At 63.7% G+C, this 109,623-nt stretch carries 114 protein-coding genes, 4 pseudogenes and 1 riboswitch (2 of these 119 only partly in view); of the genes and pseudogenes, 66 read left to right on the top strand and 52 right to left on the bottom strand.

All coding sequences use genetic code 11. The features are described 5' to 3' along the window. Positions 1-63, top strand: partial view of a catalase/peroxidase HPI gene (gene katG / locus AC25MA_RS06090; protein ID WP_486971876.1) — the final stretch only. The gene continues 2,184 nt to the left of window position 1, outside the view; 63 of the gene's 2,247 nt are visible here — the last part of the coding sequence; its start codon lies beyond the left edge, outside the window; its stop codon occupies positions 61-63. A 56-nt stretch (positions 64-119) separates the two neighbouring features. Here the strand turns inward: katG and AC25MA_RS06095 are convergent, their stop codons facing one another. Next, positions 120-1,454 carry an MFS transporter gene (locus AC25MA_RS06095; protein ID WP_186597146.1) on the bottom strand — a complete coding sequence of 445 codons (1,335 nt, stop codon included), beginning with the start codon at positions 1,452-1,454 and terminating at the stop codon, positions 120-122. Positions 1,455-1,692: 238 nt separating this feature from the next. Here AC25MA_RS06095 and AC25MA_RS06100 point away from each other — a divergent pair, with 238 nt between their 5' ends. Next, a complete protein-coding gene (locus AC25MA_RS06100; protein ID WP_088852947.1) occupies positions 1,693-2,052 on the top strand; it encodes a VOC family protein in 360 nt (119 codons plus the stop codon). 3 nt (positions 2,053-2,055) lie between these two features. Here AC25MA_RS06100 and AC25MA_RS06105 read toward each other — a convergent pair whose 3' ends face one another. The 3 genes from AC25MA_RS06105 to AC25MA_RS06115 form a co-directional block, all read right to left on the bottom strand. Beyond that, positions 2,056-3,639, bottom strand: coding sequence for a sensor domain-containing diguanylate cyclase (locus AC25MA_RS06105; protein ID WP_236248589.1), 1,584 nt, complete (start codon positions 3,637-3,639; stop codon positions 2,056-2,058). Between the two features lie 149 nt (positions 3,640-3,788). Then, positions 3,789-4,268, bottom strand: coding sequence for a hypothetical protein (locus AC25MA_RS06110; RefSeq protein ID WP_028691656.1), 480 nt, complete (start codon positions 4,266-4,268; stop codon positions 3,789-3,791). Between the two features lie 58 nt (positions 4,269-4,326). Beyond that, positions 4,327-4,482 (bottom strand): hypothetical protein, encoded by a 156-nt coding sequence (locus AC25MA_RS06115; RefSeq protein ID WP_155952705.1) that lies wholly within the window; start codon positions 4,480-4,482, stop codon positions 4,327-4,329. A 167-nt stretch (positions 4,483-4,649) separates the two neighbouring features. Between AC25MA_RS06115 and AC25MA_RS06120 the strand changes: the two genes are divergently transcribed. Continuing rightward, positions 4,650-4,940, top strand: a complete 291-nt coding sequence (locus AC25MA_RS06120; protein WP_232108757.1) for a hypothetical protein — start codon at positions 4,650-4,652, stop codon at positions 4,938-4,940. Further along, positions 4,913-5,233 carry a hypothetical protein gene (locus tag AC25MA_RS06125; RefSeq protein WP_028691652.1) on the top strand — a complete coding sequence of 107 codons (321 nt, stop codon included), beginning with the start codon at positions 4,913-4,915 and terminating at the stop codon, positions 5,231-5,233. Before AC25MA_RS06120 ends, AC25MA_RS06125 begins: the two co-directional genes overlap by 28 nt. Positions 5,234-5,303: 70 nt before the next feature. Here AC25MA_RS06125 and AC25MA_RS06130 read toward each other — a convergent pair whose 3' ends face one another. From AC25MA_RS06130 to AC25MA_RS06150, 5 genes are all read right to left on the bottom strand, one after another. After that, complete coding sequence (locus AC25MA_RS06130) at positions 5,304-6,089, bottom strand: ABC transporter ATP-binding protein (protein WP_186597148.1); 786 nt, start codon at positions 6,087-6,089, stop codon at positions 5,304-5,306. Next, entirely contained in the window at positions 6,086-7,102 is a 1,017-nt protein-coding gene (locus AC25MA_RS06135) for a FecCD family ABC transporter permease (protein WP_186597150.1), read from the bottom strand. Before AC25MA_RS06135 ends, AC25MA_RS06130 begins: the two co-directional genes overlap by 4 nt. Next, positions 7,099-8,112, bottom strand: coding sequence for an ABC transporter substrate-binding protein (locus AC25MA_RS06140; protein ID WP_486970795.1), 1,014 nt, complete (start codon positions 8,110-8,112; stop codon positions 7,099-7,101). The genes AC25MA_RS06135 and AC25MA_RS06140 overlap by 4 nt, the downstream gene beginning before the upstream one ends. A gap of 114 nt (positions 8,113-8,226) precedes the next feature. After that, positions 8,227-8,424: riboswitch (cobalamin riboswitch) on the bottom strand. Positions 8,425-8,451: 27 nt separating this feature from the next. Further along, positions 8,452-9,612 (bottom strand): acetyltransferase domain-containing protein, encoded by a 1,161-nt coding sequence (locus AC25MA_RS06145; protein ID WP_486971877.1) that lies wholly within the window; start codon positions 9,610-9,612, stop codon positions 8,452-8,454. A 98-nt stretch (positions 9,613-9,710) separates the two neighbouring features. Beyond that, a complete protein-coding gene (locus tag AC25MA_RS06150; protein WP_062573683.1) occupies positions 9,711-10,631 on the bottom strand; it encodes a LysR family transcriptional regulator in 921 nt (306 codons plus the stop codon). 112 nt (positions 10,632-10,743) lie between these two features. Here AC25MA_RS06150 and AC25MA_RS06155 point away from each other — a divergent pair, with 112 nt between their 5' ends. Then, the gene (locus AC25MA_RS06155) at positions 10,744-11,931 is read left to right on the top strand and encodes an MFS transporter (RefSeq protein ID WP_486971878.1); all 1,188 of its coding nucleotides are present in this window, start codon (positions 10,744-10,746) and stop codon (positions 11,929-11,931) included. 285 nt (positions 11,932-12,216) lie between these two features. On the opposite strand, the gene AC25MA_RS06160 is transcribed toward AC25MA_RS06155, so the two are convergent. The 6 genes and pseudogenes from AC25MA_RS06160 to AC25MA_RS06185 all read right to left on the bottom strand — a co-directional run bounded on the left by AC25MA_RS06160 (position 12,217) and on the right by AC25MA_RS06185 (position 21,761). After that, on the bottom strand, positions 12,217-13,110 hold the full coding sequence (locus AC25MA_RS06160; RefSeq protein WP_280071577.1) for a hypothetical protein: 894 nt from the start codon (positions 13,108-13,110) through the stop codon (positions 12,217-12,219). 2 nt (positions 13,111-13,112) lie between these two features. After that, positions 13,113-16,102, bottom strand: a pseudogene (locus AC25MA_RS06165) (T6SS effector BTH_I2691 family protein). A 444-nt stretch (positions 16,103-16,546) separates the two neighbouring features. Further along, positions 16,547-17,521 (bottom strand): PDR/VanB family oxidoreductase, encoded by a 975-nt coding sequence (locus AC25MA_RS06170; RefSeq protein ID WP_486971879.1) that lies wholly within the window; start codon positions 17,519-17,521, stop codon positions 16,547-16,549. A 57-nt stretch (positions 17,522-17,578) separates the two neighbouring features. Continuing rightward, complete coding sequence (locus AC25MA_RS06175) at positions 17,579-18,700, bottom strand: aromatic ring-hydroxylating oxygenase subunit alpha (RefSeq protein ID WP_463402022.1); 1,122 nt, start codon at positions 18,698-18,700, stop codon at positions 17,579-17,581. 121 nt (positions 18,701-18,821) lie between these two features. Further along, the gene (locus AC25MA_RS06180) at positions 18,822-20,420 is read right to left on the bottom strand and encodes a BCCT family transporter (RefSeq protein ID WP_028689261.1); all 1,599 of its coding nucleotides are present in this window, start codon (positions 20,418-20,420) and stop codon (positions 18,822-18,824) included. Between the two features lie 249 nt (positions 20,421-20,669). Beyond that, positions 20,670-21,761: a tartrate dehydrogenase gene (locus tag AC25MA_RS06185; protein ID WP_062364469.1), complete on the bottom strand. Its 1,092-nt coding sequence runs from the start codon at positions 21,759-21,761 to the stop codon at positions 20,670-20,672. A 94-nt stretch (positions 21,762-21,855) separates the two neighbouring features. Between AC25MA_RS06185 and AC25MA_RS06190 the strand changes: the two genes are divergently transcribed. The 8 genes from AC25MA_RS06190 (at position 21,856) to AC25MA_RS06225 (ending at position 30,786) form a co-directional block, all read left to right on the top strand. Beyond that, the gene (locus AC25MA_RS06190; RefSeq protein ID WP_486971880.1) at positions 21,856-22,767 is read left to right on the top strand and encodes a LysR substrate-binding domain-containing protein; all 912 of its coding nucleotides are present in this window, start codon (positions 21,856-21,858) and stop codon (positions 22,765-22,767) included. A 175-nt stretch (positions 22,768-22,942) separates the two neighbouring features. Beyond that, complete coding sequence (locus tag AC25MA_RS06195; protein ID WP_028689264.1) at positions 22,943-25,774, top strand: xanthine dehydrogenase family protein molybdopterin-binding subunit; 2,832 nt, start codon at positions 22,943-22,945, stop codon at positions 25,772-25,774. Continuing rightward, positions 25,767-26,306, top strand: a complete 540-nt coding sequence (locus AC25MA_RS06200) for a (2Fe-2S)-binding protein (RefSeq protein WP_028689265.1) — start codon at positions 25,767-25,769, stop codon at positions 26,304-26,306. Before AC25MA_RS06195 ends, AC25MA_RS06200 begins: the two co-directional genes overlap by 8 nt. A 2-nt stretch (positions 26,307-26,308) precedes the next feature. After that, positions 26,309-27,520: a c-type cytochrome gene (locus tag AC25MA_RS06205; RefSeq protein ID WP_486971881.1), complete on the top strand. Its 1,212-nt coding sequence runs from the start codon at positions 26,309-26,311 to the stop codon at positions 27,518-27,520. Between the two features lie 3 nt (positions 27,521-27,523). Further along, positions 27,524-28,495: an XdhC family protein gene (locus AC25MA_RS06210; RefSeq protein ID WP_028689267.1), complete on the top strand. Its 972-nt coding sequence runs from the start codon at positions 27,524-27,526 to the stop codon at positions 28,493-28,495. Next, a complete protein-coding gene (locus AC25MA_RS06215) occupies positions 28,492-29,055 on the top strand; it encodes a nucleotidyltransferase family protein (RefSeq protein WP_197866310.1) in 564 nt (187 codons plus the stop codon). Before AC25MA_RS06210 ends, AC25MA_RS06215 begins: the two co-directional genes overlap by 4 nt. Positions 29,056-29,224: 169 nt before the next feature. Next, complete coding sequence (hchA, locus tag AC25MA_RS06220; RefSeq protein ID WP_028689269.1) at positions 29,225-30,079, top strand: glyoxalase III HchA; 855 nt, start codon at positions 29,225-29,227, stop codon at positions 30,077-30,079. A 5-nt stretch (positions 30,080-30,084) separates the two neighbouring features. Beyond that, entirely contained in the window at positions 30,085-30,786 is a 702-nt protein-coding gene (locus tag AC25MA_RS06225; RefSeq protein ID WP_051555633.1) for a PA1136 family autoinducer-binding transcriptional regulator, read from the top strand. Position 30,787: 1 nt separating this feature from the next. Here AC25MA_RS06225 and AC25MA_RS06230 read toward each other — a convergent pair whose 3' ends face one another. Continuing rightward, positions 30,788-31,780, bottom strand: coding sequence for an NAD(P)H-quinone oxidoreductase (locus AC25MA_RS06230; RefSeq protein WP_486970840.1), 993 nt, complete (start codon positions 31,778-31,780; stop codon positions 30,788-30,790). A 180-nt stretch (positions 31,781-31,960) separates the two neighbouring features. On the opposite strand from AC25MA_RS06230, the gene AC25MA_RS06235 reads away from it, so the two are divergent. The 17 genes from AC25MA_RS06235 (at position 31,961) to AC25MA_RS06315 (ending at position 49,256) form a co-directional block, all read left to right on the top strand. Continuing rightward, positions 31,961-32,830: a LysR family transcriptional regulator gene (locus AC25MA_RS06235; RefSeq protein ID WP_062364453.1), complete on the top strand. Its 870-nt coding sequence runs from the start codon at positions 31,961-31,963 to the stop codon at positions 32,828-32,830. Between the two features lie 123 nt (positions 32,831-32,953). Next, complete coding sequence (gene qhpR, locus AC25MA_RS06240; RefSeq protein ID WP_028689273.1) at positions 32,954-33,958, top strand: AraC-like transcriptional regulator QhpR; 1,005 nt, start codon at positions 32,954-32,956, stop codon at positions 33,956-33,958. A 90-nt stretch (positions 33,959-34,048) separates the two neighbouring features. Continuing rightward, positions 34,049-35,413, top strand: coding sequence for an NAD(P)/FAD-dependent oxidoreductase (locus tag AC25MA_RS06245; RefSeq protein ID WP_230962654.1), 1,365 nt, complete (start codon positions 34,049-34,051; stop codon positions 35,411-35,413). Positions 35,414-35,618: 205 nt separating this feature from the next. Further along, complete coding sequence (locus tag AC25MA_RS06250) at positions 35,619-36,956, top strand: DUF1329 domain-containing protein (protein WP_028689275.1); 1,338 nt, start codon at positions 35,619-35,621, stop codon at positions 36,954-36,956. 18 nt (positions 36,957-36,974) lie between these two features. Next, positions 36,975-38,801, top strand: a complete 1,827-nt coding sequence (locus tag AC25MA_RS06255; protein WP_028689276.1) for a DUF1302 domain-containing protein — start codon at positions 36,975-36,977, stop codon at positions 38,799-38,801. 44 nt (positions 38,802-38,845) lie between these two features. Continuing rightward, the gene (locus tag AC25MA_RS06260) at positions 38,846-41,206 is read left to right on the top strand and encodes an efflux RND transporter permease subunit (RefSeq protein WP_486971882.1); all 2,361 of its coding nucleotides are present in this window, start codon (positions 38,846-38,848) and stop codon (positions 41,204-41,206) included. Positions 41,207-41,234: 28 nt separating this feature from the next. Further along, complete coding sequence (locus AC25MA_RS06265; RefSeq protein WP_260269923.1) at positions 41,235-42,197, top strand: WD40/YVTN/BNR-like repeat-containing protein; 963 nt, start codon at positions 41,235-41,237, stop codon at positions 42,195-42,197. A 37-nt stretch (positions 42,198-42,234) separates the two neighbouring features. Further along, the gene (locus AC25MA_RS06270) at positions 42,235-43,455 is read left to right on the top strand and encodes an amine dehydrogenase large subunit (protein WP_189660255.1); all 1,221 of its coding nucleotides are present in this window, start codon (positions 42,235-42,237) and stop codon (positions 43,453-43,455) included. Next, positions 43,449-43,994: a MauE/DoxX family redox-associated membrane protein gene (locus tag AC25MA_RS06275; protein WP_486971883.1), complete on the top strand. Its 546-nt coding sequence runs from the start codon at positions 43,449-43,451 to the stop codon at positions 43,992-43,994. Before AC25MA_RS06270 ends, AC25MA_RS06275 begins: the two co-directional genes overlap by 7 nt. Positions 43,995-43,999: 5 nt before the next feature. Beyond that, positions 44,000-44,596: a methylamine dehydrogenase accessory protein MauD gene (mauD, locus tag AC25MA_RS06280; RefSeq protein ID WP_062364441.1), complete on the top strand. Its 597-nt coding sequence runs from the start codon at positions 44,000-44,002 to the stop codon at positions 44,594-44,596. Then, positions 44,593-45,117: a methylamine dehydrogenase light chain gene (locus tag AC25MA_RS06285; RefSeq protein WP_028689280.1), complete on the top strand. Its 525-nt coding sequence runs from the start codon at positions 44,593-44,595 to the stop codon at positions 45,115-45,117. Before mauD ends, AC25MA_RS06285 begins: the two co-directional genes overlap by 4 nt. Positions 45,118-45,120: 3 nt before the next feature. Beyond that, positions 45,121-45,567, top strand: a complete 447-nt coding sequence (locus AC25MA_RS06290; RefSeq protein WP_486971884.1) for a c-type cytochrome — start codon at positions 45,121-45,123, stop codon at positions 45,565-45,567. Beyond that, positions 45,564-46,169, top strand: coding sequence for a c-type cytochrome (locus AC25MA_RS06295; protein WP_028689282.1), 606 nt, complete (start codon positions 45,564-45,566; stop codon positions 46,167-46,169). Before AC25MA_RS06290 ends, AC25MA_RS06295 begins: the two co-directional genes overlap by 4 nt. Positions 46,170-46,264: 95 nt before the next feature. Then, positions 46,265-46,789 (top strand): hypothetical protein, encoded by a 525-nt coding sequence (locus AC25MA_RS06300; protein WP_051555628.1) that lies wholly within the window; start codon positions 46,265-46,267, stop codon positions 46,787-46,789. After that, entirely contained in the window at positions 46,786-47,490 is a 705-nt protein-coding gene (locus tag AC25MA_RS06305) for an NAD(P)H-dependent oxidoreductase (protein WP_028689283.1), read from the top strand. The genes AC25MA_RS06300 and AC25MA_RS06305 overlap by 4 nt, the downstream gene beginning before the upstream one ends. A gap of 15 nt (positions 47,491-47,505) precedes the next feature. Continuing rightward, on the top strand, positions 47,506-48,288 hold the full coding sequence (locus AC25MA_RS06310; RefSeq protein ID WP_028689284.1) for an enoyl-CoA hydratase/isomerase family protein: 783 nt from the start codon (positions 47,506-47,508) through the stop codon (positions 48,286-48,288). Between the two features lie 146 nt (positions 48,289-48,434). Beyond that, positions 48,435-49,256 (top strand): MipA/OmpV family protein, encoded by an 822-nt coding sequence (locus AC25MA_RS06315; protein ID WP_186594881.1) that lies wholly within the window; start codon positions 48,435-48,437, stop codon positions 49,254-49,256. 1 nt (position 49,257) lies between these two features. Here AC25MA_RS06315 and AC25MA_RS06320 read toward each other — a convergent pair whose 3' ends face one another. Beyond that, positions 49,258-49,722 carry a VOC family protein gene (locus AC25MA_RS06320; protein ID WP_186594890.1) on the bottom strand — a complete coding sequence of 155 codons (465 nt, stop codon included), beginning with the start codon at positions 49,720-49,722 and terminating at the stop codon, positions 49,258-49,260. A gap of 41 nt (positions 49,723-49,763) precedes the next feature. Next, positions 49,764-49,946: a DUF2986 domain-containing protein gene (locus AC25MA_RS06325; protein ID WP_028689287.1), complete on the bottom strand. Its 183-nt coding sequence runs from the start codon at positions 49,944-49,946 to the stop codon at positions 49,764-49,766. 153 nt (positions 49,947-50,099) lie between these two features. On the opposite strand from AC25MA_RS06325, the gene AC25MA_RS06330 reads away from it, so the two are divergent. The 8 genes from AC25MA_RS06330 (at position 50,100) to AC25MA_RS06365 (ending at position 57,517) form a co-directional block, all read left to right on the top strand. After that, entirely contained in the window at positions 50,100-50,867 is a 768-nt protein-coding gene (locus tag AC25MA_RS06330) for a ribonuclease T2 family protein (RefSeq protein ID WP_028689288.1), read from the top strand. A gap of 22 nt (positions 50,868-50,889) precedes the next feature. Beyond that, complete coding sequence (locus tag AC25MA_RS06335; RefSeq protein ID WP_213882794.1) at positions 50,890-52,581, top strand: phospholipase D-like domain-containing protein; 1,692 nt, start codon at positions 50,890-50,892, stop codon at positions 52,579-52,581. Between the two features lie 224 nt (positions 52,582-52,805). Beyond that, positions 52,806-53,441, top strand: a complete 636-nt coding sequence (locus AC25MA_RS06340) for a lytic polysaccharide monooxygenase auxiliary activity family 9 protein (RefSeq protein WP_028689290.1) — start codon at positions 52,806-52,808, stop codon at positions 53,439-53,441. Positions 53,442-53,478: 37 nt separating this feature from the next. Further along, complete coding sequence (locus AC25MA_RS06345) at positions 53,479-54,528, top strand: chitinase (protein WP_486971885.1); 1,050 nt, start codon at positions 53,479-53,481, stop codon at positions 54,526-54,528. A gap of 178 nt (positions 54,529-54,706) precedes the next feature. Then, positions 54,707-55,588, top strand: a complete 882-nt coding sequence (locus AC25MA_RS06350; RefSeq protein WP_081791530.1) for an AlkA N-terminal domain-containing protein — start codon at positions 54,707-54,709, stop codon at positions 55,586-55,588. 158 nt (positions 55,589-55,746) lie between these two features. After that, on the top strand, positions 55,747-56,427 hold the full coding sequence (locus AC25MA_RS06355) for a hypothetical protein (RefSeq protein ID WP_069017788.1): 681 nt from the start codon (positions 55,747-55,749) through the stop codon (positions 56,425-56,427). Then, complete coding sequence (locus tag AC25MA_RS06360) at positions 56,424-56,948, top strand: hypothetical protein (protein WP_069017787.1); 525 nt, start codon at positions 56,424-56,426, stop codon at positions 56,946-56,948. The genes AC25MA_RS06355 and AC25MA_RS06360 overlap by 4 nt, the downstream gene beginning before the upstream one ends. Beyond that, on the top strand, positions 56,945-57,517 hold the full coding sequence (locus AC25MA_RS06365) for a hypothetical protein (RefSeq protein ID WP_069017786.1): 573 nt from the start codon (positions 56,945-56,947) through the stop codon (positions 57,515-57,517). Before AC25MA_RS06360 ends, AC25MA_RS06365 begins: the two co-directional genes overlap by 4 nt. A gap of 52 nt (positions 57,518-57,569) precedes the next feature. On the opposite strand, the gene AC25MA_RS06370 is transcribed toward AC25MA_RS06365, so the two are convergent. From AC25MA_RS06370 to AC25MA_RS06415, 10 genes are all read right to left on the bottom strand, one after another. Further along, complete coding sequence (locus AC25MA_RS06370; protein ID WP_247284396.1) at positions 57,570-57,977, bottom strand: ACT domain-containing protein; 408 nt, start codon at positions 57,975-57,977, stop codon at positions 57,570-57,572. A 105-nt stretch (positions 57,978-58,082) separates the two neighbouring features. Next, a complete protein-coding gene (locus AC25MA_RS06375; RefSeq protein ID WP_088852138.1) occupies positions 58,083-58,316 on the bottom strand; it encodes a hypothetical protein in 234 nt (77 codons plus the stop codon). 71 nt (positions 58,317-58,387) lie between these two features. Next, positions 58,388-58,813 (bottom strand): GNAT family N-acetyltransferase, encoded by a 426-nt coding sequence (locus AC25MA_RS06380; RefSeq protein WP_088852137.1) that lies wholly within the window; start codon positions 58,811-58,813, stop codon positions 58,388-58,390. Positions 58,814-58,934: 121 nt separating this feature from the next. Then, complete coding sequence (locus tag AC25MA_RS06385; RefSeq protein WP_197866317.1) at positions 58,935-59,423, bottom strand: DUF2878 domain-containing protein; 489 nt, start codon at positions 59,421-59,423, stop codon at positions 58,935-58,937. Positions 59,424-59,426: 3 nt separating this feature from the next. Then, entirely contained in the window at positions 59,427-60,686 is a 1,260-nt protein-coding gene (locus AC25MA_RS06390; RefSeq protein ID WP_062364427.1) for an SAM-dependent methyltransferase, read from the bottom strand. Next, positions 60,667-61,470: a DUF1365 domain-containing protein gene (locus AC25MA_RS06395; protein WP_069017784.1), complete on the bottom strand. Its 804-nt coding sequence runs from the start codon at positions 61,468-61,470 to the stop codon at positions 60,667-60,669. The genes AC25MA_RS06390 and AC25MA_RS06395 overlap by 20 nt, the downstream gene beginning before the upstream one ends. Continuing rightward, positions 61,467-62,714: an NAD(P)/FAD-dependent oxidoreductase gene (locus AC25MA_RS06400; protein ID WP_486971886.1), complete on the bottom strand. Its 1,248-nt coding sequence runs from the start codon at positions 62,712-62,714 to the stop codon at positions 61,467-61,469. The genes AC25MA_RS06395 and AC25MA_RS06400 overlap by 4 nt, the downstream gene beginning before the upstream one ends. A gap of 6 nt (positions 62,715-62,720) precedes the next feature. Beyond that, positions 62,721-63,473 carry an SDR family NAD(P)-dependent oxidoreductase gene (locus tag AC25MA_RS06405; RefSeq protein WP_486971887.1) on the bottom strand — a complete coding sequence of 251 codons (753 nt, stop codon included), beginning with the start codon at positions 63,471-63,473 and terminating at the stop codon, positions 62,721-62,723. Further along, positions 63,470-63,892, bottom strand: coding sequence for a nuclear transport factor 2 family protein (locus AC25MA_RS06410; protein ID WP_088852132.1), 423 nt, complete (start codon positions 63,890-63,892; stop codon positions 63,470-63,472). The genes AC25MA_RS06405 and AC25MA_RS06410 overlap by 4 nt, the downstream gene beginning before the upstream one ends. Positions 63,893-63,997: 105 nt before the next feature. Continuing rightward, positions 63,998-64,444 (bottom strand): PAS sensor domain-containing protein, encoded by a 447-nt coding sequence (locus AC25MA_RS06415; protein ID WP_028689300.1) that lies wholly within the window; start codon positions 64,442-64,444, stop codon positions 63,998-64,000. Positions 64,445-64,597: 153 nt separating this feature from the next. Here AC25MA_RS06415 and AC25MA_RS06420 point away from each other — a divergent pair, with 153 nt between their 5' ends. Beyond that, positions 64,598-65,485 carry a MerR family transcriptional regulator gene (locus AC25MA_RS06420; RefSeq protein ID WP_232853343.1) on the top strand — a complete coding sequence of 296 codons (888 nt, stop codon included), beginning with the start codon at positions 64,598-64,600 and terminating at the stop codon, positions 65,483-65,485. Positions 65,486-65,492: 7 nt separating this feature from the next. Here the strand turns inward: AC25MA_RS06420 and AC25MA_RS06425 are convergent, their stop codons facing one another. The 4 genes from AC25MA_RS06425 to AC25MA_RS06440 all read right to left on the bottom strand — a co-directional run bounded on the left by AC25MA_RS06425 (position 65,493) and on the right by AC25MA_RS06440 (position 68,420). Beyond that, entirely contained in the window at positions 65,493-66,422 is a 930-nt protein-coding gene (locus tag AC25MA_RS06425; protein ID WP_028689302.1) for a malate dehydrogenase, read from the bottom strand. Between the two features lie 141 nt (positions 66,423-66,563). Further along, positions 66,564-67,259: an anti-sigma factor gene (locus AC25MA_RS06430; protein ID WP_197866049.1), complete on the bottom strand. Its 696-nt coding sequence runs from the start codon at positions 67,257-67,259 to the stop codon at positions 66,564-66,566. After that, positions 67,256-67,786 carry a sigma-70 family RNA polymerase sigma factor gene (locus AC25MA_RS06435; RefSeq protein ID WP_028689304.1) on the bottom strand — a complete coding sequence of 177 codons (531 nt, stop codon included), beginning with the start codon at positions 67,784-67,786 and terminating at the stop codon, positions 67,256-67,258. Before AC25MA_RS06435 ends, AC25MA_RS06430 begins: the two co-directional genes overlap by 4 nt. A 100-nt stretch (positions 67,787-67,886) precedes the next feature. Continuing rightward, on the bottom strand, positions 67,887-68,420 hold the full coding sequence (locus AC25MA_RS06440) for a DUF3455 domain-containing protein (protein WP_486971888.1): 534 nt from the start codon (positions 68,418-68,420) through the stop codon (positions 67,887-67,889). 290 nt (positions 68,421-68,710) lie between these two features. Between AC25MA_RS06440 and AC25MA_RS06445 the strand changes: the two genes are divergently transcribed. Further along, a complete protein-coding gene (locus tag AC25MA_RS06445) occupies positions 68,711-70,612 on the top strand; it encodes a potassium transporter Kup (RefSeq protein ID WP_028689306.1) in 1,902 nt (633 codons plus the stop codon). 73 nt (positions 70,613-70,685) lie between these two features. Here AC25MA_RS06445 and chrA read toward each other — a convergent pair whose 3' ends face one another. Continuing rightward, complete coding sequence (chrA, locus tag AC25MA_RS06450) at positions 70,686-72,056, bottom strand: chromate efflux transporter (RefSeq protein ID WP_197866050.1); 1,371 nt, start codon at positions 72,054-72,056, stop codon at positions 70,686-70,688. Between the two features lies 1 nt (position 72,057). On the opposite strand from chrA, the gene AC25MA_RS06455 reads away from it, so the two are divergent. The 4 genes from AC25MA_RS06455 to AC25MA_RS06470 all read left to right on the top strand — a co-directional run bounded on the left by AC25MA_RS06455 (position 72,058) and on the right by AC25MA_RS06470 (position 75,019). Continuing rightward, positions 72,058-72,225: a hypothetical protein gene (locus AC25MA_RS06455; protein ID WP_155952661.1), complete on the top strand. Its 168-nt coding sequence runs from the start codon at positions 72,058-72,060 to the stop codon at positions 72,223-72,225. 157 nt (positions 72,226-72,382) lie between these two features. Then, positions 72,383-73,366, top strand: coding sequence for a DUF1852 domain-containing protein (locus AC25MA_RS06460; protein WP_307945316.1), 984 nt, complete (start codon positions 72,383-72,385; stop codon positions 73,364-73,366). Between the two features lie 27 nt (positions 73,367-73,393). Further along, complete coding sequence (locus AC25MA_RS06465; protein WP_028689309.1) at positions 73,394-74,422, top strand: methionine synthase; 1,029 nt, start codon at positions 73,394-73,396, stop codon at positions 74,420-74,422. Positions 74,423-74,509: 87 nt separating this feature from the next. Beyond that, the gene (locus tag AC25MA_RS06470; RefSeq protein WP_486971889.1) at positions 74,510-75,019 is read left to right on the top strand and encodes a flavin reductase family protein; all 510 of its coding nucleotides are present in this window, start codon (positions 74,510-74,512) and stop codon (positions 75,017-75,019) included. Positions 75,020-75,300: 281 nt separating this feature from the next. Here AC25MA_RS06470 and AC25MA_RS06475 read toward each other — a convergent pair. Further along, positions 75,301-75,387 (bottom strand): annotated as a pseudogene (locus tag AC25MA_RS06475) (c-type cytochrome); the annotation flags it as partial. Between the two features lie 5 nt (positions 75,388-75,392). Beyond that, positions 75,393-75,884, bottom strand: coding sequence for a DUF1543 domain-containing protein (locus tag AC25MA_RS06480; protein WP_062364396.1), 492 nt, complete (start codon positions 75,882-75,884; stop codon positions 75,393-75,395). Here AC25MA_RS06480 and AC25MA_RS06485 point away from each other — a divergent pair. The 5 genes from AC25MA_RS06485 to AC25MA_RS06505 all read left to right on the top strand — a co-directional run bounded on the left by AC25MA_RS06485 (position 75,883) and on the right by AC25MA_RS06505 (position 79,163). Continuing rightward, a complete protein-coding gene (locus tag AC25MA_RS06485; RefSeq protein ID WP_158510002.1) occupies positions 75,883-76,314 on the top strand; it encodes a hypothetical protein in 432 nt (143 codons plus the stop codon). The two genes, AC25MA_RS06480 and AC25MA_RS06485, sit on opposite strands and share 2 nt — an antisense overlap. A 296-nt stretch (positions 76,315-76,610) precedes the next feature. Next, positions 76,611-77,147, top strand: a complete 537-nt coding sequence (locus AC25MA_RS06490) for a DUF3833 domain-containing protein (RefSeq protein ID WP_062573730.1) — start codon at positions 76,611-76,613, stop codon at positions 77,145-77,147. After that, a complete protein-coding gene (locus AC25MA_RS06495) occupies positions 77,144-77,449 on the top strand; it encodes a DUF6482 family protein (RefSeq protein ID WP_028689314.1) in 306 nt (101 codons plus the stop codon). The genes AC25MA_RS06490 and AC25MA_RS06495 overlap by 4 nt, the downstream gene beginning before the upstream one ends. An 8-nt stretch (positions 77,450-77,457) precedes the next feature. Beyond that, the gene (locus tag AC25MA_RS06500) at positions 77,458-78,984 is read left to right on the top strand and encodes a cryptochrome/photolyase family protein (protein WP_232853337.1); all 1,527 of its coding nucleotides are present in this window, start codon (positions 77,458-77,460) and stop codon (positions 78,982-78,984) included. Next, the gene (locus tag AC25MA_RS06505; RefSeq protein ID WP_083242113.1) at positions 78,981-79,163 is read left to right on the top strand and encodes a DUF2256 domain-containing protein; all 183 of its coding nucleotides are present in this window, start codon (positions 78,981-78,983) and stop codon (positions 79,161-79,163) included. The genes AC25MA_RS06500 and AC25MA_RS06505 overlap by 4 nt, the downstream gene beginning before the upstream one ends. Here AC25MA_RS06505 and AC25MA_RS06510 read toward each other — a convergent pair. Then, positions 79,101-79,253: pseudogene (locus AC25MA_RS06510) on the bottom strand (DUF2878 family protein); the annotation flags it as partial. The gene AC25MA_RS06505 and the pseudogene AC25MA_RS06510 overlap by 63 nt on opposite strands. A gap of 340 nt (positions 79,254-79,593) precedes the next feature. On the opposite strand from AC25MA_RS06510, the gene AC25MA_RS06515 reads away from it, so the two are divergent. From AC25MA_RS06515 to AC25MA_RS06545, 7 genes are read left to right on the top strand one after another with little or no spacing between them, the layout of a single operon-like run. Continuing rightward, entirely contained in the window at positions 79,594-80,271 is a 678-nt protein-coding gene (locus AC25MA_RS06515; RefSeq protein WP_069017771.1) for a thermostable hemolysin, read from the top strand. Then, positions 80,261-81,724, top strand: a complete 1,464-nt coding sequence (locus AC25MA_RS06520) for an AMP-binding protein (protein WP_088852123.1) — start codon at positions 80,261-80,263, stop codon at positions 81,722-81,724. Before AC25MA_RS06515 ends, AC25MA_RS06520 begins: the two co-directional genes overlap by 11 nt. A gap of 8 nt (positions 81,725-81,732) precedes the next feature. Beyond that, positions 81,733-82,413 carry an iron-containing redox enzyme family protein gene (locus AC25MA_RS06525; protein ID WP_062364386.1) on the top strand — a complete coding sequence of 227 codons (681 nt, stop codon included), beginning with the start codon at positions 81,733-81,735 and terminating at the stop codon, positions 82,411-82,413. Continuing rightward, the gene (locus tag AC25MA_RS06530) at positions 82,400-83,206 is read left to right on the top strand and encodes an SDR family oxidoreductase (RefSeq protein ID WP_028689320.1); all 807 of its coding nucleotides are present in this window, start codon (positions 82,400-82,402) and stop codon (positions 83,204-83,206) included. Before AC25MA_RS06525 ends, AC25MA_RS06530 begins: the two co-directional genes overlap by 14 nt. Further along, the gene (locus AC25MA_RS06535) at positions 83,203-83,844 is read left to right on the top strand and encodes a tetratricopeptide repeat protein (protein ID WP_028689321.1); all 642 of its coding nucleotides are present in this window, start codon (positions 83,203-83,205) and stop codon (positions 83,842-83,844) included. Before AC25MA_RS06530 ends, AC25MA_RS06535 begins: the two co-directional genes overlap by 4 nt. Before the next feature lie 2 nt (positions 83,845-83,846). Beyond that, positions 83,847-84,509 carry a response regulator gene (locus AC25MA_RS06540; RefSeq protein WP_050705370.1) on the top strand — a complete coding sequence of 221 codons (663 nt, stop codon included), beginning with the start codon at positions 83,847-83,849 and terminating at the stop codon, positions 84,507-84,509. Next, entirely contained in the window at positions 84,506-85,870 is a 1,365-nt protein-coding gene (locus tag AC25MA_RS06545) for a sensor histidine kinase (RefSeq protein ID WP_028689323.1), read from the top strand. The genes AC25MA_RS06540 and AC25MA_RS06545 overlap by 4 nt, the downstream gene beginning before the upstream one ends. Before the next feature lie 260 nt (positions 85,871-86,130). Here the strand turns inward: AC25MA_RS06545 and AC25MA_RS06550 are convergent, their stop codons facing one another. Continuing rightward, on the bottom strand, positions 86,131-87,228 hold the full coding sequence (locus tag AC25MA_RS06550; protein ID WP_028689324.1) for a mechanosensitive ion channel family protein: 1,098 nt from the start codon (positions 87,226-87,228) through the stop codon (positions 86,131-86,133). 72 nt (positions 87,229-87,300) lie between these two features. Next, on the bottom strand, positions 87,301-87,801 hold the full coding sequence (locus AC25MA_RS06555; protein WP_028689325.1) for a DUF4142 domain-containing protein: 501 nt from the start codon (positions 87,799-87,801) through the stop codon (positions 87,301-87,303). A gap of 326 nt (positions 87,802-88,127) precedes the next feature. On the opposite strand from AC25MA_RS06555, the gene AC25MA_RS06560 reads away from it, so the two are divergent. Next, positions 88,128-88,292 (top strand): DUF6021 family protein, encoded by a 165-nt coding sequence (locus tag AC25MA_RS06560; RefSeq protein ID WP_167388388.1) that lies wholly within the window; start codon positions 88,128-88,130, stop codon positions 88,290-88,292. A 77-nt stretch (positions 88,293-88,369) separates the two neighbouring features. Here the strand turns inward: AC25MA_RS06560 and AC25MA_RS06565 are convergent. Beyond that, a pseudogene (locus AC25MA_RS06565) lies at positions 88,370-88,462 on the bottom strand (protease); the annotation flags it as partial. Positions 88,463-88,614: 152 nt separating this feature from the next. Between AC25MA_RS06565 and AC25MA_RS06570 the strand changes: the two are divergent. Then, positions 88,615-88,857 carry a hypothetical protein gene (locus tag AC25MA_RS06570; protein WP_016486338.1) on the top strand — a complete coding sequence of 81 codons (243 nt, stop codon included), beginning with the start codon at positions 88,615-88,617 and terminating at the stop codon, positions 88,855-88,857. After that, positions 88,854-89,651 (top strand): exodeoxyribonuclease III, encoded by a 798-nt coding sequence (gene xth / locus AC25MA_RS06575; protein WP_050705374.1) that lies wholly within the window; start codon positions 88,854-88,856, stop codon positions 89,649-89,651. Before AC25MA_RS06570 ends, xth begins: the two co-directional genes overlap by 4 nt. Here xth and AC25MA_RS06580 read toward each other — a convergent pair. The 6 genes from AC25MA_RS06580 to AC25MA_RS06605 all read right to left on the bottom strand — a co-directional run bounded on the left by AC25MA_RS06580 (position 89,648) and on the right by AC25MA_RS06605 (position 93,295). Beyond that, complete coding sequence (locus AC25MA_RS06580; RefSeq protein WP_081791533.1) at positions 89,648-89,914, bottom strand: hypothetical protein; 267 nt, start codon at positions 89,912-89,914, stop codon at positions 89,648-89,650. The genes xth and AC25MA_RS06580 overlap by 4 nt on opposite strands. Positions 89,915-89,991: 77 nt before the next feature. Continuing rightward, a complete protein-coding gene (locus tag AC25MA_RS06585; RefSeq protein ID WP_028689328.1) occupies positions 89,992-90,456 on the bottom strand; it encodes a PA2171 family ribosome-binding persister protein in 465 nt (154 codons plus the stop codon). Positions 90,457-90,600: 144 nt separating this feature from the next. After that, entirely contained in the window at positions 90,601-91,044 is a 444-nt protein-coding gene (locus tag AC25MA_RS06590) for a DUF421 domain-containing protein (RefSeq protein WP_486971890.1), read from the bottom strand. 9 nt (positions 91,045-91,053) lie between these two features. Then, on the bottom strand, positions 91,054-91,560 hold the full coding sequence (locus AC25MA_RS06595) for a hypothetical protein (protein WP_062364484.1): 507 nt from the start codon (positions 91,558-91,560) through the stop codon (positions 91,054-91,056). An 11-nt stretch (positions 91,561-91,571) separates the two neighbouring features. Continuing rightward, positions 91,572-92,075, bottom strand: coding sequence for a CinA family protein (locus AC25MA_RS06600; RefSeq protein ID WP_028689331.1), 504 nt, complete (start codon positions 92,073-92,075; stop codon positions 91,572-91,574). Between the two features lie 362 nt (positions 92,076-92,437). Then, the gene (locus AC25MA_RS06605) at positions 92,438-93,295 is read right to left on the bottom strand and encodes an SDR family oxidoreductase (protein WP_028689332.1); all 858 of its coding nucleotides are present in this window, start codon (positions 93,293-93,295) and stop codon (positions 92,438-92,440) included. Between the two features lie 194 nt (positions 93,296-93,489). On the opposite strand from AC25MA_RS06605, the gene AC25MA_RS06610 reads away from it, so the two are divergent. After that, positions 93,490-94,014 (top strand): hypothetical protein, encoded by a 525-nt coding sequence (locus AC25MA_RS06610; protein ID WP_016486361.1) that lies wholly within the window; start codon positions 93,490-93,492, stop codon positions 94,012-94,014. 79 nt (positions 94,015-94,093) lie between these two features. Next, positions 94,094-94,408, top strand: a complete 315-nt coding sequence (locus AC25MA_RS06615; RefSeq protein ID WP_028689333.1) for a DUF6555 family protein — start codon at positions 94,094-94,096, stop codon at positions 94,406-94,408. Here the strand turns inward: AC25MA_RS06615 and AC25MA_RS06620 are convergent. The 5 genes from AC25MA_RS06620 to AC25MA_RS06640 all read right to left on the bottom strand — a co-directional run bounded on the left by AC25MA_RS06620 (position 94,374) and on the right by AC25MA_RS06640 (position 101,486). Then, positions 94,374-95,624 carry a zinc-dependent alcohol dehydrogenase gene (locus AC25MA_RS06620; RefSeq protein ID WP_241411027.1) on the bottom strand — a complete coding sequence of 417 codons (1,251 nt, stop codon included), beginning with the start codon at positions 95,622-95,624 and terminating at the stop codon, positions 94,374-94,376. The genes AC25MA_RS06615 and AC25MA_RS06620 overlap by 35 nt on opposite strands. Positions 95,625-95,879: 255 nt before the next feature. Beyond that, positions 95,880-98,078 carry a xanthine dehydrogenase family protein molybdopterin-binding subunit gene (locus AC25MA_RS06625; RefSeq protein WP_486971891.1) on the bottom strand — a complete coding sequence of 733 codons (2,199 nt, stop codon included), beginning with the start codon at positions 98,076-98,078 and terminating at the stop codon, positions 95,880-95,882. After that, entirely contained in the window at positions 98,075-99,076 is a 1,002-nt protein-coding gene (locus AC25MA_RS06630; RefSeq protein WP_197866060.1) for an FAD binding domain-containing protein, read from the bottom strand. Before AC25MA_RS06630 ends, AC25MA_RS06625 begins: the two co-directional genes overlap by 4 nt. Next, a complete protein-coding gene (locus tag AC25MA_RS06635) occupies positions 99,073-99,600 on the bottom strand; it encodes a (2Fe-2S)-binding protein (protein ID WP_062364377.1) in 528 nt (175 codons plus the stop codon). Before AC25MA_RS06635 ends, AC25MA_RS06630 begins: the two co-directional genes overlap by 4 nt. Before the next feature lie 98 nt (positions 99,601-99,698). Then, the gene (locus AC25MA_RS06640) at positions 99,699-101,486 is read right to left on the bottom strand and encodes a thiamine pyrophosphate-requiring protein (RefSeq protein WP_232853328.1); all 1,788 of its coding nucleotides are present in this window, start codon (positions 101,484-101,486) and stop codon (positions 99,699-99,701) included. Between the two features lie 148 nt (positions 101,487-101,634). Between AC25MA_RS06640 and AC25MA_RS06645 the strand changes: the two genes are divergently transcribed. Beyond that, positions 101,635-102,159, top strand: coding sequence for a cupin domain-containing protein (locus AC25MA_RS06645; RefSeq protein ID WP_486971892.1), 525 nt, complete (start codon positions 101,635-101,637; stop codon positions 102,157-102,159). A gap of 409 nt (positions 102,160-102,568) precedes the next feature. Here the strand turns inward: AC25MA_RS06645 and acuI are convergent, their stop codons facing one another. Next, positions 102,569-103,552, bottom strand: a complete 984-nt coding sequence (acuI, locus tag AC25MA_RS06650; protein WP_280093156.1) for an acrylyl-CoA reductase (NADPH) — start codon at positions 103,550-103,552, stop codon at positions 102,569-102,571. Between the two features lie 47 nt (positions 103,553-103,599). Then, positions 103,600-104,232, bottom strand: coding sequence for an acrylate utilization transcriptional regulator AcuR (gene acuR / locus AC25MA_RS06655; RefSeq protein WP_486971893.1), 633 nt, complete (start codon positions 104,230-104,232; stop codon positions 103,600-103,602). 80 nt (positions 104,233-104,312) lie between these two features. On the opposite strand from acuR, the gene gcvA reads away from it, so the two are divergent. The 4 genes from gcvA to AC25MA_RS06675 form a co-directional block, all read left to right on the top strand. Next, a complete protein-coding gene (gene gcvA / locus AC25MA_RS06660; RefSeq protein WP_028689341.1) occupies positions 104,313-105,242 on the top strand; it encodes a transcriptional regulator GcvA in 930 nt (309 codons plus the stop codon). 207 nt (positions 105,243-105,449) lie between these two features. Next, entirely contained in the window at positions 105,450-107,948 is a 2,499-nt protein-coding gene (locus AC25MA_RS06665; RefSeq protein ID WP_197866063.1) for a CoA transferase, read from the top strand. A gap of 118 nt (positions 107,949-108,066) precedes the next feature. Next, positions 108,067-109,224 carry an iron-containing alcohol dehydrogenase gene (locus AC25MA_RS06670; RefSeq protein ID WP_486971894.1) on the top strand — a complete coding sequence of 386 codons (1,158 nt, stop codon included), beginning with the start codon at positions 108,067-108,069 and terminating at the stop codon, positions 109,222-109,224. A 45-nt stretch (positions 109,225-109,269) separates the two neighbouring features. Further along, positions 109,270-109,623 carry the 5' portion of a CoA-acylating methylmalonate-semialdehyde dehydrogenase gene (locus AC25MA_RS06675; protein WP_486971895.1) on the top strand. Its footprint extends 1,143 nt past the window's final position, so 354 of the gene's 1,497 nt are visible here — the first part of the coding sequence; it begins with the start codon at positions 109,270-109,272; its stop codon lies off the right edge, out of view.

The following is a 109,623-nucleotide window of genomic DNA, read 5'->3' on the forward strand; positions in this document are numbered from 1 at the left end:
GTCAAGGACTTCGTGGCGGCGTGGGTGAAGGTGATGGAGCTGGACCGCTTCGACCTGCCGTGAGGAAAGGCGTGGGGGCGGGGCAACCCCGCTCCCACGAGAAGCCACAGGGCAACCCGCTACAGGTCTTGAGATACCCCAGGCTGATCGTTGCCCGGCGTGTCCTCATGCAACGAAGCCTGTGAGGTCTCCGGCAACGCCAACCCGCCCACCAGGGCCAGCAAGGCAATCACCACCAGGTAGAAGGCCGGCGCCAGGCGGCTGCCGCTCTGTTCGATCAGCCAGGTCGCCACCAGCGGCGCGGTACCGCCGAACAGGGTGTAGGCGACGTTGTAGGTGATCGCCGAGGCGGTGTAGCGGCTTCGGGTGGGGAAGCATTCCGACAGCAGCGCGGCGGTGACCACACCGCTCATCAGCGCGCCGATGGCCAGCAGGATCACTCCCAGCAATGCCCCCGACAGCGAACCGGAACTGGCCAGCCAGTAGGCGGGGAACACCGCGAGCATCACCCATAGGCACGTAAAGCCGATGGTCCTGCGCCGTCCGACACGGTCGCTGAAGGCACCCGCCAGCGGGCAGCCAGCGGCGGCGAACAGCAGCGCAACGGTCGAGACCAGCAGCGCCTGGGCGCGGCTGAGGTGGCCGACCGTCTGCAGGTAGGTGGCGAAGTAGGTGGTGAACATGTAGAACGACAGTGCCGTCAGCGAGATGAACGCGCCCAGGTTGCGAATGGTGCGGCCATGGTGGCGCAGGGTGTCGCCCAGCGGCGAATGCGCATGGGCCTTGCCTTCGGCCAGTGCCTGGCGAAACGCCGGGGTCTCCTCCATGCGCCAACGCAGGTACAGGCCCACCAGGCCCAGGGGCGCGGCAACCAGGAACGGTACGCGCCAGCCCCAGGCGTTCATCGCCTCGGGCGTGAGGCTGGCCTCCAGTCCGTAGGCGATGACTGCCGCGCAGGCAAAGGCGGAGAAGGTCGAGACCGGCACGAAGCTGCCATAGAACGCCCGCTTGCCCCGTGGCGCGTGCTCCATCAGGTAGGCGCAGGCACCGGCGTATTCACCGCCCGCGGAAAACCCCTGCAGGCAGCGGGCGAGGGTGAGCAGTACCGGAGCCAGCACGCCGATGCTGGCGTAGGTCGGCAGCAGGCCGATCAGGGTGGTGGAACCGGCCATCAGCAGGATGGTCAGCGACAGGATGCGCTTGCGTCCGAGCCGGTCGCCCAGCGCGCCGAACACGATGCCACCCAGCGGGCGCAGGGCGAAGGCCACGGCGAACACGGCGAAGGTCTTGAGCAGGGCGACGCTGGCGTCCTCACTGGCGAAGAACTGATTGGCGATCAGGGTGGCGAGAAAACCGTAGACGGCGAAGTCGAACCATTCGACGAAGTTGCCGATGGCCGAGGCGGCGATCACCCGCCGCAAGGTGGCGGGCGGGACCTCATGGGGGATGGACATGGATGCTCTCCGTTGCTCTGGCAGCCTGGGCGGATGCGGCGCGCTCAGGTCGCGCCGTCGTTGTTCTCGGGCCAGTAGACAAGCGGCAGGGCGAGCAGGCTTTGTCGAGGGCGACCTCCGGATATTCGTTAGCACCGCCCCTTGAGCTTGGAAGGACAAACATGATGTGTGGAAGCGGGCCTGCGCGCGTGGCGCTTGCAGTAAGCTTCCCCTTCCAATCCCCGCAAGGAGGCTCACCATGGGTGCGCGTGGCAATGACCGGCAAATCGACAACATCGAGTTCAACGTGGGCGATATCGCCCGCAGCAAGGCTTTCTACGGCCAGGTGTTTGGCTGGACCTTCACCGACTACGGGCCGACCTATACCGAATTCAGTGACGGTCGCCTCACGGGTGGTTTCACCACGGGCGAACCGGTTCGTCCGGGTGGGCCGCTGATCATCCTGTATGCCGCTGACCTGGCGCAGGTGCAGCAGCGCATCGAGGCTGCCGGCGCCCGAATCAGCCGCCCGGTGTTCGCGTTTCCTGGCGGGCGGCGTTTCCATTTCATCGACCCCGACGGCTATGAACTGGCGGTGTGGACGGCCGACGCCGCGTAGGGGTCAGGCCGGGCTGTCGATGCAGACGCGGTTGCGTCCCTTCTGCTTGGCCTGGTATAGCGCCTTGTCGGCCCTGGCCAGGGCGTCGGCAGGCGTGCCAGCGTCGCGGGGCTGCCAGCTGGCAACACCCAGGGAGATGGTGACGGTACCGGTCGGTACGATCGGGGTGTGCTCGACCGTCAGGCGCAGGTGGCCGGCGACAGCTGTCGCCACCTCCAGGCCGGCACCCGGCAGCAGCATGAGGAACTCCTCGCCGCCGGTACGGCACAGCACGTCGCCTTCGCGGCAGGTCCCGCGCATCAGCCTGGCCAGCTGCTGCAGCACACGGTCGCCGGCATCGTGGCCGTGGCTGTCGTTGATCCGCTTGAAGTGATCAATGTCCAGCACCACCACGGCAAACCCGCACTGCTCGGCCTGTTGCACCCGCAGTGCCTGTTGCAGCCCGCGCCGATTGACCAGCCCTGTCAGCGGGTCGGTCTGGGCATCTCGGTTGAGCCGGCCGATGCGCTCCTGCAGCAGGTTCACGCCGAACAACAGGGCACGCTTGAGCTCCGCGGCCTCTGCATACCAGGCACGGACCTGGTGGATGCGTTCGGTGGTCTGCTGTTGGCCCATGCCCCGGGCGACACTGGCCAACTGCCGCAGCGGGTGGGCGATGACTTGCGTGAGCCAGTACAGCAGCAGGCAGCCGAGCAGCGCCAGCGGCGCGGAAATCACCACTACATTGAGGATCAGCTGGCGAAGCGGTTCCACGGTTTGGCGCAGTGGCTGCTGGGCGACGATGGTCCAGCCGGCACTGGGTACCGTGGCGAACCCGGCGAGCATCTCCACGCCCTGGCTGTTGACCAGGCGCCGGGTGCCATGGTCGAGGTTCGGCAGGTCGTCGAGCAGCGCGTTTTCGCCTACCAGGGTGCCGACCCGTTTGCTGTCGGGGTGAAACAGCAGCCGGCGGTTGCGGTCGACCACGTACAGGTACGAGCCGTTCTGGTAGAAGTGCGTGCCCAGCAGGCTGTTGAGCAGGTTGCGTTCGCGCAGGTACAGGCTGCCGCCGATATAGCCGTGGTAGTGGCCGCTGGCGTCGAAGATCGGTTGCGAGAGCACCACCAGCAGGTTGTCGGCCGCCGACAGGAAAGGTGTGGAGACCAGCGTGCGGCGCTCGCGCAAGGCTTGCCGGGCGCCGGGTGAGGTTGCCTGGCTGCCGGCCAGGTGCTGCAGCGGTGCGGGCGATAGCGAGCGCACGGTCCCCTGGGCGTCGACCCGCAGGGTGGAGTTGAACAGGTTGCTCTGTTGCTGCAGGCGGTCGATCTCAGCTTGCACCAGGCTGTCGTCATCCGGGTGCAGGCCACTTTGCCGGGCGCCGTAAGCCAGTTGCTGCAGGGCATTGACCAGGGTGGTCTCGGTCACGGCGGCCAACTTGGCGGCATAGGCCCGGTTGGCCTCCAGGGCGCTGTCGATCAGCAGCTGCCGCTGTACCCGGTAACTGGCGAAATAGCTGGCCAGCAGCATGACCAGGGCCGTGGTGGCGCAAAGGGCGAGTATGAGGGTGCGCAGGTCGGGGCGCGGTCCGTGCGGGGTGAAATATCGCAATCCTTGGCCTCGTCGGATACAGCGGAAAACACACCTTACGCGCTTGGTCCAAAGTGGACCATGCTTGAGCGCAATTGCAGGGTTGGAGGACAAAGGTGGCTCCGGTTTCCCACGGGACTCACGGAATTATCCTCCCTTGTTACCTACGTTCAGGGGGCAGTCTGCTCCAGTGCTTGCAGGTCGTCCTCGACTTGTTGCATGCGCTCCTGCACCAAGGCCTGGACCTTGGCGTCGCTGGCGCTTTCGCGCATCAGCGTGGTGAGCTTCTCGCTCAGGCGCTTGCCTTCCTCGCTCTGGCCCAGTTCCCTGGCCTTGGCCGGATCGCGGGTGGCCTGAACGATAAGGTCGAACTCGGCATCGCTGAAGTGCTCTTCGCTGTAGAGCCTGAACAGGTCACGGCGCTGGTCGTCGACGGTCAGGTGCTTGCGCAGCACGTCCTTGATCTTGTCCTGGGGCACCTGCGCATGGGTCATGGCCAGCAGCCCGGCCATGCGCTCGATGTTGTGGTCGTAAGCTTCCTGCAGGGGCAGGTTGGCGAGGATCTTTTCCTCGCGGCTGGGCTTCTGGTCGCAGGCGGCGAGGGCGGCGAGCAGCAACACGGGGAGCAGTAGACGGGGCAGGCGGGGCATGGTGGGGCCTTGGGCACGGTAAGGCCTGGGAGTGTACTGTAATCCCGTGATCGAGGAATCAGCGTTGCAGCGGATTGCGCAGGCGTACCCAGAGGATCGCCGGCAGGGCCATCAGCAGCCATTTCAGGTAGCGGTTCACTTCGTAGTGTTCACAGGCCACGCCGATGAGGGTGCAGACCACCACCACGGCCACGAACTGGATCATTCTTTCCATCAGCAGGTTTCCATCATTGCAGGGGCCGGACGGGCCGCGGGCGCACTGTAGCAGGAGTCGCAGGCGCCGCAGGCCGGCATGCCACACGGCGTAACACTTTTGCGCCGCTGGCAGGTGCCAGGTTGGCTATTGTGCGGCAATCCCGCCAGCCAGGGAAGGTAACCCCCATGACCCTCTACAAAGGTGGCTTGCCAGCGTTCTGCGCCACCTGCGGCAGTTCCCTCGGCGCCATTGATGATGCGCCGACGGTGGCCTTGCTGCTGGGCAGCTTCGATGCCAAGGGCGACCAGGCCCTGCGCCCGGCACGCGCGTCTGTACAGTCTGACAGATCCTTCCAGCCTTCCTGCACAACACTCAACACCGCGTTCATTTTCATTCCCGCTGTATTCGCCTACCGTCTCCTTCCACCCCCATCACAAGGAGATCACGCATGCCTGAGCTTGCGTTGTACAAGGTGAAACTGCTGGATGAATTCGAGGCCCGCGAGGACGACTGGAGCTTCAGCCACTTCGAGCGCCGCCTGACCCAGGTCAAGCCTGCCGCCAACTACCAGGATGCCAAAGGCATTATCAAGGCTGCCCACCTGGCGAACAACTGGCCGAAAACGGTCCGGCGCTACCTGCTGAGCAACTACCGATTCCACGGCAATGTCAGCAGTGAGCTGACTGAAACCTTCGTGCAGGTGCTGGCGGGCATGACGCCGTTGGAGCTGCAGGCGTGGAGGTTGCCGCCTGCAGGATACATGGGCTGAGATGCAGGCTGTAACCTCTGCTCAGCGCTATGACAAACGATGCTGGGGTCGCGAAGCGGCTCCAGCGCTTTCAGGCGCGAAACCGCAGTACCCGCGCCCCATCATACGGATCGATCAGGTAGTGGGCCTGAACCCCGAATGTCGCCGATATCCGCTCCGGTGTCAGCACCACCTCCGGTATCCCCAAGGCAACCAACCGTCCTTGGTCAAGCACCGCCAACCGGTCACAAGTCAACGCCTGGTTGAGATCATGCAAGGCCACCAGGGTCGTCACCGACAGCGCTTGAACCTGCCGCAGCAGGCTCAGTTGATGCTGGATATCAAGATGATTGGTCGGCTCGTCCAGTAGCAGTACCTGCGGCCGCTGGGCCAGGGCCCGGGCGATGTGCACGCGCTGGCGTTCGCCGCCGGACAGCTCGCCCCACAGGCGCCGACGCAGGTGGCCGGCGTCGGCGTCGGCCAGGGCCTGCTCGACGATGGCACGGTCGTCCGCGCCGAACGGCGCAAGGGCTGACAGCCACGGTGTGCGGCCGAGTGCCACGGCGTCGTAGACGCTGATGGCGTCCAGGGTATCGGCCTGCTGTTCGACCAGCGCCAGGCTTTGCGCAACCCGGCGACGCGGCATGCGCTCCAGCGCCTCGCCCAGCAAACGCACGCTGCCGCTGCTGGGCGTGCGCAGGCCGGCGAGCAGCTTGAGCAGGGTTGACTTGCCCGATCCGTTGGGGCCGACCACACCGAGGGTCTCGCCGGGCATCACGCTCAGGTCGATGTCTTGCAGCACTTCGCGGCCGCCCAGGCGCAGGCCCAGCCCCTCGCAGACAAGCGGGGCGTTGGCGAGGGCGGTCATCACGGTCATGGACGCCCCCGGCGGCTGACCAGGATCAGCGCGAACACTGGCGCGCCGATCAAGGCGGTGACCACGCCCACCGGGATCACCTGGCCGGCGATCAGGGTCCGCGAGAGGATGTCGGCGACAATCAGGAACAACGCACCGCCCAGCGCGCTGGCCGGCAGTAGGCGGCTGTGCCCGGGGCCGAGCAGAAGGCGCAGGGCGTGGGGGATGACCAGGCCGACGAAGCCGATGGCACCGACGATCGAGACCATCACCGCAGTCACCAGCGCCGTGCAACTGATCAGCAACAATTGCGTGCGCCGCACCGGCACGCCCAGCGAGGCCGCCGAATCGGCACCGAAGGTGAAGGCGTCCAGCGCCCGGCGGTGCCACAGGCACACCGCCAGCCCGAGCACGGCCACCGGCAGCGCTAGCCAGACCGACGGCCAGCGCACGCCGCTGAGGTTGCCCAGCAGCCAGAACAGGATGCCCCGGGCCTGTTCGGCGGTGGCCGACTTGGTGATCAGAAAGGCCGTCAGCGCGTTGAACAGTTGCGAGCCGGCGATGCCGGCGAGGATCACCTGCGCATTGTCGTGTCGGCTGCCGCTGGCCCGCGACAGCACCAGTACCAGGGCGAACGCGGCCAGCGCACCGATGAAGGCACCGGCCGACAGCGACAGCACCGCGCCGCCCAGGCCGAACAGCCCCACCGCCACGGCACCGGTCGAGGCGCCTGCCGACAGGCCCAGCAGGTACGGCTCGGCCAGCGGGTTGCGCAGCAGCGCCTGGAGGATCACCCCGCAGGTCGCCAGCCCCGCGCCACAGGCGGCGGCCACCAGGGTGCGCGGGAGGCGGTAGTTCCAGACGATGCCGGCGTCGATGGGGTCGAGCGCATGGCCGGCCTGCCACAGCTGGTTGGCCAGTACCTGCCAGACCACCTCGGCGCTGATCCGCGTCTCGCCGATGGCGATCCCGGCGAGCATGGCCAGGCACAGAGCGAACAGCGCGAAGGCACTGATGGGCAGCAAACGGTTCATGGTTGTGGCGCTTTACCACTGGCAAAGGCGCTGGACAGCACCTCCAGGCCACGGAACAGGCGGATGCCGGCCTGCATGGCGTCGGCGTCGAGGACGATGATCCGGCCTTGCTTGACCGCGTCCATGTTGCGGGTCACCGGGTCGCTGCGCAGGAACTCGAGCTTTGTCTGGTAGTCGTCGGCGGGGTAGCGGCGGCGGTCCATGCGCGCGACGATCAGCCAGGTGGGGTTGGCCCTGGCCAGGGTCTCCCAGCCTACCGCCGGCCATTCTTCGCGGGACTCGACCACGTTGCGCACGCCGAGGGTCTGCAGCATGAAGTCGGCCACGCCCTGGCGACCAGCGACGTAAGGGTCGACCTTCAGGTCGGCGCTGGAGAACCAGAACAGCGCGCTGGTGTGACTCAGGTCCTGGCCGGCCAGGCGTTGCCGGGCCTGGTCCAGCTGGCCCTTGAGCTCGGCATTGAGGTGTTCGCCGCGATCCTGCACGTCGAAGATCTCGGCCAGCTGACTGACGCTCCTGTAGATGGTGTCGATCCTGAACGGCTGCAGGCGGGTACCGTCGGCGCCCACCAGGTTGTCCTTGCCTTCGCAGTCCGAGGGCAGCAGGTAGGTGGGAATGCCCAGCTCCGCGAACTGTTCGCGGGTGCCGACCGCGCCTTGGGCGCCGACCATCCATTCGAACTGCGCGGTCACCAGCTGCGGGCGCTTGCCGACCACCGCCTCGAAGCCCGGCTCGTTGTCAGCCAGGCGCTCGACCTTGTCGTTCTGCGCCTTGAACTCGGGCAGCACGTTGTTGAACCACAGCGAGGTGCCCGCCAGCCGCTCGCCCAGGCCCAGGGCATAGAGCAACTCGGTGCCGGCCTGGCCGATGGTCACCACGCGCTGCGGGGCCTGGGCGAAGGTCTGCGGCAAACCGCAGTTGTCGATGGTCAACGGGTAGCGGGTGGCGTCGGCGTGGGCCAGGCCCGCCAGTGACAGGCCGGCGAGCAGGGTGGCGAGGCGGTACGGCATGGTGGGGCGATCTCCTGTCGGGTGGTGCACGGAATGGCCCACGGACAGGCATCGCCAAGCGTCGCGCGGCAAGCACGCGGCCAGGGGCGGATGACCATCCCGGACACCCCGCCGGTTGGTGAATGCGTGCCGGCAGGTCTCCTGACTGGTGCGTCCTGGCCGGCGCCGGCCTTCCCGGGGCGGCAGACCCAGTGGCATCGATGGCGCAGGCTCGGCACCTACAGTTGCGGGGGCAGTTCCCTTTGGCCCGCCCTCGGCGCGCCCGGGATTCCCTTTTGATTCCGTGTGGAAACCGGCGGGCGGCATGGTAGACCATCGGGCCATCGGGTGAAAACGCTTTTACAGGTACTTGAGCCAGGCGATGTCGCGCCGCCGCGCCTTGAGCCGGGCGAAGCCGCGCACCGGCAGGTACAGGGCGATCGCCAGCAGCACCGCGACCAGCCACACCGCGCCGATGCCGTCGAAGCCGAAATAGCTGCCCTGGTTCAGGCCGAACAGCCCCACGCAGGCCACATACAGCAGCTTGAGCACATATAGGTGCAGCAGGTAGAAGAACATCGGCGCGGCGCCGAACACTGCCAGCGGGCCGATCCAACGGGCGTCTCCCGCACGCTCGAAAGTGCGCAGCAGCAACAGGCCAGCGCCCAGGGTCAAGGCCAGGAACAGCAGCGACGGCGGGTATTTGGTGATGTTGAAGAAGCTCATCAACGTCTGCCAGCCGTTGGCGTAGAAGGTCCACGGCGCCTCGCCGTAGCCATTGAGCAGGCGCAACACGACAAAGCCGAGCAGCAGCATCATGCCGCCCAGCAGCAAGCGCTGCTGGCGCTCGCCGGCATCGCTGCCGCGGCCGAACCAGGGGCCGAGCCCGTAGCCCAGGGCGATCACGCCGATCCATGGCAGCACCGGGTAGGAGGTACGCAGGCGCAAGCCGTCGGGCAGCTCCAGCCAGCTGCGCTCGTGCAGGATCGCCCAGGGTACATGCAGCGCCGAGTGCGGCGCGAAGTGCAGGCCATCGAGCAGGTTGTGGCCGGCGACGATCAGCGCGCCGAGGGCCAGCAGCAGCGGGCGTGGCAGCCACACCAGCAGCGACAGGGCGATCATGCTCAGGCCGATGGCCCAGATCACCTGCAGGTAGATCACGCTCGGCGGCAACTGGAAGGTCCAGGCGAAGTTGACCAGGCTGAGCTCCAGCAGCACCAGGAACAGGCCGCGCTTGAACAGGAACGTCGCTGCATCGCCCCGGCCTTGGTGCTTTTCGCCGTAAAGCCAGGCCGACAGCCCGGTGAGCAGCACGAACACCGGCGCGCACAGGTGCGCCAGGGTGCGGCTGATGAAGAGGCTGGGGTCGGTCGCGTCGATGGTCATCGGGTCGCTGACCTGACGGTGCAGGAAGAAGGTTTCGCGCACGTGGTCCAGCAGCATGAACAGGATCACCAGGCCGCGCAGAGCGTCGATGCTGTGCAGGCGTTGGCTGGGGAGGGCGGTCGGGAGGCTGGTCATCGAGGAGGGTCGCTGGCAGAGGTATCATTCAAATGAAATGTTATTTTATTTCATTTGTTTGTACCTGGATACAGCCATGCGCTGGCACTCCACTTGAATCAGCCCTGAATCAGTGGTCCCAGCCGCTCGGCCAGGGCCTGGACCGTCGCGCTCACCTTGGGCAGATGCCCACGGTTGCGACGCCAGGCCAGGTTGATCGGCAACCCCTCCATCGCGTACTCCGGCAGCACTTGCTGCAACGTCCCGGTGTCGAGCTGGCGCTGCACCAGCCAGGTCGGCAGTTGGGCAATGCCGTGCCCGGCGCTGATGGCCAGGGCCTGCCCCTCGGCATCGCCGATGGCCAGGCGGCCCGGCATCGGCCGCAGCTGCGCCAGGCCCGGGCGGGCGCCGGCGAAGTGCAGGGCCGGCGTGCTGCCGTCGGCGCAGGCGTAGAGCACACAGCCCTGGGCCTGCAACTGCTGCAGGTCGCGGGGCGTGCCGTGCCGGGCGAGGTAGGCGGGGGCGGCGCAGAACACCAGGCGCTGGCTGCCCAGGTAGCGGTGCTCGATGCCCGGCTGCCAAGTCTGTGGTCCACCGATGCGCACGACGATGTCGATGCCGTCCTCGGCCAGGTCGACGAAGCGGTCGGAGAGGGTGATGTGCGGTTGCAATCGCGGATGCAGCGCGGCGAAGTCGAGCACGGCGGGCAGTCCGTGCAGGCGGCCGAAGGTGGCCGGCAGGTCGATGCGCAGCTTGCCGCAGGGGGTCTTGTGCTCGTCGTTGAGGGCCAGTTCGGCCTCTTCGATCTCCGCCAGCACGCGGGTGCAGGTGCGGTAGTAGTCGGCGCCACTGTCGGTCAGGGCCAGGCGTCGGGTAGTGCGCTCGAACAGGCGTACCTGCAGGCGTTTCTCCAGGCGGGCCACGCCCTTGCTTACGGCGGAGCTGGTGAGGTTCATGCGCTCGGCGGCGGCGATGAAGCTGCCGGCGTTGGCCACGCTGACGAAGAAGTCGATGTCTTTCAGGCGTTCCGAGGCGGACATGGCATGGACTCGCGATTGCTGAATATTGTTCACTTGATAAGGGAATATCTACCAGTAATCGGAACAACATTCCAGATTAAGCTGGCCTGCCATTCATCGAGGATCGCAGTAGATGTCCACCTCCAGCTTGACCCATGCCACCCTGGCGCGGCCGGCGCCGCGTGCTGGGCTGTCGATCGGCCTGTTCGCCGTCGGCGGCTTTGCGGTGCTGACCACCGAGTTCCTGATTCTTGGCCTGCTGCCCGCGCTGGCACGCGACCTTGGACTGTCGGTGGCAGGCGCGGGCCAGTTGGTCACCCTGTTCGCGGTGACCGTGATGCTGTTCGGGCCGCCGCTCACCGCCTGGCTGTCGGCCCTGCCACGCAAGGGGCTGTTCATCGCCATCCTGCTGCTGTTCGCCGCCTCCAATGCGCTGTCGGCGCTGGCGCCGAACGTCTGGGTACTGGCCATGGCGCGGTTCCTCGCCGCGTTGGTCCTGCCGGTGTACTGGGGTACCGCCAGCGAAAGCGCCGGGCAACTGGTGGGCCAGGGGCGCGAGGGCTGGGCGGTGGCGCGGGTCTACTTGGGGATCACGGCGGCGTTCGTCTTTGGCATCCCGCTGGGCACCCTTGCCGCCGGGATGGTCGGCTGGCGCGGCAGCTTCTGGTTGCTCGCCGGGCTGTGCCTGCTGGTGGCGCTGCTGATGTTGGTCTGGCTGCCACCCCTGCCGGCGGTCCCGGCCCGCGCCGCGGGAGAGCGGCAGTCGGTGATTCTCAAGGACCGTCGTTTCATCGCCCATGTGCTGCTGTCGGCGCTGGTGTTCACCGCCATGTTCACTGCCTACACCTACCTGGCCGAGATCCTCGAACAGCTCGCCGCCGTGCCGGCCAACGCGGTCGGTTGGTGGCTGATGGGCTTTGGTCTGGTGGGCATGCTCGGCAACGCCCTGGCCGGACGGATCGTCGATCGCAGCCCGCTGCGGGCCACGCTGTTGCTGTTGGCGATGCTGGCCTTGGGCATGGGCCTGGTCACCCCGGTGATCGGCAACCCGCTGCTGCTGGTGGGCGCCCTGGCCCTGTGGGGCATCGCCTACACGGCGCTTTTCCCGGTGTGCCAGGTGCGGGTGATGCGGGCCGGCGCCAAGGCCCAGGCCCTGGCCGGGACCCTCAACGTGTCGGCGGCCAACGCGGGCATCGCCGCCGGTGCCGCGCTGGGGGGCGCGGCGATCCAGGGGCTTGGTCTGGCTGCACTGGGTTACGTGGCTTGTGGGTTTGCTGTGTTGGCGTTGATGGCCACGCTGGTGCTGCAACGGAGCGAGTGAGTTCTGCTCCACCGTCCAGCCAAGGCGCGGTTACGCCATAGGGGAGACGGCAGCCGGGTTTGAGATGGCTGCAGAGCGACTTGTTGCAATCCTGCCGATCCTTAGTCAATCAGCCAGGCAGGGGCGCCTTCGATCAGGACACCGCCATGGCTGGTCTTGTCTCCCTGGCGTGCCGCAGCTGAGTTCATCCCCTCTGCCCGCGCCACTGATGACGGTGCCTTCCCCGTGGAGAGTGCAAAGGTGGTGATGGTCGACTCGGGCGGTGACCAACGAGTCAGTTGACCCTCATTTGCGCTTCCTTTTACTTGGCTGGACAGGGGCTTGCTCGAAAGCCTCCGGCGGAGGAGGTGCGGCACGGACGTTGAACAGGTGGCAGACGATGTACCAACAGACGGCGAGAGTGAAGTTGTAAGGAAACAGCACTGCCCAAAACGGTAACTGCCAGTTTTTTTTGCCCTGCATTTCCCCAGGTTCGCCGGTTCGCCAAGGGGCGTAGTGACGCCAGGCTTCGCCTGGTGTCAGACAGATGGCGTGCAGAGGTTTGTGCCACCAGTTGGGTTCGCGGGGAGGAGGGAGTTTGGCCGGGCCGTTGTTCATGAAGTGGCGAAGGTATTCCCAGACTTCGGCGACGTGCTTGATGCCGGATTCGGTGGGTTCGTTGCTGTCGACCCATAAGCAATCTTTTTGGTGCAGGCTGCCATCCTCCCGAGGTGGGGCGAAGGCGAGTGCATAACTGGTGCTGAAGGATGAGCCGCCGAATTCAGTGCGTTGGAATACGCCTCCGTATAAATTTTTCCAATTAAAGGTTATAAGTTTTTTGCCTCGCTGATAGTAAATTTTCTTGGTTGAGCAGTTGAAATAAAATCCAGAGAGGTTTCTTATAAAATAGACTCGGTAAAGCAGGAAGGGAAGAAAAATTAAGGGTGAAATTGTCATCATGGCTATGAAGGCAAGATCGAGGGCGTCGATGTTTAATGATTTTATTGATAGTAACTCTGGGTAGATAGTAATCATTCCTCCGAGGATCAGTGCTGTATAAGTTTTTCCCATAAAAACGGAGTCTGTTACCCATGGGTTTCGTAGGCATAATGTGTTGTTATGCAAATTTACTAGCTGTCCAGTAATTGCGGCTTCATTTTCGGATTTTGAGTTTATAGTAAATATCCATTTAACTGTCATGGTCAACGCTCGAGACGAAAAATTGAATTAACCTCATTTTTTCATTCAAGCCTTGATTGGAGCTATAGACTAAATGCAGTGAGGCATGATTTTGGTGGGTCAGCGTGTGCTTGAAATGCAGAATCAAGCCGGCGCCCACAACGTAGCAAACAGCAGAAAGTGGAAATACGACTATTTCACCGTCTTCACGAAGGCTGCTCAAGCTACCTGACCATTCGCTTGTGCCTACGATGAAGCCCGGTAGGAATACTGTGAATTCCACGGTGGATTGTGTAGTGGTGACTTCGTTATGGGTGATGGCGGTCCAGTTTGCTGGCGTCCAGTAATTATTTTCATACCAACCGCTGTCGACTCCGGTTATACCAAAGTATCGCGCTTCTTCTGCAGATATTAACCTTGGTCCGTAGTGCTCGTCGTGCCAGGCTTTAAGTTCGTCTTGCAGTGAGGGAAATTCAGGAAGTTTTTGTTCGTGATCCAGAACGATCTCGGAACGTGCCTCTCCATCGTTTTTACGATTGCCGAATATGCTCCGTGCTGCCCAGAATTCAATAGGGGAGTGCAGGTGCGCATGTGCCTGGGCGTGAAGGTATAAGCCTCCGGCAATAATCGCTATTCCTAGAAGCACTAGCCCGGCTGCGGCCCACCCAGCAAAGGGCACTACTGACGTAGCTCCCGCAACTGCGAGTCCAGCTTCTAGGGCGACCACAGAACCAGCAGCCACGGTCAGTCCACCGCCCACCGTATACCAAGCGGCGGTTGAGTTGCCGTTACTGTGCTGGCGCCACGCCTTTGAGAAATCAGAAAACAAGCCAAAGCCAATTGCGGGATATCCCGCTAAGCGCGCAAAGAGATTACTACTTAGGAACTTGATCACGCCGTTACCAAACGCCATCCCCGGCGCCGTCGAACTCAACCTCAGCATCACAGCCTTCTGCGTTGCCCGCACGCTGACCAATGTCGCCGCGGCCGCACCAATCACCCCGAAAATCGACGCCGCAAACCCCAAGGTGTATTCCGGCGCATCGCTTTTCTGCAGGCTGTTGTAAGCCGTCTTCAGCGAGATCACGTTGAACCACAGCATCCCGGCGTTCAGACCACCGCCTCCGCCCGACGTAAGCAACCCGAGCAAGTTGGGTTTAACCCGCGCAGTGGTGGTCAACTCAACCGCCACCGTCCGATTGCCCGAAATACGCAGCTGCTTCATTTCCTCAACCTGCGCCATGCCGCTCTTCAAATACCGCTCCACCTCCTGGCTGAACGGGTTTTCCCGGATGACCTGGTCGGTGATCTGGTAACGCGCCGCCAACAGCCCCAGCGCTTTCTCGGCATTGGCCTCACGCGCCGCCAGCAGCACCTGCTGACGCAGGGTGTGGCTGGCATCCCAGCGGGTTTGGCCGCGCAGGCGTTTGAGCACCACGGCGTTGACGGACTGGGCAGTGAGATCGGTGATGTCGGCAATGGCCGGAAAACGCCCGGCCAGCCCTTCGATGACATTGTCGCTGCCCCCCAGCACACCGCCGGCCGCATCGGCTTTGTCCTTGAAGGGGTTGAACGGCGCCAGGGCGGTGTAGAGCGGGCTGTCGTGCTGGTCCAGCCACTGTTCCAGGCGTTTGAAGCGCAGGTCTCGGTCTTCGGTACCGGGTGTCGGCTGGCCCATCGGGTAAATCAGCAGGGCCAGGGCGATTTCCAGGCCACGGGCCGAGATGCGTTCGTTGCGGTCATAGCACGCCAGTGCGGCGGCCAGGCTGTAGGGGGCATCGATATGCGCAGCTTCGGCCGTGGCCAGCCACGCGTCGTGATCATGACTGGCTTGCAGGGCAAGGTTGCGCAGGCCTGCAATGCGCTGCTCCAGCTCATCGCGTTCGGCGAGGAACTGCAGGTATTTGTCGGTATCGATGCGCAGCGCCAAACGCGCACCGTTTGGGGAATAGTCCTCGTGAGTGAGGGCCCGATAACGTGCCTCGGCCGGGGAGAGGGGGCATCCGGTGCGGGTGGACTGCAGCCTGATCTCGACCACTTCGGTAGAGGGCATATCCGCTGGGTACATCGTCTCCAGGGTTTTGTTCAGCAACAGGGCGACCAGGTTGCGATGGTGAAAATCGCGGCTCTGCTGGCTGAGCCGTTCGGCATCGAGCTGGTAGCATGCCGGTACGCCTGCCTGCTCGGAGCCTTGTGCAGGTTTGGTGTGTTCCAGTTGCTCGGCGGGCATCAGGTCGTGCAGTTGGTGCTGGTAGGCCGAGACCGACAGGCTCAGGTCCAGGGCCACGCCTTCAGCATCAGCCAGCGCCACCACCACCGGTATTTTCGGCTGGGTGCTGGGATAGTCCCGGGCAATGGCGTTGAGCCTGCCGATGGACAAGATGCCGGTGGACGCGTGGCTGCTCCAGCTCAGGGACATACGCCGGCTTGCCGGTTTGTAGTCTTCGACCCAGTTTTGCAGCGCACTGAGCGGCAGTACATGGGGCTGGGTGGAGGGGACTGGGTTGCCGGCAATCAGCTCGGCCATGTCCAGCTGGCGCATATGCCGTTTGCGCAGGGCTGCTGAAGCGGTGATGCGGGCAGTCGTGGTGTTGGTCCACAGGTGCGGGCTGTAGCCGATCCACACTTCCTTGGCGGTATCCGGGCAGGTGTCGGCCCATACCCAGCCCATGCTCTGGCTGGCCAGGTAGCGTTCGCGCAAGTGGTAGCCTTCCAGGCCCTGGTAGCGCAGCTCCCGGTAATGTCCTTCGCCGTCGTACTCATGAATGATCAGCTTTTCGCCCTGAGGACCTTTCATGAACACGTAGATGTAGCCTGGGCGCAGCGCGCGCAGGGTGTAGGACGAGTGCTGCAGCGGGGCGAAGCCTTGTTCCAGGTTGAAGCCTGCGCCTGCGTAGCGACAGGCCGGGGCATCGCCCGTACGCGGCACGATGGCATAGCGCACCGGCAGGATGGGCACGCGTGGGCTGCAGGCGGGGCCGGAGGTGGCACTGCTGACGGTGGCGTCAGTCATGGATTAGCTCCTTGCGTGGGGCCAGTGTTTGATTGGCTGGGCATGAGAGGTCGTTCGGATACGGCTGTCCTTGAACGAGACGGGGCTCGTCATTGCCTGGCATCTTGGAAGTGGCCTGTAGGCTATCGCAGCATGACGGCGTTGAGCGCCTCGATTGGGGCTCGGGGGTTTGGTGCTGACGTGTTCCGGGGGGCGTTCGCATAAGGTCCTCGCTGGCTGACAATGGCCGTACCGTCGTGCAGGCCCGTGGCTGGCTGTTGCAGCCAGCCATGGGCGACGTTACGCAGACCTGAAACACTAGCGAGGAGCGGATTGAGGGTGGTCGACAGGGCTTCCCAAAACCACGTAGGACGTTTCTCTGATTTTCCTTTTCAGCGCTTATTGGCAGTATTCAGTTACATCTCACCGGCGAATCCGCGTGGGCAGGCGATCCGCCGCCGGGGCTCAGAGATCCAGCACCAGGCGCGCCGAGCGCGCCCGCGAGACGCACAGCATCAGGGTCTGTTGCGAGGCTTTCTCCTCGTCGCTCAGGTACTGGTCGAAATGCTCGGCCTCGCCTTCGAGGATCGCCGTCTCGCAGGTGCCGCACACGCCTTCGCGGCACAGGCACTCGACCTTGGCGGCCTTGGATTTCTCGATGGCCTGGAGAATGGTCATGCCTTGCTCGACTTCCAGTTCGGTACCGGAGCGCGCCAGTACCACGGTGAACGCCGAGCCTGCGGCCGGCGCGGCGGCGGCGAACTGTTCCCAATGCACGCGGGACTCGGCGATGCCGGCGGCGGCGGCGCTGGCGATCACCGCGTCGATCAGCGGCTTGGGCCCGCACACATAGAGATGGGCGTCATCGGTGAGCCCCGCACAGAGCGCGGTGAGGTCGAGCTTGCGCCCCAGGCTGTCGATATAGAAGCGGGTGTTGCCGGCATGCGGGCCTTGCGCCAGGTCGCCCTGGAAGGCGCCGTGCTCGGGGGCGCGGAAGGCGTAGTGCAGCTCGTAGGGGGTGGCGCCGCCTTCGAGCTCGTGCAACTGCGCCAGGAACGGGGTGATGCCGATGCCGCCGGCGATCAACACGTGGCGTCCCGCCTTGGGGTCGAGGGCGAACAGGTTGTTGGGGGTGGAGATGGTCAGCTCGCTGCCCACCTCGACCTGCTGATGCATGAACGCCGAACCGCCCTTGGACTGCTCCTCCAGCCGCACGCCGATCTGATAGCTGTGCAACTGGCGCGGGTCGCTCATCAGCGAGTAGGCATTGCTGAACTGGCTGCCGCAGGCCGACTGCATCTGCACGATGACATGGCTGCCGCCGCTGAAGGCGGGCAGGGCGGCGCCGTCGGCGCGGGCCAGGGTGAAGCGCTTGATCTGCGGCGTGGCCTGTTCCACGCCGGTCACGCGCACCTTGAACATTTCGTATTGCTTGGCCATGGCGTACCTCGACAACGAAGCCCCGCGCCAGGCCCTGGCGCGGGGCGGGGAGCGTGTTCAGTCGTCCAGGTGGGCGACGGCGATCAGGTTGTGGAAGTGGGCGATGCCGTGCTCGCTCACGCCGCTGCGCTGCGAATCGACCATGATCCGCCCCTGGCCGCGGTAGCCGCGGGACTTCAGGCCCTTCTGCACGCTCTCGACCAGGCGCAGGTCCTCGGGACGGAACACCTCGCGGTACCAGTCGATCAGCTTGCGCTGCTCCTCGGTGAGGTCCTTGTTGAGGAAGTAGATGTCGTAGTGCTGCAGGGTGGTTTCGGCATCGACCGGGAACTCGTAGATCACGGTCATGAAGTTGGCCCCCGGCGGTACGTTGAACATGGTGCACGGCCAGGCCCAGAAGCCGGCGAAGGACGGGTCCTTGACCGTTTCATCGAACGTGAACGACTGCTCCGACGGTTTGGCCAGGCCGTACTGCAGGGTCCAGTTGCCGTGCAGGCTGTGGCTGTACTGGCCGACGTCCACCGAGTCGGAGAAGCCGGGGTGGGCCGGGGCGCAGTGGTAGCACTCGAGGTAGTTGTCGACGATCGACTTCCAGTTGGCCGGGGTGTCGCTGACGAAGCGCGCGGCCAGGTGCAGGTCGTCGATCACCGCGCAGGCTTCGCGCATGCGCTTTTGCATGCCGGGCAGCTGGTCTTCGACGGAACCGGCGTCGTTGTCCATGTTGATGAAGATGAAGCCGGCATACTCTTCGACGCGCAACTGCACCAGGGTGGAGTTGTCCTTGTCGAAGTTGGCCACGTTCTCGCAGTTGCGCGCGTGGGCCAGTTCGCCGTCGAGCTTGAAGGTCCAGGCGTGGTACGGGCAGGTGATGACGTTCTTGGCCTTGCCGCTGCCTTCGAGCAGTTGGTGGCCGCGGTGCGGGCAGACGTTGTAGAAGGCGCGCAGCACGTCGTCGCGGCCACGCACGACGATGATGCTTTCGCCGATCACCTGGCGGGTGATGTAGGCGTTCTTCTCGGCGACTTCGCAGCGGTGGCCGACGCAGATCCAGCTGCGGGCGAAGATCGCTTCCTTCTCGTGCTCGAAGACGGCGGCCTGGGTGTAGAACGTGGCCGGGAGGGTGAAGGCCACTTCGGGGTTGGCGCAGAAGTCGGCGGGCAGGCGTTTGAAATCGTTCATGGTTCTATCTCGGTTCTTATTGGTTAACGCGTATCTGTTGGTTAACAAGCTGGGCAAAAAAATTTGTCGCAGGTTTGGCAATGTGAGAGCGGGCTTACCCGCTCCCACGACAAATCCAGACTCAGTGCACTGCCGCCGCGCTGCGTGGTGCCTGCATGGGTGGCTCTTCTCCGGCCAGGCGGGTGGCCTCTTCCTCGATGCGGTACGCCGGCACCTGGCCGTAGTCGGCCGCCAGCCACTTGAAGAAGCCGTAGATCTTCACCAGCAGGATCACCATGAACGGGATCGCGGTAAGCACCACGGCGGTCTTCATGGTCGACAGCGAGGCCTTGGCGAACAGCATGGCCAGCGGCACCAGGGTCAGCACCACGCACCAGAACAGGCGCAGGGTCGGGCTCGGGTCCTCGCCCTCGCGCAGGTTGCGGGTGCTGGTGGCGGCCACGGCGTAGGCGGCGGCGTCCATGTGCGAGGCGCAGAACACCGCCATGATGAACAGGTACGCGGCGAGGAACAGCGTGCCCCACGGCAGGGCCAGCAAGAGGTCGGTCACCGCCGCTTCGCCACCGAGGGTGCCGAGCAGCTTGGGCACGTCGATCTGGCCGTTGATGAACTGGTGCATGCTGTAGCTTTCCAGCGCGCCGAAGAAGAACCAGCAGCCGAAGCTGCCGCCCAGCAGCAGGGCGAACACCACTTCCTTGATCAGCCGGCCGCGCGAGACGCGGGCGACGAACATGGCCACGCCCGGCGCGTAGGACACCCACCACAGCCAGTAGAACACCGTCCAGTTGCGGGTGAAGGCGCCGTCGCCGGCCGGGTCGGTGAACAGGCTCATCTGCACGTAGTGCTGCAGCATCAGGCCGATGGAGTTGGCGGTATTGTTCAGGGTGAACTGGGTCGGGCCGACCAGCAGGACGATGGCGGCGAACACCAGGGCGCCGATGCAGACCATCTTCGACAGGCGCTGCAGGCCGCCGTCGATGCCGATGTACGAGCTCAAGGAGAACAGCAGCGCCACCGCGCCGATCACCAGCAGTTGCACGGTGAAGGTGTTGGGGGTGCCGGCCAGGTCGGCAAGGCCACGGGTCAGGGTCGAGGCGGTGAGCGCCAGCGACACGGTCAGCGCGCCCATCATGGTCAGCAGGAAGATCAGGTCGACGGCGCGCCCGACAGGGCCGGTGGCCTTGAAGCCGGTGACCGCCTCGATGATCGAGGCCAGGTTCAGGCCACTCTTCTTGCGCACATGGAAGTGGTAGGCCATGGCCAGCGAGGCCAGGGCGTAGATCGACCAGGCGCTGATGCCCCAGTGGAAGAACGAGTAGCTGACGCTGTACTCCAGGGCCTTGGCCGACATCGGCGCGATGTTCAGGCCCGGGGTCTGGTAGTAGTAGGCCCACTCCATCACGCCCCAGTACAGGGTCGAGGAACCCATGCCGGCGCAGATGAACATGAACACCCAGGTGGTGGTGGAGTACTCCGGCTTGCCGGCGCCCAGGCGGATGTTGCCGTATTTGCTGAAGGCCAGGTACAGCACGGCCAGGGAACTGCCGAACACCAGGACCTGGACGCTGGTGCCAAAGGTGCGGGTGGCCACCTCGAACAGCTGGTTGGCCAGGCTTTCGGCCTGGGCGGGGAAGGCAGCAAGGCCGATCACGGTGAGCAGCACGGCCAACAGGCTCACGGCGATCAGGAACACATCGATCTTTTTGTTATTGGGGGACATCAATTGTCTCCTGGAGCATTTTTTTTGTAGTAGGCGTCAGGCGTTTGGGAAGTCCGTATCGAGGCTGGGTTTTCCTTTCCGTTAACTATTGGATAACAAGTATCTTTTGGTTTACAGATTCTGCATCGAATCGAAGTGGGTGGCAATAGGATCGTCGGACAATCCGGATGGTTGGCTGGCAAGCCCGCTCCCCCAGGCAGCACATCTTCCTGTGAGAGCGGGCTTGCAGCGCGATGACCTGTCGCCGACTCAGGCCCCGAGCAGCGCGGCGATGGCCTTGCCCACTTCCTGGGTCGAGCGGCTGCCGCCCATGTCGCGGGTGGTGTCGCCGTTGGCGATCACTGTCTCGATGGCCTTGAGAATGTCGTCGTGGGCCGCCTGGTAGCGCGCGTCGTTGTCGGCCTGGCCGAGGAACTCGAGCATCAGCGCGCCGGACCAGATCATGGCGATCGGGTTGGCGATGTTCTTGCCGTGGATGTCCGGCGCCGAACCGTGCACCGGCTCGAACAGCGACGGGAACGTGCGCTCGGGGTTGAGGTTGGCCGACGGCGCGATGCCGATGGTGCCGGCGCAGGCCGGGCCGAGGTCCGAAAGGATGTCGCCGAACAGGTTGGAGGCCACCACCACGTCGAAACGTTCCGGCTGCAGCACGAAACGGGCGCAGAGGATGTCGATGTGCTGCTTGTCCCAGCTGATCTCGGGGTAGTGGGCGGCCATGGCGGCGGTGCGCTCGTCCCAGTAGGGCATGCTCACGGCCATGCCGTTGGACTTGGTCGCCGAGGTGACGTGCTTGCGTTCGCGGGTCTGCGCCACGTCGAAGGCGTACTTGAGGATGCGGTCCACGCCACGGCGGGTGAACACCGACTCCTGCAGCACGAACTCGTTGTCGGTGCCTTCGAACATGCGCCCGCCCAGGGAGGAATATTCACCCTCGGTGTTCTCGCGGATCACCACGAAGTCGATGTCGCCGGGCTGCTTGTTCGCCAGCGGGCAGGGCACGCCGGGGAACAGGCGCACCGGGCGGATGTTCACGTACTGGTCGAAGTCGCGGCGGAACTTGAGCAAGGATCCCCACAGCGAGATATGGTCAGGGACTTTGTCCGGCCAGCCGACGGCGCCGAAGTACAGGGCGTCGAAGCCCTTGAGCTGGTCGAACCAGTCGTCTGGCATCATCTTGCCGTGGGCCAGGTAGTAGTCGCAGCTGGCCCATTCGAAGAACGCGAACTCAAGGTTCAGGCCGTGCTTGCGGGCGGCGGCCTCGACCACGCGCAGGCCTTCGGGGAGGACTTCGTTGCCGATGCCGTCACCGGGGATGGCGGCGATCTTGAAGGTCTTGGTCATGGGGCGCCTCTCGTGTTCAGGGAAGATGCGGCCATGCTATAAGGCTGTGCTTCGGAGATAATCCGGCAATCCATCAATTCTTGGTGCACGAATCGTGAATAATCTGCCGAACCTGGACGACCTCGACATCTTCCTGCAGGTGGCTCGCCGCGCCAGCTTCGCCGCGGTGGCCGACGAGCGTGGCATGTCGGCGGCGTTCGTCAGCAAGCGCATCCGCCTGCTGGAGGACAGCCTCGGCGTGCGCCTGCTGCACCGCACCACCCGGCGGGTGACGGTGAGCGAGGAGGGCGAGCGGGTGTATCAATGGGCGCAGCAGATCTTCGAGACCCTTCAGCGCATGGACGACGATCTCAACGCCGGCCAGCGCGAGCCGGTCGGTCAGTTGCGCATCGCCAGCAGCCTGGGCCTGGGGCGACGCTTCGTGGCGCCGGCGCTGTCGGAACTGGCGGCGCGCTACCCGCGCCTGGACATCCGTCTGGATGTGCACGACCGCCTGGTGGACCTGATCGCCGAAGGCGTCGACCTGGACATCCGCGTGGGCAACGTGATCGCCCCGCACCTGATCGCCAAGCCCCTGGCGCGTAATCGCCGGGTGCTCTGCGCGGCGCCTTCGTACCTGGCCGAGCATGGCGCGCCACGGGTGCTGGCGGACCTGGCCAGCCATGACTGCCTGGTGATCAAGGAGCGCGACCACCCGTTCGGGCTATGGCACCTGGAAGGGCCGCAGGGCGAGGAGAGCGTGCGGGTGACCGGCGCGTTGTCGAGCAACCATGGCGAGGTGGCGCACCAGTGGTGCCTGGATGGGCGCGGCATCCTGCTGCGCTCGTGGTGGGACGTGCACGACAGCATCGCCGAGGGTCGGCTGGTGCAGGTGCTGCCGGACTACCAGCAGGTGGCGGATATCTGGGCGGTGTACACCGCGCCGTTGGCCGGTTCAGCCAAGGTGCGGGTGGCGGTGGAGTTCTTCCGCCAATACTTCGTCGAGCGCTATCGCTTGCCGGATTGAGCCTTCGCGGCGCGATCGCGCCCCCCCCCGCGACAAGTTGTCTGCTTGACTTGCAGTGGCACTCTACGATCGTTAACTTGACTTCGTAGTCAGTTTTTGTGATCGTGCGCGCCCTCCCAGTTTTCAAGCACCAGAAAAAGCATGGGCAGCCCAAGAGCTACCCAGAGGATCAACCATGTCCAACCGTGATATTTCCCGGCGCTCGTTCCTGCAAGGTGGGCTGGTCGCCGGTGTCGGCGTGACCCTGGCGCCGCTCGGCAGCCAGGCCTTCGCCGCCCTGATGGAAAGCAAGGTCACCACTTCGCCGCAGAAGTGGATGAACCACGACGGCAAGGCGCGTTTTCGTAACGATGCGTTGTCCAAGGTCTGTGGCAACAAGGTGTTCGCCCGCGACATTCGCGCCAAGGACATGCCTGGCTGGCCGCAGCAGCAGGGCCACGCCATGCTGCTCAAGGCCACCAAGGCCGACCGCCTTTACGCAGGCTACGACCTGTCGCTGCTGGGCGCCGAGCTGCAACCGGACCGCATCGTCACCGCCGACGACCTGAAGAAGGACGGCATTGCCTGGCCCGAGGCCCATTCGCCAGATCCGCTGCTGCCGCCGGGCCAGGTACCAATGTTCATCGGCCACCCGGTGGCGATCCTGATCTGGAACGACTTCGAGCGTTTCCGCAAGGCCAAGCTCAAGCTGCAGTTCAACGACCAGGCGATCCGCTACGGCGCCCAGGCCCCGCTGTACCAGCGCGACCCCTACGGCAGCTTCCGTTTCGTGCGCGTGGGCGGCAAGACGCCGTTCGACGAGGACGAATACTCGAGCCTGAAGAACACCATGCTGTTCCCCACCATCCTGGCGCGCAAGCCGGTATGGACCGCCGAGCCCAAGCAGCACGGCAACCTCACCGAGCAGGGGATGTTCTACGCCCAGCGCATCGACGAGCAGCTCAAGCAGCCGCCGGAAGACTGGCTGCTGTTCGACGAGCGTTACAAGACTCCGTCGATCGAGCCCGCGGCCCTCGAGCCGGACAACGGCAACGGCTGGTTCGACCCGGCCACCGGCACCCTGCATTTCGTCGTGGCCACCCAGTGCCCGTTCGAAGTGGCGCAGGAATGCGTGCACATGATCAAGCCGTCGCGTTTCGGCCTGAAGCACCTGAACATGCACCCGGGCTACACCGTTGGCTACGGTTCCAAGGACAACAACATCTTCGTGTTCTACGCCGCCGTCGCCGCGCTGTACGGCGCGGGCGTGCCGATCCGCCTGGCCAACGACCGCTACGAGCAGTTCCAGAGCGGCATCAAGCGCCACCCGTTCGACATCCGCTATCAGCTGGCCGTCGACAAGAAGGACATGAGCTTCAAGATCTTCCGCGCCGACATGAGCGTCGACGGCGGCGGGCGCATCAACTACAGCCCGTCGGTGGCCGCCGTGGGCGCCACCGCGGCGCAGTCGATCTACTACATGCCGCAGAACGACCTGTCGGTGACCGCGTACCATTCCCGTGGTGTCGAGGCCGGCTCCATGCGCGGCTACGGCACCCTGCAGAGCATGGCTGCCACCGAGATGATGGTCGACGAGATCGCCGACCGCCTGGGTGTGGACGCCATCGAGCTGCGCCGCAAGAACGCGCTCAAGTCGGGCATGAAGAACACCCAGGGTGCGGTGCCTGCCGGTGCCCTGCGTCTGCACGAGATCCTCGACAAGGCCGCCGCGCACGACTGGTGGAAGAACCGCCAGGCGCGCAAGCAGGCCGAGGACGCCAAGGACCACGACAACTGGTATGGCGTGGGCTTTGCCATCACCCAGAAAGACTTCGGCACCGGCTCCGAGGCGCCGATGGCGGCGGTCGAGTTCAGCGCCGATGGCCGCATCAGCCTGCGCCATATCGGCACCGAGCTGGGCACTGGCATGTCCACCTCCCAGGCCCTGGTGGTCAGCGACTTCCTCGGCCGTGTCGCCGACGAGGTCATGACCGCCCAGACCGAATGGCCGGAGCTGGCGCTGACCACCAGCGGCAACCCCTACCTGATCAGCCAGGCCGAGCAGGACGCCGCACTGCGCAACCCGCGCTGGGTCGGCAAGCTGGCCTCGCCGTCGTCGGCGACCAACTCGGCGTTCTACTTCAGCCACGCCACCCGCGAAGCGGCCCGCGTGCTGTTCAACCACGGCCTGTGGCCGGCGGCAATGGCCCTGTGGAGCCAAGGCCCGTATGGCGGCCAGGCCAACCCGTTGGTTGTGCGCCGCGAGAACGCGGTGTGGGTCAACGGCGAGCTGACCGGTAATGGCCTGGCGCCGATCCCGTTCGCCACGCTGGCGAAGAAAGCCCACGAAATGGGCCTGGTCACCGGCGTCAGCGTGCACGGTTTCAACCGCTGGAGCTGGGCCGAGGCCGACTTCGTCATCGACGGCGTGCGCGAGCGCCTGCCGCTCGATGCCGTGGCGGTAAAGTACGGCGACGGCGCGGTGAACGCGAAGAAGGCGCAGATGAACAGCGCCGGCTTCCACCTGCTCGACCGGCAGAACGCCGAATACCCGGCCACCCAGCTGAACAACGCCATGGTCACCTACTACAGCCCGGTGGCGACCATCGTCGAGGTCAAGGTCAACAAGGGCAGCGGCGAGGTGACGGTGCTCAACCACCACAGCTGGGTCGAGTGCGGCCGGGTACTGGTGCCGGAGCTGGTCAAGGGCCAGCTCGAGGGTGGTATCGCCATGGGCATCGGCCATGCGCTGCTGGAGGAAATGCCGCTGTACGAGGGTGGCCCGGGCGAGGGCGACTGGAACTTCAACCGTTATCGCCTGCCGATGGCCAGGCATGTGGCGGTGTGGAAGCAGACCTCGGAGATCCTGCCGCCGTTGTCGCCGACCGACCCGTCCAAGGGCATCGCCGAAGTGGTGATGATCCCGGTGGTCGGCGCCATCGGCAATGCCGTGGCCCATGCCATCGGCAAGCGCGTGCGCGACCTGCCCATCACCCCCGCCCGAGTCAAGGAGGCCCTCAATGGCTGACCGCAAGCTGCAACTGACCCTCAACGGTCAACCTGTCGTCACCGAAGTGGTCCCCGATGACCTGGCGATGATCGACTACCTGCACGAATACCAGAACCTTACGGGCTCGCGTCTGGGCTGTGGCCAGGGTATCTGCCATGCCTGCGTGGTAATCGTCGACAACCCCGACGGCACCAGCGAAGAGGTGCGCACCTGCATCACCGGCGCGCATTACTTCGAGGGCAAGAAAGTCCGCACCATCGAGGGCCACGCCAAGCTCGACGAAGCCGGCAATCCGGGCGAGTTGAACCCGATCCAGCAGAAGTTCGTCGATCGCTTCGCCTTCCAATGCAGTTACTGCGCGCCGGGGTTTGTCAACGCCGCCACGGTGCTGGTGGAAAAAGCCCAGCGCAAGCCGCTGAAGCAGAGTGAGCTGGAGGGTGCCATCGAGGCCAGCCTCGGCCACCATGTGTGCCGCTGCACCGGCTACGTGCGCTACTACGAGGCAACCCGCGAAGTGCTGGGCGACCTCGGCCTGGTCAAGGAGGGCTGAGCATGACGCGCATTCTGAGCAGCCTGGCGCTGGCCATCGGCGCACTGGTCGCCTGCAACGCCCAGGCGGCGGGCGAGGCCTTGATCAAGCGTGGCGAATACCTGGCCCGCGCCGCCGACTGCATGGCCTGCCACACTGCCGAAGGCGGCGCGCCCTATGCTGGCGGCCTGCCGATCCATTCGCCGTTCGGCACCATCTACGGCACCAACATCACCCCGGACAAGCAGTACGGTATCGGCAACTACAGCAGCGACGAGTTCTTCGCCGCCCTCACCGAGGGCAAGCGCAAGGACGGCGCCAACCTGTACCCGGCCATGCCGTACACCTCGTACCACCTGGTCAAACGGGAGGATTCCGACGCGATTCATGCCTACCTGATGAGCGTGGCGCCGATCAACCGTCCGGCCCCGCAAACCAGCCTGAGCTTCCCGTTCAACGTGCGCACCGGCCTGGTCGGCTGGAACCTGTTGTACGGCAAGAGCGTGCAGCTGGAGGAGGGCAAGGGCAACAGCGAGGCGTGGAAACGCGGCCAGTACATGGTCGAGGTGCTCGGCCACTGCGGCGAGTGCCACACCCCGCGCAACCCGATTGGCGCGCTGCAGCAGGACAAGCGCCTGACCGGCGGCCTGCTGTTGGGCTATCTGGCGCCTAGCCTGCTGGCCCAGGACCTGGCCGACCGTGGCTGGAACCATGCGGATCTGGCGACCTTCCTCAAGCACGGTGTCAGCGCTCAGGGCAGCATGTTCAACGAGATGTACCCGGTGGTGCACCACAGCACCCAGCATCTGCAGGACAGCGACCTGTCGGCCATGGCCACCTACCTGCTCGGTGACCAGCCGCCGGCGGCCAAGGTGGTGCAGACAGTCGCCCACGAGACCATGGGCGAGAGCGCCAAGCGTGGCCGTCAGCAGTACCTCAACGTCTGCGCCGGCTGCCATGGTGTCGAGGGCGAGGGCAAGCCGCACATCGCCGTGGCCATGCGCGGCAACACCGTGCTGCGCCAGGCCGACTCGCGCAATCTGGTCAAGGCCATCGTCGATGGCATCCGCGAGCAGCAGTTCACCGGTTTCGAGCGCATGCAGCCGATGCCGGGCTTCGCCGACAAGCTCGACGACGGGCAACTGACCGACATGGTCAACTACCTGCGCGAAGCCTGGGGCGGCCTGCCGGGCGACCTGACCACCCAGCAGCTGGCCCAGCTGAAGGCGGACTGACCCGTGCAGCATCTCGACCTGCAGGTGGTGCGCCAGGCGGCGCAGTGGTCGCGTGACGGCTTGCGCGTGTGGCTGTGCACGGTGCTCTGCACCTATGGCTCGGCGCCTCGCGCGCCGGGCTCGCTGCTGGCGGTCAACGACCAGGGGCACTGGGTCGGCTCGCTGTCCGGCGGTTGCGTCGAGGAGGACTTCCTCGAACGCGTCGCCGCTGGCGAGTTCGCCGCGGCCGTCACCATGGTGCGCTATGGCGACGGCAGCGACACTCGCGGCAACATCCGCCTGCCCTGCGGTGGCATCCTCGATGTGCTGGTGGAGAACCTGCCGGGCGACTGCGCGACCCAGGCGCACCTGGGCGAGCTGGAGGCGGCCTTGCTGGGCCGCCGCCGGCTTGTGCGCGAGGTCGACCTGCGTACGGGTGAACGCCAGGTGCAGGACGACCACAGCCAGGGGCCACGGGTGGAGCAGGGCGGCGCATGCGTGCGCCTGCGCGTCGGCGCCGCCCAACGGCTGTTGCTGGCCGGCTACTCCAGTGTCGCGCATTTCTGCGCCGAGTTCGGCAAGGGCCTGGGTTTCGAGGTGGTGCTGTGCGACCCTCGCGACGAGGTGATGGACAACGTGGTGCTCGACGGGATAGAAATCCGTCGGGAACTGCCCTCGCTGTTCATCGCCAACGGTGGCTGCCACCGCGACACGGCGGTGGTGGCGCTCACCCACGACCCGAAGATCGACGACCTGGCCATGCTCGAAGCGGTACACACCGAAGCGTTCTACATTGGCGTGATGGGCTCGCGGGCCACCTCGCAAAAGCGCCGTGAACGTCTGCGCCGTATCGGCGGGCTCGGCGATGCCGAGATGGCGCGCATCCATGCCCCCATCGGTCTCAACCTGGGCAGCAAGACGCCGGCGGAGATCGCCCTGGCGGTGCTCGCCGATATCTTGCGCACCCGTAGCGGCATCGCCCGCGAGGCCTTGTGAGCATCGTCGCGCTGGTGTTGGCGGCCGGCCAGGGGTCGCGTTTCGGCGCGGACAAGCGCCGGGCCGTGCTGGGTGATGGTCGTAGTCTTTTGCAGCACAGTGTCGAGCACGCCCTGGAGGCGTTCGACGACGTGCGCGTGGTGCTGCGCGCTGGCGAGCGGGGCGAGGACCTGGGGTTGCTGGCGGACTGCCGGATCATCCATAGCCTCGATGCCGGGCTGGGCATGGGCCATAGCCTGGCGGCGGGCGCCGCCTCGCTGGATGACAGCGAGGCACAGGCGGTCGCCATCCTGTTGGGGGACATGCCATGGATCCTGACCGCGACCTTACGGCGGTTGGTCGAAACCGCTGGCCCTGCGGTCATCGTGGTGCCGCGTCATCAGGGGCAGAATGGGCATCCGGTGCTGTTCGGGCGCAACTACTGGCCTGAACTCGCACTGATGACCGGTGATGAGGGCGCGCGTTCGGTGCTGCAACGGCATCGGCAACAGTTGCGGTTGGTCGAGGTAGACGACGCAGGGGTATTGCGCGACGTCGATACGCCCGCCGCGCTCGGCTAGACTGCCCGGAGTTCATTCGCAGCCTTTTCGCGACACAAGGCCGTTCCAGGGACCGCGCGGTCTGATGTACCGATGCCACAGGCAGCTGTTGAGGGAAAACCCTCATTGCCGCTGATCCGGTGGCCTCCTAGCATGGATCCGGTCAACCCCCAGGCACAGGAGCACAATCATGACCAACAGCAGCGACGACAAACGCCCGACCCCCGATCCGGCCGAGGACAACGCCTTTTTCCCCTCGCCGTATTCCCTCAGCCAGTTCACCTCGCCCAAGTCCGACCTCAGCGGCGCCGACTACCCCGACGCCTACAAGGGCGGACGCTGGAAAATCCTCTTGATCGGTGCCGACGAGCGCTACCTGCTCACCGACAACGGCACGCTGTTCTCCACCGGCAACCATCCCGTGGAAACCCTGCTACCCATGTATCACTTGGACAAGGCCGGCTTCGCCTTCGATGTCGCGACCTTGTCGGGCAACCCGGTCAAGTTCGAATACTGGGCCATGCCTCGCGAGGACCAGCAGGTGCTCGGCCTGTTCGAGCGCTACAAGCCCGCCTTCAAGCAGCCGCGCAAGCTCGCCGAGGTAATCGACAGTGCCCTGGGTGACGACTCGGACTACATCGGGGTGTTCATTCCCGGCGGTCACGGCGCGTTGATCGGCCTGCCGGAAAGCGAAGAAGTCGCCCAAGTGCTGAAATGGGCGGCGGACCACGACAAGTTCGTCATCACCCTGTGCCACGGTCCGGCGGCGCTGCTGGCCGGCGGCAAACTGTTCGATGGCTACAAGATCTGCGCCTTCCCCGATGAGCTGGACGCCAAGACTCCGGACATCGGCTACATGCCCGGCCACCTGACCTGGAAGTTCGGCGAGCGCCTGCAGGCCCAGGGCGTCGAGATCGTCAACGACGGCATCTCCGGCGCCGTCCACCAGGACCGCCGACTGCTCACCGGCGACAGCCCGCTGGCCGGCAACGCCTTGGGCAAGCTGGCTGCCGCGGCCTTGCTCAAGGCGACCAACGGCGGGTGAACGGCATGCCGTTCGACGAGGTGGTACAGGCGGTCCGGCAGATCGAGCAGGCCACCACCCTGGCGACGATCCAGACGGCCGTGCGCACGTTCGCCCGGCCGCTGGGCTATGACCGCTTCGTGCTGTTCAGCGCCAGCGCTGCGCGGGACGAGGTGGTCGAGCGCATCCACTGGGTGGAAGGGGACTGGTTCGGCGACGGCCAGGTGGTCGATGCCCGGACCTACGTGCGCCATTGTCCGGTGACCCGCCATCTGCTGGCAGCCCGTGAAGCGTTCTTCTGGAGCAAGCAGCCTGGCGACGAAGGTGAACGCTATCGGGTGGTTCGGTTGCCCGGCGGGCCGGGCATCCATGGCCTGCAGGTGCCGGTGTTCGGCCCGGCAGGCCTGGAGGGCGCGATGAGCCTGGGCGGTGTGCGCATCGACGCTTCGGCGCCGGCGCGCCTGGCCCTGACCCTGCTGGCCAACGCGGCGTTCCTAGGCGCCCGGCGGCTACTGGAGGCACCGCCCGGCGAGGGTCAGCTGTCGGCGCGTGAGCGCCAGGTGCTGGCCTGGACCGCCGCCGGGCAACGCCAGGCCGATATCGCCGCCACCCTGGGCCTGTCGGTGCGCACCGTGGAAAACCACCTGCGCGCCGCTCGCCGGCGCCTGGGGGTGAGCACCACCGCCCAGGCGATCAGGATCGCCCTGGGCAGCGGCGCGCTCGACTGACTCAGCCGTTGTGCGCAACCTGCAACACCACCTTGCCGATATGCCGGCCAGACTCCATCAGGGCATGGGCCTGGCTGGCCGCTGCCAGCGGGAAGGTCGCGTGGATCAGCGGCTTGACCGCGCCGCTGCGCACATGGGGCCAGGCCTTGGCCTGCAGATCCTCGAGGATCGCCGCCTTGTCGTCGGCGCTGCGTGCACGCAACGTCGAGCCGATATGGGTCAGGCGCTTGGTCAGCAGGGGGAACAGGTCGACCTCGGTGGCCGGGCCCTTGACCACGCCGATCTGCACGATGCGCCCATCCATGGCCGCGGCCTTGAAATTGCGGGCCACATAGTCGCCGGCGATGATGTCGACGATCACGTCGACGCCCTTGCCGTCGGTGTGCAGCATGACCTGTTCGACAAAATCCTCGCGGGTGTAGTCGATGGCCACGTCGGCGCCCAGCTCGAGGCTGGCGGCCTGTTGCCCTGCGCCGTTGACCGTGGTGAAGATCTTCGCCGCGCCCAGGGCGCGGGCCAACTGTGTGGCGGTGGTGCCGATGCCGGACGCGCCGCCGTGGATCAGCACGCTTTCACCGGCTTTGAAGCCGCCGCGCTGGAACAGGTTGACCCAGACGGTCATGAAGGTTTCCGGCAAGGCCGCGCCCTCGACCATCGACAGGTTGTCCGGCAGGTGCGCGGTGGTGCGCTCGTCGGCCACGGCGTACTCGGCATAGCCGCCGCCCTGGACCAGGGCGATCACCGCGTCGCCCACGGCAAAATGGCAGACCTGTTCGCCGAGGGCCACGACCCTGCCGGCGATCTCCAGCCCCGGAATGTCCGGCGCGCCGGCGGGCGGATCGTAAAGACCCTTGCGCTGCAGCAGGTCGGGGCCGTTGACGCCGGCGGCATGGACCTGGATCAGCACCTCGCGGGGGCCTGGTCGAGGCGTGGCGTGGGTGGCGGCCTGGAGGACCTCGGGGCCTCCAGGCCGGGTGATGTCGATGGCGGTCATGTGAGTGGGGATGTGACGCATGAAGACCTCTGTCATTCTGAGGAAAGGCCGCTTTGGCCCGGTGCGTAACAGGGTATGAAACCCGCGTCGTGCGGTCGCGCGGCGATTTTGCGACGCACCTTTGCAGATTTTCTTCAGGCGCCGCGATGCCTGCGGGCCGACAAGTAATGGAGTGAGCCAATGAACTGGGATGACGCCCGCATGCTGCTGGCCTTGAGCCGCGAACTGACCCTGCGCCGCGCCGCCCGGGTACTGCGCGTCGACCAGGCCACCGTGGGTCGGCGGGTGGCGGCGCTGGAGGCGGACCTTGGCGCGACCCTGTTCCTGCGCACCCCCGCCGGCTACCAGCTCACCGCCACCGGCGAAGTGGCCGTGGAAATGGCGCAGAAGATGGAGCAGGCCGCCCTGGAACTGGCCCGCCGCACCCGGGGCAGCGACAACGAACAGGCCGGCGAGGTGCGCATTGCCACCACCGACTCCCTGGCCCTGGAATTCGTCATCCCGGCATTGCGCCGCTTGCACGAGGAACACCCCGAGGTGCGCATCGTGCTCAGTGGCAGCTCGGAGATCGTCAACCTGTCGCAACGCGAAACCGATATCGCCATCCGCAACCAGCGCCCGGACAACCCCGACCTGGTGCTGCGCAAGCTGGCCAGCTGGCAGATGGGCCTGTTCGCCTCGGCGGACTACCTGGCGCGTCGCGGCGTGCCGCAGGAGGGCAGTTTCGCCGGCCACGACCTGGTGGTGTACGAGCCGTACTGGCGTGACCGCGGCGCACCGACCCTGGTGGACGTGCCCATGGGCGAGGGCCGGGTGGTGATGGCGGCCAATGCCAGCATGATGCTGCGCCGGGGCATCGCCGAGGGCTTGGGCCTGGGCGAGATTCCCGTGGCGCTCGGGCAGCGTGACGGCCTGCGACGGGTCTGGCCGCAGCGTACGCGCAGCCAGCCTTACGAGGTGTGGATGGTCACTCACCAGGACCTGCGCCACACGGCCAGGGTGAGGGCGGTGATCGATCACCTGGTGCGGGCGTTTGCCCCACCTCAGTAACAATCGGTTACAGTCGCTGTGAGCGACCACACGCCCCTGTAGGCGCGGACTCATCGGCGATGCGCCGCCCGGTGGCGCCTTTTCCTGATCCTGGCACTCTAAAAACGACCTGCGAAGAACAACATGAAATCAGTGCGCACCGTCCTCTCGGAAAACTTCTTCCGCCGTTTCAGGACCACCTTCGCCCCGCACCTGGAAGCCCTCGGCATCGACCTGCCGCTGCTGGAACGCGCCGATATCGAAATCCCTGGCGACCAGTATGTCGCCCTGTGGGAAGCGGCCGGCACCTGCAATCCGGCCGTCGGCCTGACCCTGGGCAGCCAGACCGAGGCCGACGATATCGGTGCCCTGGGCCACGCCTTGCATTGCGCGCCCAGCGTGGAAAAGGCGCTGATGACCCTGCACACCTATATCGTGGTGTTCGCCCAGGAGTCGTCCATCGACTACAGCTGCGAGGGCCGCCAGCTGCGCATCACCTACCAGGTCACCGACAGCACCGTGGTCAACCGCCGCCAGGACGCCGAGTTCGCCATCGCCACGATCCTGCGCCAGTTGCAACTGATCACCGCCAGCCCGGTACGGCCGCTGCGGGTGGACTTCGAGCACTCGCGCCCGGCGGACGTGTCGATGCACAAGCAGTTGTTCATGTGCCCGTTGTTCTTCAGCCAGCCGACCAACCGCATCACGCTGCCCGCCGAGGTCCTGCAACTGCCGGTGGCGCGAGGCAATGAGCGCCTGTTCATGGCCCTGGAGCCGTACCTGCAGCAGGCGCGTGAGCAGCGCAGCATCAGCGACGAATTGCTGCCCCAGGTCACCCGTATGATCGCGCTGGGCATGGCCAGTGGCGTGCCATCACTGGATGAGGTCAGCGAGTGCATGGGGCTGAGCCGGCGTACCCTGCAACGTCGGCTCAAGGACCAGGGCATCGAGTTCTCTGTGCTGGTGGAGGAGGTGCGCCGTGACCTGGCGCTGGGCTACCTGAATCATTCCGACTATTCGATGACGCAGATTTCTCTGCTGCTCGGCTATGCCGAATCCGGCTCTTTCACCCGGGCGTTCCGGCGCTGGACCGGGCAATCGCCGCAGCAGTTCCGCCAGGCCGGGCGCGGGCCTGGCACGGGGTGCTGAAAATCTGGCGTCCGTGGTCAATCACGTTGCCGCGCCACCCGATAGGCTCGGAGGGACCGCATGTCTGTGTGCGAAACCCGAGAGTCCAGCATGAACGACAACAACAACGACGCTGTGCATGAACATCGCTCCTTCTGGCAACACGACTACGGCGCCTACGCGCCCAATACGCGCCTGACCGAAGACCTCAAGGTCGATGTGGCGGTGATTGGTGGAGGTTTTACCGGGCTCAACACTGCCTGGCAGTTCAAGCGCGACAACCCCGGTGCCCGGGTGGTGGTGCTGGAGGCGGCCTTGATCGGCTTCGGCGCCAGCGGGCGCAATGCCGGTTTCAGCACCAAGCTGTTCGGGCTGGAGCCGGAACTGGTGGTGCTGCGCTGGGGACGGCAGAAGATGATCGACGCCCACCACTACCTCGAAAAGGCCGTGGCCTATACCCGTGAGGTGATCGACAGCCACGGCATCGATTCTGATTACCGCCATGCCGGGCTGGTGCGGGTCAGCTATTCGCCGCAGCAGGTAGCGCGCCTGGGCAAGACCCTGGAGCTGTACGACTCGCTGGGACTGGCGGCGGACATGCGCTGGCAGGACAGCGACGCGCTGCGTCAGCAGTACGCTTCGCCTCGGTTGTTGGGCGGCATTCGCGAAGCCGAGACCGGCTACCTCGACCCTTGCAAGCACGTGCGCGGGCTCAAGGGCCTGGCAGCTTGCGCAGGGGTGCGCATCCATGAGGCGACACCGGTGCTCGATATCGACAACCGCGGCGTCGGTATCGTGTTACGCACGCCCGTGGCCAAGGTGACCGCCGACAAGCTGGTGATCGCCACCAATGCCTACTCACGGCAGGTACCCGGTTCTCGTGTGCTGGAGCGCCGCCAGTTCCCGCTGTGGACTTACCAGGTGGTCACCGAGCCGTTGGGCGACGCGCTATGGCAGCGTCTGGGCTGGCAGGGCAGGGAGGCCTTCGGCGACAACCGGCAGATGCTGCACTATTTTCGCCCGACCGCGGACGGGCGCATCGTCATGGGCGGTGGTGATGTGCGGGCCTACACCGGCAGCGCCATGCACGAACAGCCCTCGCCGGCCACCTGGGCCCATTGCGAGACACACCTCAAGTGGATCTACCCGCAGTTACGCGACGTACGCATCGCCTATCGCTGGGGCGGGCCGGTGTCGGTCAACGCCGACATGGTCCCTGAGATCAGCTTTGTCGGCGATGAACGCATGATTTATGCCGGGGGGTGCTTCGGCCACGGCGTGGCGCTGAGCCACCTGAACGGGCGCACCATCGCCGACCTGCTGCAGGGGCGACGCAGCGAGCTGAGCGACTTCTGGATCGTCAACCGAAAGGCCATCCCGATGCCGGGCAACACCCTGTCGTGCTGGGCCGGGCGCACGGCGCGCCAGGCGCTGCGAGCCTGGGACTGGTGGGAGGAGCGCGGGCTCAAGGCCTGACACGCAGAGGGTGCTTGCCTGCTGGCACCGGATGACAAACACCCTGGCGCATGCGGCCAAGCCGCTGGCCACCGCCATTGAATACTGTCTGTCACGCAGAGCCGGAAACGCATGTTGGGCCGTCTTTTGGCGGCCCCTTTTTCCGCGCCCTTGCCCGTTACGAACTGCCTTTCGATAACCACAACAATCCCGCAAGGAAAAGTTCATGAAACCACGCCCCCTGTCCCTGTTGGGCGGCGCGCTGTTGGCGCTGCTCGGAACCACCACTTCGCTCACGGCCCTTGCCGACCTTACCCCTACGGGGGCCGAAAGGGCCGGCAATGCCGATGGCAGCATTCCCGCATGGACCGGCGGCCTGACCGAGGCGCCGGCCGGCTGGTCGCCGGGCCATGGCGACCCCTATGCCGGCGACAAGCGCCTGTACTCGATCGATGCCAGCAATGTGGCCCAGTACCAGGGGCAGTTGCCGGAAGGCCAGGTGGCGTTGATCAAGGCCTACCCGGGCTATCGCCTGGACGTGTACCCCACCCATCGCAGCTGCGCCATCCCCGCCGAGGTGGCCAAGCGTACCCAGGACTTTGCCGGCCAAGCCCGCATCGGCGCTGATGGCTGGCGCCTGGAGCAGGCCGCCGGGGCCGCGGTGCCGTTCCCGCAACCGAAAAGCGGCATCGAGGTGCTGTGGAACTACAAGCTGCGCTACATGGCCAAGGGCCGCAAAGCGCAGATCTCGTTCCTGCGCCGCGAGGCGGCCGGCGGGCTCACCGAGGTGCGGCAGTGGGCCAGCGAGTACTACCCCTACAACGACCCGGCGGTCAAAACGCCCGAGGACACCGGCGATATCGAAGCCAAGCTGCTCTACGACATCCAGTCGCCGTCCTCGCGCGCCGGCGAGATGTACCTGGTGCACGCGCGCCTGGACCAGCCGCAGAACGCCTGGATCTACTTCCCCGGGCAACGCCGCGTGCGCCAGGCGCCGACCTTCGCCTACGACAATCCGATCGCCGGCTCCGACAACCTGTACTTCGTCGACCAGATCAACATGTTCACCGGCGCCCTGGACCGCTACGACTTCAAGCTGCTGGGCAAGCGCGAAGTGGTGGTGCCGTACAACTCCTACCGTCTGGTGGACAAGGCCAATACCTACGACAAGCTGATCGGCGAGCAGTACCTGGACCGTGACGCGCAGCGCTACGAAAAGCATCGGGTGTGGGTGGTGGAGGCCACGGTCAAGGCCGACAAGCGCCATTCGTTCGCCAAGCGCGTGTTCTATTTCGACGAGGACAGCTGGAGCCTGCTGCACGTGGACATGTACGACGCCAGGGGCAACCTGTGGCGGGTGCAGGAGGGCAGCCTGTGGGCCGCCCCCGAGATCCAGGCCTGCACCAGCTTCGAGTACGTCAGCTACGACCTGATCGCCCGGCGTTATATCGCCGACGGCTTCACCCAGCAGGGCGCGGCCCTGGACCTCACCGCCGGCCTGCAGGGCCGGGTCAGTGACAAGTTGTTCAACGCGGGCGAACTGCGCCGTCGCGGCGAGCGCTGAGCCTCGGGAGACCACAGCATGAACAGACTCCCTTCGCGGGCATGGGCGAAGGCCGCACCGTGCCCGGCGCTGGCCCTGGCTGCCCTCGGGCTGCTCGGCGCGCAACCTTGCCAGGCCGTGACATTCGGTAGCGAGCACGGGATCTCGGGCAGCGTCGACTCGACCCTGTCCTACGGTTTCGCCAGCCGCCTGCAATCGCCCGACTGCCATTTGCTGGGCAATGACAATGGCGGTTGCAACACCGCCACCCATAACGAGCTGGGCCGTTATTACAACCTGGAGCGCGGCAATGGCTACGCCAACGCCGACATCAACTACAGCAACGCCGACGACGGCAACCTCAACTACCACAAACACGACGTGTTCTCCCAGGTGCTCAAGGGTACCCATGAACTGAGCCTGCGTTTCGGCGAGGGCTGGAGTGCCCTGGGGCGGGTGGCCTGGGCGCGGGACTTCAAAATGGACGACACCCGTCGCACCGACCTGGAGGGGCCGGCCAGGCGCGACGCGACCCAGCGCTTCGACCTGCTCGACCTGTGGCTGGCGAAAAGCTTCGACCTCGGCGATATGCCGGCCAAGGTCAAGGTCGGCAACCAGGTGATCAGCTGGGGCGCGGAGCTGTTCGTCAGCGGCGGCATCAACCAGATCAACGCCCTGAGCCTGCCCAAGTACCACACCCCGGGCACGCAGTTGAAGGAAGTGTTCATCCCCGCGCCGATGGCCTCGTTCAGCCTGGGACTGACTGACGCCCTGAACCTGGAGGGCTACTACCAGTTCAAGTGGAACGGCTATGACGTCGACCCGGTGGGCACCTATTTCTCCAGCGCCGACATCGCGGGCGAAGGGCGTCGGGCGATCTACTACCCGACGGGTTTCGTCGAAGGCCTGCAACCCGGCACCTGCGCCGGAAGCCCGACCGGCCGCTGCGGCGACCCGCTGACCAGCGGCCTGAGCCACGAGCAACTGGTGGCCAGCGGCCTGGCAGTACCCTATGGCGGCGAACGCAAGCCCGGTAACGGCGGCCAGTACGGCTTGGCCCTGCGCTGGATGGCGGAGTCGATCAACACCGAGTTCGGCCTGTTCTACCAGCGCTACCACGACAAACTGCCGTTCATCGGCTACACGGCGCGCAGCAACCCGGACGCCTTGGTGGTAGACGATTACTTCATCAACTACGGCGAGGACAAGGACCTGTTCGGCGTGTCGATGAGCACCCTGGTGGGGCCGGTGGCCGTGGCCGGCGAGCTGTCGTTCCGGCCCCACGACAGTGTGGCGATCGACCCGACGGTAGCCTTCGGGCAGGGCCTGACCGGCAGCTACAATCGCTACAGCGTGTTCGACACCGGGGTGAGCAAGGGCTTCGTCGAGCAACGCAAGTGGCAGGCTGACGTCAACGCCACCTATACCTTCTCGGGCAACGACCCGCTGGGCTTCATCCCCAACGCCCTGGGCGCCTCGGACGGCTTCCTGCTGGCGGAGGTGGCGGTCACCCGCTATCCGGGGTTGGACACCTCGGGCCGGGTGCCTTACGTGCTTCCCGACTATTCGCTGCCGGACCGTACCTCGTGGGGCTACGTCACCGAGTTCGGGCTCAACTACCCGAACCTGTTCGGCAGCGGCGTCACCGTCACCCCGCAACTGGACTTCAGCCATGACGTCAAGGGCACCACGCCCAACGCCATGCCCTTCGTCGAGGGGCGCAGGTCGCTGACCGCCTCCTTGCTGTTCAACCACCGCGACCGCTGGAAAGGCGGCCTGCAGTGGGTGCGCTACTGGGGCGGGGGCGACAACAACCTGATGGCCGACCGCGACTTCGTCAGCGGCAACATCTCCTACTCCTTCTGATCCGGCCGCCACGCGCTTGCGAGCGCGTGGTGGGGAGGCTATTCATGCTGGCTAATCTGGTCTCGGCGCTCGAGCGCCTGGTCTTTCGCCACCGCCTGGCGACCCTCGGCCTGCTGGCCGTGGTCACCCTGGTGATGGGCCTGTTTGCCGCGCGTCTGGAGATGACGGCGGGCTTCGACAAACAGCTGCCGCAGCAGCACCCCTATATCAAGACGTTCAACCAGTACCGCGACGTGCTGTTCGGCGCCAACCGCGTCATCGTGGTGCTGCGGGCGCGCCATGGCGATATCTGGAACACGGCGGCGCTGACACGCTTGCACGACCTGACCCAGACGCTGTTCTTCCTGCCGGGCATCGACCGGCGCAGCGTCACTTCGCTGTGGACGCCGAACACCCGCGCGGTGCAGATCACCGAGGAGGGCATGAAGGCCGAGGACGTGGTCGGCGGTGATGTCACCGTCGGCAACCTCGATGCCCGGGCCATTGCCGCCATTCGTGAGCGCACCCTGGCCGGCGGCTTCGTCGGCACCCTGGTGGCCAATGACCAGCGTGGGGCCATGGTGGTGGCGGAGCTGGCCGACCCGGACCCGGTGACGGGCAAACGTCTCGATTACCTGGCCTTCAGTCGTCAGTTGGAGGAGCAGGTACGGGCGCGATACGCCGACGCCGACTTCGACGTGCAGATCATCGGCTTCGCCAAGCAGATGGGTGATATCGGCGCCGGCGCCCGCAGCGTGGTCGAGTTCTTCGCCCTGGCTTTTGTGCTCACGGCATTGGCGGTCTACTGGTACATCCGCTCCTGGCGCCTGACGGCGCTGGCGCTGGTGTGTTCGCTGGTGTCGGTGGTGTGGCAGTTCGGCACCCTGACGCTGTTGGGCTTCGGCCTCGATCCGCTGGCGATCCTGGTGCCGTTCCTGGTGTTTGCCATCGGCGTGTCCCACGGCGTACAGCAGGTCAATTTCATCGCCAAGGAGGTCTGTGCCGGTGCCGATGGCATGATCGCCGCCAGGCGCAGTTTCGTCGGCCTGATGATTCCCGGCACCCTGGCCCTGATCACCGCCTTCGTCGGCTTTGCGACGTTGGTGCTGGTGCCGATCCCGATGATTCGCGAACTGGCCATTACCGCGTCGGTAGGGGTGGCCTACAAGATCGTCACCAACCTGGTGATGCTGCCGGTACTGGCCAGCTACTGCCGTTTCGACGGACGCTACGTGGCCAAGGTCGAGCGCCTGCGTGCGCGCCGCGAAGGATTGATGACCGGCCTTGGGCGCATCGCCGAGCCGCGGAACGCGCTGCGGGTGACCATGCTGGGCGTTGGCCTGATGGCACTGGCGGTGTGGCAGAGCCAGGGCCGGCACATTGGCCATGTGCTGCCGGGGGCGCCCGAACTGCACGCCGACTCGCGCTACAACCAGGATGTGGAGCAGGTGGTCAGCCATTTCGCCCTGGGCCTGGACCTGTTCACCGTGGCCGTGCAGACCCCGGCGGGCGGTTGCTACCGGCATGACGTGATGGCCTATGTCGACCGCCTGACCTGGTATCTGGGCACCTTGCCCGGCGTGCTGTCGGCGCAGGCGCTGCCGGCCATGGCCAAGCTGGCGGCCTCGGGGGTCAACGAAGGCAACCCGAAATGGGCGGCACTGCCGGTCGACGAGCTGTCTCTGGGCGAAACCGTGCGCCAGGTGCCCGAAGCGCTGCGCCTGTTCGATGCCGACTGCACCGTGCTGCCGGTCAACCTGTACCTGGCCGACCACAAGGCCAGCACCCTCAAGCAGATAACCGCGGCCGTCGAGCAGTACCGCGAGCGCCATGTGCTGCCTGGGGTGAGCGTGCGCCTGGCCAGCGGCAACGCCGGGGTGCAGGCCGCCACCAACGCGGTGGTGGAGGGCTCGGAGCTGCCGATGATGCTCTACGTGTACCTGACCATCGTGCTGCTGGTGGGGCTGGTGTACCGCGACTGGCGGGCGATGCTCGCCTGCTGCCTGCCGCTGACCCTGGCGACCTTCCTCGGCTACTGGTTCATGAAGGCCCTCGACATCGGCCTGACCGTGGCCACCTTGCCGGTGATGGTGCTGGCCGTGGGCGTCGGGGTGGATTACGCCTTCTACATCTACAACCGCCTGCAACTGCACCTGGCAGCAGGAAGCGACATCGTCGCCGCCTTCCAGCAGGCCTTGCGCGAAGTGGGCGTGGCCACGGTGTTCACCGCGCTGACGCTGTCGGTGGGGGTGGCCACCTGGTCGTTCTCGGCGTTGAAATTCCAGGCCGACATGGGTCTGCTGCTGACCTTCATGTTCATGGCCAACATGCTCATGGCGGTGACCTTGCTGCCGGCGCTGGCCGTGGTCCTGGAAAGACTGGTTCCGCGACGGGGGCCGGTCCGCGCGCCCCTGATCGCCCATTGAGAAGGGCTGAAGGATGAGGACTGTTCAGGTGTTGCCCTGGCTGCTGGGGTTGATATGGGCAGGGCAGGTCGCTGCGGCGCCGGCCATTGCCCTGAGCGATGTACGCCACGCGCCCCTGGTGGCGGTGGCGCGGGCCGGGGAAGGGCTGGTCGCGGTGGGCGACCACGGCGTGGTGGCGTTGTCCGCCGATGGCCAGCAATGGCGCCAGGCGCGCAGCGTGCCGGTGGATGGTTTGCTGACCGCCGTGAGCTTCGTCGATGAGCGACAAGGCTGGGCGGTGGGGCATGGTGGGGTGCTGCTGCACAGCCTCGACGGCGGTCAGCACTGGACCCTGCAACAGCGCCTGGAGGGCAAACCCGTGCTGCTGTCGGTGCTGTTCACCGACGCCCACCACGGCATGCTTGTCGGTGCCTACGGCTATGCGGCGCGCACGGTCGATGGCGGCGTCAGCTGGCTGCCGATACAAATCGGCGAGGAGGGCGACGACTTCCACCTCAATCAGGTGTTCCAGGCCGCTGACGGCAGTCTGTTTATCGTCGGCGAGGCCGGCCACGGCTACCGCTCCTCTGACCAGGGCGCGTCCTGGCAGGCGCTGGACACCGGTGTCAGTGGCTCGTTGTGGACCGGCACCGGCCTGCGCGATGGTCGCGTGCTGCTGGCGGGGATGAGCGGGCGGGTGCTGCTGGGGGACAGCCAGGGGCGCCACTGGCGCCTGCTCGACAGTGGCAGCCGCGAGGCGATCAGCGCCGTGACGCAACTGGATGACGGGCGGGTGGCGCTGGTGGGTAATTCGGGCCTGGTGGCGATCTCCGACTCGCAGGTGGCGCATTTTACCAGCGCACAACGTGAAGACCGCTCGAACCTGGCCGCCCTGGCTGCGCAATCCGGTCACCTGCTGTTGTTCGGCGCCACTGGCGTGATCGATGGCGTGGCACCGGATGCCAAGGCAGCTGTCACCGCGCGCCAAGCCTCTGAAAATGCCCCTCGATAGACTCAAGCCCAGGCCAATCGCCTGTTGCGGAGCCCCTATGTTCAAGCGTTCCTTGCGTCATCTGCTGTGTGGTCTGTCGTTGTTCGCCGGCACCGCCTCGGCACTGGCCGAATTCGTGCCGGAGCAGGCCCGTGTCGAAGTGCTGGGCGATCATCGCGAGCAGCACTGGTTCTGGATCTGGGGCAGCAATGCGCCCAACATGGTCGATGGCCGCGCCTACCTGTTCGACGACCAGGGCCGCAACCTCGGCCAGCTGAGCACCGGCATCTGGTCCAACGGCCTGCAGCTGGCGCACAGCCGCGACGAGCTGTATGCCACCGAGATCTACTTCAGCCGTGGCGTGCGCGGCCAGCGCAGCGATGTGGTCACGGTGTACGACGCCAGGACCCTCAGCCCCAAGCGTGAGATCGCGATCCCGGCCAAGCGCATGACCGCGCTGATCTCCACGGGCCTCAGCGTGCTTTCCGATGACGAGCGCTTCCTGCTGGTGCTCAATTTCACCCCGGCGCAGTCGATCTCGGTGGTCGATCTGGAAAACAGCCGCTTCGTCACCGAGGTGCCGATCCCCGGCTGCGCCTCTATCTACCCGGCCGGCCCTCGCGATTTCTACGCCATCTGCGGCAATGGCGGGTTCTTCCACCTGCGCTTGGATGATCAGGGGCAGGTGGCGCTGCAAGAGCGCACCGCGCCAGCGTTCGATCCATTGCAGGACCTGCTGCTGACCACGGGCGTGCGCGATGGCGGCACGTGGTACTTCGTCTCCCAGCACAACCGCGCCTATGCCCTGGACATGAGCGCCGAGGGTGTGCGCCCGCGCAAGCAGTGGTCGTTGCTCAGTGACCAGGAGCGCGCCGATGGCTGGGGCATTGCCGGCAACCATGGTGTGGCCTTGCATCGGCAGAGCGGGCGGCTGTTCGTATTGATGCACAAGGACAAACCGGAGAACTACCAGAAGCCCGGCACCGAGGTGTGGGTGTTCGATGTGGCCACGCAGCAGCGTGTGGCGCGTCTGTCGCTCAAGGAGCAGAGCACCGCCATCGGCGTCAGCCAGGGCGCGCAACCACGGCTGTACAGCCTGGACTGGGTGGTGCCGATGCCGAGCCTGTTCACCCTGTGGGTCTACCTGACAGAAGGCGAGGCCGGACTGACCCCGTTGCTGCGTCAGGGTGTGAACCTGTACGACGCTGACAGCGGCGAGCACCTGCGCAGTGTCGGTGACATCCCCCTGGGTTTCCTCAATGTGGTGATGCCATGGTGAGCGTCGAACTGCTGCATGACCCCTTGGTGCATGTCGCCAGCGTCGGCGGGCTGGCCCTGCTGCTCGGCGCCGCTGCGCTGCACAAGCTGCACGATCCCCGGGCGTTTGCCGAGGTGCTGCAACGCTATGCGCGCGTATTGGGCCGCTGGTGCGCGGCGCCGGTGTGGGCGCACCTGTTGCCGGTGCTGGACGTGTTGGCCGCCGCCGGCTTGTTGCTGAGCCTGTGGTGGCCGTTGGCGACGCTGCCCGCCGTGGTGATGCTGGTGCTGTATGCCGGCGTGCTGGCGGCGGCCGTGGGAGAGGGTGCATCCCTCGAAGACTGCGGCTGCCACTTCGGCGGCCGTCGCCAGCCGCCGTCCCAGGCGTTGGTCTGGCGCAACCTGCTGCTGGCACTGGTCGCCGGCAACCTCTTGGTACCGATGAACGAACGCGCGCTGAGCTGGCTCGACGGCTGCACCCTGGTGTTCGCCTTCGTCTGTGTCGCCGCCCTGTATCTGCTGGCCAACCAGCTGATCTCCAACCGTGCACTTGCGAGGTAACGGCCATGACCTATGCACTGATCATTTCCAGCCTGTTGTCCTGGGCGATCATCCTGATGCTGATCCTTGCCGTGTGGGCGCTGGCGCGCCAGGTCGGGCTGCTGCATGAGCGCATCCAGCCGGTGGGGGCGCTGTCCCTGGGCAAGGCGATAAAGGCCGGTGACACGGCGCCCGTGTTCACCCTGCCGAGCCTGACCGGGGGCTCGGTCAACCTGGGCGGCGCAAGCGGGCAGGGCACTTTGCTGTTCTTCCTGTCCGAGACGTGCCCGGTGTGCAAGACGCTGCTGCCGGTGCTCGATGCGTTGCGCCGCCAGGAACGCCTGAGGGTCGTGCTGGCCAGCGATGGCGAAGCGGATGAGCACCTGGCCTTCATCGCCGCCCACAGCTTGCAGGCGTTCCCCTACCTGCTGTCGCGGGAAGTGGGCCTGGCCTACCAGATCAGCAAGCTGCCCTACGCTGTGCTGATCGATGAGCACGGCCGCGTCGCCAGCCATGGCCTGATCAACACCCGCGAGCACCTGGAAAGCCTGCTGGAAGCGCGGCGCCTGGGGCATGCCACCGTCCAGGCGTACAACGCCGCGCAACAGGGGATGCAGCCATGACGATCCGTTGGTTCGACGAGGCCACCCAACTGCTGACCCGCCGTGTCGCCCGCGGCACTTCGCGCCGCGGCTTTCTTGGCGGCCTGGGCACCTTGCTGGTCGGCACCGGGGCGACCACCCTGCTGCCGGTGTTTCGCGGCGGCGCCTTTGCCCAGTCCAGCGCTGGTCTGCAGGAGTCGGGTGATCCGAACAGTTGCGAGTACTGGCGTCACTGCGCCATCGACGGTTTCCTTTGCGGCTGCTGCGGCGGCACGTCCAGCAGTTGCCCTCCGGGCACCGTGCGCTCGGACATCACCTGGATCGGCACCTGCCGCAACCCCACCGACGGCAAGGACTACGTCATCTCGTACAACGACTGCTGCGGCAAGAGCAACTGCGGCCGTTGCGTGTGCCAGCGTGACCAGGGCGACACGCCGCTGTACCGCCCGCAGAGCTCCAACGACCTCAACTGGTGCTCCGGCAGCCAGGCGGACATGCCGTACCACTGCTCGCTGTCGGTGGTGATTGGGGTCAAGGAGTAGGGCATGGCCGTGCGCCGGATAGGGCTGCTGACGCTGGCGGTGCTGTTGCTCGCCGGCAATGCCCGGGCCACCGAGCCCCGTCAGTTCGACTACATGCTCAACTGCCAGGGCTGCCACCTGCCCGACGGCAGCGGCAACCCGGCGCGCAACGTGCCGGCGTTTCCCGGGCAACTAGGCAAGTTCCTCGGGGTGCCGGGGGGGCGCGAGTACCTGGTGCAGGTGCCGGGTTCGGCTTTGTCGGGGTTGTCGGACGAAGCCCTGGCCGGCGTCCTCAACTGGATGCTGGCGCGTTTCGACGCCCGTCATCTGCCCGCTGATTTCAACCCCTACACCGGTGCCGAGGTGCGGCAGTGGCGCGGGGCGATGCCCGCCGACGTCGAGACCACGCGCAATCGCCTGCTGCAACGCATCGCTGAACAAGAACGACGATCAGGGAACCCCGACCGATGAAACAAAGCCTTTACGCTGGCCTGCTGGCCATGACCGCGGCCTTCGCCGCCCACGCCGAAGCGCCACCGACCCAGGCCACCACCTGTGTGGCCTGTCACGGTGCCCAGGGCCAGGGCAACCCCGCCCTGGGCGCGCCGCGGCTGGCCGGGCAGCAGGCCGAATACCTGCTCACCCAGCTGCGCGACTTCAAGGCAGGCCGCCGTGGCTATGCCGCCGCAGACACCCATGGCGCACAGATGCGCGCCATCGCCACGACCATAGGCGATGGCGACCAGGAACCGCTGGCGCGCTACTTCGCAGGGCTTGGCGGTACTTCCAGCACTGTGCCAGCTGCGTCCGCTAGTCAGGGGCAAGCGCTTTACCAGGGTACCTGCGGCGCTTGTCACGGCCCTCAGGCAGAGGGCTTCGCGCACTTGAAAACGCCCAATCTGCGCGTGCTTGACCGGGTCTATCTGGAGCGTCAGCTGACGGCGTTCAGCGATGGGACCAGAGGGGGCGAGCAGCATGGCAGCGAGCTGGCGATCTGGATGCGCGGCATTGCCTTGCAACTGCATGACGATGATCAGCGGCGGGTATTGCTCGACTACATCGCCAGCCCTTGAATCGGGGCTGCTGCGCAGCTCATTCACGGCATAAGGCCGCTACTACAGGAATCGTGAAGGCCCACTGTCCCTCTCCAACGGAAATACCTCCTACCATGCCATCACCCAAGTTTCTCAAGGGCTTTCGCCACGAACTGGCCAACCGCGCCTTCGCCCTGGCGGCGGTCCGGCGCATGGCTTCGCGCTTGCAAGGCCAGCCGTCCCATCCATTCTGGAAGACCTATGCCGACCTCGAACGCTTCAATCAACCGCGTTACCAGGCCGCCGCCGACCGCTGGGGGCTGGATACCACGCCCGGCGTACTGACACGGCTCAAGGCCTGGCTGCTGTCCTCGGTCCCGCGGCCCCTGCAAGGCCTGATGCTGCGCATCGTCCACCACGAGACCGTGAAGTACATGGCCTGGCTGCAGGGCCTGCGCCAGATTGGCCCCGCTGATGCGCAGCGTTTCCTCGACTACATGATCGAGCAGGAGCAACTGCAGCTGGACATGATGCGCATGGCGCTCAATGGGCGCTACCGCGATGTGGTACGCCAGGCCGACACCTTCTTCCTCAAATACAACGGTGTGCGGCTGCTGGCCGAACACCCCTTGCCACCTGCCACCGCGGAGCTGCCATGAACGTCCTGATCGTCCATGCCCACAACGAACCCCAGTCCTTCAACAGTGCCATGGCCCGCCTGGCCGTGGAGGTTCTCGAGGGCCAGGGCCACAGCGTTCAGCTGTCGGATCTCTATGCCATGGACTTCAACCCGGTCGCCAGCGCCGATGACTTCCGTCAGCGCGCCAATGCCGACTACCTGGTCTATGCCCTGGAGCAGCGCCATGCGGTCAACAACGGCACCCTGGCCGCGGACATCGCCGCGGAGCTGGACAAGATCCGCTGGGCCGACCTGATCATCCTCAACTTCCCCATCTACTGGTTCAGCATGCCGGCCATCCTCAAGGGCTGGATCGACCGGGTGTTCGTCTCAGGCTACTGCTATGGCGGCACGCGCATCTACGACCGTGGCGGGCTCAAGGGCAAGCGGGCGATGCTCAGCTTCTCACTGGGTGGGCAGAGCCACATGTTCGGGCCGGATGCGGTGCATGGCGAACTTGACGCGATGCTGCGTCCGATCCAGCGCGGGGTGCTGGGCTATGTCGGGTTGTCGGTGTTGCCGCCGTTCGTGGCGTTCCATGTGCCCTACATCAGCAAGCAGGCGCGCCAGCAGTACCTGGCGCAGTACCGCGAGCATCTGCTGACGCTCGATGAGCGGGCGCCGCTGGTGTTCCCGTCGCTGGATGATTTCGATGCCACCTTGCACCCAAGGGTCCTGTGAAGGGGAGCGATGCTCATGCCTGTTCATGTCGAGCGTTGCGAAGGCATCGCGTTTCTCACCCTGGATCAGCCGCAGCGACGCAACAGCTTCGACCTGTCCATGGCCGTCGCCCTGCGCGATGCCGTGCGCGGCCTGGCGCTGGCGCCGCCGAAGGTGGTGCTGCTGCGCAGCCGGGGCGAGCACTTCTCGGTCGGCGGTGACGTCCATCACTTCCAGCAGTTACTGCAACGTTCGCCCGACGCCCGTAGCGCAGGTGTCGCGCAGTTGGTCGGCGCGGTGAACGAGGCGGTGCTCGGGCTCACAGACCTGCCATGCCCGGTGCTGGGTCTGCTCAATGGCGCCGTGGCCGGCTTCGGCCTGTCCCTGGCGCTGGGCTGCGACCTGCTGGTGGCCGCCGAGGACGCCCGGCTGGTCTACGCCTACGGTGCCATCGGCATCACCCCGGACGGCGGCGGCAGTTGGCACCTGCCGCGCCACCTCGGGCTGCACCGCGCCCTGGCCCTGGCGTTGCTGAACACGCCCTTGTCGGCCCAGCAGGCCCAGGCGCTCGGGTTGGTGGTCGAGGTGGTGCCCGCCGACGCCTTGCCGGCCACCGGCCTGGCGCTGGCCAGGCGCCTTGCCGGCGCCGCCGCCGCTGCGCAGACGGGGGCCAAGCGGTTGCTGCGTGCAGGCCTGGAGGGCGATCTGGCCAGTGCGCTGGACCGGGAGCGAGGTGTGTTCGTGAGTCTTTGCGCCAGCGATGACTTTGCCGAGGGGGTGGAGGCCTTTTGTGAGCGCCGTCCGGCGTCCTTCGGCTAAAAAATTCAGCCATCTTCACGGGATCTTGATAATCGCTCGAAGGAACGTTGACAGACCCTCGCTAGAGTGCGCGCCAGTTGAAATGCGCCGGGCAATCCCGGTGCGTTTCCCGTGGTGTCGAAAACCTTATCCAGCGAGTCATGATCATGTTCGAAACAACGTCCATCAGGAAGATACTGGGCACTTCGCTTGCCCTCAACGCGGCGCTTGCCTGCAGCCAGGCCAGTGCCCAGGAAAAGACTGCGCCGGACATCATCTGGGGCGACGAGGCCCAGGTCAGCGCAGGCTTCGCCCTGCATGCCGCGCCGCGCTACATGGGCGCGAAGGGCAGCCAGGGCCACCTGCTGCCATCGGTGACCCTCCAGCGCGGCATCTTCTTCGCCGACAGCCTCAAGGGCGTGGGCGTGCAGCACCAGTTCGACAACGGCTTCAGTGCCAGCCTCTCGGTTGGCTACGACTTCGGCCGTGCCGACGGTGACAGCAAGTACCGCAATGGCTCGGACGATTTGAAAGGCATGGGCGAGGTAGGCGGTGCGACGGTGGTCGACATCAACCTGGCCCAGCAAGTCCTGCCCTGGCTGGCGATCACCGCCGATGCCGAGCTGCGTACCGGTGGCTACAAGCGCGGCAACCGCTATCAGTTCGGCCTGCTGAGCACGCTGCACCACAACGACGCCGACACGGTGACCCTGGGCGTCAACGCCCATTCGGGGCAGGCCAGGTACAACCGGACCTACTTCGGCGTTACCCGCCAGCAAAGCGACAACACCGATTTCGATCGATTCAAGGCCGACCAAGGCATCTATGCCTACTCGGGCGAGTTGTCGTGGATGCACCGGTTCGACCCGCACTGGTCGACCATCGCCAGCGTGAATGTGACGCACTATACCGACCAGGTCCGCCACAGCCCGATCATCCGCCAGGACACGCCAGTCACCTCGACCGTCGGCGTTCAGTACGCGTTCTGATTCAGGCCTGCGGCAGGAACGCCTCTTCGATGAACGCTTCGAGCGCCTGCGCCTCGATGATCTCGATCGAGAAATGCCCGAAACGCTTCGGCAGCCAGATGATGCGGGCACCGGCAGGCGACTGCAGGTGTTCGCGCGCCAGCGGCTTGCCGTTCTCGTCCTCGGGCTGGATGCCGTTGGCCGTCAGTTGGTCATAGGCCTGTTCGATGTCCGGCGTGGAGTAGCAATGGCGGTAGATCATCCCTTCGCCGTGAGTATCGAGCAGGTCCTTGAGGTTGCCCGCCAGCGGCTGCACCAGCATGAAACGCTCCTGACCGATCCGGGCGATGGCGTAGTGCACATGCAGGCCGCCGCGCTCCCAGACGAGCGTGCGCGAGATCTCGGCGCCCAGCACCTGGGCGTAGTAGGTACAAGCGGCCTGCAGATCGGCGACCAGCACATCCACGTGGCTGAATGTCAGGTCCATCGCATCGCTCGCTTTCTCGGCAGGTGTTGTCATCATCAGGCTCAGTGCTGGGTGGGGGAGGCGCTGTCTGCGTTGGCCTGCTCGGCGCCCAGGCTGGCTTCGGCCGCCAGTTTCAGCCGGTCGGCCTTGGAAATGTAGGTGTTGCGGTTTTTCGGCGCCAGCTTGGCGCTGGCCTTCTTGGCGTGGGCTTTCAACAGCTGGTTGATCTTTTTACGACGGTTCATGTTTTTTCGCTTCATTGGCGCCTTGTGGTACGGCAGGACGAACGATACAACAAAGCACCACTGACGAATCGTCATATTCGCGCTACACCATCACCTGACGGGGTTGAACGAGCGACAGGCACGGAGCCTGTCGCACCCGACAAGGAGGTCATCATGCAAGGAACACCACGGCATTGCGCCTGGATGAGAACGCTGTTCTGGGGCTGGCTGGCCGTTGCCTCGCCGATTTTCGCCGAGGAAATCTGCGCGTTGCCCGACGTCGTCGAGCCCGCCCCGGTGCGCCCGGTGGACTATGTCAACAAGGACCTGCCCACCGACTACCTGGCGCTGGTGCTGTCCTGGTCGCCGGAACACTGCGAGACCCAGCGCAACAAGCCCAAGGCGCAACGGGACAAGCATGCCTTCCAGTGCTTCTCCGGCAACCGTTTCGAATGGGTGGTGCATGGACTGTGGCCGCAGAACCGCTATGCCAAATCCAACCAGGACCATCCTCGCAACTGCCAGAGCGTCGGCTCGCTGCCGGCGCCACTGGTCAGGCAGCACCTGTGCATGATGCCGGGGCCGGACCTGATGCAGAACGAATGGCAGGCCCATGGTACCTGTGGCTGGTCGTCCGCCGACCGTTACTTCGCCGATATCCAGCGGGTGTACGACACGCTGCGCCGTCCCGATACCCAGGCCATGCTCGGCCGCAACCCTGGTCCCAATCAACTGCTGGACGCCAAGGTCAGCGATATCAAGCAGGCTTTCCTGGCCCGCAACCCCGCGCTGCCGGCGCAGAGCCTGCGAGTCTCGGTAGGCTCGGGCAACCGGCTGAAGGAACTCTGGGTGTGCCTGGACAAGCAGCTTGCCCCGATCTCCTGCCCGAGCGGCGGGACCCCTGACAGTCAATCGATCAAGGTCAGGACGCCGTTCCAGTAACCGGCCTGCAAGGAGTGCACCCATGCGAGCATCCGCCACTGGCGACTATCTGCGGGTACGGGCTATCGCCGGCACCCATGTCGTGTTCCTGGCCTGGGACTTCGTGACGCCGCCGAGCCTCGAGGCTCTGGTCGGCGAACAGAACCTGCTGGGCTTTGCCGTGCACCGTCGGTACTTCGACGCGGCCGGCAAGGTGCGGACCCAGTACTACCTGCGCGGCCTCAAGCGTTTCGCCGACAAGGACAAGGGGCTGCCACCGGGCACGCTGGTGCCCACCAGCGAGCATCCGATCCAGAGTTTCCTGTGGGCCGACTACACCGTCGCCGCCGATGGGGATTACGAGTACAGGGTACTGCCGGTGTTTGGCGAACCCAAGAACCTGCGCATCGACGAAGCCCGGAGCGTCGCGGTGCGCGTGCGCTGTGAACCCACGCTGGCGCCGGCCGGCGAGGGCTTGGGGCACGATATCCACTTCAACCGCGGCGTGATCGGCTCCCAGGCTTATGCCAGGGAGTTCGACAACGTTGCTCCCGACCCCGATGCGCCGGCATCAAAACCGATGAAATGGCTTTCGCGGGGCTTGTACGAAGCCCTGCTCGACTTCATCGGGCGTGGCGGCGCTCAGGGCATGGGCTTGCGCGCGGCGTTCTACGAGTTCCAGTACCTGCCAGTTGCCCAGGCCCTGCGCGAGGCCGCCCGCGAAGGCGACGTGCAGGTCGTCTTCGATGCGTACAGCAAGTACAAGGCGAACAACCTGGCCACCATCGAGCAGGCCGGCCTGCAGGCCTGGGTTCATCCGCGCACGGTCAGCGAAGGCATCCGCCACAACAAGTTCATCGTGCTGCTCAAGGACGGCCAGCCGGTCAGCGTCTGGACCGGTTCGACCAATATTTCAGCTGGCGGGATCTTCGGCCACTCGAACGTTGGCCATGTCGTCCACGACCCCATCATCGCCCGGCAATACCTGGACTACTGGACGCGGCTGCAACAGAACATGACCCCGGCCAGGCTGCTCGGGCCCAACGCCCAGGCCAGCCCATTGCCCACCTTGCCACTGCAGCCGGGCACCTACCCGCTGTTCAGCCCCCGCGAGCGCAAGGAAACGCCCCAGGCGCAAAAGACCTTGCAGTGGTACGCGGACCTGGCCGGCAATGCCCGGCAACTGGTGTGCTTCACCGCCGCGTTCGAAATCGCCCCGGAATTCCAGAAGGTGCTCCAGGCCCAGAACGACGTGCTGCGCTACGTGATCAAGGACGATCCGCTCAGGAAGACCGAAGACATTGGCACCGACGGTGACGTGATCTTCGCCGCCGGCAGCTACCTGGGCGAGGACAACCCGCTGGTCAACGCGCTCAAGGAGCGTGACAACCCGCTCAACAGCAACGACTTCGTCCATACCAAGTACCTGTTGGTCGACCCCCTGGGCGAGCAGCCCACCGTGGTGACCGGGTCGGCGAACTTCAGCGCCGCCTCCCAGGAAAAGAACGACGAGAACATGCTGGTGATCCACGGCGATACCCGGGTGGCGGATATCTACTTCGGTGAGTTCATGCGCCTGTTCGACCACCACTACGCGCGCTACCTGGCGGCGAAGTACCAGGCCCGGCCGGGGAGCACCGGCAACTACCTCAAACCCCAGGTCGGGCAATGGTTGCCTGCACACCTGGATCCGTCTAACTACCGGTCGAAGCGGCGCCGCTATCTGGTCGGCTGACAGTCCCCTCAGGCCATGCGCCGCCTGGGCATGTAGGTGATTTGCTCCATGATGGGTAGGAGAAACATAGCGATACTGTATGAATGTCCAGTATTTATTGGGGCTTCTCCCAACGGCCGGCTTCTGTGCGCAAAATCGCGCCGTGGACAATAAATCCAGCTCCGTTAGTTTGAAGGCCTCTCCTTCGGAAAGGGAGAGTTCTCAAATCAAATGGAGCTATGAACATGAACCAACCACAAAACCAGAACCCACTCCGCCATGGCCGCGTCACTTCCCCGGCTTCCCGCGGCGCCGTCGCCATCGACCTCGGTGTGTTGAGCGGCTGGCAGGTCGACGAAATGGAAGGCGGCAAGAACTTCCCGGCCCTGGCGGCCGGTCCGTTCCCCGCACCGTTCCAATCGGACAACCCAAGCGTCGCCCCGCCCGCCGACGGCTATATCCTCAGCGGCGGCAAGACCGACGCCCGTGACTGCGTCAACTTCACCGACGAGGAGATGAGCAAGAAGCTCAACCGCGCCTTCACCTGGCCGCTGGTGAACGTCGACCCCGGGCAGCTGTTCAAGGTGACCTGGCGCTACACCGCGCCGCACACCACCCGTGGCTACCGCTGGCTGATTACCAAGGACGGTTGGGATCCGAAACAGCGCATCACCCGTGCGCAGCTGGAGGACAAACCGTTCGCCGAGGACTTCTACCCGCAGGTGCCGTACTACAGCCATGCCGGGGAGCTGAAGGCCAAGGTCGACCACGAAGTGAAGCTGCCGGCCAACAAGAAGGGCCGTCATGTGATCGTCCTGATGTGGATCGTCGCCAACACCGGCAACGCCTTCTACCAGGCCTTCGACGTCGACTTCAAGTAAGTCCGCGGATCTTCCACACGTTCTAAAGGATTGGAACATGTCAAAGATTGACTTTACCCAACTGAAGGGCGCGCGGGACGATGCCGCCTCGCGCATGCCCAGCCTCGAGGGCAAGAAGATCCTCATGGGCTACTGGCACAACTGGCCGGCAGGCCCGGCGGACGGCTACCAGCGCGGGCAGTTCGCCAACATGAGCCTGGAGGAGGTGCCGCGCGACTACAACGTGGTGGCCGTGGCGTTCATGAAGGGCAGCGGCATCCCGACCTTCAAGCCTTACAACCTGTCCGATGCCGAGTTCCGCCGCCAGGTCGGCGTGCTCAACAGCCAGGGCAGGGCGGTGCTGATGTCGTTGGGCGGTGCCGATGCGCACATCGCGCTGAACCCGGGCCACGAACAGCCGCTGGCCAATGAAATCATCCGCCTGGTGGAAACCTACGGTTTCGACGGGCTGGACATCGATCTTGAACAGAGCGCGATCGACTTCGCCGCCAACAAGACCGTCCTGCCCGCCGCGCTGAAGCTGGTGAAGGATCACTATGCCGCCGAGGGCAAGCATTTCATCATCAGCATGGCACCGGAGTTTCCGTACCTGACCAGCGCCGGGCGCTACGTCGACTACCTCAAGGCACTGGAGGGGTACTACGACTTCATCGCCCCGCAGTTCTACAACCAGGGTGGCGACGGGCTGTGGGTACAGGAGGCCAACAACGGCAAGGGCGCCTGGATCGCCCAGAACAACGATGCGCTCAAAGAGGACTTCCTCTTCTACCTGACCGAAAGCCTGGTCAGCGGCACCCGCGGCTTCACCCGGATCCCGGCCGACAAGTTCGTCATCGGCCTGCCGGCCAACGTCGATGCTGCCGCCACTGGCTACGTGGTCAACCCGACGGCGCTGACCAACGCGTTCAAGCGCCTGTACGCCAAGGGCGTGTCGATCAAGGGCCTGATGACCTGGTCGGTCAACTGGGACAACGGGGTCAACAAGGACCACGTGCCCTACAACCAGGAATTCAGCCGACGCTACGGGCCGCTGATCAACGGCACCAAGGCACCTGCTCGCACCCGCAAGGCACCGACCGGCGCCTGATCGAACTCGCATCGGGCAGACGTGCCTGATGCCCGGCAGTCGAGGCCTGCCGAGGTGAACGATCGATAAGAATCCGATGCCGCAAGGCATCGGATTTTTTGTTGTCTGCAGGATAGGGGCAACCCTGTGAGCCCTATGGCCGGAAATAGCGCGCCTCGAACGCGTCCAGGACACTAGAATGTCGCTCATGACCAACCTCTGCCTGGGCTGGTGCCCACCCTATGACGTCGAAGCGATGCTGGGCTTCCTGCGCCTGCGCGCCATCCCGGGCCTGGAGTGGGTCGAGGGCCGGCAGTACGCGCGCACCCTGCGCCTTGTGCAGGACTCGCAGGCGTGCAGCGGCTGGCTGAGCGTGAGCCTTGATGACGAGCGCGCCCAGGCGCAGGTGACGATCAGTGACAGCCTTGCCAGCGTGCTGCCCATGCTGATCAACCGCGTGCGAACCGCGTTCGATCTGGATGCCGACCCGGTGGCGATCCACCGCGTGTTGCAGGCCAGTTTTCCGACCCGCGAAGGCATGCGTGTGCCCGGCACGCTGGATGGCTTCGAACTGGCGGTGCGCGCCGTGCTCGGCCAGCAAATCACCGTGGTCGCCGCACGCACGCTGGGCGCGCGCCTGGTCACCGCCTTTGGCGAGCCCATCCAGACTCCAGTCGCAGCGCTGGACCGACTGTTCCCCACACCGGCCACCCTGGCGGCGGCCAGTGGTGACGCCCTTGGCCGACTGGGCATCACGCGCCAGCGCCAGGCGGCGCTCAAGGCCCTGGCCGAGGCCGTGGGGGAGGGGCGCCTGGTGCTGAGCCCCGGCGTCGATGTCGCGGCCACCTGCGCCCAGTTGCGTGCCTTGCCCGGCATCGGCGACTGGACGGCCCAGTACATCGCCTTGCGCGCGTTGCGCTGGCCCGATGCGTTTCCGGCGGGAGACGTGGCACTGCAGAAAGCTCTGGGTGTGAACAGTGCCAGCGCCGCTACGCAGGCCGCGCAGGGCTGGCGCCCCTGGCGGGGTTATGCGGTGCTGCGCGCCTGGCAAGGGCTGGCGGGCGAGGCGCGTGCAAACTGACAGGCAGCACCCTTGGATCGCGGTGTGGCAAATAGCTATAACTGCCACTCGCCTGATGACCCGCTGCGCTATATCATCGCGCCCCCACAGCCGGCAGCAGTCACCCCTCGACCTACCGTCGGCAACCGATGGAACGCGATCCCCTTCAAGGACTTTTCATGCCTGGATTTCTCCGTGCATTCGCACGTCTGTTACCCCTTGCCCTGTTGACGGGCTGCGCCGCCAAGTCTCCGGTCCTCGTCACTGCGCCCCTGCTACCGGCCGCAGGCGATCCGGTCGCGTACCTGGTCGGCAGTATCGGTCCGCTAGGTCGCGACAGTGCCTACACCAACCAGCGGATCCTGTTGCGCAAGCGCGGCTCGCAATACGGCGCGGCGGCCTGGTGGGGCCATGCCGAGGTGGAACATACCCCGAAGGACATCGAAGAGGTACGCGGCAACGACAAGAACGCGCTCCCTGGCGAGGCCAGCGTCTTCGTCATGCCGCTCAAGCCCGGCGACTACGAATTCTACGATTTCCAGTTCTTCTGGACGGGCTTCAACGGCGCCTACAGCACCCTCCAGGCGCGGGAGCAATTCCTGGTGCCCATGCACCTGGAGGCGGGCAAGGCGTATTACATCGGCGAGTTCCGCTCGCGCTGCCTTGGAACTTCGGCCTGCATGTTCTTCCATGGCGACCAGCAGCCAAGGGATGAAGTGATTGCGCGGCGTCAGAATCCTGGTTTGCCGACCTTGCAGGCGTTGAATCTGAACCTGGCGCCGGCGTTTCCTTTCGTGACGACGCTGCCCGTGGCCGGCTCGGCGGATGATAAGCCAGGCAACCAGGAGTCCAAGCAATGAAAAAGTCCCTGCTTCTCACCGCAGGTCTGCTGCTGGGCGGCTGCGCCGGCACCCAGACCCTCCCCGACCCGCAGATCAGGGACGGCCAGGATTACCTGCCGCCGATCACGGTGATGGTCGATTCGCTCGAGCACAGTTACGAATTACGCAACTACCTGCGAGAAAGCGGAGTATTCAGCAGCGTCGAAAGCGGCAGCGCCGCAGAAGGGCAGACTCAGGTGATGGTCAAGCTGGATGCCCAGCGCAAGGTCGCGCCCATGCCGTTGCTGTTCCTCAGTGCCGCCACCTTGTTCCTGCTGCCGTTGCAGAGCGACATGGACACCAAGGCCGACTTCACCGTGATGCGTGATGGCAAGGTGCTAAATCGCTACCACTATGAAAACTACATGGCCAAGTACGCTTGGCTGCTCGATCTCGGTATTCCCGAGCGCCAGGAAAACATCCGCCGCGTCGCCCGCGCCTTCGCCCGTGACATGCAGGCCGCGAGCCTGGCGGGCAATGCGCCGCAGGCGCAGCGATGAATCGCCTGTGCACGTTGGGGCTGGCCGCTGCGGGACTGCTGGCGCTGGGCGGCTGCAACCCATCGATGAAGCCGCTGGGCTACCACGCTGAAAAACCCTATGTGCCGATGAGCCTGGTGGTGATGCCGGACGGTTACACGCGCTTCGACATCCAGGAGCGCAACGAGCTGACCGCGGCGGTCAGGTCGTCCGGTGCGTTTTCCTTCGTCGACCATGGGGTGCCCCGCAAAGGCTATGGCCTGGTCATCACTCAGCCACCGGGCAAAGGGGCAGGGGTGCTGGTGGCGCTCAACGCGTTGACGTTGCTGACCTTCCCGATGCCCTACAGCTATGTGCACAACCTCACCGGCCAAGTCTACAAGGATGGTCAACTGCTGCGCACCTTCAGCTACAAGCGCGAGGGCCTGAGCGTGGCCGCCTGGTACGTGCCGCCGCCGATCACCGAGAACCAGCGGCAGATGCTCACCGAGCTGATGTCGGACCTGGAGGCCAGCGCGCTGATTCCCCATGTCGGTGACGAGGGGCAGGAGGCGGTGAGCGCTGGGTTGGGGCTGTCCGGCGCAGAGTGAATCTGCCCTGGTTGGAACGGGGCACCGCGTTGGTTCTGGCAGCGCCAATCGCTCAGGCTTGGTTGGCGCTGCTTGAAAGTGCCCTCAATACGGCCATGGCGCTCTGGGCCTCATCCACACCGACAAAGATGTGGTCATGGTAATAGGCCGCCACCACGTTGCAACTGATGCCGGCCTTGCCCAGCGCGGTGGCGAACGCGGCGGTCAGGCCCACGGCTTCGAGGGAGGAGTGGACGGTCAGGGTGATCCAGGCGCACACGTAGGTGTAGGGCAGTTGCATCGCGTCCGCGACCTTTCGCTCCAGGATGACCGTCCAGCCTTCGCGCTCCCTGAAGCTGCTGACAATGTTCAGGTCTTGTAGTTGTGAGGCGTCGGTGACCGTGGCAAAGACATACTCACCGTCATTGAGTACGGGTTTCATGGACTGGAGGAGTTTTTCAATCGAGGTTTCGCCATGCATCGTGTGGGCTCCTGGGGTGGTGAGCCGGCAGTCTAGAGGGTTAACCAGGGACGATTGAAATTAGCATTGCACGCAGGGCATTAGGACAATCGATGAGCCGGGTGCTTATCGACCCAGGCGTAATTTTTCCAGTGCCTCCAGGGCGGCCCGCAGTTCAGCGGATGACTGCGGCTTGTGCAGGTCGATGCCGGTTTCGCGCTCCAGCTGCTGGATAAGATCATCGCGCTTCATGTCGAACTTCTGCGCCACCAGCAGGGCGCATGAACGCGCGTGCGAGGCACGATGCGAGAAGGGCTGGTTTTCATCCAGCAGTTTTCTTCTGTGGGAATTGAAGGACATTGTCTTGCCTGACTATCAATGGCCCATGCCGTCGTCAATAGAATGGGGGGAAACATAGGGCGCAGACTTCTTCAATCGATGTGTTTGCGAAGGAAAAAACGCTTGTGGCCTGGAGGGAAATCGTCGAGATGCCCGAACTCGGTGAACCCATGTCGCTTGTAGAACTCAGGGGCCTGGAAATCGAACGTGTCGAGCCAGAGGCCGACACAGCCCCTCTCACGCGCGACATCCTCCGCCATGCGGATCAGGCGTGAGCCAGTGCCTTGACCTCTGGTCTGTTCAGGTATGGCGAGCAATTCGATAAAGAACCAGCGATAAAAAATCTCCCCATGAAGCCCGCCGATGATCTCGTCGGTAACCTCGTCACGCACCAGCAGAGCGATGCTCTCCGGCTTAGGATCGCCTGCACGGGAAGTGTTGTGAGCCCGCAAGGGCTTGAGGATGGCTGCGCGTTCTTCTTCTCCCGGCCCGACCATCATGTCTATTCGAATCGCCATTGCTAGTCCTTTAGGTCACGACGTTGGGGAATAAACCTTGGTATCCATCCTGTTGCGGATGGAGTACCGGCTGACACTCTACCGCAATGGACGGGTAAATGGTTCATGGTCCTGTGGCCGCTCAGCGCCACGTTGCCAGGCGTACCAGCGAGGGCAACAGCAGCGCCCAGATCGGCGCCAGCAGCAGGGCGGTGGTGACGGTGCCCAACGGCAGGTCGACCTGCGCCAGCCGGGCGCCGGCCAGGTAGGCCAGTGGTCCGCCCAACGCGCCGAACAGCGCCCCGCGCCAGAACGGCCAGCCGGCCCAGGCCAGGCTGTGGCGCAGGCCGCTGGCCAGCACCAGCCACAGCATCGCCAGCCACATGGGTAGAGGACGGCTGTCGAAAGCGAACACGCCAAGCGCGCCGAGCAGGCTATCCAGCAGGCAACCGGCCAGCGTTACGCGCAGTAGCGCCCGGAATTCGCCAGCGCGATCCCGGCACAGGAATACATGCGCCACCATGACCGGCGGCACCACCAGCAACAACCAGGGCCATCGCGCCCCGAGCACGCACAGCCACCAGCCGGCCTGCAGCCACAGGGCATTGGCGATCAGCCAGCCACGGCGCATGGGTCAGTGCCCAGGCAACGGGGCGCGCCGAGCCAGGGGGCCGGCCCACAGCAACTGGGCGACGCCGATGGCGCGTTCCTCGAATCCGCCCTGGCAGTAGCACAAGTAGTACTCCCACAGTCGCTGGAACATGTCGTCGTAGCCGAGCGCCGCCAGCTCACCACGTGCCTGGCGCAGGTTGTCGCGCCAATGACGCAGGGTGCGTGCATAGTCCAGGCCGAAGTCCTCCAGGTGCACGAGGTTCAGCCCTGTCTGGCGGCTGGCGGTGTCGAGCAGCACGCTCAGCGACGGCAGGGCGCCGCCGGGGAAGATGTAGCGCTGGATGAAGTCCACCGAGCGCCGGGCCTGGGCATAGCGCTGGTCGCGGATGGTGATGGCCTGCAGGAGCATCAGCCCGTCAGGTTTGAGCAGCGCGGCGCACTGGCGAAAGTACACGGGCAGGTAACGGTGGCCAACGGCTTCGATCATCTCGATCGAGACCAGTTTGTCGAAAGTTCCCTGCAGGTCGCGATAGTCCTGGCGCAACACCGTTACACGGTGTTCCAGCCCCAATGCCTGGACGCGCTGGAGGGTGAACGCATACTGGGCTTCGGAGAGCGTCGTGGTGGTGACCCGGCAACCGTGTCGGGTCGCGGCGTGGATCGCCAGGCTGCCCCAGCCGCTGCCGATCTCCAGCAGGTGATCCTGCGCACCCAGTTCGAGCTTGCGGCAGATCTGCTCCAGCTTGTTCAACTGGGCGTGCTCCAGGGGTTGCTCGGGGTGTTCGAAGCGGGCCGCCGAGTACATCATGGTCGGGTCGAGCAGGTGTTCGAACAGGACGTTGCCCAGGTCGTAGTGGGCCAGGATATTGCGTTTGGCGCCGCGCCGGGTGTTGCGGTTCAGGCGATGCAGCAGGCGCAGCAGGGGGCGTCCCAGGCGTGCCAGGCCACCTTCCAGGGCGTCCAGCACCTCCAGGTTGGCCACGAACAGGCGGGTCACGGCCGCCAGGTCCGGGCTGTGCCAGTAGCCGTGGATGTAGGCTTCGCCGGCACCGATCGAACCGTTGCCGGCCACCAGGTTCCAGGCCGCGCCTTCAAGGATCTCCACTTCGGCCAGCAACGGGCTGCCGGCGTCGCCGAAGCTCCATTGCTGTCCCCGCTCGCGCAGTCGCAGGTGGCCGTGGCGCAGCTTGCCCAGTTGCGCCAGCACCGCGCTGCGGGCCAGCCCACCCAACAGGGGGGTGAGGCCTGCGGATTTGCTGACGCTAAGGGTGGGGTTCGACATGATCGGGCTCCTCGCAGCGGTGGCCAAGCGCCAGGGCGCCCTGGCTGGCGGTGTGGTCGTGAATGGGGATGCGCTTGAGCAACAGGCGCAGGGCTTGCCAATAGATGGCCGAGACGGTGCGCAGGCTCATCCAGGGGAAGGACAGCAGGTATCGGTGCAGCGCGGCGCGGCCCAGCGGCTGGCGCCGCACGGCGAGGTCGGCTTCGAAGACTTTCTGACCGTCTCGCCAGTTCTCCATGTGTACGTGAATCCGTTGCGCATCCAGATGGAAACGCAGGTGGTAGTCCATGGCCATTGGCAGGAAGGGCGAGACGTGGAAGGCCTTGGCCATGACGAATGGCTGGTCTAGACCGTCCCGTACCGGCAGTACATAGTGGAAGCGCTCGCGCCATGGCGTATTGCGCACTTCCAGCAGGATCGCCGCCAGTTGTTCGTTACGGTCATGGCAGAAGTACAGGCTCACCGGGTTGAACGACAGTCCCCAACTGCGCAGTTGGGTCAGCAGACGCACCGGGCCCTCGGGAGTCTGGCCGGTGGCTTGGCCGACCAGCCGGCGGGCGGCTTGGGCCAGCGGCTCGCCGGTGCCGGTCAGCGCCGGCAGGTAGTCGGTCTCGCGCCAGCTCAACGGGGCCAATCGCCCGTGGCCTATCCAGCGCGACAGGCCCAGCAGCCAGGCCTGCTCGTCAAGGTCCAGGTAGAACATACCGATCCGGTAGCGGAAGGCATGCGGGCGGGGCCCCAGGCGCCGATGGCTGACCCAGCCCGGGCACAGGCTGCTGTTCACAGTTGCTCTCCGAAGTGTTCGGCGACCTTGAGCGCACTCACCACGCCGTCCTCGTGAAAGCCGTTGCCCCAGTAAGCGCCGCAGTAGTAGCTGTGGCGCTGGCCCTGCAGTTCGGCCTGGCGGGCCTGTGCGGCGGTGGCGGCGATGCTGTACTGGGGGTGGGCGTACTGGTAACGGGCGATGATCTGCGCCGGGTCTACCTGCGCGGTCTGGTTGAGGCTGACACAGAAGGTCACCGGGGCCTGGATGCCCTGCAGTATGTTCATGTTGTAGGTCAGCGCTGCCGGAGCCTGTTCGGGGCCGCCCAGGCGGTAGTTCCAGCTGGCCCAGGCCTTGCGCCGGCGCGGCAGCAGGCGGGTGTCGGTGTGCAGCAGCACGTCGTTGCTGGCGTAGGTGATGGCCCCGAGCACCGCGCGCTCCTGGGCGCTGGGCGCCTCCAGCAAGGCCAGGGCCTGGTCGCTGTGGCAGGCGAACACCACGTTGTCGAAGCGCTCGCTACCGGCCTTGCTGAACAGGGTGACACCGCCTTCGTCGCGGCTCACCCGGTCGACCTTGCACGCCAGGCGGATGCGCTCGGCGAACGGCCGGCACAGCGGTGCGACATAGCTGTGCGAACCACCTTCGACGACCCGCCAATGCGGACGTCGGTTCACCGACAGCAGTCCATGGTTGCGGCAAAAGCGCACGAAGAACTGCAAGGGAAAACCGAGCATGTCCGCCCGTGACATCGACCAGATCGCCGAGCCCATCGGCACGATGTAGTGCTCGACGAAGCGCCGGCCATAGCCCTGTGCCTGGAGATAGCCGCCCAAGGTGGTGGAAGGGTCTATTCGCCCGCGGTCCAGGTCGGCCAGGGCCTGGCGGTTGAAACGCAGGATGTCGCGCAGCATGCCCCAGAACCCCGGCGACACCAGGTTGCGCCGTTGCGCGAACAGGGTGTCGAGGTCGTGGCCGTTGTATTCGAGGCCACTGCTCGGGTCATGCACCGAGAAGCTCATCTGGGTCGGTCGCGAGGCAACGCCGAGCTGGTCGAGCAGGCGGATGAAGTTCGGGTAGGTCCAGTCGTTGAACACGATGAAACCGGTATCCACCGCATGGCGCTCGCCGTGCCAGGGCACTTCGACGGTATGGGTGTGGCCACCGATCCAGTCGTCGGCCTCGAACACCGTGACTTCGTGGCGGCGCGACAGCAGGTGGGCGCAGGTCAGGCCGGCGATGCCGCTGCCTATGATCGCGATACGCATGTTGGGCTATTCCTGTGGCCGTCTTGCCAGGCGTCGACCCAGCGCCAGGCGCCAACGCGGCGGCAGCGCGCCGAGCAGGCGCAGGGCCAGGGTGAACGCAGCGGGGAAGTTGATTTCCAGTGGCCGCCCGGGCAGATGCCGGGCGATATGGCGGGCGGCGCGTTGCGCCGTCCAGCGCTGGGGCATGGGGAAGTCGTTACGCCGGGTCAGAGGCGTGTCGACGAAGCCGGGGCTGATCAGGGTGACATCGATGCCTTCGTTGGCCAGGTCGATACGCAGCGATTCGACCAGGTAACGCACGGCGGCCTTGGACGCGCCATAGGCACCGGCTCGGGGCAGGGCTAGCCAGGCCACCGAGCTGCCCATCACCACCACATGCGGGCGTTCGCCACGGCGCAGCAAGGGCAGGGCGGCGGCCAGGCAATGGCACAGGCCCAGCAGGTTGATGCGCATCACACGTTCGACCAGGTCAGGGTCGAATCGACCTGGCTCCAGATATTCGCAGGTCCCGGCGTTGAGGATGACCCCGTCCAGCGCGCCCCAGGTCTGCTGCAGTTCGTCGGCGATCAATGCCAGCCGTTCACCGTCTTCGATGTCGCCAAGAGCCACCAGTGCCTGCTCGGGAAAGCGTGCGACCAGGGGCGCCAGGCGTTCGGCGCAGCGGCCTCCCAAGGCCACCCGGTGCCCCTGTTCCAGCAATTGCACAGCCAGTGCGGCGCCGATGCCACTGCTGGCGCCGGTCAGCCAGTAGCGGCTCATGCCAGCCGGCCCTTGAGCCAGCGAATGGCGCCGCCCATGACCGGGACATGTTCATACAGCAGCGCGCCAGCGTCGAAGTAATCCTGGTGAACCTGTACCCGCTGCTGCCATTGCAGGTGGCTGCAGCCTTGCAGACTGATGGGACGGCCACTGGCGAGGCGCGGATGTCTAAAGTGCAGGGTCCAGCGCAGGTAGCCCTGTCCGGGCCGGACCTCGTCGGCGCCGGTGAAGGCATAGCGGATATCGTGGACGTTGGCGTAGAGCTGGGCGAAGTACGCCTGCAGTGCCGGCAGGCCATCGATCTGGTGCAGCGGGTCGCGAAAGCGGATGTCTTCGCTGTACAGGTTTTCCAGCGAATCAAGATTGCCTGCCTGCAAGCGGGCAAAGTGATGGGCGAACTGCAGCAGGTAGTCTGACATACGCGGCTCCGGGCAATCCTGTACAACGATGACAAGTTGTACAGGTATGACTGAAGCCTAGGACTAAAATTGTACAAATACAACTATCTTGTACAGCTTTTTCAATCAGCGTCCCGTCGCCTCCAGCGCCTGGCGCAGGCGCGCAACCTCCGCTTCCAGTTCACGCACTTTCTCCTCGGCGGCCACCTGGGCGGTGACATCGCGCTGGATACCGATGTAGTAGGTCAACTGGTCGGCTTCATTGCGTACCGGGGTGATCGACAGCTCGTTCCAGAACGGGCTGCCATCCTTGCGGTAGTTGCGCAGCACCTGGCGGCATGGGCGACCGGCGCGGATCGCCTGCGCGATGGCGGCGACGCTCGGCTGGTCATGGTCGGCGCCCTGGAGAAACCGGCAGTCCTGGTAGAGGATATCGTCCGTGGTATAGCCGGTGAGCCGTTCAAACGCCGGGTTGACATAGATAAGAATGCTGTCGTTGCCCTCCTGCTCGGCGACGACGATGCCATCGTTGGACTGTTCGACCATCAGTTGCAGGAGTTTCGCGTTGATCATGGAGCTCACCTGTCGGAACGTGGATGCAAATGCGCAGCGTAGCTACCGTGCGAGAGCCTCGGGCGCGTTTGCCGACCATGATGACCCAAGCAGGCTCGCCGCAACAGGTGCCCATGGGTTTAGAATGTGCTCACATCCATTTGAACCCTGGCCATGACCGACACCCCTTCCTTCGACTTGCTGCCCATGCGCGACGTGGTCAGCCTGACCGGCATCAACCCCGTGACATTGCGGGCCTGGGAGCGCCGCCATGGCCTGATCAGCCCACAGCGCACCGAAGGCGGCCACCGGCTCTACACGGCCCGGGATGTCCAGCGCATTCGCGACATCCTGCGCTGGACCGGCAACGGCGTGCCCATCAGCAAGGTCGGCGGGCTGCTCGCCGGCCAGCCCGAAGCGCCCCCCGCGCAGGACGATGCCTTTCACGATTGGCGCCTGGCCGTTGTCCGGGCCACCAAGGCGTTCGACGCGCAGGCGCTGGAAGGTATTCATGGACAGCTGTTCACGCTGCTACCCAAGGCCACGGTGATGCATGAGGTGTTCATGCCGGTGTGGCGTGAACTGGCCGAGGGCGAGGCTTTCGGCGAGCGCAGCCAGTGGCTGTTCCTGGACACCTTCCTGCGCGCCCGGCTGCTACTGCGCCTGCACATGAACCAGGCCGATGCGCCACGGGTGCTGCTGGCCGGCGCCGAGGGCCTGGCCGACCTGCAGTTGCTGTGTGCCGGCCTGCTGCTGAGCGATCGACGGCAACGCATTGAAGTGCTGGGGTGTGGCCAGCCGCTTGAGGAGCTGGCGCTGGTGTGCGGAGCAATCCAGCCCGCGGTGCTGGTGGTCGCGGTGCAGGGGCCGGTAAGCGCGGCCTTGGCGAAACGGCTGCGTTCGTTGCAGATGGAGATCCCTTGCCCGCTGGCCTTGGTGGGGGAGGGGTTGGGCGCTTCGCAGGAGGTGTTGCAGGGGATTCCGATGTGTCTGCTGGATGAGCGCGATCCGCAGGCGCCCGGCGTGCTCGATGCTCTGCTCAGGGGCGCCCTGGACCTGTAACGGCTCCCTACAGCGCTTTCATCTGCGCAATATCCCGCGCCACTTGATCCGCAGAACGGTCGAACATCGCCTGCTCCTGCGCATCCAGCGGCAGTTCGATCACCTGCGTGATACCTGCGTCCGAGAGCACGCAGGGAACCCCCATGGCAATATCCGTGCGCCCGTACTCGCCCTCGAGAATCGCGACCGCCGGCAGGATGCGGCTGCGCCCGTTGGCAATCGCATCCACCATTTGCGCAATCGCCACGCCCGGCGCATCGCAGGCGCTGCCGACCTTCTTCAGGGCAAGGATCTCGCCGCCACCTTTGCGGGTACGCTCAACGATCTGCTCGATCTGCTCACTGGACAGCAAGTGCGCCAGCGGCACCGCACCGACCGTGCAATAGCGCATCAACGGTACCATGCTGTCGCCGTGCCCGCCCAGGACCAGCGCCGTGATATCCCGTGCCGAAAACCCGGTCTGCTCGGCAATGAAACACTTCATGCGCGCGGTATCCAGCACCCCAGCCTGGCCGAACACCTTGTTGCGGCTCAGGCCACTGAGGCTCCAGGCCCGATAGGTAAGCACGTCGACCGGGTTCGACACCACCAGCACCGTCGCGCTCGGCGCATGCTGTTTCACATCGCGCATGATGCCATCGAGTATCGGCAGGTTGGTGGCCAGGACATCCTGGCGCGACTGGCCAGGCTTGCGCGGTACGCCGGCGGTGATCACCACCAGGTCGCAACCCTGCAGCAACCGGGCATCCGACCCGCCGTGCACCTTGGTATCAGAGCCTGACTCCACCGCCGCCTGCCAGACATCCAGCGCCTTGCCCTGCGCCAGCTCGCCCTGGACGTCGATCAGCGCCAGTTCACGGCAGAGGGCTTCCCGGGCGATGACCTGGGCCGCTGCCTCACCGACGATACCGGCACCCACGATTGATAGTTTGTTCATCTCGCACCTCCTCGCGGCTTGCGTCATCAGTGACACGCTCGCCTGTACAGGGAAGTATTGACCGCCCTTGGTAAAGGGCTACACATTAGTCACTGCCAGCCAGCTGGACGCCAATTCCCATCACCTTGAAAGGCCTGCCCCTCAGAGCACTTTGACCGCCCGTCCGATGAACTGCACAGGCCCGGTCGGAAGTCCGCTGGCAGAGCCACCCACATTCTCCAGGGTCAGCTCGAACAACTGGTTGGGCTCAACCGCAGGCAGGCGCTCCAGCGGCACGGTGACCTGCTCCCCGGGCTTGATCAGCCCGAGCGAGATGGGTGCTGGCCATTGTTCACCCTTGGTCCAGAACTGCAGGACCTTATCTCCGGGGACCTCGGACTTGCCCAAGGGAATCAACTGGACCTTGTCAGTGCCACGGGCCTGGACTACCCAGCCAGGTGCCTGGGTGGCGGGTGCCACCAGCACGACCATATAGGTGGTGGCAGGCGACTGAACCGTCAGCAGTGCAACACCCAGCAACAAGCTGGCTGCAAGGCTGGCAGCGGCCAGCCCTTGCCACAGCCCCAGGCGTCGCCACCATGTGGGCTGGGCAGGGCAGTCGCCCAGGCTACGGTTGATCCGTTGCCACAGTCTGGGACTGGGCGGCAGGGGCGCGGCCAGCGCGTTCAACCCCAGCAGCCGCTGCTCCCAGGCGTCCACGGCGTCACGCAGTGCACGGTCGCTATCCAGGCGCCTGAGCACGCTATCCTGCTGCTCGGCCGACAACGTGCCCAGCACATACTCGCCGGCCAGTTGCTCGAGATCATCGGTGCTTTTGCTACCCGGCTCGTTGTTCATCCCATGCACTCCCGCAGCGCCTTGAGGCTGCGTTTTATCCACGACTTGACCGTGCCCAGCGGGGTGTCGAGCAAGCGGGCGATCTCGGCATGGCTGCAGCCGTCGACGTAGGCATGCAGGATGCAGCGGCGCGGCGCGGTGTCGAGCTGGTCGAGGCAGCGGTCAATCCTCGGCGAATCGGCTTGCATGATCATGTCTTCGTGATAAGGCGCGATATCGGCATCGTCGAGCACGACCTCACGGCGGGTATCGCGCACGAAGTTCAAGGCCAGGTGCCGGGTCAGGCTGTACACCCAGCCACGCGCCGAGCCACGTGCCGGATCGAAGCTGTCCGCGCGGGTCCAGATGCGGATGAAGGCGTCATGGACGATGTCCTCGGCGGTGGCGTGGTCGCGGGCGATGCGCCGGGCCACGCCGAGCAGCCGGGCACCCTCCTGGTCGTAAAGCGCCTGCAGGGCGCCGCGATCGCCCCTGGCACAGGCCTGGAGACAGCGCTCGTAGTCGAATGGCGTCGTGGGCAGGTTCAAGGTCGGGCCGATCCTCATGCTATCGGGAGCCCCGGCCGGTCGGCCGGGGACTGTCGATGAGCGTAGCTCAAGGTTGCTGGCGCGCCTTGCGCACAGGCCCTCAGTTGGTGGCCCAGAAGATGTAGTCGGCCTGGTACTTGACGATCTGCTTCTCGCCCTTGTTCTGCGCCGTGCAGGCGGTCTGCGGGGCGACACCGCCACGGGTGGCCAGGCGCTGGACGAAGCTGACGCCGCTCATGGCGCCCTTGCCCTCGGCGGGATTGGCCTTGACCAGCTGGTACGGCAGGTCACCCTTGGCCGCCGGGGCGATGGCCAGCTGCGTGCCGGTGATCTTCGAGCCGTCCTTGGCCTGCCAGGTGGCGGGCGGGCCGAAGTAGTCGCCCACGGCCTTGCCGGTCCGGTCCTTGAGCACGGCCTTCGGGCCGACGAAGGTCCATTCGGTTTGGCCAGGGGCATCGGGCTTGTCGCGGCATTCGTAGGTGATCTCGCCGACACCGACGGTTTCCAGCGCTACCTTGTGGCCGTCCGGCACCTTGACGGCATCGGGGACCCCAGTCTGGGCGTGGGCGGTCGACAGCAGCATGGCCAGGGCGAGGCCGCAGGCGGGCAGGAACGAAACGTGTGCGATGTTCATCGAGCGATCTCCTGGTAGGGACATGGCAGGGCATGCAGGTGTTGCCCTGAGGTGAGTACCCACCAGCACGCGATTTGGATGCACCCAGACGAAAAAAAGAGCCTTGGCCGACAGCGCGCAAGGTGGCCAGCGCTCTTCCTCCGATGTCGAGCGTTCATCGGGCAATGGCGTTTTTTTACGCTTTCTTTATGCCGGCCTTTGCAGGTTGAGAAGATACTGGCGCGGCTTTTTCTGTCCCCCGCCTGCCTGCCCGAATTCAGTGTTTACGCAATACTGACGAGACGTTACCTGTGAGCCAATCCGCAATCGTTGAAAACCCGTCCCACGCCAACAAGAGCACAGGCGTCGGCCTGCTGGTCGCCGCCGTCGGGGTCGTCTATGGCGACATCGGCACCAGTCCCCTGTACACACTCAAGGAGGTGTTCTCCGGCCATTTCGGCGTGCAGGCCAACCTCGAGGGAGTGCTGGGCATCCTGTCGCTGGTGTTCTGGTCGCTGATCTGGGTGGTGTCGGTGAAGTACGTCCTGTTCATCCTGCGCGCCAGCAACCAGGGCGAGGGCGGGATCATGGCGCTGACCGCGCTGGCCAGGCGGGCGGCACGTCCTTATCCGCGGCTGAGCAAGGTGCTGGTGCTGCTGGGGCTGTTCGGCGCAGCGCTGTTCTACGGCGACAGCATGATCACCCCGGCGATCTCCGTGCTGTCGGCGGTGGAAGGCCTGCAACTGGGCATCGATGGCATCGAGCACTGGGTAGTGCCCCTGGCGGTGGTGGTCCTGGTCGGGCTGTTCATCATCCAGAAGCACGGCACGGCGCGCATCGGCATCCTGTTCGGGCCGGTGATGGTGCTGTGGTTCGTGGTGCTGGGGGCGCTCGGCATCCATGGCATCGTGCAGCGGCCCGAGGTGCTGCAGGCGCTGAACCCGTCCTGGGCGGCGCACTTCTTCGTGGCTCATCCGGGCATCGGCGTGGCGATCCTGGGCGCCGTGGTGCTGGCCTTGACCGGTGCCGAGGCGCTCTACGCCGACATGGGACACTTCGGCCGCAAGCCGATTTCCCGCGCCTGGTTCATCCTGGTGTTGCCGGGTCTGGTGCTGAACTATTTCGGCCAGGGCGCGCTGATCCTCGACAACCCGGCGGCGGTGCGCAACCCGTTCTACCTGCTGGCCCCGGAGTGGGCGCTGCTGCCGATGGTCGCGCTGGCCACCCTGGCCACCATCATTGCCTCACAGGCGGTGATCTCCGGCGCTTTCTCGCTGACCCGCCAGGCTATCCAGCTGGGCTATGTGCCGCGCATGTTCATCCAGCACACCTCCAGCGAAGAGCAGGGCCAGATCTATATTGGCATGGTCAACTGGGCGCTGATGGTCGGCGTGGTGTTGTTGGTGGTCGGCTTCGAGTCGTCCAGCGCCCTGGCGGCAGCCTACGGCGTCGCGGTGACCGGCACCATGTTGATCACCACGCTGCTGGCCTCGGCGGTGGTGCTGTTGCTATGGAAGGCCCCGCGCTGGCTGGCCATTCCCTTGCTGTTGGGTTTCCTGCTGGTGGACGGCCTGTACTTCGCCGCCAACGCGCCGAAGATCCTGCAGGGCGGCGCCTTCCCGGTGATCGCCGGCCTGGCGCTGTTCGTGCTGATGACCACCTGGAAGCGCGGGCGCAGCATCATCGTCGAACGCCTGGATGAAACCGCCTTGCCGCTGCCCTTGTTCATCGCCAGCGTGCAGGCGCAGCCGCCTCATCGCGTGCAGGGCACGGCGGTGTTTCTCACCGCCCGCTCCGATGCGGTGCCTCACGCGCTGTTGCACAACCTGCTGCACAACCAGGTGCTGCACGAGCAGGTGGTGCTGCTGACGGTGGTGTCGGAGGATTCGCCGCGGGTGACGCAGGACAAGCGCTTCGAGGTCGAGGCGTTCGGCCAGGGCTTCTTCAGGGTCAACCTGCACTTCGGCTTCATGGAGGAGCCTGACGTGCCCCTGGCGCTCAGCCATAGCAGCACGGCCGAGCTGGACTTCAGCCCCATGCGCACCACCTACTTCCTGAGCCGGGAAACCGTGGTGCCGACCAAGCGAATCGGCATGGCCAAGTGGCGCGAGCACTTGTTCGCCTTCTTGTTGAAGAACGCCAACAGCAACTTGCGGTATTTCAAGCTGCCGCTGAACAGGGTGATCGAGCTGGGGACCCAGGTCGAGATGTGAAGGGGGGCTCAAGGGGGCGGTGGTCCGCGATGACTGCGAGGGGCGAGCGCTTCCTCCCGAGCAATAGCATGAATCAAGCCCGCAGCAGATGAACAGCCAGCCCGGCCACGGCGCAGGCAAACAGCACCTGAATCACCCCCCGCTTGAAGCGGAACAAGGCGACTGCCGCAGCAAACGCGATCACCGCTGAGGGCCAGTCGAATGCCCCACTGAAACCCTTTGGCCAAAGCACGTGGTAGCCAAAGAACAGGGCCAGGTTCAGGATCACGCCCACGACCGCCGCGGTGATGCCGGTCAGCGGTGCGGTGAACTTCATCTCGTTGTGCGTCGACTCCACCAACGGGCCACCGGCGAGGATGAAGAGGAATGATGGCAGGAACGTGAACCAGGTGACCAGGCTCGCCGCGACCGCACCGGCAAGAAACGGGTGCTCGGTACCGAACATGGGATGCACGTAGCCCCCAACGAAACCGACAAAGGCGACCACCATGATCAGTGGTCCCGGCGTCGTTTCTCCCAAGGCGAGGCCATCGATCATCTGGGTCGGCGTCAGCCAGCCGTAGTGTCCGACAGCGCCCTGGTAGACATAGGGCAGCACCGCGTAGGCACCACCAAAGGTCAGCAGTGCGGCCTTGGTGAAGAACCAGCCCATCTGTGGCAGGGTTGCGCCCCAGCCAAACGACAGCGTCAGCAGCCCCATGGGCAGGACCCAGAGTGCGGCACCGACCACAAGCAGGCGCAACAGGTGGCCCCAACGGAATCGGGCGTGCGTGGGAGCCGGGGTGTCGTCATCGATCAGTGCCGGGCCATGGTTATGCTTTGCGGTTCCGTGACCGCCACCGATCACGAACTGGGCTGGGGCAAGGCGGCCTCCCACATAACCGATGATCGCGGCCATCAGCACGATCAGCGGGAACGGCACGTTGAGGGCGAAGATGGCAACGAACGAGGCGCCGGCCATGGCCCATAACCAGCCATGCTTCAACGCGCGCGAACCGATCCGGTGGGCTGCGTGGACGACGATTGCCGTGACCGCCGGCTTGATGCCATAGAAGATCCCTGCCACTACCGGGACCTCACCGAAGGCGATATAGACCCAGGACAGACCGATCAGGATGAACAGTGAAGGCAATACGAACAACGCGCCGGCAATCACCCCGCCCCAGGAGCGGTGCATGAGCCAGCCGATGTAGGTGGCCAGCTGCTGAGCCTCAGGGCCGGGCAACAACATGCAGTAATTCAGCGCATGCAAGAACCGCTTCTCGCTGATCCAGCGCCGGCGCTCGACCAGCTCCTGATGCATGATCGAGATCTGCCCGGCGGGCCCGCCGAAACTGATGAATCCCAACTTGAGCCAGAACAGGAAGGCTTCATACAAACTGACCGGCTGCCGGGTGTCTTGCGAAGGTGGCTGTGTGCTCACAGCGGAGGGAGTATCAACCATTTTGAGCTTCCTCACTTGCGAACGCCGCCAGCAGGCCATCGAAAATGTCCTCGGCTACCGTTTTCAGTTGATCGTCATCGCCGACATTTTCTCTCAAGCCCGCGAGCATACGCGTTTTCAGAGGCCGCATTCCAGCGCGGGCAGCGTCGATCGTGAGCAGGTGTCTTAGAACGATTATGAGGAAAACTAAAGATCAGCTTAAAATAAATGAGCTTTCCTCAAGGTGTTCATCTGCTGACAATCCCCCCATTGAATTTTTCCTTCGAAGCCGGGCAAGCCGGAAGACTTTTCAGGATCTACTTCGGGAATGAGGGTACCGGGTCACAATGAATAAAGAATTTACCTTCGCGATTAGTAGTATTCGTTTCGACGAAGACTATCGACCTGCGGACAACACGCGCATCACCACCAACTTTGCCAACCTGGCCAGGGGCGAGAGCCGTCAGCAAAACCTGCGTAACACGCTGGCGATGATCGACAATCGCTTCAATGCCCTGGCGCATTGGGACAACCCCAAGGGTGACCGTTATTCGGTAGAGCTCGATATCGTTTCCGTCGAGATGAAGATCGCGGATGAACAGACGGGCGATGCCTTGCCGTTGATTGAAATCCTGAAAACCAGCATTGTCGATCACAAGACCCACGAGCGCATCGAAGGCATTGTCGGGAACAATTTCTCCTCGTACGTGCGGGACTATGACTTCAGCGTGCTGTTGCTGGACCACAACAAGGGGCAGTCCGGCTTCAGCACGCCGCAGGCATTTGGCGAACTGCACGGGAAACTGTTCAAGTGCTTCGTGAACTCGAGCACTTTCAGGGAGCATTTCAACAAACTGCCGGTCATCTGCCTGAGCGTTTCGAGCAGCAAGACCTACCAGCGCACTGAAAATCAGCACCCGGTCCTGGGTTATGAATACCAGCAGGATGAGTACTCATTGACCGATGAGTACTTCGCCAAGATGGGCCTGAAGGTGCGCTACTTCATGCCGCCGAACAGCGTCGCGCCGTTGGCGTTCTATTTTGCCGGCGACTTGCTGGGTGATTACACCAACCTGGAACTGATCAGCACCATCAGCACGATGGACACCTTCCAGAAGATCTACCGCCCCGAGATCTACAACGCGAACTCGGCGGCAGGCAAGTCCTATCAGCCCAGCCTGAAGCACCAGGACTACTCGTTGACTCGAATTGTCTACGACCGCGAAGAGCGCAGCCGTCTGGCCATAGAGCAAGGCAAGTTTGCCGAAGAACAATTTATCAAGCCGTACCACGCTGTGCTGCAGCAATGGTCCGCTCATTACGCTGTTTGATCGATCGAATACACAAGGCCTTGGGTCATGAAAAAACTACTCCCCACTTCGACTGCCGGCAGCCTGCCCAAACCGTCCTGGCTGGCACAGCCGGAAACCCTCTGGTCGCCCTGGAAGCTGCAAGACGAGGCGCTGATCGAGGGCAAGCAGGATGCGTTGCGTCTGTCGCTGCAAGAACAGCAACATGCCGGTATCGACATCGTCAGCGACGGTGAGCAAACTCGCCAGCACTTCGTCACCACCTTCATCGAACACCTCGACGGCGTTGATTTCGAGAAGCGCGAAACCGTGCGTATTCGTGATCGCTACGATGCCAGCGTGCCGACCGTAGTGGGTGCCGTTGCGCGCCGTAAGCCGGTGTTCGTCGAAGATGCCAAGTTCCTGCGTCAGCAAACCTCGCAGCCGATCAAATGGGCGCTGCCAGGCCCCATGACGATGATCGATACGCTGTATGACGCGCACTATAAAAGCCGCGAAAAGCTGGCCTGGGAATTCGCCAAGATCCTCAACGAGGAAGCCCGCGAGCTTGAGGCTGCCGGCGTTGACATCATCCAGTTCGACGAACCGGCCTTCAACGTGTTCTTCGACGAGGTGAACGACTGGGGCGTTGCCACCCTGGAGCGGGCCATCGAAGGCCTCAAGTGCGAAACGGCCGTGCACATCTGCTATGGCTATGGCATCAAGGCCAATACCGACTGGAAGAAGACCCTGGGTTCGGAGTGGCGCCAGTATGAGGAGGCGTTCCCCAAACTGCAGAAATCCAAGATCGATATCGTCTCGCTGGAGTGCCACAACTCCCACGTTCCGATGGAGCTGATCGATCTGATCCGCGGCAAGAAGGTGATGGTTGGAGCCATCGACGTGGCCAACCACGCCATCGAAACCCCGGAGGAAGTGGCCAATACCCTGCGTAAAGCGCTTCAGTTCGTGGATGCCGACAAGCTCTACCCGTGCACCAACTGCGGCATGGCGCCGTTGCCGCGTGCCGTGGCACGCGGCAAGTTGAATGCCTTGAGCGCAGGTGCAGAGGTCGTGCGACGAGAGCTCGCGAAGTAAGGCTGAGCGCGAGGTGGAAGGGGCGGGGCGCGCAGCTTCGGCCCTTTCCTATTGCTGACGGGTCGCACCCCATATCCAGGATCTACTATGTCGCTCTTCAGTACTGCCATCGAGCCACTGCGCTTTCGCGAAGCGCTCGGGCACTACGCCTCCGGCATCACGGTGATCACCTCGCACTGTGATGGCGAGCCGCTCGGCTTTACCTGCCAGTCGTTCTACAGCGTGTCGATGAACCCGCCGCTGGTGTCATTCAGCGTCATGTCCAATTCGGCCAGCTACCCCGGGATTCGCAAAGCCGGCCGCTTCGCGGTCAATATGCTGTCGGGTGAGCAGGTCGGGATTTCCAACCAGTTCGCACGGCGCGGCACGGACAAGTGGCAGGGCGTCGACTGGCAGGCCTCGCCGCTGGGCAACCCAATCATCGCAGGCAGCCTGCATTGGCTCGATTGCGAGATTCACGCCGAACACGCCGCCGGTGACCATCTGATCGTGATTGGCGAGGTGAAAGCGCTGAACTTGCAGGAAGCGGCGGCTGCCCAGCCATTGCTGTACTTCAAGGGGCAGTATTGCAACCTCGCCGAGTTCAGCCCGGCCTGAGCCTTGGCAATGGCCAGCACGGCCGAGGTCCAGCCACGCTCTGGGATTTACCGGCATGCCCACGCCACCCACTTCATGGATGGCACCGACGATGCGCTGGTCAGTGCCCTGGGCAGACAGTTGATTGGCGCGTATCAGGGGGGCGGCGGGGTGAATTTTGTCGCGCCTTCTTCGTCACCCGTGGATTGGACAGGTTCATCGGACGAGGAGGGCCCGTGCAGACTGATCACGTATTGAGCAGGCAGCCTCCCACCTGGCTGTTGCGCAGCTTGCTGGCCGCATCACTTGGACATGTAGTCGATCACTGCCTGGTAGTCCTCGGCGGTGCAGTCCATGCACAGGCCTCGCGCCGGCATGGCGGTGAAGCCGGTCTTCAGAGCAGGATGTAGTCACTGAACTGGCGGATACCTCCATGCTCGCCCTTGACCAGATGCACATAGCGTCCCGCCACCAGATCGACCGGCAGACAATCGTCGACGTCGAGCACCGCGTCGGTATGCGGCTTGAGCCAACCAGATGCCATGCGTTGCTTGCCCAGGCGCTTGGCCTCGGCCTTGTCGGTGGCCGCCACCAGCAGGTAGCGATGCGCTTCACCGAATACCTGCCGTTCATAGCCGCCCAGGTTCAGGAAGAACAGGCGCATGGTGTCGGGGCCCGGAGCCACCTGGCTCAGTTCGACGCGATAACCATCGACACCGGCAACTTCCAGCCAGGAGTCGATGTGCAGGCCGTTGGCGCTGCCGAACCAGGCTTCGCGCAATTGCGGATAGAGCTGTTCCAGCGTATCGGCCTGGGCGAAGACCACATCGTGGACTTCGATGTGGGCTCGAGGGTGACGACCGCCGAGCATGACGATGTAGAGCATGATCAATCCTTCAGGGCAGCAAAAAGCGCTGTGGTGTGAACACTACAACGCTGTTCGCCAAGCACGCAATCAGCGTAACGGTTGCCTGAACACTCCGTGCAGACGTCGCCAGGCCAGTACGACACCACTGCGCGCAATGACCAGGCCACTGATGCTCATGGCAACGAGCAGGCTTTCGCGTAGCAGTCGCCTGGCCAGCCGGCGTTGTCAATCCCAGCTATACAGCAGTTTGAACAAACAGCGGCCGAACCGTTGCGTGTGCGACTACCTCGCCGTTCGGCGTTTCGCCTGGGCACTTTGGGGCGCCTTTGGCGTGCTCATAATCACGCTTTGTGTGTTTGCAGCAAGTTTGCGTGAGGGCTATGCGTTGCTGACCTTGGCATTCGTGCCTGTCGATATTGCGGACTTGGCGATATTGCTAGTGACCTGATCGAGGTCTGGCGCTGTCCATCAAAATCTATACGGTTTCAGCGAAAAATTGTACAAGATGCTATTGTTGTACAGTATTTGCGTGCGATCGAGGTCATCATGGCGCACCGTACTCGTTGGACTTGCCTTTGTCTGTTACTGGTTATCTTCTCGGCGGGCGCGAGCTGGAGGGCCGAGCTGCCTGGTGCGCAACGGCTCGGGAGTGGTGAGTTTCTTCTCCATCTGGCTAGACCCACGCTCCAGGGGCCCGCAACTGCGCCTGCTTGGGCTGGCTAGCAACGACTGAGGAACATGAACATGTACAAAGTACTGTTGCTGGTTTCCTGCGTGCTTCTGGGCAGCTGCCGCAATGTCGTTGTCGAGCACTATGCCCAGGAGCAACCGAAACTCGACCTGGCTGCATTCTTCTCGCGACCGGTGCAGGCCTGGGGGATGTTCCAGAAGCGTTCCGGGGAAGTGGTCAAGCGCTTCCATGTGCGTATCGACAGCCGCCGCGAAGGTGAGCGGCTGATCCTCGACGAACATTTTCTCTATAGCGATGGCACGCGCCAGCAGCGTACCTGGACACTGGTGCCAGACGGCCCTGGTCGCTGGCGCGGAACAGCAGGAGATGTGATCGGCGAGGCGCGCGGTGAAGTGGCGGGTAACGCGTTGCGATGGCGTTACCAGCTGGACCTGCCAGTTGACGGGCGGCACTGGCAGGTAGACCTGGACGACTGGATGTACCTCATGGATGACGACACCCTGATCAACCGTTCAAGCATGAGCAAGCTGGGCGTCGAAATCGGCCAGATCACCCTGTTTTTCCGCCGCCAGCCAGAGGGCACACAATGAACCTGATAGCGCTTACCCAGCTGGTCTCGACCGGCGCAGCAAAGGAGCTTGAACTGCTGTCGCTGGAGGGTGGCTTCTACCTTCTGCGCGCCTTGACCGACGCCGGCCCCGTGACATTGAGCGATGCCCATGGGCAGCCCGTTCGCGTGCGTTCCACTACCGAGCTGCGGCAGCTGTTGGCCGACCTGCCACCCGTGCCTTGCATGCTGGTACAGCAGGTGGTGCATGATGAGATGTGCGGGCAACGTGACGGCCCCATTGCGCCGCTTCGCGTACCGGTCACGCTCACCAGCCAATGGTAGCCAGAACGATGCGCCTGGGCCTTGTGCTGGGTGACCAGCTGTCGTTCGACCTGGCGAGCCTGGCTGCCCTTGACCCCGCCCGCGATGCTGTTCTGATGGCGGAAGTGGAGGGTGAGGCTCGCTATGTGCCGCATCATCCGCTCAAGATCGTGCTCATCTTCAGTGCCATGCGGCACTTTGCCCAGACCCTGCGTGAGCGGGGTTGGCAGGTGCATTATGTCGAGCTCGATGCTGACGGCAACAGCGGCAGCATCGTTGGCGAGTTGCATCGCTGGCAAGAAGCCCTGGGCGCCACGCAAATTCACCTGACCGAGTGCGGGGAATGGCGCCTGGAGCAGGCTCTGCGTGATGCCGGATTGCCCCTCGTGTGGCATCGCGACACGCGTTTTCTGTGCTCCCGCGAAGCCTTTGCGCGCTGGGCCCACGAGCGTCGTCAGCTGCGTATGGAGCACTTCTACCGGGGCATGCGCAAGCGAAGCGGCCTGCTTATGCAGCCCGACGGCAGCCCGGCAGGTGGGGCCTGGAATTTTGATGGTGACAACCGCAAGCCCCTGCCTCGCCAGTTGCGTGGGCCGTTCGCTGCGCATTTCGCGCAGGACGGGATCACAGCAGCGGTGGTCGCCTTGGTACGACGGCGCTTCAGCGACCACTACGGGGACGTCGACGGCTTTGACTACCCCGTGACCCATGCCGAGGCAAAGCAGCTGTGGCAGCACTTTCTGGATTTTGGCCTGGCGGCTTTCGGCGACTACCAGGACGCGATGGCCGAGGGCGAGCCGTACCTGTTCCATGCGCGCATCAGTGCGGCGCTCAACATCGGGCTTCTGGATGTGCGATGTGTGTGTGAAGAGGTCGACAAGGCCTGGCGCGAGGGGCGGGTGCCGCTTAATGCAGCTGAAGGCTTCATTCGCCAGTTGATCGGCTGGCGCGAGTATGTGCGCGGTATCTATTGGCTGCGCATGCCTGAGTATGCCGGGCTCAATCACCTGGGCAACGACCGAGCGTTACCTGAATTCTATTGGACCGGGCGCACCCGCATGCGCTGCATGGAGCAAGCCATCGGGCAGACCCTGCGGTTGGGCTACGCGCACCATATCCAGCGGTTGATGGTGACCGGCAACTTCGCCTTGCTGGCGGGTATCGTGCCTACCGCGATTTGCGAGTGGTACCTGGCGGTATATATGGATGCCTTCGACTGGGTCGAGCTGCCCAACACGCTTGGCATGGTGATGCACGCCGACGGCGGCTACCTGGGGTCCAAGCCATACTGCGCCAGTGGTCGTTACATCCAGCGCATGTCCGATCATTGCCAGGCGTGCAGTTACAAGGTGAATCATGTGATCGAGGACGACGGCTGCCCGTTCAATGCCCTGTACTGGCATTTCCTCATCCGCCATCGCTCCTTGCTGTCGACGAACCCGCGTTTGGCTCTGGTCTATCGCAGCCTTGATGGCATGACTGCTAGTCGGCGCGACGCCGTGTGGCAGCGTGGCCAAGCACTGTTGGCGCAGCTTGATGCGCAGCAGCCGTTATGAAAAAGAGTCTTTTGCCCAGCAAGGTCTGCGTGGCATGTGATCGGCCGTTCAACTGGCGCAAGCGCTGGGCCCGCTGTTGGGACCAAGTGCGCTACTGTTCAGAGCGATGCCGCAGGTCAGCGCCGCGCCGCGAGGCGCGCGAGCAGTGGCATGGCCAAGGCCCATATCGGCATCAGTAGCAGGCCGGTTTGCAGCGCGCCAAGCGGCAGGGCGACATCCGCAAACCTTGCGCCGCCTACGTAGGCCAACGGGCCACCCCGTGCACCCATCCCTCTTGAAGCGCGCATCGTGGCGCTGTGCAATGTGTATGACGCCTTGTGCATGCCCCATCCCTACAAACCCAGGTAGAGCCGCGCCCAAGCCTTCCTCCTGGAGCAGTCAGGGCAGCATTTTGATCCGCATTTGGTCCAGGTCATCCAAGGATGCTTCGAGCAAATCGAGCAGTATTTCGAATCATCCAAAACGGCACAGGGCCTTCGCCTACAAAGGTGGGTGTTTGTGGCAGTTAGCCGTCAGGCCGAATTCACCTGAAGTCGAAAACGTCACTTCAGATTCTATTCAGATTCGACCCCGATAATCCCCCCGTCGAACCCAATCGGGGGGAGTTTCATGACCGAATCTCAATGGAGCAGTCTGCTCCCGCTACCCATCGGTAGCCATGCCGACCACCGCGCGCAGCTTTCGCTTTGTCTGGAGGGAGATGCTTCACGTGCGGATCTTGAGCAATTCATCCACGCGTGCTTCGCCGCCGTGCATCAAGCGAATGTGCAGCATTACCTGCCAGAACTCCTGGCATTGCATGACAGCCACGGCCGCCTGATCGCCGCGGCCGGCATGCGCCCGGCCAGCCAGGGTCCAGTATTTCTCGAACGGTACCTGGACGTGCCTTTGGAAACCGCCGTTTCTCAAGTTGCGGGTATTTCATTGGATCGCACCTGCATAGTCGAGGTAGGAAACCTGGCCTCCCTCAGCGCTGGCAGTGCTCGCATCATGATCATCGCTGTCACGTGGTTGTTGGCCAACCGCGGCCTTGAGTGGGTCACGTTCACTGGGGCGGCGACACTGATAAACAGTTTTCAACGGCTTGGGCTTACGCCCTGCGTGTTGGCCGCCGCCGATCCCGATCGCCTACAGGGGCAGATGGATCAGTGGGGGACCTACTATGACCAACATCCGCAGGTGTTTGCCGGAAACATCGGCTATGGCTTCGACGCCCTGACCCGAGCCGGCGTGTTCCAAAGGCTGGGTTTTCCAGTGCTCGCCGAGGAGACTGGCCATGCCGCGTGAACTGGAGCGGTTTCAAGAGCTGCTGATGTCGTTCGCCCGAGATCATGCCGGTGCCGTGGCGGTGAAAGGTGATGCTCACAGCTACACATACCGGCAGTTACTCGGTGAGGTGGGACTGCGAGCCCATGTGCTGCACCGGCAACCTGCTGGGGCATTGGTGCTGGCCCTGGATAACGGCCCTGATCTGCTGTTCTGGGACCTGGCCGCCTTGTTCGCAGCGCGCCCCTGCGTGATCGTGCCGTCGTTCTTCAGCGCGACGCAGTTTGATCACTGCATTGCCCAGAGTGGTGCTTCAACCGTGCTTTGCACGACGCAGTGGGAGCCGCGACTGGTCAGTGAGGGGTTTGTTCAGGAAGGTGAGTTCTGGGTGCGCGAGCGGTTGGCCAGCGCCCGATTGCCTGATGGTACCGCCAAGATTACCTACACCTCTGGCAGCACCGGGCACCCTAAAGGTGTCTGCCTGAGCGCTGACGCCATGCTGCGGGTAGCACGGGAATTGGAGGCGGCAAGCCGGCCCACTGAACCGCAGCAGTACCTGGCCGTGCTGCCTTTGGGCGTATTGCTGGAGAACCTCGGCGTATATGCCGCACTGATGGCGGGTGCCTGCGTACAGCTCTATCCGCAGCATCAGTTGGGCATGGGCGGGGCAAGTCAGGTGGATTTCAAGCGACTGCTGGGCGCCATTGCCCTCAGTGGTGCGCAGAGCCTGATCCTCGTTCCGCAGTTGCTGATGGGGCTGGTCACGGCCATCGAGCGCGGGTTGATGCGCGTTGGCCCACTGCGTTTCGTGGCGGTGGGCGGTGCCCGGGTATCGCCAAGCCTGCTAGCCCGGGCCGAGGCGGTCGGGTTGCCGGTGTTCGAAGGCTACGGCTTGTCGGAGTGTGCCTCCGTGGTCGCATTGAATCGCCCTGGTGCCGTACGCCACGGCAGCGTCGGCCAGCCATTGCCCCATGTGCAAGTGCGTATTGCCGACGACGGCGAGGTGCTGGTGGCCGGCTCGACACTGCTTGGCTACCTTGAGGACGCCCCGGTGACCCAGTCCTGGTGGGCAACGGGCGACCTGGGCCACCTCGACGAAGAAGGCTATCTGTTCCTCGATGGACGCAAGAAACACCAGTTCATCACCAGCTTCGGGCGCAACGTCAACCCGGAGTGGGTAGAAGCCGAACTCACCCAGAGCGGCGTCATCGCCCAGGCATTCGTGCATGGCGAAGCCTTGCCGCACAACCTGGCTCTGCTTTGGCCTCTTGACCCTGCCGCCAGCGACGATGCCATCGAACAGGCCGTGCAGCAGTGCAACGCGCAGTTGCCCGACTACGCCCGGGTACATACCTGGCGGCGCTTGCCGGCCCCCTTCAGCACCCGTGACGAAACCCTGACTGCCAACGGCCGCCCGCGACGCGAGGCGATCCTGCAGCACTACCAAACCCTGTTATCCGACATCTCGTTGTGAGGCTACCCATGTCCTTTTTCGACACCCTGCAACTACAAACAACCCAAGAGCGTCAGGCGTTGTTCGCCGTGCCGGTGATCCGTGACGCCCTGGCCGGCCAGGTCAGCCTGGACAGTTACATTGCCTTCCTGACCCAGGCCTACCACCATGTCCGCCACACGGTTCCGCTGATGATGGCCTGTGGCGCGCGCTTGCCGTCGCGCCTGGAGTGGCTGCGCGGCGCGGTGTGCGAGTACATCGACGAGGAATACGGCCATGAGCAGTGGATCCTCAACGATATCAACGCCTGTGGTGGTGATTGGGAGGCGGTGCGTGATGGTCGGCCGGCGCGGTCGATCGAGCTGATGGTCGCCTACCTCTACGACCTGATCGCCCGTGGCAACCCGGTCGGGCTCTTCGGCATGGTCAACGTGCTCGAAGGCACCAGCATCGCCCTGGCCACCCAAGCGGCGGGCACGATCAAAACCACACTGAACCTGCCTGACAAGGCGTTCAGCTACCTGAGCTCCCATGGGGCGCTGGACCAGGACCACATGGTGACCTACAAGCAACTGATGGACCGCCTCGATGATGCCGCAGACCAACAGGCCGTCATCCATGCGGCGAAGGTCGTCTATCACTTGTACACCGAAATGTTCCAAGGCTTGCCGCGCGCGGGGCAGCGAGAGGTGCATCATGCGCTTGCCTGAGTCCGTGGTGATCCTCACCGGTGCCAGTGGCGGCATCGGCCTGGAGCTGGCCGAACAGTTGTGCGCTGCCGGTGCCCAGGTACTGGCTGTCAGTCGGCACATGGGCAAGCTGGCAGGCTTGATGAATCGCTACCCGGATCGCCTGCGTTGGCAGGAGGCCGACTTGCGCAGCCAGGCGGGGCGCGAACAGGTCGTGAGCCGAGCCCGCGAGATGGGCACTGTCAACGTGCTGATCAACGCGGCCGGCGTGAATCGCTTCGCCCTGCTCGACCAATTGGACGAGCACGCGCTCGACGAGCTGCTGGACATCAACCTCAAGGCACCGCTGCAGCTGACGCGCGCCTGCCTGCCGCTGCTGCGTGCTCAGCCCAAGGCACTGGTGGTCAATGTCGGGTCCACCTATGGCTCGATCGGCTATCCCGGCTACGCCACCTACTGCGCCAGCAAGTTCGCCCTGCGCGGCTTCTCCGAGGCACTGCGGCGCGAGCTGGCCGACACCACGGTCAACGTCTTGTATGCCGCCCCCCGGGCGACCCGTACCGGCATGAACAGCAGTGCTGCGACTGCGCTCAATCAAGCGCTTAAAGTCGGCATGGACGACCCGGCGGATGTTGCGCGCGCCGTTCTCGCGGCGGTGCAGTCCGAGCGCAGCGAACTTTACCTGGGGTGGCCGGAAAAGCTTTTCGTGCGCATCAACAGCATGTTGCCGGGCGTGGTCGACCGCGCACTGCGCAAGCAACTGCCCGTCATTCGGCGCTATATCGCTAACCACTCCAAGGAGTCGATCAAATGAAGCGTCTGTTCGTCGCCAGCTTGTTGGCATTCGCACCCTTGACCTGGGCATTGGACCAGGCAGGCACACAGCACCTGAGCGATCTGCAGCAGCACTGGGCGCAGATCCAGTACCAGGTACCCAAGGACAAACGTGCCGACGCCTTTGAAAAGCTCTCCGCTGACGCGGCGGCATTCGTTCATCAGTACCCCGGATCACCTGAGCCGTTGATCTGGCAAGGCATCATCGACAGCAGTTGGGCGGGCGCCACCGGTGGCCTCGGCGCACTGGGCAAGGTCAAGGCGGCGAAGGCCAGTCTTGAGCAGGCCATGAAACTGGACCCCAATGCCCTGCAGGGTTCGGCCTACACCAGTCTTGGCACTTTGTACGATCAGGTGCCCGGCTGGCCAATCGGTTTCGGCGACACCGACAAGGCTGACGCCCTGCTGCGCAAGGCGCTGCAAATCAACCCAAATGGTATCGACAGCAACTATTTCTGGGCCGATCATCTGTATCGACAAAAGCGCTACCCTGAGGCTACTGCTGCTCTGCAGAAAGCCTTGCAGGCCCCGGCCCGCCCAGGGCGTGAGTTGGCTGACCAGGGCCGGCGTGCCGATATCGATGTTTTAATGAAAGCGATCAAGGACAAACAGGACTGAACATGCGGCTGCTGCTGGTTGAGGACGACATCGCACTGGGAGAGGGCATCTGCGACGGCTTGCGCCAGGAAGGCTATACGCTCGACTGGTTGCGTGACGGCGTCAGTGGCTTGCATGCGCTGCAGCATGAAGCCTTCGACCTGGTGATCCTGGACCTTGGCCTGCCGCGCATGGATGGCCTGGAACTGCTGCGGCGGGTGCGCGCCGGCGGCGACAGCCTGCCGGTGCTGATCCTCACCGCGCGGGATGCGCTGGACGACCGCATTACCGGGCTTGATGCCGGTGCCGACGATTACCTGGTGAAACCTTTCGACCTCAACGAACTGAAGGCACGCTTGCGCGCCTTGCTGCGGCGCAGTGCGGGGCGAGCGAAGGTAGTGGTCGAGCATGCCGGGGTCAGCCTCGACCCTGCCACCCAGCAAGTGCACTACAACGGTGTCGAAGTGGTGCTGACCCCGAAGGAGTATGTGCTGTTACATGAACTGTTGGCGCAACCCGGCAAGGTATTCACCCGCGAGCGCCTGACCCAGCTGCTGTATGGCTGGGACGAAGAGCCCGAGAGCAATACGCTGGAGGTGAACATCTACCACCTGCGCAAGAAGCTGTTCAACGGGTTGATCCGAACGGTACGCGGCATCGGCTACCTCGTCGAGGCCAAGGCATGAGCTCGCTGCGCCAGCGCACACTGTGGCGGGTGATGTTGTTGCTGCTGCTCGGCACCGGTCTGCTGGCGCTCTACAACTACCACGATAGCCGCCGCGAAATTAACGAGGTGTATGACGCCCATCTCGCCCAGAACGCCCGCCTGCTGCAGGGTGTCATGAGCCTGCCGGTGCAGGACGGCTCGCGTGAGGCGCTGTACCAGGCCTTCAATGAGGCGTTGGGCAGGGCAGGGCGACATCAGGTGGGGCACCCTTACGAAAGCAAGCTGGCTTTTCAGGTCTGGCAGGTCGGCGGAGCCCTTCTGGTGCATACACCCAGCGCGCCAGCGTTCGATTCGCCACCGACGGTACCAGGCTTTTACGACTTCACCAGCGGCGGCGAACAATGGCGCGGTTTCGTCTTGCCGGTGCCGGAAAAACGCTGGGTGATCTGGGTCGGCGAGCGTGATGACGTACGCTACGACCTGATCGACCGTATTGTCCGCCATACCCTGTTCCCGTTCCTCCTGGGCAGCTTGGCATTGGCGCTGTTGGTCTGGGCGGCGATCGGCTGGGGGCTGCGGCCGTTACAGAACATGGCCAATGTCATCCGCGCGCGCCACGCCGACTCCCTTGAGCCATTGCAACTGGTGCCGCTTCCCTCGGAGCTTGAGCCGATGCAGGCCGCCATCAATCGCCTGTTGGCGCAGATCGAGGACCTTTTGCGGCGTGAGCATCGGTTCATTGCCGATGCCGCTCACGAAATGCGCACGCCGCTGGCCGTCCTGCGCCTGCATGCACAGAACGCGCTGGCCGCCAGCAACGACATGGAGCGGCAAAAAGCGCTGGGGTTCCTGATGGGCGGGGTCGACCGGCTGACCCGGGTGGTCAACCAGTTGCTGACACTCGCCCGCGTCGAGCCGAAACTGGGGCAGCGTGCCAGTACCTGCGTCGACCTGGCTGAGGTGGTTACCGAGACCTTGGCTGAGCTGACCCCGTGGATACTTGATCGCGGCCTGGAGCCCTCGCTGGAGATCGGTGAAGGCGACCATCACCTGGCGATCGATGCTGGCGCGTTGGGCATTGCGCTACAGAACCTGGTGTCCAACGCGGTTGAACATTCACCTCCGGCAGGCCGCATAACCGTATCACTCAGGCGTCTGGATGGCGCCTTGGAGCTAGTGGTCGAGGACGAGGGGCCAGGTATCGATGAAGCAAGCCTTTCTCGTGTATTCGAGCGCTTCTATAGCCGCAACAGCCCGAATGGCGCCGGCCTTGGTCTGTCGATCGTTGCGACCATCATCGATCGCCTGGGCGGGCAGGTCCGGTTGGAGAATCGAGCGGGCGGGGGACTGGCCGCCACCTTGCTGCTGCCAAGGGATTGAGTCCATCGGCACATGCGCTGGCCAAGTCCTGCCGATGACCTGCGGCGCAACGCAACGTTGATAGCTTCAGACTGCGCCGCCCGGGCTTGAACTGGCACTGAGCCTCGCCGCCGGTGCGGCGAGGCCAGGAGGGCAGCAGTTGTGCGACTGCCTGGCCATCCTTCTGGCGGCGTTGGTCTTGTGCACGATCAGGTACATCGGTGGGGACGGCATCGGGTAAACGCCCACCTGGCCGAGATGGGCCAAAATGCGACCCGCCGTCACAGTACCTGAGACTGAACGAAGGGTTGCGGCAGCGCCGTAACTTTGATGGCACGCACTGGCACGGCAAATTTGGCGCCGATTCGGGTGAAGCGTTCGAGCAGGTGAAAGTTGATGGCCTGTTGAATATCCATGTAGAGGTTATAGCCAGGGTCTCTCACGATATAGACGCATTCGAACTCCAGCGCCTCTTTGCCAAAGCCGCGCAAGTGAGCGCGGTCGAAACGCACCTGCTGCTGGGCCTTGATCGCCTCTTCGACGATGGCGGGCGCCTGTTTCACCGCCTCGGTGGGCGTGTCGTAGGACAAGCCGAACTCGAACACAATACGTCGTTCCTGCAAGCGCTTGTAGTTCTGGATGGTGCTGCTGATCATGCTGGCATTGGCCATGACGATCTGCTCACCGCCCAGGCTGCGGATGCGAGTAGTCTTCAGCCCAACATGTTCCACCGTGCCGGCCAGTGGGCCGATGACGATGAAATCACCGACTTCGAAGGGTTTGTCGACGGCAATCGACAATGAGGCGAACAGGTCACCCAGGATGTTCTGCACGGCCAGGGCCACGGCAATGCCGCCCACACCCAGGCTGGCCACGAAGGCGGTGATATTGACGCCGAGATTGGACAGCATGGCCAGCAACACTACCGACCACAGCAGCACCCGTGCCCCCCAGGCCGAAAGCGTGGCCAATGCACTGCCTTGATACAGGCCGTCGGCGCTGTGCCGGCTGAAGTAGCGTGTCAGCCCCAGCGCGATGGCGCGATTGACCCAGAGGCCGATCTGCAAGGCGGCGACCACGAACCACAAGCTACTGACCCGGCCCAACCAGCGCTCGGGCAGGTCCAGCATGCTCAAACCGACCAGCAGCGAAGCGAGCAGCAGCAGGCTGTTGCTGGTACCAGCCAGTACCTTGGCCAGCACCTGACTCATCGCCCCGTCATGTTCGGACCAGCGCTGCACCCGGCGCATCAACAGGCCGATGACAGCTCTGGCAATCACGAACGTCAGCACGGCAACGCACAGCGCTACCAACAGGTTGAGGATGGAAATGCCGAAGAATGTGGTGTCGGTGAACAGTTCGATGATTCGATCATTCATGGGGAGCCCACCTCCAGATGGCTCAAGGCAGGGCCGCAAGGCGGCCCCTGGGATTGCGCGGTGACGTGTGGGTTACTTGCCGTGGGTGGCTTTCAGCGCCCTGGCCTGTTCCAGATGGTGTTGCAGCGTTGGCAGCTTGTCGCTGGCAAAGGCCTTCAGCTCAGGCTTGTCGGAGGAGGCGGCCTCTTTCTTGAACAGTTCCACGGCCTTTTCGTGCGCGTCGACCTGGTTATTGACGTAGGACCGGTCGAACGACTCCTCGCGCCATTCGAGGATCATCTTCTTGACCTTGTCGGTCAGCGCCGCCTCGTCGGGCACGCTGATGTCCAGCTTGCGGGCGATATCACCGAGTTCCTGGTTGGCTTTGGTATGGTCTGTAACCATTTGCTGGGCGAATTGCTTGATGTCTGCGCTTTGGCTCTTTTCGTGCGCCAGGTTGCCGGTGACCACTTCGGCGATACCGGCTTCAGTGGCCGCATCGACGAAATCGTCCGAAGACGCTGCCTGTACCTGCAGCGAAGCCAGGCCCATCAACAGGGTTACCCCGGCGATTTTCAAGAATGGTTTGTTCATCTTTCACTCCTTCGCTTGGTGGCTGCGACCTCTATGCCGCAATCGGTTGAGCCGTAGGAGCAGGTGAAGGTTTAGTTTTTCTCGAATAACCGGCCACTGTGAGGGCGCAACCGGCGTTTTGGGCACCGCTCATCCACTATGTCGCAATCAGAACGAACTCACGGGTACCGTTCAGACTTGTCCAGCAGATGGCATGTAGAAGGAACTTTACCGATCTTGCGATCCTCCACCGGATGCGAGTGCTTCACCGAAATATTTCATGAACAGCCCGTTCAGAAAGGGGCAAGACCCTGACGGTGAATACATCACACTCCGGAGACCGCAAAATGAACAAATCCGACGATCAGCAGCAGAAAGGCCCCCATTCCTCCGATCATGCAACGACTGATCAGGACCTGGGATTCGATCCGGACTCTCCAGACCTGGACGACCCTCAAGTGGACCCCCAAGGCCCAGCGAAAGCGCCCAGGGATGTGGAAAAGAAACCGTGAGCTTGCCTACCCTGAATGTTTGCCTGAGCAGAACAGTAGGTTGAAGTGTTTGCTAGCCCACGGTTAGCAAGTGAACAAGCAAGGGCTTGGATCAACCGATCATTGAAGGCGGGTATATCATCCGGCATGCGGCGGGTGATCAGATTTCCGTCCACCACCTCTTCATCTACTTTCGCCAGGTGTGGACGTGGGACGTCTCGGACGGAGTGAGAAGTTCCATCGCACTACTTCAGCGGTAGGGTTGCTAACCGTCTGACCGTTGCGGTTGAACATTGCGCGGTGCTTGGGCTCTCACTTGCAGGGATAGAACGAGGCGGCCGTCATGAGCATCGAACGCAGCATTCCTGAACTTGAAGCCTGGTACGCGCAGTACGACGACATCAGCTACCGGCGCGAATCGCCGGACGCCTACCACCATGAACTGGTTCGCACCGCCGAGGCGCTAAGGGACGATGGTGCCATTGACTGGGATGACTGGTTGGCGCTGAAGGCACTGGCCGACGAGGCTCATATCCGGGCTCTGGAAGATGCCGTGCAGGCTCATGTGAGCGACCCTGACGCATGAGAGCGCTGAAGATCGCCACCTTCAATATCAATGGCATCCGCAGCCGCCTGCCCGCGCTGTTGGCCTGGCTGGAGCGGGAGCAGCCGGACATTGCCTGCTTGCAGGAACTAAAGGCGGCCGACCAGCAGTTTCCTCGCCAGGCCATCGAAGCGGCAGGTTATGGCTGCCTTTACCAGGGGCAACCCTCCTGGAACGGTGTGGCGATCCTGGCGCGCGATAGCGAGCCGCTGGAGGTACGTCGCGGGCTGCCCGGCATGCAGGACGATCAGCAGAGCCGCTATCTCGAAGCTGCGGCGCACGGTGTACTGGTGGGCTGCCTTTACCTGCCCAACGGCAACCCGCAACCCGGCCCGAAGTTCGATTACAAACTGCGCTGGTTCGAGTGCTTGATCAAGCATGCCCAAACACTGCATGTCAGCAGCCATCCTGCGGTATTAGCGGGGGACTTCAACGTTGTGCCCACCGATCTGGACATCTATAACCCGCGCTCATGGCTCAAGGACGCGCTGCTGCAACCTGAATCGCGGGCGTTATTCCAAGAATTGTTGGCCCAGGGCTGGGTCGATGCTGTTCGTCACCTTTATCCCGAGCAGCGCATTTACACGTTCTGGGACTATTTTCGCAATCACTGGGCGCGTAATGCCGGGCTTCGTATCGATCACCTGCTGCTCAACTCGGGTCTGAGCCCTTATTTGAAGCGGGCGGGCGTGGATGCCTGGGTGCGCAACGAAGCCAAGGCCAGTGATCATGCGCCGGTCTGGATCCAGTTGGGCGGGCGCCGCCAGCAACGCTAGGCTGTTCCCTGCAACGTGCGGGCAGCTTGCAGTTGTGTGTTTTTTCGCCACCCTCGCAGATTCATGGCACAGAGGCACAATTGCAGGATGATCAATGCCCAGGCTTCTGCTTGCCAGCCCCAGACGGCCCACAGAACGTTGCTTGCAAGAAAACAACAGAAACCTGCCTTCCTGCGCCCCGGACGGCGTGAACCGATGCACCAGGCTGCCAGCACGGTCATTACCATGGCGGGCCATTCAAGTAAGCCAATCCAATATTCCATGAAACCTTCCGACTGATGATGGGTAGCTGAAACTGATCACCTGCCAGCGTACTGAGCGCTGGCAGGTGATCGCTTGACTAAGCTGCTCGCTGCTCGCCCTTGAGCATCTTTTTCTGCATTTCCATGGTTTGCCCCAGCTCCTCGAGGGTGTCCTTGCTGAGCAGCTTCTTCGCGGTGGGGAAGAGTTCGCCTTCCTCTTCCTCGATGTGATGCTCCAACAACTCTTTCATGACCTTGACCCGCCCGGCGAATTCGACGGTGCCGGTTTCGGTATGCAGGAGGTCGGGTAGGACGAGGGAGTCGACAGTCCGGTGTTCTTCCTTGGCCTCGTAGTACATCTTCGCTTCTTCCTTGCCACCCGCTTGCTTGATGGCCGGGTAGAGTATTTCTTCCTCGAGCGTGGTGTGGATCCGCAACTCCTGCTCGATCCTGTGAAGTAACTCGGCCCGTTTCTTCACTGCGCGCTCGGTGGTGGTCGACAGTTCTTCGAGAAGTTTTTTCACCAGCTTGTGGTCTTGAATCAGTAAGTCGATAGCGTTCATTGGCGTTACCTCATCACGGATTGAGTCAAGAACTTGCTCGTGGTTGAGTACGCGCAGAGTGACAGGGTTCAATGCTTACGATGGCTGGCATCATCGCGTGTGCATGCGAAGCGATGGACGTAGCTTTACTGTTGCCAAAAGGCCTCACTTGGCAGGAATGATCGAAATCTTTCCATTGCGTTCGACGATGGCGAACTTGACCTGCTCAATGTTCTCGATGCCTTGGCTGTCCCGCGCTGACTCGAGGATATCGTCCTCCGTGAGGCGTACCCGGTGCATGCGGTGATGCAGAAAGCGCCCATTCTCGACAACCAGGGTAGCGTGCCCATCCAGAAACCTGGCCAAGGGCTTGGAGTTGAGCTTCGCGAGCGAAAGACCGACGTCCAGGACGATCAGCGTGGCAATCACCAGCATGGCATTGGTGAACGAAAAGTCCTCGCCCAGAAGCGCCTGCTGGGTGGCCTCCCCGATGATCAGCAGCAAGACGAAGTCAAAGGTCGTCAGGTCGGCCAGCGAGCGCCGCCCGGCTACGCGAAACAGCAGCATGAGGGGGACGTACATTCCGGCTGCGCGGAGGATCGAATCCATGACGCACCCCTAGGGGTAAAGGAATGTGGAGAAACGAACGGCGCTTTTGGGGCCAGCCCTGACGCTGCCCTCCAGAGTGCCTACGTGCTCACTTCGAAGGGTCAGGTACAAGGTGGCCACGCCATCTTGCCTTGTACCCAATTGGAACAGCATGGCCTGGCCATGTGACATCGACCGTTGCGGCTCCGGTTGTAACGTCTCGATACTGGCGTCACGAAGCAATGATCCTGCGAGTTGCACCTCTACCGGCTGACCAGGGGTACCCTGAACGGTGATGAAAAGGCTATCTGTCGTGCCGCTTCGGCTGAGGCGCTGATACTCAACCCGTACCCTGCCATCCTGGCTCACCACCTCGGCATCGCTCAACGGGCCATTACCGAACAGGCCTGCCAAGGCAAGCAGTACCATGGTCACGAGTACATACCACCCCACGCGCTCAAAGCGCCAGACGCGCTGCTGCATCGGCATGTCTTCTTGAACAGGGTGACGCCGGGATACCAGTTCATCTTCCGACATGATCACAGCCCTCAAGCGCGCTCACCGTGTAACCAGCGCTGGTGATAGTGGGAAACCTGGGTCAGACCGAACAGGGCGCCTTCGCGCATGACTTCAGATCGCTCGCCGAAGAACCGTCGAGTGCGCGTGAAAACGGCAATTGGATCGCCGGCGAAAGCCCACGCAAAGCACATCGTCCCCGGCGGTATTCCGGATTCGGGCGCCGGGCCGGCTACCCCGGTGGTGGCGATAACCACATTGGCATCGCTGTCTCGCAAGGCGCCCAAGGCCATTTCCCAGGCCACTGCTTCGCTGGTCAAGCCGTATCGTTCGATGGTTTCGGCGCTGACGCCCAGCAGGCGTTTCTTGGCGCTGGGTGAGTAGACGACGTAGCCGCTTTCCAGCACCTCTGCGGTACCCGGTACCGCCGCCAGCAAAGCCACCATGCAGCCCGCAGTGCACGATTCTGCTGTGGTCAAAATCAGTTTGTTGTTCTTGAGATAGCCGAGGGCGGCCAGTACAGGGTCGTTTGCCATTCCAGTGTCGACTCGCTTGTTTTGCGGTGGACGCGATCCTGGGGTATTTGGTTCATCGCATCTATTGCCCGGCTATCTCGAGAAGTGAGTGTGACGTGAACTTTGCCCGTGCTTCGGCTTCCCTAGTTCAAAGGCAATGGCAGGAGAGCAACATGAAGAAAGTGAGCGATAGGCAAAAGGAGTCTGCGCAGACGAGGCCGCATGGGGAAGAAGAGCGAGACAACGATGCTCATCGTCCGGATGGATCCACCGGTACATCACATGACTCGACAGCGCAAAAAACGGCCCGTGATCACGATCGGCACAAACACTGAATCTGCCCCGCAAAAGGGAGGCCCGCCAGCACGGCGAGCCTCTTGGCGCTAAAGTATCGGTTTGCCGCCAGTCACCGCGTAACGTGAGCCACTGATGTAACTGGCCTGGTCGGAGCCCAGCAGCACGTAGATCGGCGCGACTTCGACCGGCTGCCCCGGCCGCCCCATCGGGTAGCTGGAACCAAAGTTCTTGACGGCCTCGTCCGGCATGGTTGCCGGAATCAAAGGCGTCCAGATAGGGCCTGGCGCGACACTGTTGACCCTGATGCCTTTCTTGCCCAGCAACTGAGCCAAGCCAGCAGTGAAATTGGCAATGGCCCCCTTGGTCGTGGCATAGGCCAGCAGGCTGGGGGATGGATCGTCGGAGTTGACCGAGCTCGTATTGATGATCGAACTGCCCTTGGGCATGGAGGGTAGTGCCGCCTGGCAAATACGGAAGATGGCGGTGATATTGGTATCGAACGTTTTCACCCATTCATCATCGTCGATTTCCTCCAGGGTCTCATGGGACATCTGGAACGCCGCATTGTTGACCAGGATGTCGATACGCCCGAACTGGCGGACGGTCTTTTCGACGATGTCGTAGCAGTGCTGTTTCTGCGCCAAGTCTCCGGGTAACAGCAGGCATTGACGGCCCGCGGCCTCGACCCAGCGCGCGGTTTCTTGCGCGTCTTCATGCTCATTCAGGTAAGCGATGGCGACGTCTGCACCTTCACGGGCATAGGCGATCGCTACTGCCCGCCCGATGCCGCTGTCTGCTCCGGTGATGAGCGCGATCTTGCCTTCGAGTCGATTGTGACCGGTATACGACTGCTCACCACAATCCGGGTAGGGTTCCATTTTGCGCTGTGAGCCGGGGACATTTTGAGGCTGTGAAGGGAAGGGCGGGGTAGGGAAGTCTCGCATGGTAGAAGCTCCTGCAGTTGAGAACGTTCATACCGGTTCGAAAGGCCGGGCCCCGGCGTGTTGGTTTCAATCTGCGGTTGATACGACGAGCGGTGGGGATACCAATCCAATTGAATTTCACGCCCCATCGCCGTTCTACCGAGCTCAGCTCCAGGCGCATCTCGTCGTTCGGAGCCCAACTCCCGGAGTAGCAAGTGCCTCGAATCATTACCCCAACGACCCCTGAACACGAGATCAGCGAGCACAATGCCAGGATGTTTGGTTCTCCCAAGGAGCGTCTGGACTTTTACCGGCGTGAGATCCAGTACGAAACCAGCATCCTGGCCAACCGCACCGACGCCTACCTGGCGGCGCAGTCATTCCTGGTCATCGCCTTCGTCTCCTCCATGGGCAACCTAAATCAAGGATGGGGCGAGATGTTCACCCTGATCGTGCCCGCGTTCCTCGCCCTGCTCGGGGTATTGAGCTCGCTCAATGCCTGGCCTGGCATCCGTGCGGCCTACAACATCATCGATCATTGGCAGCTCAAGCAAAGCCATCTGCTGCGCAGCGAGCCGTTGATGGGGTTGGCTTACGACGAATCGCCGCTGTTCTGCGAGGCGGAAACCTCGCGTGCAGGCCATCGGAAATCACTGCTGTTCTCGCTGCGCACACCGTGGATCTTTCTGGTGTTCTGGGTGCTGCTGGGTAGCTACTCGGTGTACATCCAACTCGCCTGACAGTCCGCTGCATGGATTGGCTGCGCGTCGTCCTGCGAATCCGATGGAATTATCTCTTCCAGGAGTCGCTCAATAGCGTATGAACCAGGGAGCGGATCTTGTGCCAGCACTTCAATTGTACGTAATCGAGTATGACCTTCACGGTGACCATCGGACGTTCATCATCCGCCTGGAGAAAATGGACAACGCCGTGGCTTGGCACTGGGCCAGTTGCGATGCCGGCGTTGGCATCATCCCAAGATTCAGTCAGCAGAAAATCAAGTTGGTCAGTCGACCGATGGCCGAGCGCTACGGCATCGCCAAGGTGAAGTGGCGGCTCGCTGGCGATGGCCCTGAATTCGTGGCGCCACCTATCGACGTCAAAAAGTTTTCGGGCGTTGCTGGAGGTAGTTGAAGCCCAGCGCCCGATCCATCTGCCCACGGCCCAGGGTGCCCGCTGCAGCGCCTGGCACGAGGATGACCTTGCGACAGTCATCCTGCTTCTGATCGAACAACTTGTAGCCCATGGCTGCTTCTTCGAGGGCCAGGCGGTGAGTGACGATCAATTCCGGTTGTAGACGTCCTGCTTCGATGTGTTCCAGCAGTTCGGGCAGGTATTTCTGGACATGGGTCTGGCCCATCTTGAAGGTAAGGCCCTTGTCGAACGCGTCGCCGAACATGAATGCGTGAATGAAGCCCGCGTACACACCGGGGACACTCACGACGCCGCCACGCCGCACGGCTGCAATGCTCTGGCGCAATGCTTTGCCACTGCTGCCTTCAATCTTCAGGGCCGTCATCACCGTTTCGGCAGTGCTGCCCTTGGCCTCGAAACCGACCGCGTCGATCACCGCATCGACCCCGCGCATGCCGGGTGTCTGACGAATGATGCTGTCGGCTGGATCGTCGTCCTGCTCGAAATTGATCGGTATGACGCCGTAAGCCTCGCGGGCGTAGGCCAAGCGGTAATCATTGTCATCGACCATGAAGATGGTCTGAGCGCCGAGCATTCGCGCGCAGGCTGCGCTCAGCAAGCCCACTGGCCCGGCGCCGTAGACTGCCAACGTTGAACCCGGGCCAATCTCGGCATTGATGACCGCCTGCCAAGCGGTGGGCAGAATGTCCGAGAGGAACAGCACCTTGTCATCGGCCAGGTTTGTGGGCACTTTGAACGGGCCGACGTTACCCTTGGGTACCCTCACGTAATCCGCTTGGCCACCAGGGATTCCGCCATAGAGATGACTGTACCCGAACAGCGCGGCGCCCGGTGGAATGCCTTTCTTGTTGATGATCGAGCCACGACCTGTGTTGGTGGTTTCGCAGGCAGCGAACAGATCACGCTGACAGAAAAAGCAGTGGCCGCAAGCGATCACGAAGGGAATCACAACCCGATCGCCGATCTGGAGATTGGTGACGGCACGCCCTGTGTCTTCGATGATGCCCATGAATTCATGGCCAAAGATATCGCCCGCTTCGGTTTCTGGAATTTTTCCTCGGTAGAGGTGCAGGTCGGAACCGCAAATGGCCGTAGCGGTGACCCTGAGGATGATGTCGTCTTCTTGCTCGATGATGGGATCAGGGACGTTATCGACTCTGACGTCGTTTGCTCCGTGGTAGGTCAGTGCTCTCATGAAAGTCAGCTCCTGCAGCCGCGTGTTTGCGTTATCGGTATGCAGGGGAAGCCATGGCGGACAGTAAAGTTCAGACCAACAAGTCTGGCGGTACTGATTTGCTGCAGCCCCGAAAATTGGCGGAACCATTCAGATCATGCTGGTATCTGAGCAATCATCGTCGTACCGAGGAGCGTGAGGTGCTGGTGCGGACGATCCTGCCGACCTGGCTGCTGCTGACCGCAAAGCGGGTGGGGGGACTTGGCCCCCGCCCGATCAGAGCACTTTGTCGAGCGTGATCGGAAACTCCCTCACACGCTTGCCTGTGGCATGGTAGACCGCGTTGGCCACCGCAGCGGCCACCCCGACGACGCCGATTTCGCCCACGCCCTTGGACCCCAGTTCGTTGACAATATCATCGTGCTCTTCAACGAAGATCACTTCGATATCCCCACAGTCTGCATTGACCGGAATGTGGTACTCCGCCAGGTTGTGATTGACGATGCGGCCTAGCCGATGGTCGGTCAACGCTGCTTCGTGCAGGGCCATGCCCACCCCCCACACCACGCCACCCAGGATCTGACTGCGCGCGGTTTTCGGGTTGACCACCCGTCCTGCGGCCACAGCGCTGACCACCCGGGAGACCTTGATCGTGCCAAGCTCTTCGTCGACGTGGACTTCCACGAATACCGCCGAATGGGTGGCGGTGGAGAATGGTTGGCGCCTGGCGCCGGGCTCGGCGTCGATCTGCACTTCGAACGCACCGGCGGGTGCGCTGGCGACGATGTCCGCCAATGCCAGGCGATGGCTGCCAGCGTGCAGATAGCCGTCGGCGAAAGCGATCTGCTGCCCGGCAGTGCTGGCCACCTGGGGGTGCATGTTGCGCGCGTGTGCCAGCACCTTGGCGCGCAGTACCTGGCAGGCCTGGCGCACGGCCGAGCCCACCGACGACACCGTGAATGATCCACCCTGAAGCGGTGCGGTGGGGAGTGAAGAGTCACCCAGCACGAAGGTGACATCCTGCACCCTGACGCCAGCTGCCTCGGCGGCGATCTGGGTCATGACGGTATAAGTGCCGGTCCCGATATCGGTGGTGGCACTGCTGACGGTGAGATGGCCCTGGGCATCGATGCGCGCCCTGGCGCTGGCCTTCATCTGCATGGCTTCCCAGACGCCGCCGGCCATCCCCCAGCCGACCAGCTGGTTGCCATTGCGCATGCTGCGCGGTTGGGGAGTGCGGTTATGCCAGCCAAAACGTTCGGCACCTTGCTGGTAGCACGCCAGCAGTTCCTTGCTGGAGTAAGGCTTGCCCTCGTTGGCGTTGTTGGCGGCGAAATTGCGCCGGCGCAGATCTACCGGGTCGACCTGCACTGCACAGGCGAGCTCATCCATGGCGCATTCCAGCGCAATCATCCCGGACGCAGCCCCAGGTGCCCGCATGTCCAGCGGGGCGTACACATCGAGCGAGGCCAGGCGATAGCTGAGCGCAACGTTGTCGCATTGGTAAAGCATGCCACTCCATTCCACCAGGTGCTCGGTGAAGTCCTCGAAGCGGGAGGTCTGGCCAAGCGCATCATGAGCGATCGCCAGCAAGCGCCCGTTTGCGTCTGCACCCAGGCGCAAGCGTTGCTCGGTGCGGGGCCGGTAGCCAAAGGTGAACATCTGCTGGCGTGTCAGGGTCACGCGCACCGAGCGCTTCAGGTGCAACGCCGCCATCACTGCCAGCGGCAACTGGTACTGCGGGCGCAAACCCGAGCCGAAGGCGCCGCCGACGAATGCCGCGCGCACACGGATGTTTGCCTTGGGCAGGCCGAACACCTTGTGCAGGTAGTCCTGGCAGTTCTGCGTACCTTGGGTCTTGTCGTGGATTTCCAGGGTGCCGTCGGCCTTGTAGTGCACGGTCGACGCATGGGGCTCCATCGGGTTGTGGTGCTCGTTTGCCGTCAGGTAGGTGGCATCCACCTGCACCGGCGCCCTGGCAAACTGCCCGGCGAAGTCGCCACGCGGCGCTGGCGTTTCGGCGGGTGCCGCATGCGATTGTTGGCAGGCGCCCAGGTCTGTCTGGTGAGCCTGCTCGGCATAGTCGATTTTGATCAGCGAGCCTGCATAGCGGGCCAGTTCCAGGGTTTCGGCGATCACCAGCGCCAACGGTTGCCCACTGTACAGCACTCGATCATTGAACAAAGGCCGAAACGGTGAGCCCTCGGCAGTGTCGGCATCGCTGTAGTCGTTGTCATAACTGGATATAGGCGGGCGATGGCCATGGTCGAGCACGGCGATTACCCCGGGCACGCGCATGGCCTGCGTACTGTCGATGTCGAGTACCCGGCCGCGGGCAATGGTACTGGACACGACGCTGCCGTGCAGCAGGCCCGCCTCGGGGTATTCGCCCGCATAGCGGGCCTGCCCGGTGACCTTCGCCACACCGTCCACGCGGTCCAGGGGTGTGCCGACGACGGGTGTGCTTGTGATCATGGTCGTGCCCCCCTGACAGCGGCACCGCGCGCCGCGTCATCCAATGCCCGTACGATGGCTCGCTGGGCGAGGGTCACCTTGAAACCGTTGTGGCTCAGGGGTTGTGCACCTTGCAGCAACGTTTGCGCGGCGCGGGTGAAGAGCGCTTCAGATGGCACCTGGCCAGCCAGCATGCACTCCACAACCGGGTCCCGCCAGGGTTTGTGGGCAACGCCGCCCAGCGCAAGGCGCGCCTGCCGGATCACTTCGCCATCGAAAGTCAAGGCGGCAGCGACGGACACCAGCGCGAACGCGTAGGAGGCGCGGTCGCGTATTTTCAGATATCGAAAATGATGTTCGAACATCGGGGGCGGCAGCTCGATGCCAGTTACCAGCTCAGCGACTGCCAGTTGATTGTCGCGTTCGGGCGTGCCCCCGGGCAGACGATGGAAATCCGCAAAGGGTATCTCCCGTTTACCCGACTGCCCTGCTACATGCACCACGGCTTCAAGCGCTGCCAATGCCACGCACATGTCCGAGGGATGGGTCGCGACACAGGCATCGCTGGCACCGAGAATGGCATGGATGCGGTTCGACCCTTTACGCGCAGGGCATCCGCTGCCGGGCTCACGTTTGTTGCAGGGGGTGCCGGTGTCGTAGAAGTAGTAGCACCGGGTACGTTGCAGCAAGTTGCCACCGGTGCTGGCCATGTTCCTCAACTGCGGTGACGCCCCGGCCAGGATCGCGTCCGACAGCAGTGGATAATGCTGCTCGATCATCGGGTGCCAGGCCAGCTCGGCATTGCTCACCAGAGCACCGATCAGTACACCGCCGTTCGAGGTGGGATGGATACCGTTCAGCTCAAGGCCGGTGATATCGATGAGCCGCTCGGGACGAACGACGTTTTCCTTCATCAGGTCGACAAGGTTGGTGCCCCCGGCGATGAAATGCGAGCGTGTGTCAGCCAAGCTCACCGCTTCGCGGACTGATGCGGGCTTGCAGTAGTTGAAGGGCATCATGAATTTGGCCCTCGTTGCGGCTGGGCTGCGCCTCTTATCAACGGCAGCGCTTCCTCCACCGCTGCGACGATGTTGCCGTAGGCACCACAACGGCAAAGGTTGCCGCTCATCTGCTCGCGGATGGCCTCGCGGGTGTCGGCACGTCCTTCGTGCACAAGCCCGACCGCAGAGCAGATCTGCCCCGGGGTGCAGTAGCCGCACTGGAACGCATCGTGCGTAATGAAGGCGCGCTGCATCGGGTGCAGGGCGTCACCGTTGGCCAGCCCTTCGATGGTCACCAACTCGGCCCCGTCACACATGATGGCCAAGGTCAGGCAGGCATTGACGCGCTTGCCGTCGCGCAGCACCGTGCAGGCACCGCACTGACCATGATCGCAACCTTTCTTGGTGCCGATCAGGTCCAATTGCTCACGCAGCAGGTCGAGCAAGGTGACCCAGGGATGCACCTGCAGTGTTCGGGGCTGACCATTGAGGGTCAGACAGATGGGGTGCTCTGCAGCCCCGTTGGAAGCGATCGCGCTCATGGTAGGTCCTCACGGTCAGGGTTCGCGCAGTCGGCTGCGTCTCAGTTGTGCGACCGGGCCGGCCGAATAAACGTTCAGCCGGCTCGCCGAGGTGTCGCTCATTTCTTGCCAGGCAGCACCGAGCCGAGCACCTGCTTGGCTGTCTGCACGATGATGCCCGCCTGGTCGGGGTCGCCCTTGAGCAAGGTACCGGCAAACTTCTTCGCCTGTTCCAGCGTGATGTGGGGAGGCAGGGGCGGCACGTTCGGGTCGGTCTTGAACTCGATCAGTACGGGTCGATCAGCCGCCAGGGCGCGCTCCCACGCAGCGGCAACGTCCTCTTCGCGATCTACGTAGATACCTTGCAGGCCAATGGACATGGCAAACACATGGTAGGGCACGTCAGGGATTGTCTGCGACGCTTCGAACTTGGGGTCCCCCTCCATGACCCGTTGCTCCCAAGTCACCTGGTTGAGGTCCTCATTGTTGAACACGGCACAGATCCATTGAGGGTTGTCCCACTGCTGCCAGTATTTGGCCACGGTGATCAATTCGGCGAGGTTGTTCATCTGCATCGCCCCATCGCCCACCAGGGCAACCACGGTCCGTTGCGGGTGGGCGAACTTGGCTGCAATCGCATAAGGCACGGCTGCGCCCATGCAAGCCAGGCCGCCAGACAGCGAACACTGCATCCCGTGGCGAATCTGCAGGTCGCGGGCAAACCAGTTGGCGCAGGAGCCGGAGTCGCTGGTGATGATGGCGTGGTCGGGCAGGCGAGGAGACAGTTCATGGACCACGCGTTGCGGGTTGATCGGGTCAGCCTTGACCAGCGCGCGTTTGGCCACGGTCCTGTCCCACCGTGCACGCCAGGTCTCTACCTTGTCGCGCCAGCGCCGGTCGGTCTTGTGCTCGAGCAACGGCAGCAGTGCGCGCAATGTTTCGCTGGCATCGCCGATCAGGTTGACCTCCATCGGGTAGCGCAGGCTGAGCATGTCGGGTTGCAGGTCGATCTGCACGCCACGCGCCTGGCCTTCCTTGGGTAAAAACTCGGAATAGGGAAAGCCGGAGCCGATCATCAGCAAGGTGTCGCATTCGGTCATCAGCTGATAGCTGGGTTCGGTGCCGAGCAGGCCTATCGATCCGGTGACCCACGGCAGCTCATCCGGCAGCACAGCCTTGCCCAACAGCGCTTTGGCAACCCCGGCACCCAGTTTTTCGGCGATTGAAATGACCTGGTCTGTCGCCTGCAGTGCGCCGGCACCCACCAGTATCGCCACCTTGTGCCCAGCGTTTAATACATCGGCGGCGCGCTGCAGGTCTTCGTCGAACGGCAACACGCGGGGCTTGCTGTAGCCGATGCCGGAATGCACGGTACCGTGGGCCCTCGGTGGTTCGTTGTAAGGTAGGTCCTGCAGGTCGTTGGGCAGGATGATGGTGGTGACGCGGCGTTCGCCGACGGCCGTACGCACTGCACGGTCAAGCAGGTGGCGCACTTGCTCCGGTGTCGATGCCTGCTGGACGAACGCACCGGCGACGTCCTTGAACATCGACAGCAGGTCCAGCTCCTGCTGGTAGTGCCCGCCCAGTGCCGCGCGGGCCTGTTGACCCACGATGGCCAGTACCGGCTGGTGATCCATGCGTGCATCGTACAGGCCGGTAAGCAGGTGCGAGGCGCCCGGGCCGGAGGTGGCGATGCACACGCCGAGCTCGCCGGTGAACTTGGCATGGGCGCTGGCCATGAAGGCGGCCATTTCCTCATGGCGGGCCTGGATGAATTGAATCTTGCCGTTGGCCCGACTCAGCGCGCCGAACACACCATTGATGCCGTCGCCGGGGTAACCGAAGATGCGCCGTACGCCCCATTGATACAAACGCTCCACCAGAAAGTCGCCTACCGTGCCGGTCATTGCCTGCTCCCGTTCTGTTATCGATAGGCGTCTGGAGTTGGCACGTGGCCGGAAAGTTTCATCGGTCTGTGTAGCGCTCTGCCGGCCGGAACCTGGCAACAGCCGAAGGGCTCGAAGGTAAACCAATCACTCGATCAGGAAGCGCATCATGACGCGCATGAATACGCAAGATGCCAGCGTGCAGGCCTTGTTTTTCGAAGACGACGGCGCGACGCCGAATAGCCGTTTTCCGGTACTGCTCTACCGGCTGAAACTCGATCGGGCAGGGGATACTGCCAGCGCGTTCGAGGCCCTGTTTGCGGCTCACGAATGGACCCCGCTCTGGCGCGACGGGATCTTCGATTATCACCACTTTCATCCTAACGCCCACGAGGCACTCGGGATTGCCGATGGGCGGGCCCGATTGACGCTTGGCGGGGAATGCGGGCAAAGCGTGAGCGTGGAGCGGGGGGATGTGCTGGTGCTGCCAGCAGGCACGGGCCATCGCTGCATCGAGTGCAGTGATGATTTCCTGGTGGTGGGCGCCTATCCTCACGGGCAGGAAGATTACGACATTCAACGGCCCGATAGTGCGGCGCACCAGCGTGCCTTGGAGCGCATCGCCAAGGTGCCGCAGCCTGAGCAGGATCCGGTCAGTGGCTTGCATGGCGCGTTGAAGACACGCTGGCGATGAGGCTGCACATAATTTCTATGTGTTTGAGTGTTTCTGGTGCTTGGCTGGGACTCGGTCACAGGCTATCGGGATCCCCGAAGGCACAGGGCATCAGGGCAGTGCAGAGTGCTTGATAGCGTGCATTGAAAGCCCGCAGGGCGAGAGGTCTATGGCGGCAACACGTCCCCGTTACAGCAGCGCGGTAGTCAAGGTTACAGGTTAGGCTGATGGACAGATGCAATGACAGTGGGGGCGTCAACCTGATTGCGTTTACGGCGTGGGCTGCCTGGAGGGCTTACGGATGATGGCACGCTGGCGTTGGGTCGCTGTTACGGGGTCTTCGGAAATGATAGATGCCGGTCAAGTGAGCACAGCTGAGCAGCCCTCGATCAGTAATAAAGAGGACTGCTCTGAAGACATTTGCAAACGCCTATCCGTTTACGTCCACAATCAAGCGACCCCGGATCTTTCCATTTATCAAGTCTGAGGCTGACGCGATCACGCTTTGCAGGCCGATTTCTTTTGTCATGAGCGATAATGCGCCCAAGTTCAGCTGAGTCGACAGTCTCTCCCACGCTTGCACTCGTCGCTCATAAGGCTGAGTCACGCTATTGATGCCGAGCAGGCTTACCCCTCTGAGAATGAACGGTGCGACGGTGGCCGGAAAATCCATACCTTGAGCCAATCCGCAGGCAGCTACCAAACCTTCGGACATTGTGCTTGCGCACGCATTGACCAGCGTATGGCTGCCGACCGAGTCCACGACGGCCGCCCATTTCTCTTTCGCCAACGGACGCCCCGGAGCCGACAGTTCGGCGCGGTCGATGATAGTTGTCGCACCCAGGCTTTTCAGGTATTCGTGCTCACTGGATTTGCCCGTGGCGGCGGTTACGGTATACCCCGCACCTGCCAGAAGGCTGATGGCGAAACTGCCCACGCCGCCGGTGGCGCCGGTAACCAGCACTGGCCCGTGGGAGGGTTTCAGCCCATGGCGTTCCAATGCCATCAGGCACAGCATGGCGGTATAACCGGCTGTGCCAATGGCCATCGATTGGCGCTCACTCAGCCCCTGGGGATGGGGGATGAGCCAGTCGGCGTTCAACCGAGCCTTTTGTGCAAGGCCTCCCCAATGACCTTCGCCAACGCCCCAGCCATTGAGCAGCACGCGATCGCCAGGCTGGTAGCGAGGATCGTCACTCGTCTCAACAGTACCCGCGAGGTCGATACCAGGGACCATCGGAAACTGACGTACAACCGGCCCCCTACCGGTGATTGCCAGTGCATCTTTGTAGTTCAAGGTGCTGTAGGCCACCTTGACGGCCACGTTTGCGGGTGGGAGTTGATCCTCCCGCAGCTCGGTGACGCGGGCGGTGTGTTGGTCATCTTGCTTCTCGATCAGAATGGCATTGAACATGGTGCGCCCTTATTTAGACCGGTTGTCTTTAAATCATCCGAAAGGAATCAGTGGGTGATTCCGTTCAGAAAACCTTGATAGAAAATGTCCAGCGGACGGACATTCTGCGTAAGCCGTGCACGAAGCACGGCACCCTCCCAACCTACCCAAAAGTAGGCTGCGAGTGCCTTGCAGTCATGTCCGCAAGGCACTTCACCCAGATTGACTGCTTCTTCCAGGCAGGCTGCCAAGCGCTGCTCCCAATCCTGCAGGGTCAGTTCCAGCTGTTCGCGGAAGCTGTCGGGGAGCACCAGTACCTCTTGGCCAAGGTTGCCTACCAGGCAGCCTCTTCTAAACTGATACCGGGCCATCCCCGCTTTCGCCTCCTCGACGAAGTTGGACAGCCGTTGCAAGGGCGATGCGCTCAAATCACCGAAGTTGCGCTCGAGCTTTTGAGCGAAATAGTCGGCATAGCGTTGCAGTACGGCTTGGCCAAATGCTTCTTTACTGTCGAAGTAGTGATAAAACGAACCCTTGGGCACCTGCACGCGCTTGAGCACGGCCTCGATGCCGGTGGCGGCGAAGCCTTGTTCGGTGAGGATTTCCATACCGCAACGCAATAGCATTTCGAGGGTTTCGCCATGCTCACGTGCGACTTTGGGGGGGCGGCCTCGACGAGGTGCAGGTTTGGAGATAGTCATGCGTTGTAATTTAGACTGATCGTCTCTAATGTCAACCTCCGAGCGATTCGATCCCCGAGCAGCCGAGTGTTGGATGCGTCATGAAAAAGCGTTTACCGCCCTTGAACTGGCTTCGAGCATTTGAGGTTTCTGCCCGGATGCTCAATTTCACCCACGCCGCTGAAGAGCTCAACCTCACGCAAGCGGCGATCAGCCAGCAGGTTAAAGCGTTGGAGTCCCAGCTGGGCGTTGCGTTGTTCAAGCGTCTGCCACGTGGACTTGAGCTTACCGAGGTGGGTAAATCGTATTTTCCAGTGGTCAGAGAGTCGGTTGAACGCCTGGCTGCATCGACCGACGAAATCTTTGGGCAAGGCCATCGCAGCGCACTCATTTTGCGTAGCAGTCTGGTTTTTTTTACCCACTGGATAGCCCCGCGCTTACCTCGATTTCAAGCAAGCCATCCAGACATACCCATTCGCATTGCCAGCAACATCTGGGTGGATGAAACAGCGTTCGATGCCGATCTCGAAATCCGCTACGGGCAGGGCCGCTGGCCCGGCATGAAGGCTGAACGATTGACCTGGGATACCCTGGTGCCGGTGTGTTCGCCTGCGCTGATCACGCAAGACCGCCCGCTGCAGCGCCCCAAGGACCTTGCCAGACACCCGTTGCTGCACGTGTTGGGTTATGAGGAGGGGTGGGGCTACTGGCTGAAGAAGAACCATGCGGAGAACGTTGATTCCTCGCAAGGGTTGCAGTTCGACACCCTTATCTCGGCATTGACGGTGGCGGAATTGGGGCAGGGTGTAGCCCTGGCGCGTTCCTCGTTGGTCAAGCACCTGTTGGATCAAGGCCGTCTCGTAGCCCCCCTCGGGCGCAGTGTGCCCACCAAGGAGGCGTTCTACCTGGTGTATGCCGCCCACAGCATGGTTAACCCTGACGCCGCGGCTTTTGCACAGTGGCTGTGCGAAGAGGCACAGGCCTTCAGGGACGAGCACCGCTCGCTGGAGGAGGAAAACGCCAAGCGATAAGGAAATTTCCCCAGCAATAAAAAAAATGGCCCCTTAGGGCCATTTTTTATTGCTTTCGCGATGCCGTCGAATTTCTGAAAGTAGCTTCCACATCGCAAGCCCTTGGATGGATCAATCGTCCAGGTGACCGGTTGGTACGAGGTCTCAATAACAACAATAACCGCGCCGGCGAATCTCGTTGGCCCGGGGCTAAGTAGGGTTATCGTCATGCAGCATTGCAACCAATTGCCTTTGCAAGGCGTCAATGTCATCGATTTTGGTCAGTACATCGCAGGCCCTGCCGTCGCGATGATCCTTGCGGACCTGGGCGCGACTGTCGTACGCATCGACCCGCTCGACGGGCCGCTGTGGGACAGCCCAGCCAACGCCACGCTCAACCGCAACAAGCTCTGCCTGCGGCTGGATCTGAAGACTGCTCAGGGGCTGCATCAGGCTCGCGAACTCATCTCCCGCTCAGACATCGTGATCGAGAACTTCCGGCCGGGTGTCATGTCCCGGCTGGGCCTTGATTTCGCAGCGCTGCGGCGCGCTCGCCCTGAGCTGATCACGCTATCGATCCCTGGGTTTGCCAGTGATGACGAATTGCGTGCGCAGTGGCGTGCGACGGAGGCGGTGATCGCTTCGGCCTCCGGTGTGTTCACCGATATGGGCCAGAACCGCGTACTGATGGGCATCAACCCCAGTTTCTCGCCGCTTCCGCTGGCGTCGGCCTATGGCACCATGCTGGCTGTGTCTTCTGTCGTGCTTGCCTTGCAGGCGCGTGAGAAGCACGGCGTTGGCGATCAGATCGAAGTGCCGCTGGCCGCCGCCGTGATGGAAGGTCTGTCGTACAACTCGATCAAGATCGACGGCTACCCGCTGCGTTACAAGACGCTGCGTGAGAAGGAGAGCGAGCGGCGCCGTGCCGAAAACCTGCCGATGAACCTGAGCTACCATGACCTGCAGGAGTTCCTCGACCCGTTCTACCGCACCTATGAATGTGCCGATGGCCGCAAGTTCTACGCCGTTTGCCCGTCCCATCGTGAGCATGCCAAGCGCTGTTTGCAGGCGATGGGCATCTATGAAGAAATGGTGGCCGCCGGCCTGCCCAAGGTAGATGACCCTTACCTGCCGATCGAACAGTGGGAAGGCAACGCATCGCTGGGCGTCTACCCATTGCCGGCTGACTGGGCGGCACGCATCAGCGCCCGCATGAAAGAAGTGTTCTTGACCAAAACGGCGGCGCAGTGGGAAGTCATCTTCGGGGAAGGGCGTTTCCCAGGGGCGCCGCACAGATCGACCCAGGAGTGGCTCCACGACGAGCACTCGAATACTGCTGGTTTGATCGTCGAGGTCAATGATCGTGAGTTCGGCGTGATGAAGCAGCCTGGCCCGATTGCCTGGTTGGAGGGGTGTTCGGAGCCCATGCTCAAGCCGCTGTCGCGTCGTGATGTCAGCTTCGAGCAAGCACTGGCAACACTGTCCGAACGTCCTGATCCTGTATTGCCGCCTGCCAAGCTCGACACGCCTGCCGGTTGGCTGGAAGGCGTTAAGATCCTCGACCTGACGAATGTGATCGCAGGGCCGCACTCGACATCGTTCCTGGGCCGCTTCGGCGCAGATGTCATCAAACTCGACCCTGTGGTGCCCAACTATGACCCGTGGAATACCGTGGTCTTCGGCATGTCGTCGGCACGAGGCAAGGAAAGTGTGCTGGTCGATCTGAACAAGCCCGAAGGGCGCGAGGTTTTCAATCGCCTCGTGCGCGAGGTCGATGTAATCGTCATGAACGCGCCGGATCGCCAATTGGCACCGCTGGGCCTTGATGAGGCGAGTCTGCAGGCGGTGAATCCTGGCGTGATCTTCTGTCAGCTGGACTGCTTCGGCGGCCCGCGTCGCGGACCTCGTACGGATTATCTGGGGTATGACGACCTGATCCAGGCCACTACCGGAATCATGCTGCGCTTTGGCGGCGGCATGGAAACGCCGGAAGAACATGCACACGTCGGCACGATCGATGTGATGTGCGGGTTTGCTGCTGCGCTGGGCGTGGCAACCGCCCTGTATCGTAAGCATCACTCGGGTGAGGCCTACCGGGCACGCACCTCGTTGGCTTCGCTGGGCAACCTGGTGCAAATTCCATTCTGCTACGACTACCCAGGCCGTGGCCCATTCAATGAGCCATCCGGCCGTGACGTGGTCGGCTACAGCGACCTTTCCCGGTTCTACAGGACGGCGGATGGCTGGATCTACCTGGATGCCAGCGAAGGGGAGCTGCACAAGTTCGCGGCCATCGCCGATCTCAGCGGCGTGACCTGCGCAAGTGATCGGGTGGGCTATCTGCAATCTGCTATCGGCAGGATGAGCAGCGCGGTGCTTCAAGAGCGCCTGCAGGCTGCCAACATCGCTGCCGCAGTACCGGACAACATCGATCACCTGCGCAGCCAGTACAGCCGCAGTGCCGATGGCCAGCCGGGTATCGAGAATGGCAGCTACTCCTTCAGCATCTATAACGACCATCCGAGCGGGCATCGGGTTACGCAACTCGATCCTTACGCCATTCGCCCACGGGTCGGGCGTATCCGAGCGCTGTCACCGGCTGAGAAGTTCGGTGCCTCGACTCGCAAGGTGCTGAGCCGCTACGGCTACACCGAGGCGCAGATTCAGTCGCTCCTGGACGCCAGCGCAATCGGCGAATCCTGGAGTGAAGAATATCTGCCGAGCTGACTGCTGAGGGCAGGTCAAGGCGCTGGATTTACCGCCCTGGCTTGCCCATTTCGATCAAGCGAACACGAGCCCAAGGCTGCTCGCGGGCGCGTTCATGCCCAAAAAATGAGATAGAGCCATGAATTACAACAGCATCCTTCCACGAATCCTGCAAACCGGAGCTGGTGCCAGCCAGCAAATCCATCAGGTTCTAGCCAGCCTGGGCTGCCACAAACCGCTGATCATCACTGACCGGATGATGGTCGAGCTAGGCTACGCAGGGCGTATCAGCGCAGTCCTGGCAGAGCAGGGGATTCAAGGCGACGTATTTTCCGACACCGTACCCGAGCCGACCGTCGCTTCGATTCAAGCCGGCGTAGCGACCGCCAGGGAAGGTGGCTACGACAGCATCATCGCACTGGGCGGCGGAAGCCCTATCGATAGCGCCAAAGCGATCGGCATTCTGGCCAAATTCGGCGGTGTCATGCGCGATTACAAGTTCCCGCGCAACGTGACCGAGATGGGTTTGCCGATCATTGCCATTCCAACCACTGCCGGCACTGGCTCGGAAGTGACCCGGTTCACCATCATCACCGACGAATCGACTGACGAAAAAATGCTCTGTGTGGGCGCAGGATTCATGCCGTTGGCGGCACTGGTCGATTACGAACTCACGCTGTCGTTGCCACCTCGCGTCACCGCCGATACCGGTATCGATGCATTGACCCACGCCATCGAGGCATACGTCAGCAAGAAAGCGAACCTGTTTAGCGATGCCCAGGCACTGGCTGCGATGCGCCTGATCGGGCCGAACCTGCGCAAGGTCTACCACGACGGTAGCGACCGTGCTGCGCGCGAAGCCGTGATGCTGGGGTCGACCTTGGCGGGCCTGGCGTTCTCTGCAGCTTCCGTTGCCCTGGTGCACGGCATGAGCCGCCCGATCGGCGCGGCATTCCATGTGCCCCATGGTTTGTCGAACGCCATGCTGCTGCCTGAAGTGACAGCCTTTTCCATTCCCGCTGCACGTGATCGGTACGCCGATTGCGCACGTGCCATGGGCGTCGCCACGCAAAGCGACAACGACCAGTCGGCGGTAGAGAAACTGCTGGATGAGCTGGTGGCGATCAATGATGAGCTCAAGGTGCCCACCCCTGCAGAGTTCGCCATCGATCGCGAAAAATTCTTCGAGCTGATGCCAACCATGGCCGCTCAGGCGCTGGCGTCCGGTTCACCTGGCAATAATCCGCGTGTACCGACCGAGGCCGAGATGGTCGAGCTGTATCGCAGCCTTTGGTAATGGCGCCTCATCGCATTATTTGAATAACAAAAAGTGGAGTTACACATGAATACTGTCGGTCATCTGATTAACGGCGAAGTCGTTGTCGAATCCAAGCGCACCCAGGATGTCTTCAACCCTGCCACCGGCCAGGTCGCTCGCCAGGTCGCCCTGGCATCGAGCCAGACCGTGGAGCACGCCATCGCGACTGCTGAGGCTGCTTTTCCGGCCTGGCGTGATACGCCGCCCATCAAGCGCGCACGCATCATGTTCCGCTTCAAGGAACTGCTGGAGCAGAACGCTGATGCGATCTGCAAACTGATTGGTGAAGAACACGGGAAGATTTCCCATGATGCGGCAGGCGAACTGCAGCGGGGTATCGAGAACGTCGAGTACGCTTGCGGGATCGCCGAGCTCCTG

The organism is Pseudomonas sp. P65(2024) (assembly GCF_057480955.1).

What these genes read in the sequence shown, in the direction of transcription:
- AC25MA_RS06350 (WP_081791530.1), top strand. Translation starts at nt 54,707, where the DNA reads ATGTCGCTCATGACCAACCTCTGCCTGGGCTGGTGCCCACCCTATGAC.
- qhpR (WP_028689273.1), top strand. Translation starts at nt 32,954, where the DNA reads ATGAAATCAGTGCGCACCGTCCTCTCGGAAAACTTCTTCCGCCGTTTC.
- chrA (WP_197866050.1), bottom strand. Translation starts at nt 72,056, where the DNA reads ATGGTTGATACTCCCTCCGCTGTGAGCACACAGCCACCTTCGCAAGAC.
- AC25MA_RS06285 (WP_028689280.1), top strand. Translation starts at nt 44,593, where the DNA reads ATGACGATCCGTTGGTTCGACGAGGCCACCCAACTGCTGACCCGCCGT.
- AC25MA_RS06415 (WP_028689300.1), bottom strand. Translation starts at nt 64,444, where the DNA reads ATGATCAACGCGAAACTCCTGCAACTGATGGTCGAACAGTCCAACGAT.
- AC25MA_RS06275 (WP_486971883.1), top strand. Translation starts at nt 43,449, where the DNA reads ATGGTGAGCGTCGAACTGCTGCATGACCCCTTGGTGCATGTCGCCAGC.
- AC25MA_RS06305 (WP_028689283.1), top strand. Translation starts at nt 46,786, where the DNA reads ATGAACGTCCTGATCGTCCATGCCCACAACGAACCCCAGTCCTTCAAC.
- AC25MA_RS06595 (WP_062364484.1), bottom strand. Translation starts at nt 91,560, where the DNA reads ATGTCGGAAGATGAACTGGTATCCCGGCGTCACCCTGTTCAAGAAGAC.
- AC25MA_RS06160 (WP_280071577.1), bottom strand. Translation starts at nt 13,110, where the DNA reads ATGACAGTTAAATGGATATTTACTATAAACTCAAAATCCGAAAATGAA.
- AC25MA_RS06385 (WP_197866317.1), bottom strand. Translation starts at nt 59,423, where the DNA reads ATGCGCCGTGGCTGGCTGATCGCCAATGCCCTGTGGCTGCAGGCCGGC.
- AC25MA_RS06540 (WP_050705370.1), top strand. Translation starts at nt 83,847, where the DNA reads ATGCGGCTGCTGCTGGTTGAGGACGACATCGCACTGGGAGAGGGCATC.
- AC25MA_RS06235 (WP_062364453.1), top strand. Translation starts at nt 31,961, where the DNA reads ATGAACTGGGATGACGCCCGCATGCTGCTGGCCTTGAGCCGCGAACTG.
- AC25MA_RS06490 (WP_062573730.1), top strand. Translation starts at nt 76,611, where the DNA reads ATGTACAAAGTACTGTTGCTGGTTTCCTGCGTGCTTCTGGGCAGCTGC.
- AC25MA_RS06670 (WP_486971894.1), top strand. Translation starts at nt 108,067, where the DNA reads ATGAATTACAACAGCATCCTTCCACGAATCCTGCAAACCGGAGCTGGT.
- AC25MA_RS06135 (WP_186597150.1), bottom strand. Translation starts at nt 7,102, where the DNA reads ATGAACCGTTTGCTGCCCATCAGTGCCTTCGCGCTGTTCGCTCTGTGC.
- AC25MA_RS06440 (WP_486971888.1), bottom strand. Translation starts at nt 68,420, where the DNA reads ATGAACATCGCACACGTTTCGTTCCTGCCCGCCTGCGGCCTCGCCCTG.
- AC25MA_RS06370 (WP_247284396.1), bottom strand. Translation starts at nt 57,977, where the DNA reads ATGCATGGCGAAACCTCGATTGAAAAACTCCTCCAGTCCATGAAACCC.
- AC25MA_RS06295 (WP_028689282.1), top strand. Translation starts at nt 45,564, where the DNA reads ATGAAACAAAGCCTTTACGCTGGCCTGCTGGCCATGACCGCGGCCTTC.
- gcvA (WP_028689341.1), top strand. Translation starts at nt 104,313, where the DNA reads ATGAAAAAGCGTTTACCGCCCTTGAACTGGCTTCGAGCATTTGAGGTT.
- AC25MA_RS06205 (WP_486971881.1), top strand. Translation starts at nt 26,309, where the DNA reads ATGACGCGCATTCTGAGCAGCCTGGCGCTGGCCATCGGCGCACTGGTC.
- AC25MA_RS06095 (WP_186597146.1), bottom strand. Translation starts at nt 1,454, where the DNA reads ATGTCCATCCCCCATGAGGTCCCGCCCGCCACCTTGCGGCGGGTGATC.
- AC25MA_RS06355 (WP_069017788.1), top strand. Translation starts at nt 55,747, where the DNA reads ATGCCTGGATTTCTCCGTGCATTCGCACGTCTGTTACCCCTTGCCCTG.
- AC25MA_RS06400 (WP_486971886.1), bottom strand. Translation starts at nt 62,714, where the DNA reads ATGCGTATCGCGATCATAGGCAGCGGCATCGCCGGCCTGACCTGCGCC.
- AC25MA_RS06340 (WP_028689290.1), top strand. Translation starts at nt 52,806, where the DNA reads ATGAACCAACCACAAAACCAGAACCCACTCCGCCATGGCCGCGTCACT.
- AC25MA_RS06570 (WP_016486338.1), top strand. Translation starts at nt 88,615, where the DNA reads ATGAGCATCGAACGCAGCATTCCTGAACTTGAAGCCTGGTACGCGCAG.
- AC25MA_RS06420 (WP_232853343.1), top strand. Translation starts at nt 64,598, where the DNA reads ATGACCGACACCCCTTCCTTCGACTTGCTGCCCATGCGCGACGTGGTC.
- AC25MA_RS06225 (WP_051555633.1), top strand. Translation starts at nt 30,085, where the DNA reads ATGCCGTTCGACGAGGTGGTACAGGCGGTCCGGCAGATCGAGCAGGCC.
- AC25MA_RS06375 (WP_088852138.1), bottom strand. Translation starts at nt 58,316, where the DNA reads ATGTCCTTCAATTCCCACAGAAGAAAACTGCTGGATGAAAACCAGCCC.
- AC25MA_RS06525 (WP_062364386.1), top strand. Translation starts at nt 81,733, where the DNA reads ATGTCCTTTTTCGACACCCTGCAACTACAAACAACCCAAGAGCGTCAG.
- AC25MA_RS06580 (WP_081791533.1), bottom strand. Translation starts at nt 89,914, where the DNA reads ATGGAATATTGGATTGGCTTACTTGAATGGCCCGCCATGGTAATGACC.
- AC25MA_RS06600 (WP_028689331.1), bottom strand. Translation starts at nt 92,075, where the DNA reads ATGGCAAACGACCCTGTACTGGCCGCCCTCGGCTATCTCAAGAACAAC.
- AC25MA_RS06245 (WP_230962654.1), top strand. Translation starts at nt 34,049, where the DNA reads ATGAACGACAACAACAACGACGCTGTGCATGAACATCGCTCCTTCTGG.
- AC25MA_RS06545 (WP_028689323.1), top strand. Translation starts at nt 84,506, where the DNA reads ATGAGCTCGCTGCGCCAGCGCACACTGTGGCGGGTGATGTTGTTGCTG.
- AC25MA_RS06640 (WP_232853328.1), bottom strand. Translation starts at nt 101,486, where the DNA reads ATGACCGGCACGGTAGGCGACTTTCTGGTGGAGCGTTTGTATCAATGG.
- AC25MA_RS06365 (WP_069017786.1), top strand. Translation starts at nt 56,945, where the DNA reads ATGAATCGCCTGTGCACGTTGGGGCTGGCCGCTGCGGGACTGCTGGCG.
- AC25MA_RS06410 (WP_088852132.1), bottom strand. Translation starts at nt 63,892, where the DNA reads ATGTCAGACTACCTGCTGCAGTTCGCCCATCACTTTGCCCGCTTGCAG.
- AC25MA_RS06520 (WP_088852123.1), top strand. Translation starts at nt 80,261, where the DNA reads ATGCCGCGTGAACTGGAGCGGTTTCAAGAGCTGCTGATGTCGTTCGCC.
- AC25MA_RS06480 (WP_062364396.1), bottom strand. Translation starts at nt 75,884, where the DNA reads ATGCTCTACATCGTCATGCTCGGCGGTCGTCACCCTCGAGCCCACATC.
- AC25MA_RS06460 (WP_307945316.1), top strand. Translation starts at nt 72,383, where the DNA reads ATGAATAAAGAATTTACCTTCGCGATTAGTAGTATTCGTTTCGACGAA.
- AC25MA_RS06230 (WP_486970840.1), bottom strand. Translation starts at nt 31,780, where the DNA reads ATGACCGCCATCGACATCACCCGGCCTGGAGGCCCCGAGGTCCTCCAG.
- AC25MA_RS06155 (WP_486971878.1), top strand. Translation starts at nt 10,744, where the DNA reads ATGTCCACCTCCAGCTTGACCCATGCCACCCTGGCGCGGCCGGCGCCG.
- AC25MA_RS06615 (WP_028689333.1), top strand. Translation starts at nt 94,094, where the DNA reads ATGAACCAGGGAGCGGATCTTGTGCCAGCACTTCAATTGTACGTAATC.
- AC25MA_RS06255 (WP_028689276.1), top strand. Translation starts at nt 36,975, where the DNA reads ATGAACAGACTCCCTTCGCGGGCATGGGCGAAGGCCGCACCGTGCCCG.
- AC25MA_RS06605 (WP_028689332.1), bottom strand. Translation starts at nt 93,295, where the DNA reads ATGCGAGACTTCCCTACCCCGCCCTTCCCTTCACAGCCTCAAAATGTC.
- AC25MA_RS06585 (WP_028689328.1), bottom strand. Translation starts at nt 90,456, where the DNA reads ATGAACGCTATCGACTTACTGATTCAAGACCACAAGCTGGTGAAAAAA.
- AC25MA_RS06515 (WP_069017771.1), top strand. Translation starts at nt 79,594, where the DNA reads ATGACCGAATCTCAATGGAGCAGTCTGCTCCCGCTACCCATCGGTAGC.
- AC25MA_RS06485 (WP_158510002.1), top strand. Translation starts at nt 75,883, where the DNA reads ATGATCAATCCTTCAGGGCAGCAAAAAGCGCTGTGGTGTGAACACTAC.
- AC25MA_RS06345 (WP_486971885.1), top strand. Translation starts at nt 53,479, where the DNA reads ATGTCAAAGATTGACTTTACCCAACTGAAGGGCGCGCGGGACGATGCC.
- AC25MA_RS06100 (WP_088852947.1), top strand. Translation starts at nt 1,693, where the DNA reads ATGGGTGCGCGTGGCAATGACCGGCAAATCGACAACATCGAGTTCAAC.
- AC25MA_RS06290 (WP_486971884.1), top strand. Translation starts at nt 45,121, where the DNA reads ATGGCCGTGCGCCGGATAGGGCTGCTGACGCTGGCGGTGCTGTTGCTC.
- AC25MA_RS06560 (WP_167388388.1), top strand. Translation starts at nt 88,128, where the DNA reads ATGAACAAATCCGACGATCAGCAGCAGAAAGGCCCCCATTCCTCCGAT.
- AC25MA_RS06535 (WP_028689321.1), top strand. Translation starts at nt 83,203, where the DNA reads ATGAAGCGTCTGTTCGTCGCCAGCTTGTTGGCATTCGCACCCTTGACC.
- AC25MA_RS06630 (WP_197866060.1), bottom strand. Translation starts at nt 99,076, where the DNA reads ATGATGCCCTTCAACTACTGCAAGCCCGCATCAGTCCGCGAAGCGGTG.
- AC25MA_RS06380 (WP_088852137.1), bottom strand. Translation starts at nt 58,813, where the DNA reads ATGGCGATTCGAATAGACATGATGGTCGGGCCGGGAGAAGAAGAACGC.
- AC25MA_RS06170 (WP_486971879.1), bottom strand. Translation starts at nt 17,521, where the DNA reads ATGGCCAAGCAATACGAAATGTTCAAGGTGCGCGTGACCGGCGTGGAA.
- AC25MA_RS06110 (WP_028691656.1), bottom strand. Translation starts at nt 4,268, where the DNA reads ATGCCCCGCCTGCCCCGTCTACTGCTCCCCGTGTTGCTGCTCGCCGCC.
- AC25MA_RS06620 (WP_241411027.1), bottom strand. Translation starts at nt 95,624, where the DNA reads ATGAGAGCACTGACCTACCACGGAGCAAACGACGTCAGAGTCGATAAC.
- AC25MA_RS06625 (WP_486971891.1), bottom strand. Translation starts at nt 98,078, where the DNA reads ATGATCACAAGCACACCCGTCGTCGGCACACCCCTGGACCGCGTGGAC.
- AC25MA_RS06180 (WP_028689261.1), bottom strand. Translation starts at nt 20,420, where the DNA reads ATGTCCCCCAATAACAAAAAGATCGATGTGTTCCTGATCGCCGTGAGC.
- AC25MA_RS06175 (WP_463402022.1), bottom strand. Translation starts at nt 18,700, where the DNA reads ATGAACGATTTCAAACGCCTGCCCGCCGACTTCTGCGCCAACCCCGAA.
- AC25MA_RS06665 (WP_197866063.1), top strand. Translation starts at nt 105,450, where the DNA reads ATGCAGCATTGCAACCAATTGCCTTTGCAAGGCGTCAATGTCATCGAT.
- AC25MA_RS06390 (WP_062364427.1), bottom strand. Translation starts at nt 60,686, where the DNA reads ATGTCGAACCCCACCCTTAGCGTCAGCAAATCCGCAGGCCTCACCCCC.
- acuI (WP_280093156.1), bottom strand. Translation starts at nt 103,552, where the DNA reads ATGTTCAATGCCATTCTGATCGAGAAGCAAGATGACCAACACACCGCC.
- AC25MA_RS06325 (WP_028689287.1), bottom strand. Translation starts at nt 49,946, where the DNA reads ATGAACCGTCGTAAAAAGATCAACCAGCTGTTGAAAGCCCACGCCAAG.
- AC25MA_RS06150 (WP_062573683.1), bottom strand. Translation starts at nt 10,631, where the DNA reads ATGTCCGCCTCGGAACGCCTGAAAGACATCGACTTCTTCGTCAGCGTG.
- AC25MA_RS06250 (WP_028689275.1), top strand. Translation starts at nt 35,619, where the DNA reads ATGAAACCACGCCCCCTGTCCCTGTTGGGCGGCGCGCTGTTGGCGCTG.
- AC25MA_RS06360 (WP_069017787.1), top strand. Translation starts at nt 56,424, where the DNA reads ATGAAAAAGTCCCTGCTTCTCACCGCAGGTCTGCTGCTGGGCGGCTGC.
- AC25MA_RS06115 (WP_155952705.1), bottom strand. Translation starts at nt 4,482, where the DNA reads ATGGAAAGAATGATCCAGTTCGTGGCCGTGGTGGTGGTCTGCACCCTC.
- hchA (WP_028689269.1), top strand. Translation starts at nt 29,225, where the DNA reads ATGACCAACAGCAGCGACGACAAACGCCCGACCCCCGATCCGGCCGAG.
- mauD (WP_062364441.1), top strand. Translation starts at nt 44,000, where the DNA reads ATGACCTATGCACTGATCATTTCCAGCCTGTTGTCCTGGGCGATCATC.
- AC25MA_RS06430 (WP_197866049.1), bottom strand. Translation starts at nt 67,259, where the DNA reads ATGAACAACGAGCCGGGTAGCAAAAGCACCGATGATCTCGAGCAACTG.
- AC25MA_RS06140 (WP_486970795.1), bottom strand. Translation starts at nt 8,112, where the DNA reads ATGCCGTACCGCCTCGCCACCCTGCTCGCCGGCCTGTCACTGGCGGGC.
- AC25MA_RS06645 (WP_486971892.1), top strand. Translation starts at nt 101,635, where the DNA reads ATGACGCGCATGAATACGCAAGATGCCAGCGTGCAGGCCTTGTTTTTC.
- AC25MA_RS06465 (WP_028689309.1), top strand. Translation starts at nt 73,394, where the DNA reads ATGAAAAAACTACTCCCCACTTCGACTGCCGGCAGCCTGCCCAAACCG.
- xth (WP_050705374.1), top strand. Translation starts at nt 88,854, where the DNA reads ATGAGAGCGCTGAAGATCGCCACCTTCAATATCAATGGCATCCGCAGC.
- AC25MA_RS06495 (WP_028689314.1), top strand. Translation starts at nt 77,144, where the DNA reads ATGAACCTGATAGCGCTTACCCAGCTGGTCTCGACCGGCGCAGCAAAG.
- AC25MA_RS06635 (WP_062364377.1), bottom strand. Translation starts at nt 99,600, where the DNA reads ATGAGCGCGATCGCTTCCAACGGGGCTGCAGAGCACCCCATCTGTCTG.
- AC25MA_RS06590 (WP_486971890.1), bottom strand. Translation starts at nt 91,044, where the DNA reads ATGGATTCGATCCTCCGCGCAGCCGGAATGTACGTCCCCCTCATGCTG.
- AC25MA_RS06320 (WP_186594890.1), bottom strand. Translation starts at nt 49,722, where the DNA reads ATGGACCTGACATTCAGCCACGTGGATGTGCTGGTCGCCGATCTGCAG.
- AC25MA_RS06195 (WP_028689264.1), top strand. Translation starts at nt 22,943, where the DNA reads ATGTCCAACCGTGATATTTCCCGGCGCTCGTTCCTGCAAGGTGGGCTG.
- AC25MA_RS06300 (WP_051555628.1), top strand. Translation starts at nt 46,265, where the DNA reads ATGCCATCACCCAAGTTTCTCAAGGGCTTTCGCCACGAACTGGCCAAC.
- AC25MA_RS06120 (WP_232108757.1), top strand. Translation starts at nt 4,650, where the DNA reads ATGACCCTCTACAAAGGTGGCTTGCCAGCGTTCTGCGCCACCTGCGGC.
- AC25MA_RS06425 (WP_028689302.1), bottom strand. Translation starts at nt 66,422, where the DNA reads ATGAACAAACTATCAATCGTGGGTGCCGGTATCGTCGGTGAGGCAGCG.
- AC25MA_RS06330 (WP_028689288.1), top strand. Translation starts at nt 50,100, where the DNA reads ATGCAAGGAACACCACGGCATTGCGCCTGGATGAGAACGCTGTTCTGG.
- AC25MA_RS06260 (WP_486971882.1), top strand. Translation starts at nt 38,846, where the DNA reads ATGCTGGCTAATCTGGTCTCGGCGCTCGAGCGCCTGGTCTTTCGCCAC.
- AC25MA_RS06405 (WP_486971887.1), bottom strand. Translation starts at nt 63,473, where the DNA reads ATGAGCCGCTACTGGCTGACCGGCGCCAGCAGTGGCATCGGCGCCGCA.
- acuR (WP_486971893.1), bottom strand. Translation starts at nt 104,232, where the DNA reads ATGACTATCTCCAAACCTGCACCTCGTCGAGGCCGCCCCCCCAAAGTC.
- AC25MA_RS06335 (WP_213882794.1), top strand. Translation starts at nt 50,890, where the DNA reads ATGCGAGCATCCGCCACTGGCGACTATCTGCGGGTACGGGCTATCGCC.
- AC25MA_RS06550 (WP_028689324.1), bottom strand. Translation starts at nt 87,228, where the DNA reads ATGAATGATCGAATCATCGAACTGTTCACCGACACCACATTCTTCGGC.
- AC25MA_RS06470 (WP_486971889.1), top strand. Translation starts at nt 74,510, where the DNA reads ATGTCGCTCTTCAGTACTGCCATCGAGCCACTGCGCTTTCGCGAAGCG.
- AC25MA_RS06505 (WP_083242113.1), top strand. Translation starts at nt 78,981, where the DNA reads ATGAAAAAGAGTCTTTTGCCCAGCAAGGTCTGCGTGGCATGTGATCGG.
- AC25MA_RS06125 (WP_028691652.1), top strand. Translation starts at nt 4,913, where the DNA reads ATGCCTGAGCTTGCGTTGTACAAGGTGAAACTGCTGGATGAATTCGAG.
- AC25MA_RS06315 (WP_186594881.1), top strand. Translation starts at nt 48,435, where the DNA reads ATGTTCGAAACAACGTCCATCAGGAAGATACTGGGCACTTCGCTTGCC.
- AC25MA_RS06145 (WP_486971877.1), bottom strand. Translation starts at nt 9,612, where the DNA reads ATGACCAGCCTCCCGACCGCCCTCCCCAGCCAACGCCTGCACAGCATC.
- AC25MA_RS06270 (WP_189660255.1), top strand. Translation starts at nt 42,235, where the DNA reads ATGTTCAAGCGTTCCTTGCGTCATCTGCTGTGTGGTCTGTCGTTGTTC.
- AC25MA_RS06130 (WP_186597148.1), bottom strand. Translation starts at nt 6,089, where the DNA reads ATGACCGTGATGACCGCCCTCGCCAACGCCCCGCTTGTCTGCGAGGGG.
- AC25MA_RS06310 (WP_028689284.1), top strand. Translation starts at nt 47,506, where the DNA reads ATGCCTGTTCATGTCGAGCGTTGCGAAGGCATCGCGTTTCTCACCCTG.
- AC25MA_RS06530 (WP_028689320.1), top strand. Translation starts at nt 82,400, where the DNA reads ATGCGCTTGCCTGAGTCCGTGGTGATCCTCACCGGTGCCAGTGGCGGC.
- AC25MA_RS06200 (WP_028689265.1), top strand. Translation starts at nt 25,767, where the DNA reads ATGGCTGACCGCAAGCTGCAACTGACCCTCAACGGTCAACCTGTCGTC.
- AC25MA_RS06185 (WP_062364469.1), bottom strand. Translation starts at nt 21,761, where the DNA reads ATGACCAAGACCTTCAAGATCGCCGCCATCCCCGGTGACGGCATCGGC.
- AC25MA_RS06500 (WP_232853337.1), top strand. Translation starts at nt 77,458, where the DNA reads ATGCGCCTGGGCCTTGTGCTGGGTGACCAGCTGTCGTTCGACCTGGCG.
- AC25MA_RS06555 (WP_028689325.1), bottom strand. Translation starts at nt 87,801, where the DNA reads ATGAACAAACCATTCTTGAAAATCGCCGGGGTAACCCTGTTGATGGGC.